A 114,174-nucleotide genomic window follows, 5' to 3' on the forward strand; every position below is an offset into this window, starting at 1 on the left:
GGCGGTGCTCGAGGCCCGCAGCGTGAAGGTGGAGCGGCCGGCGGTGGTCGGCGTCCCGGTCAGGCCGCCGCGCTCATCGAGGCTCAGGCCCGCGGGGAGCCGGCCGGAGACGAGCGAGACCGTCGGCACGGGGGTGCCCGTCACGCTGTAGTCGAAGTCGTACGGGGTGCCGACCGTCGCGGCGGGCGGGTCGCCCGCCAGCGTCGGCGCGACCGTCGTCTCCGCGACGGCGAACGTGTGCGTGGCGCCGACGGTGGCCCCGAAGGGGTTCCGTGCGGAGACGGCGAAGGTGGACGTCCCCGCGGTCGTCGGCGTGCCGGAGAGGAGTCCGGACGCGCTGAGGGTCAGGCCGTCGGGGAGGGAGCCGGAGGCGACCGCGAACGAGGCGGGGCGGTCGGCCGCGAAGGTGTACGAGACGGCCGCTCCGAGCGACCCGGACGCGGGAGGAGTATCCGCCGTCAGGACGGGACGCGGGCCCCGGGCCAGGACGTGATCGGGTCCGGCCGCGAGAGCGGTCGTGCCGGCGAGACCCGCGGGGAACTGCAGCTGCCCGGCCGAGCTCCGGCCCCAGCCGACGACCGTGCCGTCGCCCTTCAGCGCGAGGCTGTAGTCCGACGCGGCGGCGATCGCCACGACTCCGGACAGACCTTCCGGCACCGTGGTCTGGCCGTAGTCGACGACGACCGAGTCGGAGCTCGCACCCCAGGCGACGACGGTGCCGTCCTCCTTCAGCGCGAGGCTGTGGGTCTCTCCCGCCGCGACGGCGACCACGCCCTCGAGGCCCGCGGGGACGTCGGTCTGCCCGTAGAGGTCCCAGCCCCAGGCGACCACCCTGCCGCCGGACACGGCGAGGCTGTGGCGCTGGCCCGCGGCGATGGCCGTGACGTCTCCGAGCCCGGTCGGGACCAGGCCCTCGCCCAGCCCGTTGCTGCCCCAGGAGGTGACGGTGCCGTCGCTGCCGAGCGCGAGGCTGTTGTCGCGGGAGGACGAGATCGCGACGATCCCGGTCAGCGCGGCGCTCCTCGAGACCTGTCCGTCACCGTCGTAGCCCCAGGAGACGACGGTCCCGTCGCTCTTCAGAGCATGGCTGCTGTAGTCGCCGGCGGAGACGGCGACGACCCCCGTGAGACCGTCGGGGACGCTGGTCTGCCCGGACGAACCGCGCCCCCAGGCGACGACCCTGCCGTCGCCGTTCGCGGCGAGGCTGTGGGTCCGACCCGCGGCGAGGGAGAGGGCGCCCTCGACTCCGGCCGGGACCGTGGTCTTCCCGTCGGCGCTGCTTCCCCAGGCCGCCACCCCGAGGACCGGGGCCGACGGAGCGGCGACCGCCGCGAGGGGGACAGCGGCGCCGACGAGGAGCGCGACGGTGGCGGTCAGCCCGAGCAGGCCCCGCCGGAGCCGTCGTGCCGCCCCTGGATCCCGCGGCTGCGACGTGCCGTCCTCGACGGCGGGAGGACGAGGGACGGTGCTGGAGCGCATGTGCTGCCTTCGGTCGGGACGGCCCTCATCGGCCGCCCTCGAACCGTGGCACGGCCGTCCCGCCGCTGACAATGTCCTCTAGCGGCCCTGTCCGGAAGAGGGCGCCGCGGAGCACCGCCTTCGGCACGCCCTCCCGGTGGAGCGGCTGACGACCGCTCAGCGCGGTCGGAACGGAGACCCCGCCCCTCCCGCGTACGGGGCGTCCGCCTGATCGAAGTCCCAGCCGCCGGCGGGTGAGGGGCGGACGACGACCGGCGCCCTGGTGGGGGTGGGCGTCGCCGTGGGAGTGGGAGTCCTCGTCGGCGTCGCCGTCGGAGTGGGAGTCCTCGTCGGCGTCGCGGTGGGCGCGGGAGCGGGCGCCGAGCCCTGCCCGGTGTGCCAGCGGAAGATCGCGTCGATGCCGTCCTGGTTCACCCACGACGGCGCGTTGTGGCCGAGCCCGTGCGTCCGCACAGTCGCCTCCCTCGCCGTCGGTGTCGCTCGCGAGACGAGGGCGAGTCCGTGCAGAGCGGGCGGAACGCTCGGGTCCGGGTGCGCCGTGTCGGAGACCACGGCGCGGATGTTCGCGCCCGCCCAGGCGGAGGCGGGCAGCCGCTTCGGGTTGTGGGAGTCGATCTGAGCGGTGCTGCCGTCGAAGGCGCCGCCGATCGAGAAGCGGCCTCGCGCGGTGCGGCTGTAGGTGTCGCGCAGGTCGTAGACGCCGTTGACCAGGTACACGCCGTTGATCCCCGGGAAGACCCGGGCGCCGTAGTTCTCGCAGGCGAGCGCCCCGCCCGCTGACATCGCCCAGAGGTAGCTCGCGGCGATCGGGAACTGGCCGGAGAGGTAGGCGTAGCCGTTCCGCTGGTGCTTCTGCGCGGTGTCGTTGGTCCAGACCGTGCCGCCGAGCGTCTGGCAGATCGCGATGGCGCCCCGCTCGACGGCGAGCTCGGCCGGGTACTGGAAGACGCTGGACAGCGACGTGTGGTCGGCCTGCGCCGAGTGGATGAACCAGATGACCGGGACGGGCGCCGCCTGCCGCGGCTTCACGGTCTGCGGGACGAAGACGCGCGCGAGGTCTCCGCCGATCGAGATCGTGAGGACGTCGTAGAGGACGCCGCGGTTCTTCGTCGTCACATTGATCGTCCGGGACTTCTCCCCGGGGAGGCCGGGAACGGGGGAGGCGGCGGCGGAGACGGCCGGGAGCGCCGCCGCCCCCAGGGCGAGAGCACCGGAGAGCGCGCCGCCCATGACGGTGCGCCGCCGGAGACCGGGGGCTCGGGAGGGGGTTCCTGCGGATTCGTCGGGGGACACGGGAGCTCCTCGTGCAGGGACCGCGCGCCGACGAGATCAGCGGACGGTCCGGGTCGGCGGGGGGTGTGCCCACAACGCTAGCGGGAGGACGGGCCGGACGATGCGTCGATGCGCGCCAGTCGCGAGACGACGGAAGGGACGACGCCGCTGGCGGAACGGTCGGCAGCTCGGCGACCGCATCGGCGGCGGACCGATGCGCTCAGGCAGCGGTCTCGGGCCCGTTCCTGATCGCCCGCCCCGCCGCTTCCGACCCTTTCGCCCCGTTCCGGAGCACTTCCCCGCACCGGTCTGGGCCCCCGGTGGGAAGGCTCCCAGGTTCCTCGCGCTCGCCGGCGGACCGGTGCCAGCGTGGAGGAACCGAGAAGCAGAAGGAGAAACGATCATGACTCTTCGACGGACTCTTGCCACCCTCGCTCTCACGGGCGCCATCGCCTCCGTCGGCGTCGTCGCCGTCGCGACACCCGCCTCCGCGGCCGAGGTCGCGAACGGCCAGTACGTCAACGCCGCGAGCTACGCGTGCGGAGCCCAGGAGGTGGCCACCGGCGCCACCCTCGGACCCGAGGGCGTCCTGCGCCAGCGCGCTCTCGTCTTCCGCAACTGCGGGTCGAGCACCGTCGAGCGCAAGGCCGACATCATCGCCGACTTCGACGGCAGCTGCTACTCCGTCGCGCCGGGCAAGGCCCGAGTCCTCGACGCGCTGTTCGTGGCCGCCGGGCGCAACACCTACCGCGCGTCCAAAGCCTGCTGAGGTCGCGTGTCGCCGGAGGGGCGGGTCGGGGACACCCCCGGCCCGCCCCTCCGGGCGTCCGAAGCGACCACGCATACTCCCGTCCGGCCCGTCCTCCCATCCGGCCCGTCCTCCCGGTCGGCCCGCCCCAGCATCACTCCAGCACGGACCCCAGCTCCGCCAGGACCTCCGCGACCCGGGCCCGCGCCCGTGTGTCGAGCCCGCGGACCGGACGCGGGAGGCAGCGCGCCTCGGCCAGACCGAGCTGCTCCGCCATCGCCGCGACCACGCGGTTGCTGCCGCCGTGCTCCGCGAAGAGGTCCCAGACGGGCTGCAGGCGCGCCGATGCCGCGCTCGCGGCCGCCTCGTCGCCCGACTGCGCCGCCCGGGCGATCGACAGCGCCGCCCGCGGGAAGAGGCCGCCGATCACCGAGTACCAGGCGTCGCAGCCGCCGAGAAGCCCGCGCGCACCGGCGGCGTCCCCCGAGACCCCGATGGTGACCCCTTCCGGCACCCGCGCCCTGATCTCGCGCACGTGCGCCGCGGCGGAACCCGCCCCCTCCGGCACACCGGGGATCTTGAGGGAGGCGACCGGCGGCAGCCGGGCGACGGCCCCGTAGAGGTCGTCGGAGAAGGAGAAGCGCGTGGTCCCGGGGTTGTCGTACACGACGAGCGGCACCGAGAGCTGAGCCGTCACGTCCTCGTAGAGCCCGAGCACGTCCTCGTCCGTCAGCGGCTGGTAGCCGATCGGCGCCAGGAGCACCGCGCTCGCCCCGGCGGTCTGCGCGTCCTCGGCGAGCGCCAGCACCTGCGAGGTGCGCAGCGCCCCGATCCCGATCACGACCGGCACCGGGCCGGCGCTGCGGACGGCGATCTCGGCGGCGCGCCGGCGCTCGCCGCGGTCCAGGTACGGAGCCGACCCGGTCGAGCCCAGTGCGCCGATCGAATCGACTCCCGCGCGCGCGAGCCGCTCGACGAGAGCGGCGAACGACCGCTCGTCGATGCTGTCGTCGCGCAGCGGTGTGAGGGGGAAGGCGCTGAGTCCGGTGAGCACGTCGGTCCGTTCGCTGGGGGCGGGAGGGGCCCGGCCAGTCTCCCCGGCGGCAGGGGCACGGTCGAGGCCAGAACCGCCGGAGGCCGGGGGACCAGCCGTCACTCCGCGTCGAGCACCACTCGGGAGTGGAGTCCGAGCCGGTCGAGGAACGCCTCGTCGTGGCTGACGACGATCAGGCCGCCCCGCCACGCGGCGAGCACGTCGACGAGGTGGTCGGCCGTGGCCGTGTCGAGGTCGTTCGTCAACTCGTCGAGCACCAGCAGCTGCGGCGCGGGCTGCGCCAGCACGAGCCCGGCGAGGGCCACGCGGAAGCGCTCGCCGCCCGAGAGCGTCACGATCGGCCGATCGACCACGTCGCCGCGCACAAGGAGCCGCGCGAGGGCGTTCCGCAGCTCGACGACCGGAAGGTCCGGCGCGGCCCGCGCGACGTGCTCCCGTGCGGTCGCCTCCTCGTCGAGAAGGCTGTCGCGACGCTGCGGAAGCCAGCCGATCCGGTCCGTGCGTGCTGCGGCCGTCGTGCCGGGCAGCGGATGCTCACGCGCTCCCGCCGCGCCGACGAGCTGCTCCAGGAGGGTCGTCTTCCCTGTCCCGTTCGCGCCTGTCACGGCGATCCGTTCCGGCCCCTGGAGGACCGTGGTCCGACCGCCGACCGTCAGCTCGGCGAGGCGACGTCCCGCCGCGACCCCGGGGTCCGGCAGGTCGAGGCGGACCCGGTCGTCGTCCCGCACCGCTCGCGACGCGGCGTCGACCCGCTGGCGGGCCTGCGCCTCCGCGGCGCCGTGCCCGGAGCGCAGGCGCCCCGCGGTCGCCTCGGCCCGGCCCTTCCTGGCGTGCGCGAGGATCGCCGGCATCGACTCCGCCGATCGCGCTCCCGCCCGCGCCCGGCGCGCGATGGTGGTCTCGGCCTCGATGCGCTGCCGCCGCTCGGCGCGCAGCAGCCGGTCGGCGTCGCGCAGTTCGCGCTCCGCGGCCGCCTGCTCGAGGGCGAGCCGCTCCTCGAACGCCGAGAGCGTCCCGCCGGAGGTGCGGACCGCGCCGTCGCGCAGCTCCGCGATCTCGTCGACGTGCTCGAGCAGCTCCCGGTCGTGGCTGACGAGCACGAGCGTCCCGCGCCACCGGTCGACCAGGTCGAGCAGAAGCCCCCGGGAGCGCCGGTCGAGGTCGTTCGTCGGCTCGTCGAGCACGGCGATCGGCCGGTCGCGCAGCCGGACGCCGGTCACGGCCGTGAGGACGGCCTGCCCTCCCGAGAGGGTCGCGACCGGCCGCAGCAGGTCCGCCTCCTCCAGGTCGAGACCGGCGTCGCCGAGTGCGGCGAGCGCCCGGGCCTCGAGGTCCCAGTCATCCGCGAGCACCTCGAAGTGCCGCGGATCCGCGTCACCGCGGAGGATCGCGTGCAGCGCGTCCAGGCGCTGCCGGATCCCGAGGAGATCGGCGACGGTGTCGTCGGGCCCCCGCCGGAGGCGCTGGGGCAGCAGGTCGACGGGTCCCGTCGTCGAGACGTTCCCGGCGGAGGGGGAGAGGTCGCCAGTGACGAGGCGGACGAGGGTCGACTTGCCGGCGCCGTTCGCGCCGACGAGACCGGTGCGACCACGGCCGAACGCAGCGGTGACGCGATCGAGGACGACGGAGCCGTCGGGACAGACGAACGTGCAGTCGTGGAGGACGACGGCGGGCGGGGTGGTGCGGGACGTGGAGGGCACGGTGCTCCAGGGGTCGGTGTCGGCGCACGACGACCACCGGGCTCCGAGGGAGCAGCGGCTCGCCCCTGAGGGGCGGGCACGGGGGACGTCAGTGCGAGAGCAGCTGCTGCGTCGTGGACGCAGTACCGGTGCTGGAGCGCAAGAATCCGTCTTCCGTGCGGGGAGCCCCCGTGACCGCGAGCCGCTGGATCGGCCGGTATGGCGGCCGCACCGACGTCGCGGCTCGCGACGAGGTACCCGACGACCGTACGTGCCGGCCGGATGCGCGCGCAACCGGGAGCACCTGCTCGGCCCCTGCCGACGTCCGCGGGACGGCCCGACCGCCCGGGTCTGCACGCTGCCGCCCACCGGTCGAGGGGGCCGATGGCGGGCCCTTCCGCCGCTGAGCCCTCACTACGCTGAGCCCATGGTGACCATTCGCGACGTCGCGGCCGATGCGGGGGTGGCCCGCAGCACGGTGTCCTACGTGCTCTCCGGCAACAAGAAGCTCCCGGAGGCGACCCGCCTGCGCGTGCTCGCGAGCGTGGAGCGGCTCGGCTACCGGCCCGACCCGATGGCGCGGGCCCTGGCGCTGCGGCGCACGAACATCCTGGGCTTCTTCGCCTCCGTCGATCCGGAGTCGCGGCAGACCGACGTCGACGTCTTCATGCGCTTCGTGCGGGCGGCGATGTACGCGGCCCGCGCCCGGGGCTTCGACCTGCTGATGATGGGCACGGGCGAGGGGGAGCTCTCACGCGATGTCCTCGCCGATGCGCTCGTCGTGATGGACATCCGCCGGGACGACCCCCGGCTGCCGGTCCTCGCGAGCATAGGCCTGCCGACCGCGCTGGTCGGCTACCCGGGCGAGGGCAGCCCGTTCAGCGCGATCGACCTCGACTTCGACGGCGCCGCGCGGGTCGCCGTCGACCACCTCGCCGACCTCGGGCACGTCGAGATCGCGGTCCTCGGCATGGGCCCCGACGCCTACGAGAGCGGCTACGCCTTCGCACTGCGGTTCCGCGAGGGCTTCCTCGACCAGTGCCGCCTGCGCGGCGTGCGGGGCGCCGTCATCCCCAGCACCGACGACGTCGACGACTGGTTCGAGCAGGCGCAGGAGCAGCTCCCCGGCCTCAGCGCCGTGGTCACGCACGGGCCGGGCGTGCTCGAGCCGTTCCTGCAGCGCCTCAGCGGCCTGCGCCTGCGCGTCCCGGAGGACTGCTCGATCATGACCATCGCCCCGGAGGCGGTGATGCGCCACGCCGACCAGCCGGTCACCGTCGTGGACCTGCCCGGCGACCAGATGGTCTCGCGGGCGGTCGACCTGGTGCTCGACGAGCTCGCCGGCACCGCGACTCCGGGAGTGACGGAGCTGCTGCCCGCGGTCGTCGTCGACCTGGGCACCACCGCGCCCTTCTCGCCGGGCACCAGCCGGGGCGTCGTCCCCTCGTGGCGGCGGGCGCGCGGCTGAGGTCGACCCAGTCGTCCGCGGCGTTCAGCCAGCGGTCGGTGAACCGGTTCTCCGTGATCTATTGAACCGGTTCTCCAACTCGGTTAGGCTCGCCACGACTTCCGGACGGACCGCCTCGGCGGGTGCCTCCGGAGGCTCTTCCCGGCGCGAGCGCTCCGCTCGATCCGACCGTATTCAGAGAGGAATACCGTGAAGAACAGCATCAAGCGGGCTGCAGGCGCCGCCTCCCTCGTCCTCCTCGCCGGAGTCGCCCTCAGCGCGTGCAGCGCACAGGGAGCGGGCGACGACTCGTCGAAGTCGCTCACCCTCTGGGACAGCTTCACCCAGTACGACGCGTCGTCGCCCTACGGCCAGCTCCTGGCCGGCTGCGAGGCCTCGACCGGGATCACCCTCGAGCGCACCTCCGACCCCGACCTCACCACCAAGCTCCTGCAGTCGGCCGCATCGAAGACGACGCCGAACCTTGTCGTCCTCGACAACCCCAACGTCGCGAAGTTCGCCGACACCGGCCTGCTCGTCGACAACGCGACCTCCGGCCTCGACACGACCGACGTCCTCCCGAACGTGCTCGCGGCCGGCCAGCTGGACGGGAAGACCTACGGCTCCTCGATCGGGTCGAACACCCTCGCGCTCTTCTACAACAAGGCGCTCTTCCAGGCTGCCGGCGTCACCCCGCCGACGACCTGGGACGAGCTGACGACCGCCGCGAAGGCACTCACCACGGGCGACGTCACCGGGCTGGGCTTCTCGGCGATCGGCACGGAAGAGGGCACGTTCCAGTTCCTGCCCTTCTTCTGGGGCTCCGGCGCCACCCTCGAGGACATCTCCTCCGACGACGCCGTCTCGGCGCTCGCGCTCTGGACCGACCTGGTGAAGAGCGGATCGGCCTCGCAGGCGAACGTGAACGCCAACCAGCAGGACGTCCGCGACCAGTTCCTCGCCGGCAAGCTCGGGATGATGGTCAACGGCACGTGGCAGCTCTCCGCCCTCGACGAGGCGGGCATCGACTACGGCGTCGTACCGATCCCGGCGAAGGACGGGGGAGCGGCACCGAGCCCGCTCGGCGGCGAGTTCGTCGAGGTGGTCGCCTCCGACGCCGCGAAGCAGACCCTCGCGACGGAGTTCGCGCAGTGCGTCATCCAGCCCGACAGTCTGAAGGCGTGGGCGGCCGGCCAGTCGTACATCATGCCGTACGCCGACGCGGCCGCCGAGCAGGCGACCGAGGACCCCGCGCTCCAGCCGTGGGTCGAGGCCATCTCGGTCGCGCAGGGACGCACCAGCGACCTCGGAGTCGCCTACCCCGACACCTCGAAGGCGCTCTGGACCGCGATCCAGGAGTCGCTGACCGGCTCGAAGACGCCGCAGGCGGCCCTCGACGACGCCGCGGCGAGCCTGAAGTAGCGGCCGCATGACCGACCCCGCCGTGCTCACGGCGCCGGTCGCGGGCGGGGCGGCCGTGCGGCCGCCCGCCCGCCGCCGACCCCGCTCCCACCTCCGCCTCGCCGCTGCCGCCTTCATGGCGCCCGTGGTGATCTTCCTCGCGGTGTTCTTCGTCTACCCGATCATCCGCGGCGTCGTCCTCAGCCTCCAGGACTTCGGACCGTCGTCCTTCGTGACCGGGGTCGCCCCCTTCGTCGGCTTCGACAACTACGTCACGGTCGTCACCGATCCGATCTTCGCGAGCATCGCCTGGCACACCGTGGTCTTCACCGTGGTCTCGCTGGTGGGCCAGTTCACGATCGGCATGGCTCTGGCGCTGTTCTTCAGCCGCCGGTTCCCGCTCTCGGCGACGTTCCGCTCCCTCATCCTGCTGCCGTGGCTCCTGCCGCTGATCGTCTCGGCAACGGCCTGGCGCTGGATCTTCGACCAGCAGTTCGGCATCCTGAACGCCGCGATCGGCACGCCGGTCGGCTGGCTGACCGATCCGTCCGTCTCGCTGTGGGCCGTCATCATCGCCAACATCTGGCTGGGCATCCCGTTCAACATGGTGCTGCTGCACGGCGGCCTGCAGGGGATCCCGGAGAGCCTCTACGAGGCGGCGGCACTGGACGGCGCGTCGCGCTGGCGCTCGTTCTGGAGCATCACCTGGCCGCTGCTGCGACCGGTGACCTCCGTCACGCTGCTGCTCGGCCTCGTCTACACGATCAAGGTGTTCGACGTCATCTGGATCCTCACCAAGGGCGGGCCGGCCAACAGCTCGCACACCCTCGCGACGTGGGCCTACGAGCAGTCCTTCACCGACCTGCAGTTCGGAGTCGGAGCGGCGGCCGGCCAGATCCTCGTGATCGTCGCCCTCGTCTTCGGCGTGATCTACATCCGCGCCCAGCGCAAGGAGGACCTCGGATGAACCGGCACACCACCGGGCTGCGCCGCGGGATCGACGTGGTCGTCGCGATCGTGCTCTGCGGCTTCCTCCTGTTCCCGCTGTACTGGATGGTCAACGTCTCGCTGACCAAGCCGCAGAACCTGATCCAGACCCCGCCGAGCCTGTTCCCCGGCGACCCGACCCTCGACGGGTACGTGCAGGCGTTCTCGACGCAGCTGCCGAACCTGATCACGAGCCTCGTGATCTCGATCGGCTGCGTGATCCTGACGCTGGCGATCGCTTTGCCCGCCGCCTTCGCGATGGCGAAGTTCCGGGTGCGGGGGACCGGCGTCGTGATGTTCGTGTTCCTGCTCGCCCAGATGATCCCCGGGATCGTCCTGGTCACCGCGCTGTTCGCGATCTACAACGCGCTGGGGCTGCTCAACACGTATCCGGGCCTGATCCTCGCCGACGCGACCGCCTCGGTCCCGTTCGCGGTGATCATCCTCCGGGCCTTCATGCTCGGCATCCCCGACGAGCTGATCGAGGCCGCGCGGATCGACGGTGCGAGCAACTGGCGCTCCTTCGTCTCGATCGTGATCCCGCTGAGCCGGAACTCGATCGTGACCGCGGGCCTGTTCTCGTTCCTGTTCGCCTGGGCCGACTTCCTCAACGCGAACTCGCTCACCTCGGGCAACAGCATCGTGCCGTTCACCCTCGGGCTCTACCGCTACATCGGATCGACCACCACCAACTGGAACGGGATCATGGCGACCGCCGTGATCGCCTCCATCCCGGCCGCCGTGCTGCTGATCGTGGCCCAGCGCTACGTCGCCGCCGGGGTCACCGCGGGCGCGGTCAAGGACTGAGCGCCGTGCCCGACTCGAGGAAGCAGGAGCACATGGACACCGACGCGTTCGCGCTCGAGGGGGACCGCCTCGTCTGGCGCGGGGACGGCGAGACCGTCGTCGTCGAGCCCTGGGGGAGGGACAGCGTCCGGGTCCGCGCCCGCCGGTCCGGGGAGGTCCTCGACACCGACTGGGCGCTGATCACCCCCGAGCACCACGCGCCGGAGGTCTCGATCGAGGGACCGCGGGCGACGCTGCGCGCCGGCGGGATCACCGTCGTCCTCGAGCAGCAGGAGGGCTACGGGTACCAGACCGGCTACCACGAGCTCTCCTGCTCCCTCTCCTTCTACGACCGTCGAGGGGAGCTGCTCTTCCGGGAGCTGGGGAGCGGAGGTGCGCTCAAGCTGCGCGCCCGCGAGCAGCGTCCGCACCTGGGCGGCGACTTCCGGCTGACCGCGCTGTTCGAGACGTCCCCCGACGAGAAGCTGTACGGGATGGGGCAGTACCAGCAGGACATCCTCGACCTGAAGGGCTGCACGCTCGAGCTCGCGCACCGCAACTCCCAGTCGAGCGTCCCGTTCGTGCTCTCGAGCCGCGGGTACGGCTTCCTCTGGCACAATCCCGCGATCGGCCGCGCGACCTTCGCGGCCAACCGCACGGAGTGGTCCGCCGAGTCCTCCCAGCAGCTCGACTACTGGGTGACCGCGGGGGAGACCCCGGCCGACATCACCCGGGCCTACGCCGACGCGACCGGGCACGTCCCGATGATGCCCGAGCACGGCCTCGGCTTCTGGCAGTGCAAGCTGCGCTACTGGAACCAGGAGCAGCTGCTCGAGGTCGCCCGAGAGCACCGGCGGCGCGGCCTGCCGATGGACGTGATCGTGGCCGACTTCTTCCACTGGCCGCACATGGGCGACTTCCGCTTCGAGGAGGAGTTCTGGCCGGATCCGTCCGCCATGGTCGCCGAGCTGCGCGAGCTCGGGATCGAGCTGATGGTCTCGGTCTGGCCGCAGGTCTCGGTCGAGTCCGAGAACTACATCGCGATGAAGAAGGGGAACCTGCTCGTCAAGGCCGAGCGGGGCCTGGACCTGCACATGCAGTTCGAGGGTCCGAGCGCGTTCTACGACGCGACGAGCGCCGCCGCCCGGAGATTCGTCTGGGAGGCGTGCCGGCGCAACTACGGCGAGCACGGGATCCGGCTCTTCTGGCTCGACGAGGCCGAGCCCGAGTACGGCGTCTACGACTTCGACAACTACCGCTACGCCGCCGGCCCCGCCGTGCAGGTCGGCAACCTCTACCCGCAGGCGTTCTCCCGCGGCTTCTTCGAGGGGCAGCGCGAGAGCGGCGAGACCGCGATCGTGAACCTCGTCCGCACCGCGTGGGCGGGCAGCCAGCGCTACGGCGCACTCGTGTGGTCGGGCGACATCCACTCGACGTTCGCCGATCTCCGCCACCAGATCACGGCCGGCATCCACATGGGGGTGGCGGGGATCCCGTGGTTCACGACCGACATCGGAGGCTTCGCCGGGGGAGACCCGGCCGACCCGGAGTTCCGCGAGCTCCTGGTGCGCTGGTTTCAGTTCGGCGCGTTCAGCCCCGTGATGCGCCTGCACGGGGACCGAGCGCCGTCCTCACCGGTCACGGCCGCTGACGGGAGCCGCCGCGCCGCGACCGGAGCCGCGAACGAGGTATGGAGCTTCGGCGAGGAGGCCACCCCGATCCTCACGCGCCTGCTGCACCTGAGGGAGACCCTGCGGCCCTACACGCGCGAGGCGATGCGCGAGGCCCACGAGCACGGGCAGCCGGTGCTGCGCGCGGTGTTCCACGAGTTCCCCGGCGACCCGGAGGCCTGGGATCTGGCCGACCAGTACTTGTTCGGCTCGGACCTGCTGGTCGCTCCGGTCACTCGTTCGGGAGCTGTCTCACGGCGGGTCTACCTTCCCGCCGGAGCGCGGTGGACCGAGCTCTCGACGGGCGCCGAGCACGAGGGCGGGCAGTGGATCGTCGCCGATGCGCCCCTGGCCGTCATCCCGGTCTTCGCGCGCGACGGCCGGCAGGCGCACCTCGTCGGGCAGCTCTGAGCGGTGCGTCAGCGGCCGAACGCGGGCGGATCGAGCCCGGTACGGTGGCGAGGTGATCGCCTCCTCATCCTCAGCAGGAGCGCTCGGAGTGCTCCGCGCCGCGTGGGTGATCGGCTTCCTCGTCGGGACGACCACTCACCTGACCGATCTGATCGTCGGGGGAGTGGACGCCTACAGCGCCTTCCCTCCCGGCGTCCGTCTGTTCTGGACGGCGTTGACGGTCCTCGACCCGGTCGTCGCTGCGCTGATCGTCCTCCGCCGGCGGTCCGGCATCGTGCTCGGCTGCGCCGTGATGATCGCCGACATCACCACGAATTGGACCGTTCTCGCGGTCGTCGGCGGACTCTCGCTCTTCGGCGTCGTCAGCCAGAGCCTGTTCGCGGCGCTCGTGCTCTCGACGGCTCGCCCGCTGTGGAGACGGTTCGGACGATCCTGATCAGGAGGGATCCGCGCCGGTGACGGAGACCCGTGAAGCAGCCGGTTCACCGGGTCGCGTCCCCGTCGGTCGTCTTCGAACTGACATAATGTGCATTATCGGATAACGACGGAACAGGCGGACGGACCGGGATCGCGGCCGGTCCGTGCGTCCGCCCGCCCGGCACGGCGTCAGCGGATCGGCGAGCGCTCGACCCACGGCTCGACGTCCTCGTACCAGCACGTCTCCGTCGGAGTGTCGAAGCGCGTGCTCCGCCCGGCGGCCGCCGATGAGCGGAACCCGTCGGCGCGGACGGACTCCCCGATACCGGTCCGCTGCCGCTCACCGGAGTCGTCCTCAGCCGCTCGCAGACCTGCGCACCTGGCCTGCGCACCGGCGTCAGCCCGAGGAGAGGATCAGGCGAAGTCGGAGATGTCGCCGACGAGGCGGGTGTTGTCCGCGGGGATCGGCTCGACGGCCGCCAGAGCGACCTCGGCCGCGAACTCCTGGACGTTGTAGAGCTTGCCGGCCGACTCGCGACGCGAGCTGATCGCGCCCGGGTTCGCACGCTCCAGCAGAGTCGCCGTGATGGTGCCCTCGATCATGTCGCCCGAGACGACGACGAACTCGATGCCGCGATCGGCGAGCTCGCCGATCCGCTCGCGCAGCGCGTCCTCTCCGGCGCGCTTGGACAGCGCGACGGGCTCGTACTCGGGCATCGTGGGCGTGGTCCGGATGAAGTGCGCCTGGTGGCTCGTGACGAACACGACACGCGAGCCCTCGCCGAGCAGCGGCAGCGCCGCGTCCAGCACGGCGACCTGCGAGTCGCGGTTGAGGACCATCGCGTAGTCCTCCCCCATGTTGGTCTCCATGCCGCCCGAGGCGTTCAGGACGAGGACGTCGAGTCCAACGAACTCCTTCTCGATGCGCGAGAAGAGCTCCGCGCGCGAGTCGGCGTCCGTGAGGTCGGCGCCGACGGCGATGGCGGTGCCGCCGGCCTCGACGATCTGCGCGACGAGCTTGTCGGCGCGCGGCGCCTTGGAGCGGTAGTTGACGACGACGCGGGCTCCGGCCTCGGCCAGGTAGCGGACCGTGTCGGCGCCGATGCCGCGGGACGATCCGGTCACGAGAGCGCGCTTGCCGTCGAAGGAGCCGGGGGCGAGGGGGTTGGACACGGGTATTCCTCCAGAACGCCGGCTCGGAGACCGGATCGGGCACGATGACGGGCCGCGGCCCGACGGAGGAGTCTACCAAGCGCCTCGAGACCCTCGGCGCACCCCTCCTCTCCCAGCCCTCGTCCGGGGGGCGTTGATAGCCTGGGAATGCTCGTCGAGGGGAAGGAGCACACAGCATGGACGCTGTCACCCAGTACGCGTGGATCCTCTGGCTCGCGCTGATCCTCATCTTCGTGATCGTCGAGATGATCACTCTCGAGTTCACGTTCCTGATGCTCGCCGTCGGCAGCATCGGCGGTCTGCTGACGGGGCTGGTCGGGGCTCCCTTCTGGGTCCAGGTGCCCGTCGCGGCCGTCCTCGCCGCCCTCCTGCTGTTCACCGTCCGGCCGCCGCTGCTGCGGCTGTTGAAGCGGGGCGGCGATCCCACCCCGAGCGGAGCGGACGCTCTTCTCGGCCTCGCCGGCAGCGTCGTGCTCGCCGGCCCCGGAGCCGGGCAGGTCAAGCTGGCCAACGGCGAGACCTGGACCGTCCGCCTGTCCCCGCTCGTCGAGGACCGCACACTCGGAGTCGGCGAGAGAGTCGTCGTCACCGCCATCGAGGGCGCGACCGCGGTCGTCGTCCCCGCCGAAAGGAGCACACCGTGACACCGTCCTCCGTCGTGACGATCGTCGTCGTCGCCGCCGTCGTCCTCTTCGCGCTGGTCGTCCTCTTCCGGGCGGTCCGCATCATCCCCCAGGCCACCGCCGGGGTCGTGGAGCGCCTCGGCAAGTACCACAAGACCCTGCTGCCGGGCCTCAACCTCGTCGTGCCGTTCATCGACCGGGTCCGCCCGCTGATCGATCTGCGCGAGCAGGTCGTCTCGTTCCCGCCCCAGCCCGTGATCACCGAGGACAACCTCGTCGTGTCGATCGACACGGTCGTCTACTTCCAGGTGACGGACGCCCGGGCGGCGACGTACGAGATCGCGAACTACCTCGGCGCGGTCGAGCAGTTGACCACCACCACGCTCCGCAACGTCGTCGGCGGCCTGAACCTCGAGGAGGCGCTGACCTCCCGCGACAACATCAACGGGCAGCTGCGCATCGTCCTCGACGAGGCCACCGGCAAGTGGGGCATCCGCGTCGGACGGGTGGAGCTCAAGGCCATCGACCCGCCCCTCTCCATCCAGGACTCGATGGAGAAGCAGATGCGCGCCGAGCGCGACCGTCGAGCCGTGATCCTCACCGCCGAGGGCACCAAGCAGTCCCAGATCCTGAACGCCGAGGGTCAGCGCCAGGCCGCGATCCTCGCGGCGGAGGGCCAGGCGAAGGCGGCGGTCCTGCGGGCCGAGGGTGAGGCCAAGGCGATCACCACCGTCTTCCACGCCATCCACGAGGGCCGCCCCGACAGCGAGCTCCTCGCCTACCAGTACCTCCAGACCCTCCCCAAGATCGCCGAGGGCAGCGCGAACAAGCTCTGGGTCATCCCGAGCGAGCTCACCGAGGCGCTGAAGGGCATCGGAGGCGCGCTCGGCCAGCGCAGTCAGACCGCCCCGGCGGTCCGCCCGCAGGACGCGGCGCCCGCGGCGTCCGCGCCTGCCGCATCCGGGTCCGTCGGCTCCTCGCCTGTCGTGTCCGGATCGGACGCGTCCGCCCCCGTGGCGCCCGCGCCGATCGACGGAACTCCCGACTCCGCGCACACTCCCCCGCCGCCGGCCGTCTGATCCGCGGAATCCCGCCCGCGATGCGCGCCTCCGAGCGACCCCTCGTCCTGAGCGGGCCGACGCCCCGGGTGTTCGCGCATCGCGGGTTCGGCCCGCCGGCGGAGGGCAACACGCTCGCAGCCTTCGAGCGTGCCCTCGCCGCGGGTGCGGACCTCCTCGAGACCGACGCGCGCGCCTCCCTCGACGGGGTCGCCGTGCTCGTCCACGACGCCGAGGTGATCGACCGCTCCGGCCGCCGCCACGCCGTGGCCGACACCCGGTGGGAGGAGCTCGCCGACCTCCGGCTGGCGGGCGGTGCCCGGCTCGCCTCTCTCGAGCAGGCCCTCGCCGCACTCCCCCGGGCCCGCTTCACCATCGACGTGAAGTCGCGGGACGCGGTCGGCCCGGTCGTCGCTGCGGTCGCCGGTGCCGCCGCCGCGGAGCGCGTCCTCGTCACCTCGTTCTCCGAGCGTCGGCGTGCGGCCGCGCTCCGCCGCCTGCCCGGTGCGGCCACCTCGGCGTCGGCGGTCCGTTTCGTCGTCGCGCTGGTCGCCGCACACCTCGGTGCCGCCCTCCCCGTGCGCCTCGCTCTCCGCGGCATCGACGCGCTCCAGGTGCCCGAGCGCGCGCTCGGCCTCCCCGTCGCCGAGCCGCGGATCCTCGCCCGGCTGCGAGCGACCGGCTGCGAGATCCACCTCTGGACCATCGACGATCCGGAGCGGATGGAGCAGCTCCTCGCGCTCGGGATCGACGGGCTCGTGACCGACCGCACCGACCTCGCCCGAGCGGCCGTCGACACCCTCCGCGACGCCCGTCGGGGCCGCCCTCAGAAGCCGCGGAATACGCCTCCGACCTGAGGATTCTCTGGCAATGGCAGGGACGGGAAGACCACCTCCAGGTACGACGTTGACACTGGGGAAGCACAGCGAGAGGAGACCACACAATGGCAGATCGAAGCTTGCGAGGAATGCGGCTCGGATCCCAGAGCCTGCAGAGCGAAGAAGGCGTCGTCTTCTCCCCGCGATCGACCTACGAGTACCACTGCGCGAACTGCGGCCACGACACCGACATGGTGTTCTCGGCCGACGCGGAAGCACCGGAGACCTGGGAGTGCCGCTCCTGCGGTCACGAGGCCACTCTGATGGTGGACTCGAAGCCGGTCGTCGTGGACAAGGGCGAGCAGAAGGCTCCGCGCACCCACTGGGACATGCTGCTCGAGCGGCGGACCCGCGCGGAGCTGGAGGAGCTGCTCGAGGAGCGGCTCGCCTATCTGCGCGCCAGGCGCGGCGAGCACAAGATCGGCGCGTAGCGCCGGTCAGCGGGAACGGCGTCGCGGCTCGCGCGTCCTGAGGACGAACGAGACCATGCCGATGAGACCGGCGGCCAGGAAGTACCAGCCGAGGTCTCGCGCCCACACCAGAGCCGGGGTCGTGGTGGAGCTGAGGGGGACCTCGTCCACCATGGCACCCGGCTCGAACCATGTCAGGGAGTCGATCGTCGTGCCGTCCGGCCCGATGATCGCACTGGTCCCGACCGTCGAGATGTTGACCACGCTGCGCCCTGTCTCGATGGCGCGCAGGCGCGCGATGGCGAGCTGCTGGACGCTCTCGTCGGTCCGGCCGAAGTCGGCGTTGTTGGTCTGCCCGAGGATGACCTGGGCTCCCCCGTCGACCATCGCGTTCGTCAGCGCGTCGTCCGAGATGTCGAAGCAGATCGCAATGCCCGCGAGCACGCCGTTCACGTCGAAGACGTTGGGACGTGTGCCGATCGAGTAGTCCCGGCTCACCAGGTCGACCAGATCAGGAGCGAACATCCGCCAGAACGCGCGGTCCGGCATGTACTCGGCGAACGGGACGGGGTGCACCTTGTCGTAGACCTGCGTCGCCCCCTCCCCCGCCTTCCAGAGCAGCGAGCTGTTGTAGAAGACGTCGTCCGACGGATTGGTGATCGTGCCCACGATGAACGGCGCGTCCATCGTCCGGCTGAGGTAGTCGAGGACGGCGGCCGACTGGGCGTTCCGGGTCGGATCGATGTCGACCCCGTTCTCGGGCCACACCACCATGTCGACGTCCTCGTCGAGGATCGGCAGCGTCGCCGAGGTGTGGTCCTCGAGGATCTGCCCGCGGTAGCTCTGCGAGAACAGGCCCGCATCGGAGTCGCCCTGGACGGCGGCGATCCGGGTCGTGCCCTCCGTCGGCGCCGGCCAGGCGGGGAACACCAGCGCCACGATCGCGAAGCCCGCGAGAGCGCTCACGCGGGCGGAGGCCGGGACGGAGACCTCGCGGACGGCCTGCGCGAGCACGGCGGCGAGGAACGCCACGACGAAGCCGAGCCCGGCGAAGCCGATCCACGCCGCGAGACCGGCGAGCGGACCGAGGGACTGCGAGATCGCGAGGCGGCCCCAGGCGAAGCCGCCGTAGGGCCAGACGCTGGTGATCGACTCCCGCCCGATCCAGAGCGCCCCCAGGAGGGCGGGGAGACCGACCATCCGGCCGAGCGGCCCGGTCCAGACGCGGTGGCCGCGCGTGGAGACGACCGCCATGAGCCCCGCGGAGAGGGCGAAGAAGATCGCCTGCAGGCCGGCGAGGGCCGCCCACGGGACCGGACCGAGGTAGAGAGTCAGCCACTCGATGTGGACACCCCAGAAGACCGCTCCGCCGACGAGGCCGACGAGGGTCCCGCTCCAGAAGCTCCGCCCCGCCAGCGCGAACAGGATCGCCGCGGCGCCCACGATCGCCAGCGGCCAGACATCGGAGTCGGGGAAGCCGCGGTCGAGCACGGCACCGCCGAGGGCCGCGATGGGCAGCGCCACCCACAGCGGAACGGTCCGCCCGTCGGGCGGAGGAGCGAGGGGCGTCATGCGACGGTCGAGTACGCGACGATGCCCCGGCGGACCAGGTCGAGGGCGGTCCGGGCCGCCCGGCCGACCTTGCCCTCGGCGACGACGGAGAGCTGGTCGAGGAGGTCGATGGTCTGCTTCGCCCAGCGCACGAAGTCGCCGGCGGCCATGTCGGACTCGCGGAGCACCATGTCGAGCGGCATGCCCTTGGCCCACATGTTCATCGAGAGCGCGAGGCTCGTCGAGATCGGGTTGCTGCCCGGCAGGCGGTGGTCGCGCTCGACGTCGTCGAGCCGGGCCCACAGCAGCTGGGTCCTCTCCAGCGCCTCCGGGAACGCGCCGCGGGGCAGGAACTGCTCGCCCAGCGTCCCCTCCTCGCGTCGCGGCTCGAAGACGAGGCAGCACGCCATCGCCGCGAGGCCGGCCGGATCGAGCTCCGTCCACGCCTGCTTCCGGAGGCACTCGGCGACCAGCAGGTCCCGCTCCCCGTAGATCCGGCGGAGCGTGCGTCCGTTCGGTGTCAGCGAGAGCTCGCCGACCTCGTCCCGGCGGAAGTAGCCCAGCTCGAGCAGCACGTCCGTGATGTGGTCGAAGATGCGGGCGACGGCGCCGGTGCGCGAGCGGATCTGACGCTCGATCTCGTCGGTCTCGCGGCGCAGCTTCCACCAGCGCTCGGCCCAGCGGGCGTGCTGCTCGCGGTCGGAGCAGGCGTGGCACGGGTGGGCCTTCATCCGGCGCCGCAGGCTCGTGAGCTGTCCCTGGCGCTTCTCGCGCTCGGCGTGGGAGGCCGATTCGCCGCGCACCGCGCCCCGGCGCTCGAGGTCGCCGATCTCGCGGCGGATCGCCGCGTACTGCTCGAAGTCGCCCAGGTGGCACTGCATCGCCGTGACGTAGCCCGCCATCGACTCCTCCTGCTGGCGGACCCGGCGGGCGAGATCGACGACGGACCGGTCGGCCTGGAACTGCGCGAACGACGACTCGAGGATCTCGCGCGTGCGCACCCGCCCGAACTGCTCGATCAGGTTCGCGGCCATGTTGTAGCTGGGCCGGAAGCTGGAGTTGAGCGGGTAGGTCCGCCGCGAGGCGAGGGACGCGACCGCCTGCGGGTCCATCCCGCCGCGCCACTGGATCACCGAGTGGCCCTCGACGTCGATGCCCCGTCGGCCGGCGCGGCCGGTGAGCTGGGTGTACTCCCCCGGCGTGATCGGGACGCGCGCCTCGCCGTTGAACTTCTCGAGCTTCTCGAGGACGACCGTGCGGGCCGGCATGTTGATGCCGAGCGCGAGCGTCTCGGTCGCGAAGACCACGCGCACGAGCCGGCGCAGGAACAGCTCCTCCACGACCTCCTTGAAGGCGGGGAGCATCCCGGCGTGGTGCGCGGCGACGCCCCGCTGGAGTCCGTCGAGCCACTCCCAGTAGCCGAGCACCGCGAGGTCCTCGTCTCGGATGGTCCGGCAGCGCTCCTCGACGATCGCGCGGATCTCGTCGCGCTCGTGGCGCTCGGTGAGGCGCACGCCCGACCGGAGGACCTGGCGCACGGCCTGGTCGCAGCCCGCGCGGCTGAAGACGAAGAAGATCGCGGGGAGGAGGTTCTTGCCGCGGAGGATCTCGACGACGTCCGAGCGCAGCACGAGCTCCTCGGTGCGCTGCTCCGGGTAGCGGCCGCGACCGCCTCGGCCGTTGCGGCCGCCCCGGCCGCCGCGCTCGACCCGGGAGCCGCCCTGGGCCATGCGGGCGAGCTCCGGGTTCACCCGGTTCGTCGCCGCCCGTCCGGAGGAGTCGAAGAGGTCGACGAGCTTGCCGCCCACCAGCACGTGCTGGTCGAGCGGGACGGGGCGCTCCTCGGAGACGATGACCTCGGTCTCGCCGCGGACGGTCTGGAGCCAGTCGCCGAACTCCTCGGCGTTCGACACGGTCGCGCTGAGCGAGACCAGCCGCACCCGCTGCGGGAGGTGGATGATGACCTCCTCCCAGACGGCGCCGCGGAAGCGGTCGGCGAGATAGTGCACCTCGTCCATCACGACATAGGCGAGGTCGCGCAGGAGGTCCGAGTCCGCGTACAGCATGTTGCGCAGCACCTCGGTCGTCATCACGACGATGCGGGCTCGCGCGTTGACGTTCGAGTCGCCGGTCAGCAGGCCGACCTCGGAAGCTCCGTAGTCCTCGACGAACTCCTGGAACTTCTGGTTGCTCAGCGCCTTCATCGGCGTCGTGTAGAAGACCTTGGCCGTCGGGTCCTGCATGGCCAGATGGATCGCGAACTCCGCCACCGCGGTCTTGCCGGCACCGGTCGGCGCGGCGACGAGGACGCTGTGCCCGTCGTCGAGCGCACTGCAGGCCTCGTACTGGAAGGGGTCGAGATCGAACGCGAGGGTCGAGCGGAAAGCCTCGACCCTCGCGTGGCCCTGGCGCGTCCGGAACGCGGCGAACCGCTCGGAAGGAGACGGTCCGGTCACGCGGGCAGGTCGGAGGGGCTGCCGTCGAACACCAGCTGGCGCTTGGCGGCGCGCCTGTCGTGCAGGATCGCGATCCCGCAGGCGAGGAAGAACAGGAAGATGATCGGGATGGCCAGGAGGAACATCGAGATCGGGTCGGCCGCGGGGGTCGCGATCGCCGTGAAGAGCACGATCGCCATGATCGCGAGGCGCCACGACTTGAGGATCAGCATGCCGGGGAGGATGCCGAGGAAGTTGAGGAGCACCAGGAAGACGGGCAGCACGAAGGCGATGCCGACGACCAGCACGAGCTTGAGAACGAACTCGTAGTAGACCTTGGCGTCGAGGAAGCTCGCCGCGTCGCTGCCGGTGAAGCTGGTCAGGAGCTCCACGATGTGCGGGAACACGAACCAGCCGGCCGCGCAGCCCGCGAAGAACAGCGGGATGGCGGTGAGGATGAAGCCGAGGCCGTACCGCATCTCCTTGCGGGTCAGGCCCGGGACGAGGAACGCCCAGATCTGGTAGAGCCAGACCGGGCTCGCCAGGACGACGCCGACCGTGATGGCGATCTGGAGCCGCAGGTCGAAGGCGCCGGCGATCGTCGGGAAGTTGAGGATCGCCTCCTTGCCCTGGGTGGCGGCCACCTCGGAGATCGGAGCCTTGAGCGCCTCGAAGACCCACTCCGAGACGAACCAGCCCGCGACGCACGCGATGACGATCGTGATCGCCGACTTGAAGAGCCTGTTGCGAAGCTCGACGAGATGAGCCCCGAGCGACATGCGCCCGTCGGGGTTCTTCGTCCGCTTCGTCCGTGGCTTCTTCGATGCCACGGACGTCATTACTTGAGCGGGGACTCGGGCGGCGCGGTGGTGCCGGTGCCGGTGGTCGTGCCGGTGGATCCGGCGACGGTGCCGGTGGTCCCCTCGGTCGACTCACGGCGCTCGGTGCCGTCCTCGTCCTTCATGGTCTTGACCTCGCTCTTGAAGATCCGCATCGACTGCCCGACACTGCGGGCCAGCTGCGGGAGCTTGGGCGCACCGAACAGGAGGAGGATCACGGCGAGGATGATGAGGAGGTGCCACCCCTGGAGGCCAGCGAACATTGCAGACTCACTTCACTTGTCGGTTGCGGTGTACGAGGAGCTTACCCCGTTCGACCCTTCCTGACCGGCGGAGATCGATCCTGTCGCGACGTGCGTCGCGCCGGCCCTCGTGCGCACGCCTCACGTCGTCGCGATCGGCGAACAGCGACGAAGGCGGCCGGGGCGGCAGGTCGTCCGTCACTCCGGGACTCAGTGCCTCGAGTTTCGCGGTGACCTCCGACAGCTGTCCGAGGAGGATCTTCCCCTTGCGCCAGTAGGAGAGGGCGAAGAAGACCAGCATCGTCAGAGCGCCCAGCGCGAGGCCGAGCCAGATCAGGATCCACGACCACCACGTCATGACGGCTCCCCCTCGTTCGCGGCGAGTGCGGCGGCGACCCAGTGCGCGACCGCGGTGCGCGCCTCCGGGGGCGCCACCACGGTGACGAGTCCCGCCAATGACGCCACCAGGCGTGTCAGTCCCTGCAGATGGGCGACGCGGAGACGGACGAGGACGCCGTGGTCCTCCTCCCCCGGCTCCGGATCAGGGAACTCGGCGTCCGCCGCGTAGTCGCCCAGCAGCACGACGGCGCTGGGGGCGACGCGCAGGTCCACGACGAGATCGGAGGCGGACGCCTCGAAGAGTCGCTCCGAGAGGGTCACCTCGTTGCGGCGCCGGACGATCGGCGTCCCCGTATCGCGGAGGGAGCGCATCCTGTCGACGCGGAACGTCCTGACGCCCTCGCGGAGGTGGTCCCACCCGCGGAGGTACCAGTCCCGGTCGACCGATTCGAGCACGAAGGGGTCGACGAGCCGGGACTCGGTCTCGCCGCGGGCGCTGCGGTAGTCGAACGCGACCTGCGTCGCGGAGGCCATCGCGGTCCGCAGGAGCGCCACAGCGCTGTCTGCGCCCGTGCCGCGCGAGACCGCCACCGCGCTCGGGGCCGAGGAGGCGCCGCGCGCGAGCTTCCCCATCAGCGAGGCGATCCGGTCGTTGCCCTGGTTCTCGGGCAGGGCTGCGAGGTACTGCATGCCGGCGATGAGGGCCGCGGCCTCGCGCGCCGAGAACCTCGGCGAGTCGTCGATGGCGACCTGATGGGTGAGGACGACGTGGTCGTTCTCCTCGAAGTCGTCCCAGCCGATGTCGAAGAGGTCGTTCGCCTGGTACTGCGCGGTCTCGCCGGGGATGCCCGAGACGGCGATGAGTCTTACCGCGCGGCGTACCTCCTCCTCCGGGATCTCGAAGTGCGCGGCGACCTCGGCGACGGAGACGCGGCCCCGGTCGAGCAGGTAGGGCACGAGGGAGAGCAGGACGGCCAGGCGGTCGCGCGCCTGCAGGGAGCGGGGTCTAGCCACGGGGATCCCCCCCATGGTCGGCCAGGGTGCGGCGGAGGCGGTCGAGGACGCGTCGGCGGAGCTCCTCCGGCTCGAGCACCCGCACCTCGGGACCGTGGCCGGCGAGCTCGTCGGCGAGCACGTCCGGGTCGGTGTAGTGCAGGCGCAGCAGGCCCTGGCCCTCGCCCTCGGCCTCGGCACGCCCGCCGAGACGGAGGGCGGCGTCGGAGTCGGGGGCGACGCGCAGGAGCGCGCTGTTGCGCTGCAGGATCTCGTCGAGCTGGGCGAGAGCGGTCGCCGCGTGGTCCCCCTCGGCGGGGGGCGCGATGCGGCCGGTCGGTGCGACCGGCCCGACGATCCGCGACAGGAGGAAGGTCCGCGTGCCCTCGGCGCCCTCGTCCCAGCCGTGGAGGTGCCAGCGCCCCTGGTGGTTCACCAGGGCGCGCGGCTGCACGGTGCGCACGCGCGGCTCCTCGCCGCCGGGCTTGAGGTAGGGGAAACGGACGACCTGGCCGCGGTCGAGCGCGGCGTTGAGCGGCTCGAACGAGGCCTCGCGGACCCGGATCGAGGGGCTGATGCCGATGACGGGATCGACGGACTCGACTCCGATCGAGCGCAGCTTGATCAGCGCGCGCCGCGACTCCGCCGAGAGCGTCCCCTCACGCCAGACGGCACCGGCCAGGCGGAGCAGGGCGAGCTCCTCAGGATCGAAGGTCAGGTCGGCCGGGAGGTCGTAGCTGCGCTTCGCGATGCGGTACCGGACGGTCTGGGTGTTGCCCGGGTCGCCCGGGGCGTCGACCGTCTCGATCGGGATGCCCAGCTCGCGCAGGTCGTCCTTGTCGCGCTCGAACTGGCGCTCGAGCGAGGTCCGATCGCCCCGGCCCACCCGCTGCCGGTAGCCCTGCACCGTCGAGAGGACGTCGGCCTTCGTCAGTCCGTTCTCGGCCGCGACGAGCGCGAGCACGAGGTTGAACAGACGCTCCTCGGCCGGGACGCGGCTCGAGGACGGGGCGTCGGAAGGCACGCCCTCCAGTCTAGGGCCGGGCCCGGTCAGACCTTTCCGAGGATGTCGGCGACGAAGATCAGCGTGGCGCCGCCGGGGATCCCGCCCTGGGGCGAGCCCTGGTCGCCGTAGCCCTGGTCCGGCGGGATGACCGCGATGACCTGGGAGCCGACGGGCTGGCCGATGAGGGCGTCGGCGAATCCGGCGATCACTCCGCCCTGGGTGGTCGAGCCGTCGGCGGCCGTGAAGACGGCGGGCGCGCCCTTCTCCCAGCTGGAGTCGAACACCTTCCCGTCGCTCCACTGCCAGCCGGTGTAGGCCACGACGACCTGGTCGCCCTCGGCGACGACGTCGCCGTCGCCCTTCTTGAGCTGGGCGATGCGGAGGTCGGTCGGCGCGTCGCCGGAGGGCTTCGCGAGCCCCGGACGTCCGTCGTCGCCGAGGGTCACCGTCGGGAAGCCGTCGGGCGCGGGCTGGGCGGCGCCGTTCGCGCGGGCCAGCGAGGCCTCGCGGACGTCCGCGACGAGCACGAGCGTGTCGTCCTCCGAGATGCCCAGCTGCGACGAGGACTGGCCGAAGCCGTCCTCGGGGGCGATCGCGATGGCGACGCGCGAGCCGACCTGCGTGCAGAGGAGGCCCTCGTTCAGGCCGACGAGCCCGGCTCCGCCGACGCCGAAGCGGGCGGTGCTCGACCCGTCGTAGGGCGAGGTCTCGAGCACGGTGCCGTCCGCTCCGTTGACCAGGGTGTAGTCGATGGTGACGAGCTGGCCCTTCTCGAGCGGTGCGCCCGAGCCCTCGATGAGGGTGCTGACCTGCGTGCCGTCCGCCTTCAGCGGCGTCGGGACGCTGACGTCCGGCTTCGCTCCGAAGTCGCCCGTGGCGCTGACCGCCGCCGAGGAGTCGCCGGAGGAGAACGGAGCGTCGCAGTCGGCCTGCGAGGAGGACGCGGTGCATCCGGTGAGAGCGGCGACGATGCCGATGCCGGCTATGAGCGCGGTGGTCCTGCGCACGGGTCCTCGATTCGAGAGAAGGGGAGCGGTGACGCCCGAGGTGGAGACGGCCCGGAGGCCGGGAACAGCTTAGAGGATGCCCTCGTCGTCGGGCTCCGCGGTCTCCTCGCCGAAGCCGCGGGCCCGCGAGAGCTCGGCACTGGTGGCGGACTCGCGGACCCGCTTGCGCAGGCTCTTGGGGCTCACGGCACGCTCGCCGAGCGCGCCGGGCGTCCAGGCCTCCACGTCCTCGTCGCTGAAGTCGGTCTTCGACGGGCGCCGCTTGAGCTCGGGGAGCACGGTGTCCGGAGCGAGCCGGCGCGCGGTGATGAGGAAGCCGGTGTGGCCGATCATCCGGTGGTCCGGCCGGACCGCGAGGCCCTCGACGTGCCAGCCGCGGACCATGGTCTCGTTCGACGAGGGGTTCGTGAACAGGCCCGAGGCGCGGATCGCCTCCGCCGTCCGCGAGAGCTGAGTGACGGTGGCCACGTAGCAGAGGAGCACTCCCCCGGGCGTGAGAGCCTCGGCGGCGACGTCGAGGCACTCCCACGGTGCGAGCATGTCGAGCACGACGCGGTCGGCCTCGCCGGACGGGACGCTGCCGGGCAGCGCCTCGACGAGGTCGCCGACGGTGACGCTCCAGTTGTCGGGCGTGTAGCCCAGGAAGGTCTCGATGTTCGCCCGTGCGACATCGGCGAACTCCTCGCGCCGCTCGAACGACGACAGCCGTCCGGTCGGCCCGACCGCCCGCAGCAGCCAGAGCGAGAGCGCGCCGGAGCCGACACCGGCCTCGACGACGCGGGCGCCGGGGAAGACGTCGGCGAGGGCGAGGATCTGGGCGGCGTCCTTCGGGTACACGATCGCCGCGCCGCGGGGCATCGACATCACGAAGTCGGCGAGGAGGGGACGCAGTGCGAGGTGCTCGACGCCGACGGTGTTGGTCACCACGGAGCCGTCGGGCAGCCCGATCACCGTGTCGTGCTCGATGCCGCCCCGGTGGGTGTGGAACACCGTGCCGGGAACGAGCGTGATGGTGTTCATCCGCCCCTTGGGGCCCGTCAGCTGGACGCGGTCCCCCGCGCGGAAAGGTCCGGAATGCTGCAGTGCCTCACCGGTCATCGGCGGGCCTCCGTCTCGGTCGTGGCCGGGCCGGAGCCGCGGTGCTCGGAGGACACCGACGCGAGGTCCGCGACGGTGCGGCCCGCGAGGGTGGGCCAGAGGGCGTAGGGGGCGGCGGGGTCCAGCTCGAGCTGGTGCGGGACGCCGATCGCCGCGGCACCGGAGGCGACGGCCGCGCCGAGGCCCGGGAGGGAGTCCTCGATCGCCACGCAGGCGGCGATGTCGACGCCGAGAGTGCTCGCAGCGAGGAGGTACGCCTCCGGATCGGGCTTGCTGCGCTCGACCATGTCCCCGCTGACGACGGCCGCGAAGGCGGGGAACGGGATCCGGTCGACGACGGCCGCGGCCATCCGCGAGATCGACATCGTGACCAGCGCCTGCGGTACTCCCGCGTCGGACACCGCGCGCAGCAGCTCGAGCGCGCCCGGGCGCCACGGGATGCTCACGGCCAGCCGGTCGACGACCTCGTCGGTCATCCGGTCGATGATCGCGTCGACGGAGAGGTCGACGCCCTTGCCCTGCAGGATGCGGGCGGCGGCGGGCAGGCCCGAGCCGACGAGTCCCATCGCGTCCTCGTGCGTCCACACTCCGCCGAAGGAGGAGACGAGCGCGTGCTCCGAGGCCATCCAGTACGGCTCGGTGTCGACGAGCGTCCCGTCCATGTCCCAGAGGACGGCGTCGGGGACGGCTGCTCCTTCGAGCGGCTCGGAGGACAGCGGCCGGGCGGAGGTCTCGGGAGTCACGAGCGACCATGGTACCGGCAGGGCCGCGCCCCTCCCCGGCCGCGGGCCGAGAGCGAACAGCGCGGTCGATCCCGCCGGGCGGGACGGGCGGGGTCGGGGGCGGTCCTATCCTGGACGGAGGGACAGGCGCGGTGTGCGCTCCCCGGACATCGAGCCGAACGCGGAGATCCTGCCTATGAACGTGATCACGGGGAACGTCCTGGTCGTGGCCTTCGAGGGCTGGAACGACGCCGGGGACGCCGCCAGCGGCGCGCTGCGGCTGGTCAAGGACGCCGGGGAGTACGTGCCCCTCTTCGCCGTCGACGCCGAGCAGTACTACGACTTCCAGTACACCCGCCCCATGCTCTCGATCGGCGAGGACGGCCGTCGCAGTCTCGCCTGGCCCGGCACCCAGATCTTCGGCCCGGCCGACACCTCGGTCGACGCCGAGAGCGCGCTGTACCTCATGATCGGCACCGAGCCCTCGCGCAGCTGGAAGAGCTTCGCCGCCGAGGTCGTCGACGCCATGCTCGCGATCGACATCTCCGCCGTCGTCTTCCTCGGCGCGATGCTCGCCGACGTCCCGCACACCCGGCCGATCTCGATCTTCGCCTCGAGCGAGAACGCGGAGCTGCGCAGCTCGTTCGAGCTCGAGCGCTCCAGCTACGAGGGGCCGGTCGGCATCCTCAGCGTGATCGGCGAGGCCGCGCAGAAGGTCGGCATCCCCGCCGTCTCGATCTGGGCCTCCGTCCCGCACTACGTGCACAACGCGCCCTCGCCCAAGGCGATGCTGGCGCTGCTCGAGAAGCTCGAGGAGGTCGTCGGCCTGGCGATCCCCCGCGGCGACCTCGTCGAGGAGGCGGAGGAGTGGGAGCGCGGGATCGACGCCCTCGCCGCCGAGGACGAGGAGATGGCGGCGTACATCGCCCAGCTCGAGCAGGCGCGCGACACCGTCGACTCGCCCGAGGCGAGCGGCGAGGCGATCGCCCAGGAGTTCGAGCGCTACCTGCGCCGCCGCGGCGACGGCCGCTCGGGCGAGGAGCCCTGGCGGCCGTAGCCCCCGCCGGCGCTCGAGCGTCGGGGCCGGCGATCACAGGACCGGTCCCGACCGGTGACCCTCCGGCCTTCCTCAGAGGACCGGGCCCTGACGGGGTCCGAGCCGGTCGGGCCTGAGGCCGGTCGGGCCTCAGGCCGGTCGGGCCTCAGGCCGGAGGGACCACGGACCGGACACGCCTCGAGCCGGACGGGCGTCAGGCCGGACGGACTCCGAGCAGGGCGTCGACCGCGTCGCGCAGGAGCGACGGGTCGTCCACGCCCTCGGTGAGTGCGGCGTCCACGACCGCGAGGGCGGCCGGAGTGTCGAGGTCGTCGGCCAGCACCTCGCGCAGCTGCGTCAGCACCTCGAGCGCCGAGCGCGGTCCGACGGCGGCGAGGGCCGACTCCCAGCGCGCCAGGCGCGCCTCGGCCGACGGCAGGTCCTCGGGCAGCCACTCCCAGTCGGAGCGGTAGTGGTGCGCGAGGAGTGCGAGGCGGATCGCTCGCGCGTCCGCTCCTTCGCTCCGCAGACGCGAGACCAGCACCAGGTTGCCGAGCGACTTGCTCATCTTCTCGCCCTGGTAGGCGACCATCCCGGCGTGCGCGTAGGCGCGGGCCAGAGGACGGCCGGACAGGGAGGCGGCGTGGCCGGCGCTGAACTCGTGGTGCGGGAAGACCAGGTCGCTCCCGCCGCCCTGCAGGGTGAACTCGGGTCCGAGCCGGTCGAGGGCGATCACCGAGCACTCGATGTGCCAGCCCGGACGACCGCGGCCGACCTCGGCGTCCCAGGCGGGCTCGCCGGCGCGCTCGGCGCGCCAGAGCAGCGGATCGAGGGGGTCGCGCTTGCCGGCGCGCTCCGGGTCGCCCCCGCGCAGCGCCGAGAAGCGGGCCATCGACTCCGCGTCGAGCCGGCTCTCGCTGCCCAGGTGCCAGACGGCGCTCTCGGCCGCGGCGATGTCGTAGTAGAGGTCGCTCGCGCCGTCCTCCGCCGCGTCCGGAGCAGGGACGCGGTAGGCGACGCCGTCGCGCTCCAGACGGGCGACCGCCTCCGCGATGGGATCCACCGTCTCGGTGACGCCGACGTAGTGCTGCGGAGGCAGGACGCGCAGCGCGGCCATGTCGCCGCGGAACAGCTCGACCTGCTCCTCGGCCAGGTCTCGCCAGTCGACGCCGGTGGCCGTCGCCCGCTCGAGCAGCGGGTCGTCGACGTCGGTCACGTTCTGGGCGTACTCGACCGTGCAGCCCGCGTCGAGCCAGACGCGCTGGACCGTGTCGAAGGCGAGGTAGGTCGACGCGTGCCCGAGATGGGTGGCGTCGTAGGGCGTGATGCCGCAGACGTAGAGGCTCGCGACTCCGCTGGGCGCGTCGAGCTCGACGGGGCCGGCGGTCGCGGTGTCGTGCAGGCGCGGGGCGCTCCCCCGGCCGGGCAGGGCGGGGACGTCCGCGGCGGTCCAGGCGCGCATCTAGGCGGCGATCAGGCCGGTGGCGAGCGCGACCATCAGGACGACGCCGAGAACGATGCGGTACACGACGAACGGGAGGAAGCTGCGGCGGGAGATGTAGCTCATGAAGAACGCGATCACGACGAAGCCGACCACGAACGCGACGATGGTCGCCACCAGGGTCTCGAGCCCGCCGACCTGGACCTGGTTCGGGAGGACCACCGGGTCGCTGATGCTCTTGTACAGCTGGTACAGGCCGCTGCCGAACACCGCGGGGATAGCGAGGAGGAAGGAGTAGCGCGCCGCAGCCTTGCGCTCGTAGCCGAGGAAGAGGCCGGCGGTGATGGTGCCTCCCGACCGGGAGACGCCGGGGATCAGGGCGAGCGCCTGCGCGCCTCCGAAGATCAGGCCGTCGCGGACGCCCAGATCGCGCAGGCGGCGCTTCTTCGCGCCGACCGCGTCGGCGATGCCGAGCAGGATGCCGAAGAGGATGAGGGTGGTGGCCACCACCCACAGGGAGCGGAGGGTCGTCTCGATCGCGTCCTGGAAGACGAGGCCGAGGACGATGATCGGGAGGCTGCCCAGGATGATCAGCCAGCCCATGCGGGCGTCCGGGTCCGAGCGCGGGATGCGGCCGACCAGGGAGCGGGACCAGTGCGACACGATCCGCACGATGTCGCGCCAGAAGTAGATGATGACGGCGGTCTCGGTGCCCAGCTGCGTGATCGCGGTGAACGCGGCTCCGGTGTCGCGGCCGCCGAGACCGGGCAGCAGCTCGCTGACGATCCGGAGGTGGGCGCTGGAGGAGATGGGGAGGAATTCGGTCAGACCCTGGACGAGTCCCAGGATCAGCGCGTCGAGCAGGCCCATGCGTCACTTTCGAGGAGGGCTGGGGCGTCGTCGGCCAGCAGTCGGTCGGGATCGGTCGGTGCTGACCCGGTCCGCGGCGCCGTCAGGAGCTCAGCAGGAGATCGGTCAGGACCTTCCTGCCAAACACTAGTGCGTCCAGTGGTACGCGCTCGTCGACCCCGTGGAACAGCGCCGGGAAGTCCAGGGACGACGGCAGCTGGAGCGGCGCGAACCCGTAGCCGGTGATGCCGAGCGTCGAGAGCGCCTTGTTGTCGGTGCCTCCGGAGAGCAGGTACGGCAGGACCTCGGCGCCCGGGTCGAACCGGCGGATCGAGGCGGCCATGCTCTCGACGAGGGGGCCGGCGAAGGGCACCTCGAGCCCGATGTCGCGGTGCTGGACGAGGATCTCGACGTGCTCGCCCGCGAGGACCTTCAGGCGCTCGAGCACCGCGTCCTCCTCGCCGGGGAGGACGCGCACGTCGATGGTGGCCTCCGCCGTGCCCGGGATGACGTTGGCCTTGTAGCCGGCCGACAGCATCGACGGATTCGCGGTGGTGCGCAGCGTCGCGGCGATGAAGCGCGAGGCGGTGCCGGTGGCGAGTGCGAGCTCCTCCGGAGTGCTGCGCTGAGGGTCGTGGCCGAGCAGGCGGGCGACCTCGTCGAGCAGCTCGCGCGTGGTGTCGGTGAGGCGGGTGGGCCACTCCTCGCTTCCGATGCGGGCGATCGCCTGCGCCAGCCGGGTGACGGCGTTCTCGGAGTTGATCTGCGAGCCGTGCCCCGCCGTGCCGTGCGCGCGGAGGGTCAGCCACATCAGCGCCTTCTCGCCCGTCTGCACGAGGTAGGCGCGCTTGCCCGCCAGCTCGATCGAGTAGCCGCCGACCTCGCTGATCGCCTCGGTCGCTCCGGCGAAGAGCTCGGGCCGCTCACGGGCCAGGAATCCCGAGCCCCGCACGCCGCCCGCCTCCTCGTCGGCGAAGAAGGCGATGACGAGGTCGCGGGAGGGGCGCCTCCCCTCGCGGAGGATGTCGCCGAGCGAGGCGAGGATCATCGCGTCCATGTTCTTCATGTCGACCGCGCCGCGGCCCCAGAGCATGCCGTCCTTGATCTCGCCGCCGAACGGATCGACGCTCCAGTTGTCGGCGATGGCGGGCACCACGTCGAGGTGCCCGTGGACGACGAGGGCGCCGCGCTCGCGGTCCTCCCCCGCGACCCGCGCCACGACGCTCGTGCGTCCCGGGTCGGAGTCGATCAGCTCGGGCTCGAGGCCGAGGTCGCGCAGCTTCGCCGCGACGTACTCCGCGGCCGGGCGCTCCGGCTCCGCCTTCCCGTCGCCGTAGTTGCTGGTGTCGAAGCGGATGAGATCGCGCGCGATGAGCGCGGTCTCGTCGAGGGTGCTGTCGGCCACGGGCGCGCTGTCGATGCTGTCGGACATGCGGGCAACGGTACCGGCGCGGACTCGACGGCGCGCGGAGGCCGGGGGCCGGAGGGTGGCGTGAGAGGCTCCGGAACCGTGCTAATGTCTTCTTCGGCCGCGGAAACGCAGGTCGAAGGAAACACTCGTCCGGGTGGCGGAAATGGCAGACGCGCTAGCTTGAGGTGCTAGTGCCCGTATAGGGCGTGGGGGTTCAAGTCCCCCCTCGGACACACTGATCGGAACCCCTCGTCCCTCTTCGGAGAGGCGGGGGGTTCCGTCGTTTCCGGCACCGTCCCCTCCTCGCGTCGGCGGGAGGGATGCGAGGGGCGGAGAACGACGGACGCCCCGCCTCTCCTCGAGGAGACGGGGCGTCCGGCATCGGGCCTCGGCGTCAGACTCTCACGGTCGCCGGCGACCAGCCGAGAGCCGGGGCGATCGACTCCGCCACGGTGCGCAGGAGCCGCGCGTTGTACTCGACGCCCAGCTGGTTGGGCACGGTGAGCAGCAGCGTGTCCGCCTCCTGCACGGCGACGTCGGCGGCCAGCTCGGCGGCCACGCCGTCCGGCTCGCCCGTGTAGCTGCGGCCGAAGCGGGCGCGGACGCCTTCGAGGGTGGCGACCTGGTCCTGCTCGCCGCGGCCGCCGAAGTACAGGCGGTCGAGATCGCTGGTGATCGGAAGGACGCTGCGCGAGACGGAGACACGCGGGGCGCGCTCCCAGCCCGCCTCGCTCCACGCGGCGCGGTAGTCGCGGATCTGGCGCGCCTGCAGCTCGTCGAAGGGCACGCCCTCCTCCTCCAGGAGCAGGGTCGACGACTGCAGGTTCATGCCCTGCTCGGCGGCCCAGCGAGCGGTCGCGAAGCTGCCCGCACCCCACCAGATCCGGTCCGCGAGCCCGGGCGAGTGCGGCTCGATCGAGAGCGGGAGCGATTGGCGCGTCATCGCCGGATCCGACTGCGCGACCGGCGCCCCGGCGAGCGCTTCCCGGAGGATCCGCACCTTCTCCCGGGCGAGGTCGGCGTCGGTCATCCCCTCAGGCGGGACGAAGCCGAACGCCTCGGACCCGCGCAGGGCCGTCTCGGGCGATCCCCGGCTGACGCCGAGCTCGAGCCGGCCGCCCGAGATCAGGTCGGCGGCGGCCGCCTCCTCCGCCATGTAGAGCGGATTCTCGTAGCGCATGTCGATGACCCCGGTGCCGATCTCGATGCGGCGGGTGCGCGCGGCGATCGCCGCCAGCAGCGGGAACGGCGAGGCGAGCTGCGGCGCGAAGTGGTGCACGCGGACGTAGGCGCCGTCGATGCCGATCTCCTCCGCCGCCTCCGCGAGCTCGATCGTCTGGAGGAGGACGTCGCGGGCGGAGCGGGTCTGCGACCCGGGGACCGATTGGTAGTGGCCGAAGGAGAGGAAGCCGATGCGCGAGACCATGCCTGCCTCAGCGCTCGGAGGTCCACCGCTATTCCCGGTGGTGCGCACGGTGGACGCCGAACCGCGACAGAGCTGCCGAGGAGTGCTCAATACTCGTATGGTGGTCGATGCCTGGTGGTCGGGCGGAGAGGGGGTCGTCGTGGAGACGACGGATGAACGCTTCGAGCCGTTTCTCACGGTCGGCGTCGAGACGATCAGCGGGTCGCAGGTGCCGGTTCGCGCTCTCGGACCGCAGCGGGATCGCACGCCCGAGCGCGGCTCCGCGTCAGTGCGCCTCGAAGTCGGCGGAGACCGACGCGGTGACCTCGATGTCCTCCGGCTTGAGGGCCAGCGGCTCCTCCGACGAGGAGAACGCCTTGGCGCGGCTCATCAGCGCCGAGCCGCCCTCGATGCGCGTGTGCGGGCGCAGGCCCGGCTCGAAGAGGGTCAGCACCCGTACCTCGGTCAGGCCGAGGGCTGCCGCGTAGGCCTCGGCCCGCTCGCGCGCGTCGCGCACGGCAGCGGTACGGACCTCGCGCTCGATGCCCGCCCGTCGCGCCGCCGTCACGTCCCAGTCGACCCCCGAGATCTGGATCCCCGGCACCTCCGAGATCGAGCCGACCCAGCGCCCGAGAGCCGCGAAGTCGCGGTACTTCACCCGGACCCCGGCGGCCGCGACGTGGAACAGCTGCGTGACGTCCGAGTCCTTGATGTACCGGCGGACCGAGGACACCGAGATCTGATCGGAGGACCACCAGGTGGCGGCGCCGGACGCCTGCTCGGCGGCCGCCTCCTCCCGGACCCGCGCATGCAGGGCGGTGACCTCGGCGAGCGCCTGGGGCCGGGACCGCGACTCGCGCCGGATCTCGAGGCGGACGGTGCCGCGCTCGGCGGGGTGGAAGTGCTGGGCGAGACCGGCGACGGTGATGGTGACCATGGTCCCATCGTGCCGTACGCACCCCGTCAGCTCCGAGCGGCGAGCATCGCTCGGATGCGCTCGGCGAGGGCCCGCTCCGTCGTCAGGTTGCTGACCAGCTGGGCGCGGTGGCCCCCACAGGCACCCGGAAGGGGTTCTCCGGTTCTCGGGTCGATCCGGCCCAGCAGTGCCCGCTCCCCCTGGGCGATCGACGCCTCGAGCAGGGCGAGCCGCCGCTCGAGCCGCTCGGTCTCGAAGCTCTCGGGCGTGATGTCGGACTCGCGGAAGTGGCCGGCTGTGGAAGTGGGGACGCTCATCGATGATCCGTTCCGTCGGGGCGCCCAGGAGCGGCGCCATCACCAGGAAGACACCGGAGAACGGAGATCATGACGCGAAGGCGCGAAATGAACTGAGTCGTGGCGCGCCTTCGGCGGTCAGGAGCGGAAGACGGCCAGGTTCTCGTTCTCCACGATGGCGAGGGTGCGGACGAGCCGGGTGTAGCGCTCGACCAGCTCGCCCTCACCCGCTCCCTGACCCAGCAGGGCCGAGAAGCTCTCGGCGGGGAAGAGGGAGACGATCTCCATCGCGACGGCCCGCGCGTGCTCGGAGGAGAGAGTGCGCGCGTACTCCAGAGCGCGGGTCAGCTGCGGCCTCTCCTCGCCCCCGGGACTCTCCGACGGCGACGTCGTGGCGGCATGGCCGAGGACCGCCACGAAGACCCGGGCGATCTCGTCGACCCGGAGCGCGCGGACCAGGGTCAGCAGACGCGAGGAGACGCGGGAGACGCCGCGCGCCAGGAGCTCTCCACTGAGGGCGCGCACCTCGATCACGTCGCCGCCGCCGAACTCGCCGGAGACGCGCTTGATGCCCGAGGCGAACAGGCTCGAGCCCGCGCCGATGCTCCGCTCGGCCTCGAGGTTGATCTCGACGCGGCCGCGGCCGGTGGCCACTCCGGAGATCCAGCGCTGCTCCACGGGCGGATGCGCGTGCACGGCTCGGACGAGGGTGCCCGGACCCGGCCCACCCAGAGCGCCCAGGATGACCTCGGGGGTGCGCGCCCCGGCGATCCTGGTCGAGACTCCGTTGTGCGCGGCGAGCTCGGCGGCCCGCAGCTTGGAGCGGATGCCCCCTCGGCCGGTGCCGCCCTTCTGCACGCCGATGCGGCGCAGATCCGAGATGCCCAGCTCCTCGAGATGCACGCCCTCGGCGATGCTGCCGGCGAAGACGCCGGGGACGTCGGTGAGCAGCAGCAGAAGGTCCGCGCCGAGGAGCATCGCCAGTCCGCCGGCGACGCCGTCGTTGTCCGAGCCTGCGGAGTCGATGGTGTCGTTGCCGTTGACCACGGGCACGACTCCGGCGTCGAGGGCGTGGCGGATCGCCTCGGCGACGTGCGCCATCTGCCGGGGCGAGGCGAGGTCCGACTCGCCGATGAGGATCTGCGCGACCAGGGCGCCGGAGAGCTCGGCCACGGAGCGGTAGAAGCCCATCAGGACGGTCTGGCCCACCGCTGCCGCCAGGCGGGCGCTGATCGGCTCCTCCTGCGAGCGGGCGAAGAGCGCCCTGCCCGAGGACACGGCACCGGAGGAGACCAGCACGACGTCCCAGCCCATCGCGCGGGCGGCGAACGCGCTCTCGAGCGCGCCGGCCAGGAGAACGGGATCCGGACCCGACTGCTTGGTGACCGAGCTGGACCCCATCTTGACCACGAGGGTCCGCCTGCGCGGCGCGGCCGGGGCTGTGGCGTCGGAGTCGGCGGGGTCGGGCAGGGCGTCGGACATGGCTCCCATGGTAGAGGCGCGGGCGGAGGCCCCTGCCCCGCCGGGATCCGGCGGAGGACGTCGCCGGACGGTGATGTCGGGGGCGGATGCGAGACTGCCCGGGACGTCGGGAACCACCTCCACGGTGCCCCGTGCGGGCCGGTCGCGGAAGGGTCCGAACGGCTCGCCGGTGGATGTCGGTGGCGATTGACATACTCGAACACATGTTCGAACATGGGCAGATGAGCCCCCCTTCACCCCTCGTCTCCGCGGAGACGGCCGAGGCCGCAGAACCCCTTCTGCGGCAGCTCGCGTCGGTGAAGGAGCTGCAGTCCCGCATCCGGGACATGCAGGCGACCACCCTCGAGACCAGGAGCCTCGCCACTCTGCCGGCCTTCTCCTCCGTGCTCCCGGGCGGCTCGCTCAAGCAGGGTGCGGCCTACTCGGTGGAGGGCTCGATGAGCCTGGCGATGGGCCTGCTCGCCGGCCCGTCCGCCGAGGGCTCGTGGTGCGGAGTGGTGGGTCTCCCGGAGTTCGGGGCCGAGGCCGCCGCCGGCATGGGGATCGACCTCGAGCGCCTGGTGCTCGTGCCCGCACCGGCTGAGCACTGGCTCACCGTCACCGCCGCTCTGGTCGATGTGATGACCGTCGTGCTCACCCGTCCGCCCGCCTCCGTCTCCTCGGCGGACGTCTCGCGTCTGGGAGCACGACTGCGTCAGCGGGGTGCCGCTCTCGTGGTCCTCGGCGAGTGGCCCCAGGCCGAGGCGCGGCTCAGCGTCCGCAGCAGCCGCTGGGAGGGGCTCGGCGACGGCCACGGCTACCTGCGCTCCCGGGAGGCGATGGTCGATGTGGTCGGCCGGGCCGGCACCCGGGTGCGCACGGTGCGGATGAGCATGCCCGGCGTCGAGAGCGCCTTCGGTTCCCGGGTCGAGCACGGCCGCCTGCACGAGAGGGCGGTCTGAGATGGCGAGCGCACCCGAGCTGCGGCGGACGATCCTCGTCTGGTGCCCCGACTGGCCCCTCCTCGCGGCCGCCGCCGACGCCGGCCTCGGCGCCGAGCACCCCCTGGCCCTCACGGAGAAGAGCCTGGTCTTCGCCTCCTCCCCCGCTGCCCGGGCGGAGGGGGTCCGGCGGGGCATGCGCGTGCGCGAGGCGCAGTCCCGCTGCACGGGTCTCGCCGTCCTCCCGTACGACCCGGTGCTCGACCACCGGGCGTTCGAGCCGCTCATCCAGGCGCTCGAGGAGATCACTCCGGGCGTCCAGCTGATCCGGCCCGGCCTGTGCGCGATCCGTGCCCGCGGTCCCCGCCGCTACTACGGGAGCGAGCAGAGCGCGGCCGAGGCGATCCTGCAGCGTCTGGCCGAGCTGGGTCTGCCCGACGCCCGCATCGGGATCGCCGACGGGCTCTTCGCCTCCGAGCTCGCCGCGAAGCACTCCGGCCGCCCCGTCGCCGTCGTGCCCGCAGGAGCAGCGGCCGGCTTCCTCGCCCCGCTCCCGCTCGACGCGCTCGAGACCGAGTCCGTCGCGGCCCCTGCCCGCGTACCCCGCCGAGGGGACGATCTGGTGGCGCTCCTGCGCAAGCTCGGCGTCCGCACCCTCGGCGCCTTCGCCGCCCTGCCTCGGGAGGACGTCGCCGCCCGGTTCGGTCCGGAGGGCGCACACGCGCACCTCCTCGCCGCCGGAGCGGAGTCGGAGACGGTGGTGCCCCGGCTCCCGCCGGAGCGCCTCGACCGGGCGATGGAGTTCGAGCCCCCTCTGGACCGCATCGACCAGGCCGCCTTCGCCTTCCGCGTCCCCGCTGAGGAGTTCGTCGCCGGGCTCACCCGCGCACAGCTGGTCGCGACCGCGATCCGCATCGAGGTCGTCAGCGAGCGCGGTGAGGTCTCCTCCCGGAGCTGGCTGCACCCGAGATGGTTCACCCCGGGCGACGTGCTCGACCGGGTCCGCTGGCAGCTGCAGGGCAGCGGGGCGATCGACACCGGTCTCGGAGCGCCGATCTCGCGGCTGTGCGTCGAGCCCGAGGCGGTCGACGCGATCGGCAACCATGAACAGGGTCTCTGGGGCACCGCCCCGGAGGAGCGCGTCCACCACGGGCTGAGCCGCGTGCAGAGCATGCTCGGGCACGAGGCCGTGATGACCGCGTCGATCGGTGGGGGTCGGTCCCTCCGCGACCGCCAGCACCTGATCCCGTGGGGCGACCGGGAGCCGGGCGACGCCAGGCCGAGGACACTGCCCTGGCCCGGCTCCCTGCCGCCGCCCCTCCCGCCGACGGTCTTCGCGGAGCCCGCCGCCGTGCTGGTCCGCGGACCGAGGGGCGAACCCGTCGCGGTCGACGAGCGCGGCGCCCTCAGCTCCGTGCCTGCCTACTTCACCCCCGGGACGTCCCAGGCCCGCCTGGAGCCCCTCGCCGGATGGGCGGGTCCCTGGCCGATCGACGAGCGCTGGTGGGATCCGAGCACCGCCGTCCGCTACGACCGCTTCCAGGTGGTCGACGCCGGCGGTGTCGCCTGGCTGCTGCTCTGCCTCGACGGGGTCTGGGCCGCCGAGGCCCGCTACGACTGACCCGGAGAGTCCCTCCACCACCGCGAACGAGCACCGAAGGAGCCCCGATGGGCTGGAACAATCCGCCGATCCCCTGGTCGGAGTTCGAGCGCCGCCTCTCCAGCGGCAAGCGCGCCGACGGCACGGTCGTCCGCGGCGACGGCGGCGACAGCCCGGCCTGGTCGCACAAGCGCCCCGCCTACGTGGCCGAGGACGACGTCCGGCCGCCGGCTCATCCGGTGCCCTACGCCGAGCTGCACGCCCACTCCCACTTCAGCTTCCTCGACGGGGCGAGCAAGCCGGAGCAGCTGGTCGAGGAGGCCGTCCGGCTCGGCATCGACACTCTCGCGCTCACCGACCACGACGGCCTCTACGGCATCGTGAGGATGGCTGAGGCCGCGCAGGGGCACCCCGTCCGCACGGCCTTCGGAGCCGAGCTCTCGATCGGGCTCACCTCGCCTCAGAACGGGGTCGCCGATCCGGAGGGGACCCACCTGCTCGTCCTCGCCCGTCGCGAGGAGGGCTACCACCGCCTCGCCCGCGCGATCACCACCGCCCAGCTCGCCGGAGCCGAGAAGGGCAAGCCGAGCTACGACCTCGAGGAGCTCGCCCGCGCCGCCGACGGCCACTGGATCGTGCTGACGGGCTGCCGCAAGGGAGCGGTCCGTCACGCGCTCGCCGCTGCGGGAGAGGCCGCGGCCGAGCGGGAGGTCCGCGAGCTCGTCCGGCTCTTCGGTCCCGCGAATGTCCTCGTGGAGCTGTACGACCACGGGGACCCCCTCGCCTCGCGCGCCAACGACCAGCTGGCGGCGATCGCCGAGAAGCTCCGGCTACGGACGGTCGCCACCGGGAACGTGCACTACGCCCGGCCGGAGGAGCGCCCCCTCCAGACGGCCCTCGCCGCGGTCAGAGCACGCCGGAGCCTCGACGAGATGGACGGCTGGCTCCCCGCTGCCGGCGGCGCCCACCTGCGCTCCGGCGCCGAGATGGCCGAGCGCTTCCGCCGCTACCCCGGCTCCGTGGAGAACACGGTGCGCGTCGCCGACGAGATCGCCTTCGAGCTCGGCCGAGTCCGGCCCCGGCTGCCGCGCCAGGAGGTCCCCGAGGGGCACACCACGATGAGCTGGCTCCGCGAGCTCGTGCGGGAGGCGGTACCGGCCAAGTACCCCCGCGCAGACGCCGACGTCCTCGCCCGCCTCGAGAAGGAGCTCGCGGTGATCGAGCAGAAGGACTTCCCGGGCTACTTCCTGATCGTCCACGACATCGTCCACTACGCCAAGCGGAACGGCATCCTCTGCCAGGGACGCGGCTCGGCCGCCAACTCGGCGGTCTGCTACGTCCTGGGCATCACGGCGGTCGACTCGATCTTCTACGACCTGCCGTTCGAGCGGTTCCTCTCGAGCATCCGCGACGAGGAGCCCGACATCGACGTCGACTTCGATTCGGAGCGTCGCGAGGAGGTGATCCAGTACGTCTACCGGAAGTACGGACGGCTGAACGCGGCCCAGGTCGCCAACGTGATCACCTACCGGCCCAAGTTCGCCGTGCGCGACATGGCCAAGGCCCTCGGATACAGCGCCGGGCAGCAGGACGGCTGGTCGAAGCAGGTCGAGCGGTGGGGGTCCGTCACCGAGAGCACCGACCACGACATCCCCGAGGACGTGGTCGCCCTGACCACGCGGGTGCTGGGCACGCCCCGGCACCTGGGCATCCACTCCGGCGGCATGGTGCTGACCGACCGGCCCGTGGGCGAGGTCTGCCCGATCGAGCCCGCGCGGATGGAGGACCGCACCGTCCTGCAGTGGGACAAGGACGACTGCGCCTGGATGGGGCTGGTCAAGTTCGACCTCCTCGGGCTCGGGATGCTGGCCGCCCTGCAGTACACGTTCGACCTCGTCGCCGAGCACGTCGGCGAGAAGTGGGACCTCTCCACCCTCCCCCGGGAGGAGAAGGGCGTCTACGACCAGCTCTGCCGCGCCGATTCGATAGGCGTGTTCCAGGTCGAGAGCCGCGCGCAGATGGGCACCCTCCCCCGGCTGCAGCCGCGCCGCTTCTACGATCTGGTGATCGAGGTCGCGCTCATCCGTCCCGGCCCCATCCAGGGCGGTGCGGTCCACCCCTACATCCGCCGCAAGCTCGGCGAGGAGCCGGTGACGTACCAGCACCCCCTCCTCGTGACGCCGCTCAAGCGCACCCTCGGCGTGCCGCTCTTCCAGGAGCAGCTCATGCAGGTGGCCGTGGCCGTCGGAGACTGCAATGCGGAGGACGCCGACCTGCTGCGCCGGGCGATGGGGTCCAAGCGCGGGACCGAGAAGATCGAGACCCTCCGCGAGCGGCTCTACCAGGGGATGGCCCGCAACGGCATCACCGGCGAGGTCGCGGACGACATCTACCTCCGGATCCAGGCGTTCGCGAACTTCGGCTTCGCCGAGAGCCATGCGATCAGCTTCGCCCTGCTGGTCTACGCGAGTGCCTGGCTCCGCCTGCACTACCCCGCCGCTTTCACCGCCGCGCTGCTGAGGGCGCAGCCCATGGGCTTCTACGCCCCGCACACCCTGGTCGCCGATGCGCGCCGTCACGGAGTGGAGGTCGTCTCGCCCGACGTCAACCGCTCCCTGGCGCCTCCCGGGCTCGAGGCGAGGGAGGACGCCCCCGCACGCCGGAGGGGCGGCGCCGCCTACGGGAGCGACGACTGCCTCCGCGCCGATCAGCCGCCCACGGGACTGTTCGACCGCACCGAGCACTTCCACACGGACGACCACCGGCGCGACAGCGGCTTCGTGATCCGGCTCGGGCTGGCCGGGGTGAAGGGCATCGGCACCGCGCTCGCCGAGCACGTCGTCGCCGAGCGCGAGCGCGGCGGACCCTACGCGAGCATGGCCGACCTCTCCCGGCGGGTCGGCACGACCGCGGCTCAGCTGGAGGCCCTCGGCGCCGCGGGCGCCTTCGACTCGCTCGGTCTGCAGCGACGGCAGGCGCTCTGGGAGGCCGGCACCGCCGCAGGCGACCGCGAGGAGTTCCTCGCCGGCTCGACGGTCGTCGTGCAGCCCCCGCTCCTGCCGATGCTCTCCCCTCAGGAGCGCGTGGTCTTCGACTTCTGGGCCACCGGCATCTCTCCCGACGACCATCCGCTGCGCCACCTCCGCGAGGGGCTCACCCGGCGCGGCGCCCGCTCCTCGGCCGATCTCCCCGGCGTCCCCTCGGGGACCCGGATCGAGGTCGGCGGGGTCGTGATCCACCGCCAACGTCCCTCCACAGCCGGTGGAGTGACCTTCCTCAACCTCGAGGACGAGCACGGGATCCTCAACGTGATCTGCTCCGTCGGAGTATGGAACCGCTACCGCCGTGTGGCCCGCGAGGCACCCGCCCTGCTGGTCAGGGGGATCCTCGAGCGCTCCGACGAGGGGGTGACGAACCTCCTCGCCGATCGGTTCGAGACCCTCACGGTCGGCGCTCGCACCACCTCCCGCAACTTCCGATGACCCCTCCGCGGCACCTCCCGCTCGCCCCACGAGAAAGCGACACCATGACCACTCTCGACCACGCCGCTCCCGCTCCGCACCTCGAAGCGCCGCTCCTGAACGACCGCGAGCTGCGCGAGCGCGTCTCCTCGCTGATCGGGCCGGCCTACCGCCGGGCCCTGTGGCCGATCTTCCTCGACCGCGACGGCGTGCAGCTGCCGATCCTCTACCCGGTGGACGGGCTCCCCGTGCACCCCGACGAGGAGAAGACCGAGCGGATCGTCGCCACCCTCGCCAAAGCCGTGGCGCACCAGGACGTGGGCTCGCTCGCCTTCGCCCTGGAACGTCCCGGTCGCGCCTTCCTCGGCGAGACCGACCGGATCCTCGCCCGTCACCTGGCAGCGGCCTGCCACAAGCGGGCCATCCCCCTGCGGGCGCTCCTGCTCGTCCACGACGAGGGAGTGCGGGTCGTGACCGCGACGGAGTACGCCGCGGTCACTCCCTGAGCCCTCGGGCCGAGGCGGCCGATCAGGAGCTCGGGCGGCCGGCCACGAGCAGCCGGCCGCCGCGGAGATCAGGCGCTCAGCGTCACCAGCAGCGAGGAGGCTCCGAGATCCACCTCGGTGTCCCCCGGCCGGACCGCGTACTCCCCGACACCGAGCAGCGTCTCCGCCACCTCCGGCAGGGCGATGCGCGCGGCGGCCTGGCCCACGTTGATCGCCACGGTCACGCGACCGCGGCCGAGAGTCAGCCAGCGGGCCTCCTCGTCGAACTCCACGCGGAGCGACCCGAAGCGCGGATCCGTCAGCTCGGGGTAGCGGCGGCGGATCGCCGCCAGCTCGCGGTACACCTCGAGGGTGCGGGCGTGACGCCCCTCCCCGACCTCGGACCAGTCGAGCCGCGAGCGCAGGAAGGTCTCCGGGTCCTGCGGATCGGGCACGACCTCCGGGTCCCAGCCCATCTTCGCGAACTCCTCGATGCGGCCCTTCGCCGTCGCCTCGCCCAGATCCTTCTCGGGGTGCGAGGTGAAGAACTGCCAGGGGGTCGACGCCGCCCACTCCTCGCCCATGAAGAGCATGGGAGTGAAGGGGCCCAGCAGCGTCAGGGCGGCGGCGATCGCGAGCCGCCCCTCGTCGAGGGACGCCGTCAGACGGTCGCCGACCGCCCGGTTGCCGATCTGGTCGTGGTTCTGGCTGCAGACCACCAGGCGCCAGGTCGGCATGTGCTCGGTGTCCACCGGACGGCCGTGGTGACGGCCGCGGAACGTCGAGAGGGTGCCGTCGTGGAAGAAGCCCCGGGTCAGCACCTTCGCAAGGGCGCCGAGCGGCGCGAAGTCCTCGTAGTAGCCCGTCGTCTCCCCGGTCAGCGCGACGTGGACCGCGTGGTGGAAGTCGTCGCTCCACTGCGCGTCGAGCCCGTAGCCGTGCGCCTCCCGCGGAGTGATCAGCGTCGGGTCGTTGAGGTCGGACTCGGCGATCAGCGTCAGAGGGCGCCCGACGTGGGCCGACAGCACGGCCACCTCGCTCGCCATCTCCTCGAGCACGTGCACGGCCCGCTCGTCGGAGAGGGCGTGCACCGCGTCCAGGCGCAGGGCGTCGACGTGGTAGTCGCGCAGCCACATCAGAGCGTTGTCGATGATGTATCCGCGGACGGTGTCGGAGCCCTCGCCGTCCAGGTTGATCGAGCTGCCCCAGGTGTTGGCCTTCTCGTTCTTGAGGTAGGGGCCGAACTCCGGGAGGTAGTTGCCGCTCGGGCCGAGGTGGTTGTAGACGACGTCCTGGACCACGCCGAGTCCGGCCCGGTGGGCGGCGTCGACGAAGCGCTGGTACGCCTCGGGTCCGCCGTACGGCTCGTGCACGGCGTACCAGAGGACGCCGTCGTAGCCCCAGTTGTGCGTTCCGTTCACCGCGTTGACCGGCAGCAGCTCGATGAAGTCGACGCCGATCGAGCGCAGGTGCCCGAAGCGCTCCGCTGCCGCGTCCAGGGTGCCCTCGGGCGTGAACGTGCCGAGGTGCAGCTCGTAGATGACGGCACCGGCGAGCTCGCGCCCGGTCCAGGCGGAGTCGCCCCACTCGTGCGCCGAGGGGTCGAACGTCCGGGAGAGCTCGTGCACGCCCTTCGGCTGGCGGCGCGAGCGGGGGTCCGGCAGCGGACCGCTGCCGTCCACCCGGTACCCGTAGTCGACCTCGCCGGTGGCCGGGGCCGACGCGGGCGCCCGCCACCATCCGTCGTCTCCGTGGCGGGTCATCGTCAGCGACGAGTCGCCGCCGAGCAGGAGCTCGACCGTCGAGGCCTCGGGGGCCCAGACATCGAACCGCTCGGGACCGGTCGTCGGGAGTGCGTAGCGGTAGGGGGTCGTGCTGATCACTGCTGTCTCCAGGAGGGGTCGGGTCGGTCTGCGGTGCGCTTGCGGAACCGGTCAGGAGACCGGGGCGAGCAGGGCCACGGGGTAGTCGGCGAGGATCTCGGCGACCGGGGTCACTCCTCCCGCGAAGGTGCGGCCGGTGAGGACGTCCTCCATCGGGTGCCCGGGCAGGACCACGACCGTGCCGTTCCAGCCGCCGGCGGTGCCCAGGCCCTCGGGGAGCCGGGTCGCGACGGTCAGCGCGCCGCCGCGGTCGAAGGCGATCGCGTGCTCGGCGGCGGGCCCGATCGCGGGGACGGCGGCGTAGCGCGTGAACAGCTCCGGGCGGTCGCGGCGGAGCCGGAGGGCACGCGAGGTGACGAGGAGCTTCGCGGCGCCCTCGGCGTCGATCGCGGGCTTCCAGCCGCCGTCGATCCGCTCCAGCAGTGCTCGGCGCTGCCCGAAGTCGACCTCGCGGCGGTTGTCCGGGTCGACGAGGGAGGTCTCCCAGAGCTCGCTGCCCTGGTAGACGTCCGGGATGCCCGGGGCGGTGATCTGCACGAGCTTCGCGGCGAGGCCGTTCGACCAGCCGGCGGCCGACACCCGCTCGACGGTCTGCTCCACCAGCCGGCGGACGGCGGGCTCGTCGAACGCCGCGTCGATCGCCGCGTGCATCCGCTTCTCGAACTGCTCGTCCGGAGCGGTCCAGTGCGTCGAGTCGTCGGCCTCGCGCGACGCCTTCTCGGCGTAGGCGTGCAGGCGCTCGCGGCTCGCGGGCCAGGTCCCCACGACGGCCTCCCAGAGCAGATGCTCGATCGGGCCGTCGCCGAAGCCGACGAGGGCGTGGAGCTCGCGGAGCGTCGCCGCCCAGGCCTCCGGGTCCTCGGCCAGTGCGGTGATGCGGGCGCGGGTATCCTCGCCGCGCTTCGTGTCGTGCGTCGAGAGCGTGGTGAGCGAGGCGGGGAACGAGGCCTGGCGCACGGCCTGGCGGCGGTGGAACTCGACCAGGTCGATCGCGAACTCGTCCGGGTCCGCTCCGACCTCGTTCAGCGAGGTGAGGCGGCTGAAGCGGTAGAAGGCCGTGTCCTCGACGCCCTTCGCCATCACCATGCCGGAGGTCTGCTGGAAGCGCACGGACACCGGGGTGCCGGTCTCGCCGAGCGCCGCGGCGACCTCGTCGATGGTCGCGCGGATCTCGGGGCGGCGGCGCACGGCGTCGACGCGGGCGTGCTCGAGGTGCTCCGCTCCGTAGGGGAGGTAGCTGCGGTAGACCGGGTAGGTCGCCAGGAGCTCCGCCAGCGCGTCGTCCGCTCCCTCGATGCCGGGGATCAGGCGGGCCAGCCGCAGGACCTCGGAGCGGAGGATCCCGTCGGCGATGCCGCGCTTGGTGTCGTGGATGAGGTCGGTCCACTGCAGTGGCGCGCCCCTCCCCGTGAGCTCGGCATCGAGGCCCTCCAGCACGGGCCGCGCGTCGGGGTCGACCAGGATGCGGTCGACGTCGGCCAGGGCGTCGTAGCCGGTGGTGCCGACCGTCGCCCAGTGCGGCGGGAGCTCCTCGTCGCCCTCGAGGATCTTCTCGACCCAGACCGGTGCGCCGCCGATCGCGCGGGCCAGGTCGTCGAGGTATCCGCCCGGGTCGGCCAGGCCGTCCGGGTGGTCGACGCGCAGGCCGTCCGCGAGCCCCTCGGTGAACCAGCGGACGATCTCGGCGTGCGAGGCGTCGAAGACCTCGGGCCGCTCGACCGTGATGGCGGCGAGGGTGTTCACCGCGAAGAAGCGGCGGTAGTTCAGCTCGGCGTCGGCACGGCGCCAGTTCACGAGCTCATAGCTCTGGCGCTCGTGCACCGTGCGGCCGGAGTCGCCGGGCTCGGCGGTGCCGGGCGCGATCGGCAGGCGGTTCTCGTAGTAGTGCAGCTCGTCGCCGACGACCTCGAGCGCGTCGAGCTCGCTGTCGCTGTCGCCCTCGCTCGCACCGTCGCCGAGGATCGGCACGCGGAGCTTCCCGCTCCCCGCCTCCCAGTCGATGTCGAAGGCGGTGGCGTAGCGGGAGGACTTCCCGTTCTTCAGCAGGTCCCACCACCACGAGTTCTCGCTCGGGGTCGCGACGCCCATGTGGTTGGGCACGATGTCGATGAGGACGCCGAGACCCTCCGCCCGCGCCGCGGCCGAGGCGTTCGCCAGGCCCGCCGCGCCTCCCCGGTCGGGATCGACCTCGGTGTGGTCCACCACGTCGTAGCCGTGGTCCGAGCCGGGCTCGGCCTTCAGCAGCGGCGAGAAGTACAGCCAGTCGGCTCCGAGCGCGCGCACGTAGTCGGCGACGCGGGCGGCGTCGTCGAGGTCGAACGCCGACCGGATCTGGAGGCGGTAGGTGGAGGCGGGCAGACGCACGTCAGGCTCCTGTCGAGGGGGCGGTCGCGGAGTCGGTCGACTCGGCGTGGGGGCTGGTGGGTCCGGACGAGGACACGATCGGGATCGCCGACGTCGCGGCGAGGGACGCGAGCGAGGCCGCGACCGAGTGGTCGACCTCGGGCTCGGGGGTGCTGTGCTCCTGCAGGATGACGAGCGACTTCGCCTGGACCGTGAGCATCGCCCCGGCCGGACGAGGGATCGAGTCGGCCTCGGCGCCGGCCGTGTCGACCAGCACGCTCCACTCGAGCGCGTACTCGTCGCTCGGGATCGCGAACTCGACGTCGACGTCGTCGGCGTTGAAGTACAGGAGGAAGCTGTCGTCGGTGACGGGGCGCCCGCGCTGGTCGCGCTCGCGGATCCCGTTGCCGTTGAGGTAGATGCCCACCGATCGCCCGAGGCCGGAGTCCCAGTCGGACGGGGACATCTCGGTGCCTGCGGCCGTGAACCAGACGATGTCGGGCAGGGGCTCGCCGTCGCCACGCAGGACGGGGCGGCCGTCGAAGAAGCGCATGCGGCGGAAGGTCGGGTGCTCGGCGCGCAGGCGGATGAGCGCCGCGGTGAACTCGAGCAGCGGCCGGTCGGCGTGCGCCCAGTCAATCCAGGTCAGCTCGCTGTCCTGGGCGTAGGTGTTGTTGTTGCCGTTCTGGGTCCGGCCGAGCTCGTCGCCATGGAGGATCATCGGGACGCCCTGGGAGATCAGCATCGTCGCGAGGAAGTTCCGCTGCTGGCGCGCCCGGAGCGCGAGCACCCGCGGGTCGTCCGTGGGCCCCTCCACACCGTGGTTCCAGGAGCGGTTGTGCGACTCCCCGTCGTTGCCGTCCTCGCCGTTGGCGTCGTTGTGCTTCTCGTTGTACGAGACCAGGTCGCGGAGGGTGAAGCCGTCGTGCGCCGTGACGAAGTTGATCGAGGCGACGGGGTAGCGGCCCGAGTGCGCGTAGAGGTCGGCCGAGCCGGTGAGGCGCGAGGCGAACTCCCCCAGCGTCGACGGTTCGCCGCGCCAGAAGTCGCGGACAGTGTCGCGGTACTTGCCGTTCCACTCCGTCCACTGGGGCGGGAAGTTGCCCACCTGGTAGCCGCCGGGTCCGACGTCCCACGGCTCGGCGATCAGCTTCACCTGCGAGACCACCGGGTCCTGCTGGACGAGCTCGAAGAAGGTGGAGAGCCGGTCGACGTCGTAGAACTCTCGTGCCAGCGCCGAGGCGAGGTCGAAGCGGAAGCCGTCGACGCGCATCTCCGTCACCCAGTAGCGCAGCGAGTCCATGATCAGCTGCAGCGAGTGCGGGTGGCGCACGTTGAGCGTGTTCCCGGTGCCGGTGTAGTCCATGTAGTAGCGCTTGTCGTCGTCGACGAGGCGGTAGTAGGCCTCGTTGTCGATGCCGCGGAACGACAGGGTCGGGCCGAGGTGGTTACCCTCCGCCGTGTGGTTGTAGACCACGTCGAGGATGACCTCGATGCCGGCCGCGTGGAGCGCCTTCACCATGCTCTTGAACTCCTGGACCTGCTGGCCCTGGTCGCCCGTGGAGGAGTAGGTGTTCTGCGGAGCGAAGAAGCCGATCGTGTTGTAGCCCCAGTAGTTCGAGAGGCCCTTGTCCATCAGCGTGGAGTCGTTCACGAACTGGTGCACGGGCATGAGCTCGATCGCCGAGACGCCCAGGTGCTTGAGGTGGTCGATCACCGCGGGGTGGGCGACTCCGGCGTAGGTGCCGCGCAGCTCCTCCGGCACGTCGGGGTGCGTCTTGGTGAGCCCCTTCACGTGCGCCTCGTAGATGACGGTGCTGTCGTAGGAGGTGCGCGGGCGGCGGTCTCCGGCCCAGTCGAAGAAGGGGTTGATGACGACGCCCATCATCATGTGCGGCGCCGAGTCCTCGTCGTTCGTCGAGTCCGGGTCGCCGAAGGTGTACGAGAAGAGGGACTGGTCCCAGTCGATCTCCCCCGAGATCGCCTTCGCGTAGGGGTCCAGCAGCAGCTTGTTGGGGTTGCAGCGGTGCCCCGAATCGGGGTCGTAGGGTCCGTGGATCCGGAAGCCGTAGCGCTGGCCCGGCTGCACCTGCGGGAGGTAGCAGTGCCAGACGTACGCGTCCGACTCCTGGATCTCGACGCGCGTCTCCGTGCCGTCCTCCTCGAAGAGGCACAGCTCGACGCGCTCGGCGATCTCGCTGAACAGGGCGAAGTTCGTTCCGCTTCCGTCGAACGTCGCGCCCAACGGGTAGGCGGTTCCGGGCCAGGTCTCCACGAGACTCCTCAGGGGATTGGTCTCGGGCAGTCCGGGAGACGCCGATGTGCGGTCTGCGGATGCCCGACGTCGGGGGTGATGGTCCGTCACTTCCGCGACGGACCGACTGCTCAGCTTAGCGAGCGTGTCTCGAGCATTCCCCTGACGGTCAGCGCTCATCGCGCGGTCCCTCCTCCGGTGGTCACGACCGGCGGCCGGAACCGCCGTCCGATCCGTCCTGCGGGCGCGTCGGCCGGCAGGTCGTTCCAGTGGGTCACGCTCGAACAGTACGGTCGCACCCGGCCCGCCGGGGAGGGCTGGCGCCGCGCCGGGTGCATCGGCTAGACCGCGCCGGAGACACCGGCCGGCCCACGTGGAGGAGCCCGCCGGTCCTGACAGGAGCAGCGATCGGCTCCGTCAGAGGGAGCGCCCCCGCACCGGGACGCCCCACCGCGATCAGTGCGAGCCGAGCCTGCGCCGCAGGAGGTCGATCCGCGCCTGCAGCTGGGTCACGCTCGCCTGCGCCACCGCGGGTCCGCCGCAGAGCCGGCGCAGCTCGGTGTGCACCTGGCCGTGCGACTCGCCCGTCCCCCGTGCCCACAGGCCGACCAGGGAGTTGAGCAGGCTGCGCTGCTCCTTGAGCGTGCGGTAGAGCGGCGCCGGGATCTCGCTCGCCGGCTCGGCCGGGGCCGCCGCCCCCGCGCGGCTTCCGGCGCGCTTGGCCTGCCGCTGCTGCCGGTGCTGGAGCAGCTCCCGCACCTGGTCGGGCTCGAGGAGCCCAGGCAGGCCGATGAAGTCGAGCTCCTCCTCGCTCTCGACCTCGACCTCCATCCCGAACTCGGCGCCCTCGTAGACGACGCGGTCGAAGGTGGCGGCCGAGCCGATCGACTCGAAGCGGCCCTCCTCCAGCAGGTCGGAGGAGGCCTTGTCGCTGCGCTCGGCGTCGGCCATCAGGTCGGCCTCGGGGTACTCCTCGTCGTCGGAAGTCCTGCGGTCGAGGGCGTGGTCGCGCTGCAGCTCCATCGAGCCCGCCAGCGCGAGCAGGCCGGGCACGTTCGGGAGGAACACCGAGGCGGTCTCGCCGCGGCGCCGCGCGCGCACGAAGCGGCCGATCGCCTGGGCGAAGAACAGCGGAGTCGACGCCGACGTCGCGTAGACGCCGACGGCGAGCCTCGGCACGTCGACGCCCTCGGAGACCATGCGCACCGCGACCATCCAGCGGCTGGTGTCCTTCGCGAACTCCTCGATCCGGTCGCTCGCCTCCTTCTCGTCGGAGAGCACGACGGTGACGGTCTCCCCGCTGATCTCGCGGAGCATCGCGGCGTAGGCGCGCGCGGTGTAGTGGTCGGTCGCGATGACCAGGCCGCCGGCGTCGGGCACGGCGCGCCGCACCTCGGTGAGGCGGGTGTTCGCGGCGCGGAGGACCGAGGGGATCCAGTCGCCCTTGGGATCCAGCGCGGTGCGCCAGGCCTGCGAGGTGATGTCCTTGGTGTTGCCCTCGCCGAGCCGCGCCTCCATCTCGTCGCCGGCCTTGGACTTCCAGCGCATCTGCCCGGCGTAGACCATGAACAGCACGGGCCGGACGACGCCGTCCGCGAGCGCGCGGCCGTAGCCGTAGGCGTAGTCGGTGAGCGAGGTGCGGATGCCCTCCGCATCCGGGAGGTAGCTGACGAACGGGATCGCCGCCGTGTCCGAGCGGAACGGCGTCCCGGTCAGCGAGAGCCGGCGGACGGCGGGCTCGAAGGCCTCGCGCACCGCGTCGCCCCAGCTGAGCGCGTCGCCGGCGTGGTGCACCTCGTCGAGGATGACGAGGGTGCGGCCGGACAGGGTGAGCTCGCGGTGGAGCTCGGCGCGGACGGCGACCTGCGCGTAGGTGACGGCGACGCCGTGGTAGTGGCGGGCATGGCGGCCCATGCGGTTGGTGAAGGTGGGGTCCAGGCGGATGCCGACGCGGTGCGCGGCCTCGGCCCACTGGCGCTTGAGGTGCTCCGTCGGCGCGACCACGGTGATCCGGTCGACCGTGCGGTTGTGCAGCAGCTCGGCGGCCAGCCGCAGCGCGAACGTGGTCTTTCCCGCGCCCGGGGTCGCGGCCGCCAGGAAGTCGCGCGGCTCGTGCTGGAAGTAGGCCTCGAGCGCCTCCGCCTGCCAGGCGCGGAGCTTGTTCGCGGTACCCCACGGGGCCCTGCCCGGGAACGACGGGGACAGGTGCTCAGCGGCGGAGGTGCCGACCTGATGACCGAAGCTCGAGGGACTGTTCACGTGGATCGAATCTAGCCGACGCCACCGACAGCGGCTCGGCCTCCGCGGCCCGCCGCGAGGCGCCCGGCGTGTCGCACTGTGCCGCCGCCGGCCGGGTGCGGAGCATGATGGAGGGATGGTCGAGCAGCGTCATCCGTGGTCCCGCTACGTCGCCCTGGGCGACTCCTTCACCGAGGGGATCGGTGATCCCGAGCCCGGCAGTCCCGGCGGGCACCGCGGCTGGGCCGACCGCGTGGCGGAGGTCCTGGGCAGCCAGAACGAGGACTTCGCCTACGCCAACCTGGCGGTGCGCGGCCGCCTCCTGCAGCAGATCGTCGACGAGCAGGTCGAGCCCGCGCTGGAGCTGCGTCCCGATCTCATCACCATCTCCGCGGGCGGGAACGACGTCATCCGCCCGGGGACCGACCCGGACGACATCGCCTCCCGCTTCGAGGCGGGCCTCGCCCGGCTCCGCTCCGACGGGGCGACCGTGGTCCTGTTCACCGGGGTCGATGTGGGCTTCTCCCCCGTGTTCGGGCGGATCCGCGGCAAGGTCGCGATCTACAACGAGAACCTGCGGGCGCTGGCCAAGCGCTACGACTGCATCGTCGCCGACCAGTGGTCCCTCCAGGAGATCCAGGACGTGCGGATGTGGGCGCCGGACCGCCTGCACCTCAACCCGCACGGCCACCACGAGGTCGCGCGGATGGTGCTCGAGTCGTTGAACGTCGAGAACGACCTGCGGCCCCTGGCCCCGGAGCCGCTGCACGCCCGCACGTGGCGTGCCGCCCGCACGGAGGACATCCAGTGGGCGCGGGAGTACCTCGTGCCGTGGGTGCTGCGCCGCGTCCGCCACCAGTCCTCCGGCGACTTCGTCACAGCCAAGCGTCCCTCCGCCGAGCGCTGGCGCACGGATCCGGCGGCCTCCGAGCCGGGGTCGGTCGTGCCGGGCAACGCCACTCCGGAGGAGGTCGCCGAGGACATCGCGACCGCCGGGGTACGGGTCATCGGCGACTAGTCGCCGGATCGTCGCCGGCCCGTCCGCTCCCGCGCGGGACACCGCTCCGTCCTCGGTAGGCCCGCCCCCTCGATCAGCCGAAGAGCTCGCCCGGGTGCCCGAGCCGCCAGGCGAAGCCCGGGTCCTCGATCGAGCCCTCCGCGACCAGGGGCAGCTCGTACGGGGTGCCGTTCACGTCGACCGTCGCGGTCCCGACGCGCTCGCCGTCGGCCACCGTCTCGACCGGGTCGAGCGCGACGGTGGTCGTCGTCGACACCGCGCCCCAGACCAGCACGGACCGCGCCTCCACGGTCACGGCCGTCGCCGTCTCCCCCCAGGCGCTGGTGAGGGTGCCGTAGTCCTGGCCCTCGACGGTCAGCGGGACGGTCCGGAAACCCGCCTCGACGGTCGGGACGAGGGTCAGCACGTCCGCGGCGAGCTGCGGATGCGTGCGCGCACCCACCACCACGCCGACCAGGGTGACCGGCTGCCCCTCCACGGTCGCGTCGAGCGAGAACAGCAGGCAGGAGCCCGCTTCGTCGGTCGTCCCCGTCTTGATCCCGTCGACTCCCGAGCGGCCGAGGAGCGAGTTGGTGTTGTCGACCTCGCCCACTCCCGGAATGACGGCGGTCGGCATCGCGACGATCGGAGCGAGCACCGGGTCCGCGATCAGCAGCTCGCCCAGGCGCACCATCTCGGCCGTCGTGCTGACCGTCGCCGGCGACAGCCCGCTGGTGTCGGCGAGGGAGGTCCGCTCGAGTCCCTGCCCGTCGAGCCAGCTGCGCGCGGCGGCGAGGAAGGCGTCCTCCGAGCCGTAGGCCCAGATCGCGAGCGACTTCGCGTAGTTGTTCGCGGACGGGAGCATCATGGCGGTCAGCGCGTCCCGCTCGGTCAGCTGCAGACCCGCGGTGACCGGAGCGTTCGAGCCGTTCTCGGCCAGAGTGTCGGTGTAGTACTGCACGTCCGCGCTCGTGAAGGTGATGGTCTCCCCGTCCGTCCCCTCCGCGATCGGCTTCGCGGCGAGGACCACGAGCGCGGTGACGACCTTCGCGATGCTCCCCGTCGGGACGGTTCCGGTGGAGCCGTAGCGGGCGAGCAGCCCGTCCTCCTCCGTCCCGTCGACGCCGACGGCCGCCACGGCCCCGGAGCCGTAGGCCGGCCAGGCCAGAGCGGGCGCGTCGACGGTGCTCGAGACGGGATCGACCGCGACGGCGCTCGCCGTCGGCAGCTCCGCGGTCGCCGCGTTGGTCGCGTAGGCGCCGCCTCCGCCGACCAGCACGGTCGCGGCGACGAGGCCGGCGACGACAGCTCCGCGCCGCCGACGCGGTCGCGGCTCCGGCGCGGCGGGCTCCCCGAACAGGTCGAGGGCGTCGTCGGATCGGGTCGGGGAGGTCACCCCGTCATCGTACGGGCGGGCCTCCCACCCGTCCCGGACGCCGCCCCGTCGTCGGACGCGACGGCTGACGGGCGACGCGTGGCACCGGAGCACGGCCCAGGCCCGGAGTCAGCGGCAGGTCGCCTCGGGGCCGCCGCGCGATGGAGCCCGGCGGTCAGCGCCCGCGGGTCAGCGCCCACAGCGCGACGGCGCTCGCCGAGGCGACGTTGAGCGAGTCGACCCCGTGCAGCATCGGGATCGTCACCACCGTGTCCGCGGCGTCCAGCGCCGCCCGGCTGAGCCCGTCCCCCTCCGCTCCCAGGACGATCGCGACGCGCTCGGGCCGGGTCGCCGCGTACTCGTCCAGCGGCACCGCGTCCGGGGCGAGCGCCAGCGCCGCGACCGAGAACCCGGCCTCCAGCAGCGCCTCGCGGGCCGGTGCCCACTCGGGCGTGCGCGTCCACGGCACCTGCAGGACCGTGCCCATGCTCACCCGGACGCTGCGCCGGTACAGGGGGTCCGCGCAGCGCGGCGTCACGAGCACCGCGTCCGCGCCCATGCCGGCCGCGGCGCGGAAGACGGCGCCGACGTTGGTGTGGTCGACCAGGTCCTCCAGGATCACGACGAGGCGCGCGCCCTCCAGCAGCTCGGCCATCGGACGCAGCGGCGGACGGTGCATCGAGGCGAGGGCTCCGCGGTGGAGGTGGAACCCGGTCAGCTCCTCGATCAGAGGATCCGGCGCCACGAAGACCGGCACCCCGGGGTGACGCTCGAGCACCCCGGCCGCGTCCGGCAGCCGCTTCTCCTGCACCAGGACCGAGCGGGGGAGGTGCCCGGCGTCGAGCGCGCGCTCGATCACCTTGGCCGACTCGGCGATGTACAGCCCGCCCTCCGGCTCCAGCACTCGCCGCAGCGCCACGTCGGTGAGGCGGTGGTAGTCGGCGAGGAGCGGGTGGTCGAGGTCGGTGACGGGCACGATCGGCATCCCGGCAATCTAGGGCACGGCGCGGACTAAACTCGTCCAGGGGCCGCTCGAACGGCCCTCGAAGGAGGCGCGGATGGAGTCGAGTCCGACATCGGTCGCCGAGGGCCCCGAGGCGCTCGCGGTCGAGCAGGCCGTCGAACTCCTCAGCGGGCGCCGCATCGCCGCCGTCACCGGCGCGGGCATGAGCACCGACTCGGGCATCCCCGACTACCGCGGAGCCGGCGCGCCGGTGCGCAGCCCGATGACCTACTCCCAGTTCGTCGCCGATCCCGACTACCGCCGCCGGTACTGGGCCGGCAGTCAGCTCGGCTGGCGCCGCTTCACCAGCACGCTGCCGAACGACGGCCACCGGGCGCTGGCCCGGCTCGAGGAGCGCGGCCTGCTCACGGGCGTCGTCACCCAGAACGTCGACGGCCTGCACGTCCGCGCCGGCTCGCGCCGTGTGGTGGATCTGCACGGCTCGGCGGACCGCGTGCGCTGCATGACCTGCGGCCAGTACTTCGCCCGCGACGCGGTGGCCGACCGGATCGAGGCGCTCAACCCCTGGCTCGACGACCCCGACGTCTCCTCCCTCAATCCCGACGGCGACGCCGAGGTCCACGACGTCTCGGCGATGACCGTCCCCGAGTGCACGGTCTGCGACGGGATCCTGAAGCCGGACATCGTCTTCTTCGGCGAGTTCATCCCGACGGAGCGGTTCGAGGAGGCGCGCGCCATCGTCGCGGGCGCCGACGCCCTGCTCGTGGCCGGCTCGTCGCTCGTGGTCAACTCCGGCATCCGCTTCCTCGAGATAGCCCGTCGCGCCCGGATGCCGATCGTGATCGTCAACCGCGGCACCACCAAGGGCGACTCGCGCGCGAGCATCAAGATCGAGGGCGGCACCAGCGAGGTCCTCCGCGAGCTCGCCGAGCGCCTGCCCGCCCGTCGCACCGCCGCCCTCTGAGCTCCTGACCGCTCCGCACCCGACCTCCCGAGAGACCCCTGTGACCCAGCTCACCCTCGTCCGACACGGCCAGACCGACTGGAACGCCGCCCGGCGCATCCAGGGCAGGAGCGACATCCCGCTCAACGCGACCGGGCGCGCCCAGGCGCGGGCGGCGGCGCGGCTGCTCGCCGAGCGGCGCTTCGACGCGGTGGTCGCCAGTCCGCTGCAGCGCGCCTTCGACACCGGAGCGATCATCGCGCGCGGTCTCGGCCTCGACGAGCCGCTGGCCGTCCCGGGGCTCGCCGAGCGCGCCTACGGCGAGGCGGAGGGGATGACCGGCCCCGAGCTCGCCGAGCGCTTCCCCGGAGGCATCGAGCGCGCACCGATCCCCGGCTGTGAGACCCGAGCCGAGGTCGTCGAGCGGGCGACCGCCGCGCTGCTCGAGGTCGCCGAGCGCTTCCCCGACGCGTCCGTCGTCGTCGCCACGCACGGTGCGGTCATCGGCAGCCTGATCCGCGCGCTCAGCAGCGAGGACCTCCCCGTGCACGGCGTCTCGGTCGGCAACGGCTCCCGGCACGACTTCGCGATCGTCGACGGCGCCCTGCGCATCGTCGGCGTCGACGACTCCGGCGACGTGGTCGTGGCGGACGTCGACCTCGACGACGTGCTCAGCCCGGCCCCGGGAGCCTGACGGCCCGCCTCCCGGAGGCGGCCCGGTCGGCGGCCCTGCGTCAGCGCCGGCCGAGGTCCTGCAGGAGCCCGAAGAGCACCCGGGCGGAGTCGCGCCAGGAGAAGGCCGCGGCCCGCTCCTTCGCCCGGGCCGAGTGCGCCCGCCACACGGTGCCGTCCTCGAGCGACCGCACGCCGTCGGCGATGCCCTTCGCGCTCGACGGGTCGACGTACACGGCGGCGTCCTGGGCGATCTCGCGGAAGATCGGGATGTCGCTCACCACGACCGGCGTCCCGAGCGCCATCGCCTCGACCAGCGGGATCCCGAAGCCCTCGTCGCGGCTCGCCGTCACGAGGGCGGTCGCCCGCGCGAGCACCGCGCGGTACTCCGCATCCGGCGCCCCCTGGTGGAACACCAGCTTCGCGGTCGGTGCCAGAGCCCGCAGCGTCTCGACGGTCTCGTCGCTCGCCCGGCTCATCAGGTGCAGCTCGTAGTCGGGCAGCAGGCGCATCGCGCGGGCGAGCGTCTCGACGTTCTTGTAGGGCATGAACGAGCCCATGTAGACGAGCGAGCGCGCGGCCGACCGGTCCGGCAGCGATCCCGCCAGAGCGGCGCTCGCCTCGTCGGGCTCGATCGCCGCGTTCGGGACGACGACCATCGGCCGGGTGGTGAGGCGGTGGGAGCGGATCAGGTCGCGGGTCGTCTCCGAGACGGTGACGACCGCGTCGGCGCGCTGGAGGAGCCTCCGCTGCGGCCACCAGGCGAGGTGGTAGAGCCGCCAGAGCGCGCGCACGGGAGCGGCCAGGTCGCGCGGCGGAGTGCGGTGGCGGTAGTAGATCAGGTCGTGCACGGTCAGCACGAGCCGGTAGCGGCGGCCGAGCGAGCCCATGGTCTGCATCGGTGAGAAGACCACGTCGGGCCGCAGCCGGTTCACCAGCAGCGCGACGAACGGCTCGAACGGGCTGGTCGGCCCGGTCACGCGCTCCCACGGGAGCGACGGGAGCATCGCGAGCTGGCGGCGATCGCTGATCAGCATGGTCACGTCGTGGAGCTTCGCGAGCTCGCGGACGAGCTCCGCGGTGTAGCGGCTGATCCCGTCGTGCCGCTCGAGCCGAGTGTACCGGCAGTCGACGACGATCCTCATCGGTCGATCCCCTCCTCGAGGGCCGCCCGCAGCACGGCGGCGGCCTCGTCCGGCGTCTCGTAGTGGATCAGGTGGCCGACGCCGTCGATGACGTGCAGGCGGGCGTGCGGGAGCCTCTCGAGGAGGCGGTACTGGGCCGCGAGCGGAGTGATGTCGTCCTGCGCCGCCGCGATCAGCTGCGTCGGCACGGCGATCCGGGGCGCGTACTCGCCGACGTCGTGGGAGACGGAGGCGCGGAACGCCTCGAGGACGGTGTCGCGGGAGGCGAACGCGCTGAAGTAGCGGTCGTGCTGGTCGTGCACGAAGCGTCGCAGCGCCGGCTCCTTCGTCTTCACCATCGCCAGGCTCATCACCCGCACGATCAGCGGGTCGCTGAGCAGGCGCCGCCCCAGTGGCCCCGGCAGGAGCGCACCGAGCCGGTAGTAGAGGACGGCGAGCCGGGTCAGGACGCCGCGCGGTCCCTGCAGCGCCGGCGCGCCGATCGGGTTGACCAGGACCAGGAGCGGAGTCGGCAGGCCCCCGGCGATCGCGGCGGCCGCGACGATCGAGCCGAAGGAGTGGCCGAGGACGGCCGCCTCGCCGCGGAGCCCCAGCGCGTCGAGGAAGGAGCCGAGCCAGGAGGCGTAGCCGTCCACGTCGTGCGGCAGGCGCGTCATCGGGGTCGAGGCGCCGAAGCCGGGCAGATCGGGAGCGAGCACCCGCACGTCCGCTCCCCCGGCGAGCAGGCGGGCGATGACGGGCTCGAGGCCGTGGTGCTCGCCGCGGAAGCCGTGCACCAGCACGAGGACGGTCGAGGCGTCCGCAGCGCCGTAGGTCCAGTAGGCGGTGTGGGATCCGGCGACGTCCACCGCGGCCTCGCGGACGGGGACACGGCCGAGATCGGAGGCGTAGGGGGAGGGAGTGGTCATCGCGTTCCTTATCGTAGGGAAAGCCCGTCGAAGATCTGGCCGCAACGCCTTGCGTGGCCTCGATCCGAGCCGGGAGCATGATCACGCGCTCGCAACACGGCGCACCGCCCACCCGTCTCGCGAGACGGTCATCCGCTCAGGCAGCAGCAGAAGGAGCACCGTGAGCTTCACGTCGCCGATCCAACTCCCCGGACTCGCCCTCGACCCCCAGTGGTACCGCCGGGCGGTGTTCTACGAGGTGATGATCCGGTCGTACTACGACTCGAACGGCGACGGCGCCGGCGACATCAACGGGCTCGCCTCCAAGCTCGACTACCTGCAGTGGCTCGGGATCGACGCCCTGTGGCTCCCGCCGTTCTACATGTCGCCTCTGCGCGACGGTGGCTACGACGTCTCCGACTTCAAGGCGATCCTCCCCGAGTTCGGCACGATGGAGGACTTCCGCGACCTCGTCCGGAAGGCCCACGAGCGCAACATGCGCATCGTGATGGACTTCCCGCTCAACCACACCAGCGACCAGCACGAGTGGTTCCAGCAGTCGCGGTCCGACCCCGAGGGCCCCTACGGCGACTTCTACGTCTGGAACGACACCGACGACAAGTGGCCGGACATCCGCATCATCTTCGTCGACACCGAGGACTCGAACTGGGCCTTCGACGCCGAGCGCCGCCAGTTCTACTTCCACCGCTTCTTCTCGCACCAGCCGGACCTCAACTTCGAGAACCCCGCCGTGCACGAGGCGATCCACGACGTGGTCAAGTTCTGGCTCGACCTCGGCGTCGACGGCATCCGGCTCGACGCGATCCCCTACCTCTACGAGTCCGACGAGGGCAACGGAGAGGGCGAGCCGCCCACGCACGAGTTCATCAAGAACCTCCGCACCATGGTCGACCGCGACTACCCCGGCCGCATCCTGATCGCCGAGGCGAACCAGTGGCCGCGCGAGGTCGCCGCGTTCTTCGGCACGGAGGAGGAGCCCGAGTGCCACATGGCGTTCGACTTCCCCGTCATGCCGCGCATCTTCTACTCGCTCCGCGCGCAGACGGCGAACGAGCTGAAGAAGGTGCTCTCCGAGACGTTCGACATCCCCAGCGGCGCCGCCTGGGGCGTGTTCCTGCGCAACCACGACGAGCTCACGCTCGAGATGGTGTCCGAGGAGTACCGCCAGGCCATGTACGGCTGGTACGCCTACGACCCGCGGATGCGCTCCAACATCGGCATCCGCCGCCGGCTCGCACCCCTGCTGGACAACTCGCGCGCCGAGCTCGAGCTGATCAACGCCCTGCTCTTCTCTCTCGCCGGCAGCCCGTTCCTCTACTACGGCGACGAGATCGGCATGGGCGACAACATCTGGCTCAACGACCGCGACGCGTCGCGCACGCCGATGCAGTGGACACCCGATCGCAACGCCGGCTTCTCGGCCGCCGACCCCGGCAAGCTGGTGCAGCCGATCGTCCAGTCGCTCGTGTACCACTACAACCAGGTCAACGTCGAGGCGCAGCTGGCGCAGTCGCGCTCCCTGCTGCACTGGATGCGGAACGTCCTGCACGTGCGCCGCGGCCACCCGGCGTTCGGTCTCGGGTCGATGCGCGTCCTCGAGACGGACCACGAGTCGGTACTCGCGTTCGTGCGCGACTACGCGGGCTCGGGCACGGCGATGGGCGACCAGCCGGAGGAGGTCCTCTGCGTCTTCAGCTTCAACCACAACCCGGTCTCGGTCACCATCACCGACCCCGAGAACCCCGGATCGACGCTGAGCGACCTGTTCGGCGGCGGCCGCTTCCCCGGATTCTCGGACGACGGCACGCTGATGATGACGCTCGGCACGCAGGGCTTCTTCTGGCTCCACGTAGCCAAGGCGCACGAGGCCCGCTGACCGGGCAGCACGCAGGGCTTCTTCTGGCTCCACGTCGCCAAGGCGCACGAGGCCCGCTGACCGGGCAGCACGCCGAGGGGCCTCCGGCCGATGTCGGAGGCCCCCTTTAGGCTGTCCGCGTGAGCACCACCGGAACGACCGAGACGCAGACCGAGCCGATGCTGTTCGACGACGCCGAGCAGGCGCTCGTCCCCTCCGAGGGGGCGCGCTGGTTCGACCTGCTGGCCGTGTTCGACCTCGAGACCACCGGCATCGACGTCCGCACGAGCCGCATCGTCACCGCACACGTCGGCGTGATCGACGCGGCGGGCGAACCGATCGAGGGCACGACCTGGCTCGCCGATCCCGGGGTCGCGATCCCGGCCGGCGCCTCCGCGGTCCACGGCATCAGCACCGAGCACGCCCGCGCGCACGGCCGCCCCGCCGGCGAGGTCGTGGCCGAGGTCTCCGAGGCGCTGCGCTCGCTCCTCGCGCGCGGCATCCCCGTCGTCGTCTACAACGCCCCCTACGACCTCTCACTCCTCGCCCACGAGGCGCGGCGCTGGGGTGTGCCCGTGCTGCTCGACCCGAGCCCGGTCGTCGATCCGCTCGTGATCGACAAGGCGGTGGACCGCTACCGCAGAGGCAAGCGCACCCTCACCCTCGCCGCCGAGCACTACGGCGTCGCCCTCACCGAGGCCCACGACGCGGGCGCGGACGCCGTCGCGGCGGGCCGCGTCGCCCAGGCGCTGGGCCGCGCCTTCGCCGACGAGCTCGGAGTGGGTGCGGAGGCCCTGCACGCGCTTCAGGTCGACTGGTGCCGAACCCAGGCCGAGTCCTTCCAGGAGTACATGCGCCGCGTCCGCGACGAGTCCTTCGTCGCCGACGGGAGCTGGCCGGTCCGCCACTGACGCCTCAGGCCAGTGTGCGCCCCTCGTGGAGGAGCGCCACGTACTCCGCGATCCGCCGCTCCCGCGTTTCGGCCCGCTTCAGCTGCGAGAGGCGGAAGAGGAACGCGAAGCGCTTCTGCCCGCCGACGGTCGCGAAGAAGGCCAGGGCCTGCGGATCCGCGTCGAGCGCCCGCTGGAAGTCGTCCGGCACCTCCGCGTCGCGCTGCCGGTAGGCCGCGTCCCAGCGCCCGTCGCCGCGAGCCCGCTCGACCTCGGCCAGCCCGCCCGGCAGCATCCGGCCCTCCGCCAGCAGCCGCGCGACGTGGTCGCGGTTGACCTTCGACCACGGGCTCGCGCGACGCCGCGGGGTGAAGGCCTGGAGCTTGAACTGCTCGTCGAAGGCTCCCGCCTGGCCGTCGATCCAGCCGTGGCAGAGCGCGACGTCGAGCGCCTCGGCGTAGGTGATCCCCGGATCCACGGCGGCCTTCTTGCGCAGCTTCAGCCGGACCCCGTCCGGGTCGGGCTCGCCGCGGAGGTAGGCGTCCCACTCCTCGGGAGTCGTGAACGGCAGGATCGGCTTGTCGGCGAAGGACACCATGCCGGGACGCTACCGCGCCGGCTCCCCGAGGGCCACGGACTGCGCGTCGGCGCAAGCCCTCGCTCCGCGGACCGCGGCGCTGTGGGATCGGGTGAGCACGTGCTCCCCCTCCCCCTCTCGCAAGGAGAAGTCATGCCCACGATCCGCACGGTCACCGTCCTCGGCAGCGGAGTGCTCGGCTCCCAGATCGCCTTCCAGTCGGCCTTCCACGGCTTCGCCGTCACCGTCTACGACCTCTCCGACGAGGTCCTCGAATCGGCGCGCGAGCGGCTGCGCGGCCTCTCGGGCGTCTACAAGTCGGTGCCCGGCGGCGTCGCCGGCGGACCGCAGGAGGCGCTCGACTCCCTCCGCCTCACCTCCGACCTCGCGGAGGCGGTCGCCGACGCCGACCTCGTGATCGAGGCCGTCCCCGAGGACCTGAGCGTGAAGCAGGAGCTGTACGGCCGGCTGGGTGCGCTCGCCCCCGAGCGCACGGTCTTCGCGACCAATTCGTCCACGCTGCTCCCCAGCGATCTGAAGGCCTCGACCGGCCGACCCGACCGCTTCCTCGCCCTGCACTACGCCAACCACGTCTGGGCGCAGAACACCGCCGAGATCATGGGGACGGCGGACACCGACCCCGCCGTGGTCGACGCCGTCGTGGAGTTCGCCGTCGCCAGCGGCCTCGAGCCCGTCCGGCTGCAGAAGGAGAAGGCCGGCTACGTCCTGAACTCCCTGCTGGTGCCGCTGCTCAACGCCGCGTCGGGTCTGCTCATGGGCGGCTACGCCGATCACGAGACCATCGACAAGACCTGGAGGATCGGAACCGGCGCGCCTCTCGGACCCTTCCAGATCTTCGACGTCGTCGGTCTGCGGACCGCCTACACCATCGCCGCCGCGGCGCCGAACGAGGCCTCCCAGGCGTTCGCCGCCCATCTGAAGACGGAGTACCTCGACCGCGGCCGCCTCGGGACGGCCACCGGTGAGGGCTTCTACCGCTACTGAGGACCGCCCGGCGGGAACGACGAAGGGCCCCCGACCGTGAGGTCGAGGGCCCTTCGGGGAGTGCTACTTGCCGAAGTTCTTGTAGCGGCTGTTGAACTTCTCGACACGGCCGGCCGAGTCCATGATGCGCTGCTTGCCCGTGTAGAACGGGTGCGAGGCGGAGGAGATCTCGACGTCGATGACGGGGTAGGTCACGCCGTCGAGCTCGATCGTCTTGCTGCTCTTCGCGGTCGAGCGGGTGAGGAAGGTCTCACCGGACGCGAGGTCGCGGAAGACGATCGCGGAGTACTCGGGGTGGATGTCGGTCTTCATGGTCGTGTCCTGTCGTCGATGGTCCTGAACCGCACCTGTCGTCGACGGGAACGGGTGGATAAGGGCGGGCGCACCGCGAACGGGCCCGAACCAGCTACCGAAGATACCAGACCGGCAGCGCGCGCAGAAGACGCGCCGCGCCCGGACCCCGGGGCCGGGTCAGCCGCGGGCGCGGGCCGAGAAGCGCCCGTTCTCGCGGGTGAGCGCGATGTCGAGCCCGAAGGTCTCGGTGAGCGTCGCCTCGGTCAGGGCCTCGGCCAGCGGGCCCGCCGCCACCACCGCTCCGTCGCGGAGGAGCAGGGCGTGGGTGAAGCCGTCGGGGATCTCCTCGACGTGGTGGGTCACCATCACGATCGCGGGCGACGCCGGGTCCTTCGCGAAGCCGCCCAGCAGCTGGACGAGCTCCTCGCGGGCGCCGAGGTCGAGGCTCGCGGCCGGCTCGTCGAGCAGGAGCAGCTCGGGGTCGGTCATGATCGCGCGGGCGATCTGGACGCGCTTCTGCTCGCCGTCCGAGAGCGTCCCGAACGTGCGCTCTGAGAGGTGCTCGAGCTTCCACTCGGACAGCACCCGGCGGGCGCGGCGCTCGTCGATCGCGTCGTAGCCCTCGTTCCAGCGGCCGGTCACGGCGTACGCGGCGGTCATCACGACGTCGAGCACGGTCTCGCCGGCCGGGAGGCGGCGGGCCATCGCGGTCGACGCGTAGCCGATGCGCGGACGCAGCTCGAACACGTCGACGCGGCCGAGGGTCTCCTCGAGCAGGTGCGCGGCACCGGTCGAGGGGTAGTTCTGCGCGGCGGCGATCTGCAGGATCGAGGTCTTGCCCGCCCCGTTGGGGCCGAGGATCACCCAGCGCTCGTCCTCGGCCACGTCCCACGACACGTGGTCGAGAATCCGCTTGCCGTTCCGGACGAAGGACACATCGACGAACGAGACAACGCTGGGCATGGGAGCCATTCTAAAGGAGGCGGCCGGGAGGCTCAGACGAGCGAGTCGTAGATCGCCCGGGTGTCCCGCGCGATCTGCGTCCAGCTGAAGTGGCTCTGCGCGCGCTCGCGGCCCGCGGCGCCCATCCGCTTGGCCGCCTCCGGGTCGGCGACGACCTCGGCGAGGGCGGCGGCCAGGTCGGCGACGTAGCGCTCCGGGTCCACGGGGGTGCCGGTGCCGTCCGTGACCTGCTCGATCGGGACGAGCCGACCGGTCACGCCGTCGTCGACGACCTCCGGGATGCCGCCGGTCGCCGTCCCGACGACGGCCGCACCGCAGGCCATCGCCTCGAGGTTGACGATGCCGAGGGGCTCGTAGATCGAGGGGCAGACGAACGTGGTCGCGTTCGTCAGGACCGCGGAGAGCTGGTGGCGCGGCAGGTGGCGGTCGATCCAGACGACGCCGGTGCGCTCCTCCTGGAGGCTGCGGACGAGGGAGGTCACCTCGGCCATGATCTCCGGGGTGTCGGGGGCGCCGGCGCAGAGCACGAGCTGCACCTCGGGAGGCAGGGTCGCAGCGGCGCGGAGCAGGTAGGGCAGGCCCTTCTGCCGGGTGATGCGGCCGACGAAGACGACGGAGGGGCGCGAGGGGTCGATGCCGAGCTCGGCGAGGACGGCCTCGTCCTCGACGGGGTGCCAGGCGTCGAGGTCGATGCCGTTGTAGACCACGTGGACCTTCGCCGGATCCAGGGCCGGGTAGGAGCGGAGGATGTCCTCGCGCATGCCGCCGGACACCGCGATCACGGCGTCGGCGTTCTCGTACGCCTCCCGCTCGATCCAGCTCGAGACGCGGTAGCCGCCGCCGAGCTGCTCGGCCTTCCACGGACGCAGCGGCTCGAGGCTGTGCGCCGAGACCACGTGCGGGATGCCGTGCAGGAGCTGGGCGAGACGCCCCGCGGCGTTGGCGTACCAGGTGTGGGAATGGACCAGGTCGGCCCCCGCCGCGTCCTGCGCGATCTGCAGGTCGACCCCGAGGGTCTGCAGGGCGCCGTTCGCCTCGGCGAGCTCCGCGGGGACGGAGTACGCGAACGTGCCCGCCTCCTCGCGCGGCGCGCCGAAGCAGCGCACCACGACCTCCAGGTCACTGCGCAGCGCCTTGGTGAGCTCGGCCACGTGGACACCGGCTCCCCCGTACACCTCGGGCGGGTATTCCTTGGTCAGCAGATCGACTCGCACCCCCGAACCGTAGTACAGGGCGCTCCCCCGGCGACAGCCGGGGTCCACGGGGAAGCGCGAGCCCCTACTGTGGTTCCATGCAGTCAAAGAAGATCTTCGGCATCGTCCTCGCCGGCGGCGAGGGAAAGCGCCTCATGCCCCTCACAGCGGACCGGGCCAAGCCCGCGGTGCCGTTCGGCGGGCAGTACCGGCTGATCGACTTCGCGCTGTCCAACCTGATCAACTCCGGTCTCACCCAGATCGTCGTGCTGACGCAGTACAAGTCGCACTCGCTCGACCGCCACGTCTCGCAGACCTGGCGCCTCTCCGGGCTCCTGAACTCCTACGTCGCCTCGGTCCCCGCGCAGCAGCGCCTGGGCAAGCGCTGGTTCAGCGGCTCGGCCGACGCGATCCTGCAGAGCCTCAACCTGATCCGCGACGAGAAGCCCGACATCGTCGTCGTGGTCGGCGCCGACCACGTCTACCGCATGGACTTCTCGCAGATGATCGACGCGCACATCAAGTCGGGTGCGAAGGCGACCGTCGCGGCCATCCGCCAGCCGATCGAGCTCGCGGACCAGTTCGGCGTCATCCAGCTCGCCGGAGACGAGGCGGGCGACGGCATCGTGCCGACGATGATCTCCGAGTTCCTCGAGAAGCCCAAGGACGCCGTCGGCCTGGCCGACTCGCCGCACGAGGTCCTCGCCTCCATGGGCAACTACGTCTTCGACGCCGACGCCCTGATCGACGCGGTCATCCGCGACGGGGAGTCCTCCACGTCGGACCACGACATGGGCGGCGACATCATCCCCGACTTCGTCGCGCGCGGCGAGGCCGGCGTCTACGACCTCAAGCTCAACGACGTCCCCGGCTCGACCGACCGCGACCGCTACTACTGGCGGGACGTCGGCACCATCGACTCCTTCTTCGAAGCCCACCAGGACCTCATCTCGGCTCTGCCGGTCTTCAACCTCTACAACCAGCAGTGGCCGATCTTCTCGTCGCAGCTGAACTCCCCGCCGGCCAAGATCGTCCGCGACGGCAAGGGCAACATGGGATCGACGGTCGACTCGGTCGTCTCGCTCGGCACCGTCATCTCGGGCGCGCACATCGAGCGCAGCGTCGTCGGGCCCTGGACGGTCATCGAGTCGAACGCGACGGTCACCGACTCTGTGGTCTTCGACAAGGTCCGCATCGGCCCGGACGCGCTGGTCGTCCGCGCTATCCTCGACAAGGACGTCGTCGTCGAGCCCGGTGCTCGGGTCGGCGTGGACCACGACCACGATCGCGAGCGCGGGTTCACCGTGACCGAGTCGGGCATCACCGTCGTCGGCAAGGGCGTCGTCGTCCACCCGTAGCACCCCCACGGGTCGAGCTCTGCGCCCCGGCGCGCCCACCCGACCGATCGGACCGGCCCATGAGTGAGCGTCCTGCGACGCCTGCCCGCTTCCTCGTCGTCCTCGACGCGGACTCCACCCTCCTCCAGGACGAGGTGATCGAGCTCCTCGCGGTGCACGCCGGCTCCGAGGAGCGCGTCGCCGCCGTCACCGAGCGGGCGATGCGCGGCGAGCTCGACTTCGGCGAGAGCCTCCGCGAGCGCGTCGCCACTCTCGCCGGGATCCCCGAGTCGGTGCTCCCGGGCGTGAGCTCGGGCGTCCGCGTCACGCCCGGCGCCGCTGAGCTCGTGGCCGGCGTGCACGCTGTCGGCGGCCGCATCGGAGTCGTGTCCGGAGGGTTCCACGAGGTCCTCGACCCGGTCGCCGGCGCGCTCGGCCTCGACTTCGTCCGGGCCAACCGCCTCTGCTGCCGGGGCGGCCTGCTGACCGGAGCGGTCGACGGAGCGGTCATCGACGCCGCGGCCAAAGCGGAGGCGCTCCGCGAGTGGGCGGCGCTCTCGGGCGTTCCGCCGCAGCGCACGATCGCCGTCGGCGATGGTGCGAACGACCTGGAGATGATGGCGGTCGCCGCCCTCGCCGTCGCCTTCAACGCCAAGCCCCTGGTGCGCGAGCGCGCCGACCTCGTCGTCGGCGGCCTCGACCTCTCGCAGCTGCTGCCCGTCCTCGGCCTCCGCGGCTGAGGCCCGTCTCCTCCGCCCTCGAGGGGGTCAGCCGCCCGCGATCGCGACGAGCCCGGCACAGCCGAGCGCCAGCGCCCAGCTGACGAGCGAGCCCACCAGGAAGTACTCGGCCTTCTCCCCGCTGCCGCCGTCGCGGGAGATCTCGGGGAAGCGCACGATCCCCTTGGCGGCGAGCACGGCACCGGCGAGGCCGATCGCTCCCGCGAGCGTGAGGCCGGCGATCAGCAGCCGCTCCAGCGGTCCGATCGTGCGCCCGCCCTGGAGGTCCGGCAGGCGGGCGTCGGTCGGCTCGCGACGCGCGAACCGCTCGCTCCAGCGCGGACGCGGCGCGGGCTCGGCCTGCGGGAGCTCGCGGAACAGCGCCGCCCGCACGATCACGTTGCCGCTCTCCAGCAGGAAGAGCCCGGCTCCGACCGCCAGGGCGAGCTGCTCGAGCGGAGGGAGCGTGTTCGCGACGGCGGCAGGCGCGAGCGGCGCCGTCGGGACGCCGGCGGCGCGGTCGACGATGGTCAGCACCAGGACCGCCGCGATGAGGCCGACGGCCGGGCGTAGCCCCCCGGGCGGCCGCGCGTTCTCGACGGTCGTGGTCGTCAGCAGCCAGGCTCCGGCCAGGACGACGACGATCGCCGCACCGAGCGGCGGGGCTCCGACGACGAGCGCTGCGGTCATGGCTGCGGAGGCGAGCACGGGGATCGCGAGGAGGGCCGCACGGCGGCGGAGGTGCGTGCGCGCGAGGTCGGCGAGGCCGATCACGGCGAGCAGCAGCGCCGTCAGCACGTCTCCTCCAGCAGGCGCGCGCCGGCGAGGAGGGCGCCCGCTCCCGCGCGCCGCAGCGCCTGCGAGACGGCGGGCTGCGAGATCGACTCCTGCTCGCCCAGCTCCTTCTGCGACGCTCCGCGCAGGCTCCCGAGCACGAGCCGGCGGTCGCGCGCGCTGAGCGCTCCGACCAGGGCGTCGCGGGAGAGGAGGTAGGCGTTGACCGCCGCCTCGCCGGGGCTCCCGTCCGAGTCTCCGGCGACGAACCACCCGCGTGCCGTGGGCACGGCGCCGTCCTCGAGCGCGTGGGCTCGGTCGATGGCCTCGCGCGCGCGCCACCAGCCGGAGCCGTCCTCGAGGTCCCCGGCGATTCCCGAGCCGACCACCCGCACCTCGCCCAGGCCGATGCCCACGCGGCAGTCGATGCCGGCCGGGAGCGAGAGGCGCGCCTGCAGCGTCGCCCGGAGCGCGGAGTGGACGGAGGGGTGGATCGCCTGGAACTCGTCGCCGACCGTCGGATGCAGGGGCTGGATCGCCGGGACCGCGGCCTCCACGTCGGCGAAGCCCTGCTCGATCTCGCGCTGGGCGCCCGCACGGTCGACGAGGGAGCGGGAGGTCACCAGGTCCAGGAGGACGGCGACGACGTCGGAGGAGGTCATCGCATAAGCCTAGAGCTTATATCCGGCAGATATAAGCTCCAGGCTTATCGGTCAGTGGCCCATCCCGAGGCCGCCGTCGACCGGGATCACGGCACCGGAGATGTACGCCGCCTCATCACTGGCCAGCCAGCGCGTGACCTTGGCGACCTCGGCAGCGGTGCCGTAGCGGGCCAGCGGGATGCTCTTGCGGTACTCCGCCTGCTGCTCCGGCGAGAGCTCGGCGGTCATGTCGGTCTCGATGAAGCCGGGGGCGACGACGTTGGCGGTGATGTTGCGGGCGCCGAGCTCGCGGGTCAGCGAGCGGGCGAAGCCCACGAGGGCGGCCTTCGACGAGGAGTAGTTGATCTGGCCGGGCGACCCGTAGAGGCCGACCACGCTGGAGATGAGGACGACGCGGCCGAAGCGCTGCTTGAGCATCCCCTTCGACGCGCGCTTGACCACGCGGAACGCCCCCGTGAGGTTCGTGTCGACGACGGAGGTGAAGTCCTCCTCCGTCATGCGCAGCAGCAGGGTGTCGCGGGTGATGCCCGCGTTCGCCACCAGGATCTCGACCGGGCCCAGCTCGGCCTCGACCTGCGTGAACGCGGCGTCGATGGAGGCGGCGTCGGTCACGTCCGCGACGACGGTGAGGGAGCCCTCCGGACCGGAGCCCAAGCGCGCCGTCACGGCGACCCGGTGACCGGCGGCCACGAACTCCTGGGCGATGGCGAAGCCGATCCCCCGGTTGCCCCCGGTGACGAGGACGGTGCGCGGCGTGGTCATGGTGTCCCTCCTGCCGGCGCTCGTGCGGCGCCGGGCGACCCGTACATCCTAGAGGCGCGTCGCGCAACAGATTCCGGGATGAGGCCCTCCCGGCCTGCACCCACCTGCCGCGACGTAGGCTTGCAGGGCTGTGAAACCACGCGAGACACTCACCTCCCTACCGCCGTCGCCGAGCGCCGAGCGGCGCTCCCGTGCGATCAAGTACTCGATCGCCATGGGCATCAGGATGCTCTGCGTCATCTGCCTCCTCTTCGCCCACGGCTGGTGGCTGCTGTTCTTCGCGATCGGCGCCGTGGTCCTGCCCTACTTCGCCGTCGTGCTGGCCAACGTCGGCAGCGCGGGCGAGCGCGGCAACGTCGAGCGGCCGGGTGCGATCGTCCTCTCCCGACCGGTCCCGTCGGCTCCGGCTCCCGCCCCGGCCCCCGACTCCGAGGCGCCGACCGGCCCCGAGGGCGGCGACCCTCGGGGAGACCGACCGTGATCCCCCTCGGCCGGGTCCCCGACGCGCACGCCTGCTCCCGAGCGGGCTGCCCGAGGACGGCGACCTTCGCGATCGAGTGGCGGAACCCGAGGATCCACACGGAGGACCGCCGGAAGACCTGGCTGGCCTGCGGCGAGCACCGGGAGTTCCTGCGCGAGTTCCTCCTCGCCCGCGACTTCCCGCTCGAGGTGAAGCCGCTCTACACGGTCGACCGCGGAGCGGAACGGTGAGCAGCGACGCGCCCCGACCCTCCTGGCGCTTCGTCTTCTCCCGGCGCTGGTTCGGCTACCTCGCGCTCGCGATCGTCTTCGCCGTCGCCTGTGTGCTGCTCTCTCGCTGGCAGGTCGCGCGGCTCGACCAGGCCGCCTCGACCAACAGGCTGGTCACCGCGAACTGGACCGCCGACCCGGTCGCCCTCGACGGGCTGCTCCCCGCCGACTCCGCCTGGGACGACGCGCTCGAGTACCGCCCGGTCGAGGTCGCCGGCGTCTACGAGACGCAGGGGCAGACGCTCGTCCGCAACCGGCCCTACAACGGCAATCCCGGCTTCGAGATCCTGACGCCGCTGCGGCTCGACGACGGCAGCGTGTTCGTCGTCGACCGCGGCTGGGTGCCCGTCGGCTCGACCCAGGACTCCCCCGACACGATCCCCGCACCGCCCGAGGGGGAGGTGACCGTCGTCGCCCGCTTGAAGCCCGCGGAGGGACGGATCGACGGACGCTCCGCGCCGGCGGGCCAGATCGCCACCATCCAGCTCGACGACCTGTCGACGCAGCTGGACGAGCCCCTGCGGACCTCGGCGTACGGCCTGCTGGTCGCCGAGGCGCCGGCGCCGATCGACGCTCCCCCGCTGGCCGCGATCAAGCCGGTCGCCGACGAGGGCCTGCACATCAGCTACGCGATCCAGTGGGTGCTGTTCGCGGTCATGGGCTTCGGCGGGCTCGGCTGGGCGATCCGCCACGAGTACCGCATCCGCAACGCCGACGACCCCGAGGTCGTGGCGGCCGAGGAGCGGCGCGAGGAGCGCCGCCGACGCCGCGGCCGCAGCGACTCCGAGGTCGAGGACGAGCTGCTCGACGCCCGCTAGGCGAGCGTGATCAGGTCGAGGTAGTCGGCCGCCCAGTGGTCCTCGGTGCCCTCCGGCATGATCAGGACCCGCTCGGGGTTCAGCGCCTCGACGGCCCCCTCGTCGTGGCTGACCAGGACGACCGCGCCCTCGTAGTGCGCGAGCGCGTCGAGGATCTCCTCGCGGCTCGCCGGGTCGAGGTTGTTGGTGGGCTCGTCGAGCAGGAGCACGTTCGCTCCCGAGACCACGATCATCGCCAGGGCGAGACGGGTCTTCTCCCCGCCGGAGAGGACCCCGGCCGGCTTGTGCGAGTCGTCCCCGGTGAACAGGAACGAACCCAGGACCCGGCGCGCCTCGGTCTCGGTGAGGTTCGGGCTCGACGAGACCATGTTCTCGAGCACCGAGCGCTTGACGTCGATCGTCTCGTGCTCCTGCGCGTAGTAGCCGATCCGGAGGCCGTGCCCGGCCTCGATCACTCCGGTGTCGGGCTGGTCGACGCCGCCCAGGATGCGCAGGAGCGTCGTCTTGCCCGCTCCGTTGAGCCCCAGGATGACGACCTTGGAGCCGCGGTCGATCGCGAGGTCGACAGCGGTGAAGATCTCGAGCGAGCCGTAGCTCTTCGACAGGTTCTGAGCCTGCAGGGGGGTGCGTCCGCAGGCGGACGGAGTCGGGAACCGGAGCTTCGCGACGCGGTCGACCGCGCGGACCTCCTCGAGTCCGCTGAGCATGCGCTCGGCACGCGCGACCATCTGGTGCGCCGCCGCGGCCTTCGAGGCCTTCGCGCCGAACTTGGCGGCCTGCAGCTGGAGGGCGCCGGCCTTCTTCTCGACGTTGACCCGCTCCTTCTTGCGGCGCTCCTCGTCGGCGGCGCGCTGGCGCTGGTAGTTCTTCCAGTTCATGTTGTAGACGTCGATGACCTGGCGGTTGGCGTCGAGGTAGAAGACGCGGTTCACGGTCTCGCCGACCAGCTCGATGTCGTGGCTGATCACGATGAAGCCGCCGCGGTAGTTCTTGAGGAACTCGCGGAGCCAGACGACGGAGTCGGCGTCGAGGTGGTTCGTCGGCTCGTCGAGGATCAGCGTGCTCGCGTCCGAGAAGAGGATCCTCGCGAGCTCGATGCGGCGCCGCTGGCCGCCGGAGAGCGTCTTGAGCGGCTGGTCGAGGATCCGGTCGGGGAGGTTGAGGTTGCTCGCGATCGACGCGGCCTCCGCCTCCGCCGCGTATCCGCCCAGGGAGAGGAAGCGGTCCGTGAGGTTGCCGTACTTCTTCATGCCGGCCTCGCTCAGGGAGGTGTCGCTGCTCGACATCGCGATCGTCGCCTCCTGCATGCCGAGCACCAGCTGCCCCAGCCCGCGCGCGTCGAGGATGCGGGTGCGCGCCAGCTCCTCCGGGTCGCCCGAGCGCGGGTCCTGGGGGAGGTAGCCGATCTCGCCGCCGCGGTCGACCGTGCCCTTCGAGGCGATGAGGTCGCCCGCGAGGACCTTGGTCAGCGTCGTCTTCCCCGCCCCGTTGCGGCCGACGAGGCCGACCTTGTCGCCGTCGCCCACCCGGAAGGAGACGTTCTCCATCAGGAGTCGGGCGCCGACTCGGAGTTCGAGGTCGTGCACGCTGAGCACAGTGCTGTCCGTTCCCGCCAAGAAATGGCGTTCGGTTCGGGAGGAGTGGGGCATGAGGCCGCGATGCGGCAGCCCCCTAGTATATTTCCTGAGCCGCGGGGCGGATCCACGTCCGCTCACCGCGGACGCGCTCGCTCCTCGCTCTCGGGCGACCAGGACCCTCGGAGATCACCCATGTCCCCTTCCTCTTCCGCCCTCCCGCGCCCGGTCCTCGCCGACCGGCTCGTCACCCGCTCCGTCGCGACCGACGCCCTGCTGGTGCTCGCGGGTGCGGGTCTCACCGCGGCGATGGCGCAGCTGTTCATCCCGATGTGGCCGGTCCCCTTCACGGGCCAGACCTTCGCGGTCCTCCTGGTCGGCACGACGCTCGGCGCGCTCCGCGGCGCGCTCTCCATGCTCGTGTACGCGCTCGTGGGCGCTCTCGGCGCCCCGGTCTTCACCGAGGGCTCGCACGGCTGGGCTGTCCTCGCGGGTCCCACCGGCGGCTACATCGTCGGCTTCGTCCTCGCGTCGATCGTCACCGGATGGCTAGCCCAGCGGCAGTGGGACCGTCGCGTCCTCGGCACGCTGGTGACCTTCCTCGCCGGCACCGCCACCATCTACCTCGTCGGCCTGCCCTGGCTGGCCGCCGCCCTCGCCTCGCTGGGGCTGCCCGCCGACCTCGGCTCCGTCCTCTCCGCGGGGCTCGTGCCCTTCCTCATCGGCGACGCGCTCAAGGCGCTGGTCGCCGCCGCGCTGCTCCCCACCACCTGGGCGATGCTCTCGCGCCGCTCGCGCTGAGCGGTCGCACGAACGCCGAAGGGCCGGGAGGACGAATCCTCCCGGCCCTTCGGCGTTCGCGTGCGTCTGCTAGATGGAGAAGCCGAGCGCGCGCATCATGTCGCGGCCGTCCTCGGTGATCCGGTCGGGACCCCACGGCGGCATCCAGACCCAGTTGATCCGGAAGGCCTCGACGATGCCGTCGAGCGACTCGGCGGTCTGCTCCTCGAGCACATCGGTCAGCGGGCAGCCCGCCGAGGTGAGGGTCATGTGGATGACGAGGGCGTCGTTCTCGTCGTCCCAGCCCAGGTCGTAGATGAGTCCCAGGTCGACCACATTGACCCCGAGCTCGGGGTCCATGACGTCCTTGAGGGCCTCCTCGACCTGGTCGAAGAGCTTCGGCTCGAGAGTGGTGACCGCCATGATCAGACCGTCGCCGAGGTCAGGAAGCGGTCGTAGCCCTCGTCCTCGAGCCGGGTGGCGAGCTCCTTGCCGCCCTGCTCGGCGACGCGGCCGGCGACGAAGACGTGGACGAAGTCCGGCTGGATGTAGCGCAGGATCCGCGTGTAGTGCGTGATCAGCAGCACGCCGAGGCCGGTGCTCTGGTGGGCGCGGTTGACGCCCTCGGACACGATCTTGAGCGCGTCGACGTCGAGGCCGGAGTCGGTCTCGTCGAGGACGGCGAACTGCGGGGCGAGCAGCTCGAGCTGCAGGATCTCGTTGCGCTTCTTCTCGCCGCCCGAGAAGCCCTCGTTGACGTTGCGCGCCGCGAAGGACGAGTCCATGCGGAGGTTCGCCATCGCGGACTTGACGTCCTTCGTCCACGTGCGGATCGCGGGCGCCTCGCCGGCGATCGCGGTCTTCGCGGTGCGGAGGAAGTTGGTGTTGGTCACGCCGGGGATCTCGACCGGGTACTGCATGGCGAGGAAGAGGCCCGCGCGGGCGCGCTCGTCGACGGTCATGTCGAGGACCTCGACGCCGTCGAGGGTGATCGAGCCGCCGTCGACGTGGTACTTGGGGTGTCCCGCGATCGTGTACGCGAGGGTGGACTTGCCGGACCCGTTGGGGCCCATGATCGCGTGGATCTCACCCTGGTTGATGGTGAGATCGACACCGCGGAGGATCTGCTTGGTCCCCTGCTCGGTCTCGACACTGACGTGGAGATCGCTGATCTGGAGAACGGACATTCAGACTTCCTTCGTGACGGTCGGGTCGATGTAGACGTCGCCGTCGATGATCTCGACGACGAAGACGGGGACCGGCTCGTAGGCCGGGAGGTTCAGCGGGGTGCCGGTGCGGAGGGAGAACTGGGAGCCGTGCGCCCAGCACTCGAGGCTCTCGCCCTCGACGAAGCCCTCGGAGAGCGAGATCTCGCCGTGGGTGCAGGTGTCGCCGATCGCGTGGATCTCGCCGGCGGAGTCCTGCACGACCGCGATCGCGACTCCGTCGACCTCGACCCGCATGGCCTGGTTGGGGATCAGCTCGGAGACCGAGCAGATCATCGCGGCGTTGCTCATGCGGTGACCGCCGATCCGCGGGAGGAGCCGGTCTGGCCGGCGCTGCCGGCGAGCTCCGCCTCGATCGCGAGCTGCAGGCGGTCCTCGAGCTCGGCGACCTTGATCTGCTGCACGATCTCGCTGAGGAATCCGCGCACGACCAGGCGTCGCGCCTCGTCCTCGCGGATCCCGCGGGACTGCAGGTAGAAGAGCTGCTCGTCGTCGAAGCGCCCGGTCGCCGACGCATGTCCCGCTCCGGCGATGTCGCCGGTCTCGATCTCGAGGTTCGGGATGGAGTCGGCGCGCGTGCCGTCCGAGAGGACGAGGTTGCGGTTCTGCTCGTAGCTGTCGGTTCCGGTGGCGCTGTTGCGGATCAGGACGTCGCCGATCCAGACGGTGCGCGCGCCCTCGCCCTGCAGCGCGCCCTTGTAGGTCACGCGGCTGCGGGTGTCGGGGGCGTCGTGGTCGACGTACACCTGCTGCTCGAGGTGCTGGCCGCCGTCGGCGAAGTAGAGGCCGAAGAGCTCGCCGTCCGCTCCGCGCTCGACGAGGTGCGCCGAGGGGTTCACCCGGACGATGGAGCCGCCGAGGGTGACCACGATGTGCTTCACCTTCGCGTCGCGTCCGACCCGCACGAAGTGGTTGGCGAGGTGCCGGGCGTCGTCCGCCCACTCCTGCACGGTGACGACGGTGAGCTGCGCGCCCTCGCCGACGAGGATCTCCACGTTCTCGGCGAGGGAGGCCTCTCCTTCGTTCTGCAGCACGACGACGGCGCGGGCGTAGGGCGCCGCCTCGATGATCGTGTGCGCGGCGCGGGGTGCGGAGCCGAGGCCCGAGCGGACGAGGGTGGCGACCTTCTCGTCCTCTCCCGTCACGCGGACGGCGAGGGCCTTCTCGAAGCTCGACCAGGCGTTCGCGGCGGCGCGGTCCTCGGGGAGGCCGGCCGTGCCGATCCGCTGGTCGTCGCGGCCGACCCACGAGACGTCGACGCCGTCCACCGCTGCGTGCTCGACGGGAGTGGGCGAGCCGTCGAGAGCGCCGTCGATGAGATCGCCCAGGCGGGCGACGGGCGTCAGCTTCCAGGCGATCTCGCGTCCGGTGACGGCCTCGAAGGCCTCGACGTCGGACGAGGCGAAGCGCTCGGAGCGCGTCTGCACGGGCGTGAACGCCCCGTCGGAGTGGGCGCTGATGCCCAGGCGCTCGGCGGCGGCCGCGCCGTCGATCTCGGGGGTCGCGGCGCTCGTGGGGACCGTCATCTGGCGGTGGTTCCTTTCGATGGGTGCGGGGCGCCCCGTCCGGGCGCCCCTTCGAGGGGGGAGGCGGGCGTCAACCGACGCTGCCCTCCATCCCCATCTCGATGAGCTTGTTCAGCTCGAGGGCGTACTCCATGGGCAGCTCGCGTGCGATCGGCTCGATGAAGCCGCGGACGATCATGGCCATGGCCTCGTCCTCCGGCAGGCCGCGCGACATCAGGTAGAAGAGCTGCTCCTCGCTGACCTTCGACACCGTCGCCTCGTGGCCGAGCTGCACGTCGTCGACGCGGATGTCGATCGCCGGGTAGGTGTCGGAGCGCGAGATGGTGTCGACCAGGAGGGCGTCGCAGCGCACGGTGTTCGCCGAGTGGTGCGCGTTCGCGTCCACCCGGACCTCTCCGCGGTATCCGGCACGACCGCCGCCGCGGGCGATCGACTTCGAGACGATCGACGACTGCGTGTACGGCGCCATGTGGACCATCTTCGCGCCGGCGTCCTGGTGCTGGCCGGGGCCCGCGAAGGCGACGGAGAGGGTCTCCCCCTTGGCGTGCTCGCCGACCAGGAAGATCGACGGGTACTTCATCGTGACCTTGGAGCCGATGTTGCCGTCGATCCACTCCATCGTCGCGCCCTCGTGCGCGATCGCGCGCTTGGTGACGAGGTTGTAGACGTTGTTCGACCAGTTCTGGATCGTCGTGTAGCGCACGCGGGCGTTCTTCTTCACGATGATCTCGACCACGGCCGAGTGCAGCGAGTCCGACTTGTAGATCGGCGCTGTGCAGCCCTCGATGTAGTGGACGTAGCTGTCCTCGTCCGCGATGATCAGGGTCCGCTCGAACTGGCCCATGTTCTCGGTGTTGATCCGGAAGTAGGCCTGCAGCGGGATGTCGACGTGCACGCCCTTGGGGACGTACACGAAGGAGCCGCCGGACCAGACCGCGGTGTTCAGCGCCGCGAACTTGTTGTCGCCCGCGGGGATGACCGTGCCGAAGTACTCCTCGAAGATCTCGGGGTGCTCGCGCAGAGCCGTGTCCGTGTCCATGAAGATGACGCCCTGCTCCTCCAGGTCCTCGCGGATCTGGTGGTAGACGACCTCGGACTCGTACTGGGCCGCGACGCCGCCGACGAGGCGCTGGCGCTCCGCCTCCGGGATGCCGAGCTTCTCGTACGTGTTCTTGATGTCGTCCGGGAGGTCGTCCCAGGTCTGCGCCTGCTTCTCGGTGGAGCGGACGAAGTACTTGATGTTGTCGAAGTCGATGTCCGACAGATCGGCACCCCATGTCGGCATGGGCTTGCGCTCGAAGAGCTTCAGGGCCTTCATGCGACGGTCGCGCATCCAGGCGGGCTCGTTCTTGAGCGCGGAGATGTCGGAGACGACCTCGGGCGAGATGCCGCGGCGTGCGGAGGCTCCGGCGGAGTCCGAGTCGGACCAGCCGAACTCGTAGACGCCCAGGCTCTCGAGCTCGGGGCGGTCGATCAGGATGTCTGACATGTGTACCTCGTTTCCTACCCACTGCTAACCGGTCGGGTCCCGGAGTCATTCCCCCGGGGGTGGCCCGCGGGTGCTCTCCGGCCGGTCGCGCGATCGATCTGATGCGCGGAGCGGATGATGTGCGTCCCTGGATTCCGGAGGTGTGCGTCGGCGCTCCATCGGGCCGTGTGCGGATCACGTGCGCAGGGTGCGTCGAACCGTGACCAGCTTCTCATTCTACCGGCGTCCGCCGTTCAGCGGAACCTCCGCACCTGGGTGTCGGCCGGGCACCGGCGGCCGGACTCCAGACGCGCATGACCATACCGGTGTCGGTGGTCCGTGATTCGGTTCCGTCATGACGAACGACGCCTCGACCCCGATCCCCGCCCGACTCGTGACTGCACTGATGGGCGTCGGCCTGCCGGCCGGACCCGCTCGGGCGTTCGGCCCTCTCGCCCGCGCCGTCGCGGCCGATCTCCCGCTTCGGGCGCTCCCCCGCGTGCTCCGGCGCCTCCGGCGGCACCTGCTCTCCGCCGAGCCGGAGCCCGCGGTCAGGCGGTGGGCTGGAGCTCCTGAGCGGCGTCCCGGCGCTGGGCGCGCACGGTGAAGAGCCGCGGGTTCACGTCGAGCAGCACGCGGACCGCGCCGACCCAGATGAGCGCCGAACCGAGGAGGTGCACCGCGACGAGCGTCTCGGGCAGCGCGGTGAGGGACTGCGCGACCCCGACCAGGGCTTGCAGCAGGACGACCACGAGGAAGGCGATCACGCGCCGCCGGGCGAGCTCCGCGCCCGCCGCCCGCGACAGGCGCAGGAGCAGCGCGGCTCCCGCGACGAGCACCGCCGTTCCGAGCACGCCGTGCAGGACGGTCACGCTCTCCCAGTGGAACTGCATCCGCGGCACCTCCGCGGAGTCGCCGGCGTGCGGCCCGGTGCCCGTGACGAGGGTCCCCACGAGGATCACGAGGAGGGTCAGGCCGACGAGCCCGATGCTGAGGGCCCGCGTCGTGCGGTCGGGCTCGAAGGCCACGGACTGCGAGCGGTGGGCGCGGTGCCACGTCAGTGCGGTGGTGGTGAGCAGGGCGATGGCCAGGACGAAGTGCCCCGCCACGATGTACGGGTTGAGGCCGGAGTGCACGGTCGCTCCGCCCGCGAGGGCGTTCGCGACGACGAGCCAGAACTGCGACCACGCGAGCCGGGTCATGGTGCGGTCGCGCGGCTTCTGCAGGCGCGCGGCCGTGATCGCCCAGCCCACAGCGACCACGAGGACGCCGGTGAACGCGCGGTTCGTGAACTCGATGAAGCCGTGGATGCCGAGCTCGGGGGTCGAGGTGAGCGAGCCCGGCTCGCACGCCGGCCAGGTGGGGCAGCCGAGGCCCGAGCCGGTCAGCCGGACGACGCCCCCGAAGAAGATGATCAGGATGCTCGCGACCAGCGCCGCGGTGGTCCCCCAGCGCAGTGCGCGCGGACCCAGGGTCACCCGCTCGGCGAGGAAGGAGAACGGGGTCACCATCAGAAGGGCAGCAGCGGGTCGATGCCGACGGCGAGGAAGAGCAGGGTGAGGTACCCGATGGACCCGTGGAACACGCGCATCGGCGAGACGTGCTCGTGACGGATCGCGAGGCTGTAGAGGCGGTGCGTCTCGGCGATGAACCAGATCCCGCTGCCGAGGGCGACCACCGTGTAGAGCACGCCCATGCCGGCGACGGGGATCAGCAGGAGCGAGCAGGCGACGGTGGCCCAGGCGTAGAGGATGACCTGGAGCCCGACGATCGTGCGCCCGCGCACGACGGCCAGCATCGGCACGCCGGCGGCCTGGTAGTCGTCGCGGTACTTCATCGACAGCGGCCAGTAGTGCGGCGGCGTCCAGAGGAAGATGACGGAGAAGAGGATGACGGGGGCCCAGTCGAGCGAGTCCGTGACCGCCGCCCAGCCGATCAGCACCGGCATGCAGCCCGCGATGCCGCCCCACACGATGTTCTGCGGCGTCCGGCGCTTGAGGAAGAGCGTGTAGAACACGACGTAGATCAGGATCGCGGCGAGCGAGAGGCCTGCGGAGAGCCAGTTGGCTGTCAGGCCGAGCCAGACGATCGACAGGACGCCGATCGTGGTCGCGAAGACGAGTGCGGACCGGTCCGAGATCTCACCGGTCACGAGCGGCCGGTTCTTCGTCCGGTTCATGATCCGGTCGATGTCGCGGTCGAAGTAGCAGTTGAACGCGCCCGCGGACCCGGCGCTCAGGGCGCCGCCGATCAGGACGTTGAGGACCAGCAGCAGGTTCGGGATCCCGCCCTGCGCCAGGATCATCGTCGGAGCGGTCACCACGAGGAGCAGCTCGATCACGCGCGGCTTCGTCAGAGCGACGAAGGCCTTCACCTTGCGCGAGAGGGTCGTCGTCGACGCCCCGTCCCGCTCGACGGCGGTGGTCTCCACGACTGCGTCCATTGCTCCTCTAACGATTCGATGATCCCGAACGAGTGTAATGCGCCCGTCCGGGAGCCGGGCCCGGCGTGCACGCTTGTCCAATCGGACGCAGACATATGCGACCGCGCAACCCCCGGTCCGCGGCGCACCCCCCTCCGTATACTCGGACTGCTCGCCAGAGCGCCCGGCACGCACCCGAGCCCGCCCGACGATCGTCGGCACGGGGCCGAGAGGGTCGTCGCCGGAGCATCGTGTCGAAGTCGTCATGCGGCGTGCTCCACCATGCGAGAGGGCGGACGGTCCCCGTCTGCCCCACGTCTCGAGAAGGGTCAGTACCAAGTGTCAGAACTGCAATGGGAATCCATTGACGAGAAGGCAGTCGACACGGCGAGGGTTCTCGCCGCGGACGCGGTCGAGAAGGTCGGCAACGGCCATCCCGGAACCGCCATGAGCCTCGCGCCCGCCGCCTACCTCCTGTTCCAGAAGGTCATGCGCCGCGATCCGTCCGACGCGACCTGGATCGGCCGCGACCGGTTCATCCTGTCGGTCGGCCACTCCTCGCTGACGCAGTACGTCCAGTTCTACCTGGGCGGCTACGGACTCGAGCTCGACGACCTCAAGGCGCTGCGGACCTGGGGCTCGAAGACCCCGGGCCACCCGGAGTACGGCCACACCGACGGCGTCGAGATCACCACCGGACCGCTCGGCCAGGGCCTCGCCTCCGCCGTGGGCTTCGCCTACGCCTCGCGCTTCGAGCGCGACCTGTTCGACCCGGAGGCCGCCGCGGGCACCTCCCCGTTCGACCACTTCGTCTACGTCATCGCCGGCGACGGCGACCTGCAGGAGGGCGTCACCAGCGAGGCCTCCTCGCTGGCCGGCCACCAGAAGCTCGGCAACCTGGTCGTCATCTACGACTCCAACCAGATCTCGATCGAGGACGACACGAACATCGCCTTCACCGAGGACGTCAAGGCGCGCTACGAGGCCTACGACTGGCAGGTCCAGGTCGTCGACTGGAAGAAGACCGGCGAGTACCACGAGGACGTCGCCGAGCTGCACGCTGCGATCGAGGCCGCGAAGGGCGAGACCGACAAGCCGTCGCTCATCATCCTGCGCACCATCATCGGCTGGCCGTCGCCGAAGAAGCAGAACACCGGCAAGATCCACGGCTCCGCCCTGGGCGCCGACGAGCTCCGCGGACTCAAGGAGGTGCTCGGCTTCGACCCCGAGAAGACCTTCGACGTCGCCGACGAGGTCATCGAGCACACCCGCAAGGCCGTCGAGCGCGGTCAGGCCCAGCACGCCGAGTGGGACGAGCAGCTCGCCGCCTGGGCGTCCGCGAACCCCGAGAAGAAGGAGCTGCTCGACCGGGTCCTCTCGGGCGAGCTGCCCGAGGGCGTCCAGGAGGCGCTCCCCGTCTTCGAGCCCGGCAAGGAGGTCTCGACCCGCGCCGCGTCCGGCAAGGTCATCAACGCCCTCGCCGGCGTGATCCCCGAGCTGTGGGGCGGCTCCGCCGACCTCGCCGAGTCGAACAACACGACGATCGAGGGAGCCGGCTCCTTCGTCCCGACCGAGTTCTCGACCCACGAGTGGACCGGGAAGAAGGGCGGCCGCGTGCTGCACTTCGGCATCCGCGAGCACGCCATGGGCGCGATCCTCAACGGGATCGTCCTGCACGGCAACACCCGCCCCTTCGGCGGCACCTTCCTGATCTTCTCCGACTACATGCGCCCGGCGGTCCGTCTCGCCGCGCTCATGAAGGCGCCGGCCATCTACGTCTGGACCCACGACTCCGTGGCGCTCGGCGAGGACGGCCCGACGCACCAGCCGGTCGAGCAGCTGTCGACCCTCCGCGCGATCCCGGGCCTGGACGTCGTCCGCCCCGGCGACGCGAACGAGGTCGCCTACGCCTGGAAGACCATCCTCGAGCGCCGCGAGGGCCCCGCCGGCCTCGCGCTCACCCGTCAGAACATCCCGGTGTTCGAGCGCGGCGAGGGCGACGCCGAGGGCGAGACCTTCGCCTCCGCCGCGAACGTCGCCCGCGGGGCGTACATCCTGGCCGAAGCGCCGGGCGGCACCCCGGACGTGATCTTCATCGCGACCGGCTCCGAGGTCCAGATCGCCGTCGAGGCGCGCGAGGCCCTGAAGAGCGAGGGCGTCAACGCCCGCGTCGTCTCGGCTCCGTCTCTCGAGTGGTTCGAGGAGCAGGACGCCGAGTACCGCGAGAAGGTCCTGCCCTCCTCGGTGAAGGCCCGCGTCTCGATCGAGGCCGGCCTGAGCCTGGGCTGGCAGAAGTACGTCGGCGACGCCGGCCGCTCGGTCTCGATCGAGCACTTCGGCGCCTCGGCCGACTACAAGACCCTGTTCCGCGAGTTCGGGATCACCACCGAGGCGGCACTGTCCGCCGCCAAGGAGTCGCTCGCAGCCTCCTGACCCGAAGGCCGCGTCCACCACGGACGCGGCCTTCGCCGTCGGAGCAGCGGCTCCCCCCTCACACCACGCACCACCTACGCAGAAGAAGAAGAGACATGACCGAGAACACCCCCACCGCAGAGCTCTCCGCCGCCGGCGTCAGCATCTGGCTCGACGACCTCTCCCGCTCGCGCATCTCCACCGGAGGACTGCAGAAGCTCATCGAGGAGAAGAACGTCGTCGGAGTCACCACGAACCCCACGATCTTCGCCGCGGCCCTGACCAACGGCGAGTCCTACGACGCCCAGGTGCGCGAGCTCGCCGCCGCCGGCACCTCGGTGACCGACGCCGTCTTCGCGATCACCACCGACGACGTCGCCGCGGCGTCCGACATCTTCCGCCCGATCTACGACGCGACCAACGGCTACGACGGCCGCGTGTCGATCGAGGTCGAGCCCGGCCTGGCGCACGACGCCCAGGGCACCATCGAGCAGGCCAAGGCCCTCTGGGCCAAGGTCGACCGCCCCAACGCGATGATCAAGATCCCCGCGACCGTCGAGGGCCTCGAGGCCATCACCGAGGTCATCGGCTCCGGCATCTCGGTGAACGTCACCCTGATCTTCTCGCTCGCCCGCTACCGCGCCGTCATCAACGCGTACCTGGCCGGCCTCGAGAAGGCCAAGGACGCCGGCATCGACCTGTCGACCATCCACTCCGTCGCCTCGTTCTTCGTCTCGCGCGTCGACACCGAGATCGACAAGCGCCTCGAGGCCGTCGGCACCGACGAGGCCCGCGCCCTCAAGAGCAAGTCCGGCGTCGCCAACGCGCAGCTGGCCTACGAGGTCTTCGTCGAGGCGTTCGCCACCGAGCGCGCGCTGCTGCTGCAGGAGTCCGGCGCCAACCGCCAGCGCCCCCTCTGGGCCTCGACCGGCGTCAAGTCGACCGACCTCCCCGACACCCTCTACGTGACCGAGCTCGTCGCGGCCGGCGTGGTCAACACGATGCCCGAGAAGACCCTCGAGGCGACCTTCGACCACGGCGTCATCACCGGCGACACCGTCACCGGCTCGTACGCCGACGCGAACGCCGTCCTCGACGCCGTCGCGGCGCAGGGCGTCTCGTACGCCGACGTCACCGAGCTGCTCGAGAAGGAGGGCGTCGAGAAGTTCATCGTCTCCTGGAACGAGCTGCTCGACACCGTCACCGCGGCGCTCGAGGGCGCGAAGGCGCAGGCCTGATCATGGCCATCCAGATCCACGTCAGCGGAGACGCCGAGAAGGCCGTCGACCGCGTGGTGCCCGAGCTCGTCGCCGACGAGGTCGCGTCCGGGATCACCGCTCAGGTCCCCACTCTGTGGGGCGCCGCGGCGGAGGAGGAGGCGGCCAAGCGCCTCGGCTGGACCGAGTCGACCACCGTCTCCCGTCCCCTGATCCCCCAGATCCTCGCTCTGCGCGAGGAGTTCCAGGCCAAGGGTGTCGACCACATCGTCCTCGGCGGCATGGGCGGCTCCTCGCTCGCGCCCGAGGTCATCACCCGCACCGCCGGCGTCGAGCTCACCGTGCTCGACTCGACGGCGCCCGGGCAGGTGCTCGCGGCGCTGAACGACCGGCTCGCCTCGACCGCGGTCGTCATCTCCTCGAAGTCCGGCTCGACCGTCGAGACCGCGAGCCAGAAGAAGGCCTACGAGAAGGCGTTCACGGAGGCGGGGATCGACCCGCTCGACCGCATCGTCATCGTGACCGACCCGGGCTCACCGCTGGACACCTCCTCCCGCGAGGCCGGCTACCGCGTGTTCAACGCCGACCCGAACATCGGCGGGCGCTTCTCGGCGCTCTCCGCGTTCGGCCTCGTGCCGTCCGGGCTCGCCGGCGCCGACATCGAGGCCCTCCTCGACGAGGCGGCCGAGGCCTCCCTCGGGCTCGCCGTGGACTCCCCCGAGAACCCGGGCCTGATCCTCGGAGCGGCGATCGCCGCGACCAGCCCGCGCCGCGACAAGCTCGCGATCGTCGCCGACGGGACCGACATCGTCGGCTTCGCCGACTGGGCGGAGCAGCTCATCGCCGAGTCCACCGGCAAGGACGGCACGGGCATCCTCCCCGTCGTCCTGGGCACGCTGGCCCCCGAGCTCTCGGAGGACCTGCCCGACGTGCAGGTCGTCCGCCTGGTCGAGGACGCCACGGCGCTGCACCTGTTCCCGCGCGACCGCCACGAGGGCGAGATCCTCCTGTCCGGATCGCTCGGCGCGCAGATGCTGACGTGGGAGTACGCCGTCGCCGTCGCGGGTCGCCTCCTGGGCATCGACCCGTTCGACCAGCCCGACGTCGAGTCGGCGAAGGTCGCGACCCGGGCCCTGCTCGAGAAGCGTCCCGAGCCCGAGGCCCCTGCGTTCACCGACGCCGGCATCGAGGTCACCGGCACCAGCAGCGTCACCGAGGGCGTCTCGACCGTCGCCGCCGCTGTCGACCGCCTCCTCGCCCAGCTGGGCGACGGCGGCTACGTCTCGATCCAGGCGTACGTCGACCGCCTCGCACTCCCGCAGCTCGAGGGCGTGCGCGACCTCCTCGCCGCGCAGGCCCAGCGCCCCGTCACCTTCGGGTGGGGCCCGCGCTTCCTGCACTCGACCGGGCAGTACCACAAGGGCGGGGCGCCGACCGGCGTGTTCCTCCAGATCACCGAGCGCTCCGACGTGGACCTCGAGATCCCGGACAGCCCGTTCACCTTCGGCCAGCTCATCCTGGCCCAGGCCGCCGGCGACGCGAGCGTGCTCGCCGAGCACGGCCGGCCGGTGCTGACGCTCACGCTGACCGACCCCGAGGCCGACCTCGAGGCGCTCTTCGAGGCTCTCAACACCTGATCCGACGGGCACGCCGCCGCCGCGCTCTCCAGCGCGCGGCGGCGTGCCCTCGGTCGTCCCGCGACCTCTTCCCGGGGCAGCAGCCGGGCGCGCCCGCTCCTCCCCCTCCCTCACCGATAGCAGTGCGCCGGTCCCACCGGCACACAGAAGGACACTGCACATGTCTGTGGACATCACCCCCGAGTTCAACCCGCTGAGGTTGAGCTTCGACCGCCGGCTGAACCGGATCGCCGGGCCGAGCGGGCTCGTCATCTTCGGCGTGACCGGCGATCTCTCCCGCAAGAAGCTCATGCCCGCGGTGTACGACCTGGCCAACCGCGGCCTCCTGCCTCCCGGCTTCGCCCTCGTCGGGTTCGCCCGCCGCGACTGGGACGACCAGGACTTCGAGCAGGTCGTCCACGACTCCGTCAAGAAGCACGCCCGCACCGAGTTCCACGAGGAGGTCTGGGCGCAGCTCGCGCAGGGCATCCGATTCGTGCAGGGCGAGTTCGACGACCCCGAGGCGTTCGCCCGCCTGAAGACGACGGTCGACGACCTCGACCGCGAGCGCGGCACGAACGGCAACTTCGCCTTCTACCTGTCGATCCCCCCGAAGTCCTTCCCGCAGGTCACCGAGCAGCTGCGAAGCTCGGGCCTCGCCGAGCAGAAGGACGGCCAGTGGCGCCGGGTCGTCATCGAGAAGCCGTTCGGCAGCGACCTGAAGACGGCCCGCGAGCTCAACGACGTCGTCGAGTCGGTCTTCCCGCCCGACTCCGTCTTCCGGATCGACCACTACCTCGGCAAGGAGACGGTCCAGAACATCCTGGCCCTGCGCTTCGCCAACATGATGTACGAGCCCCTCTGGAACTCGAACTACGTCGACCATGTGCAGATCACCATGGCCGAGGACATCGGCGTGGGCGGTCGCGCGGGCTACTACGACGGCATCGGAGCGGCGCGCGACGTCATCCAGAACCACCTGCTGCAGCTGCTCGCCCTGACCGCCATGGAGGAGCCGATCTCGTTCGACGCGGCCGACCTCCGTGCGGAGAAGGAGAAGGTCCTCGCGGCCGTCCGCCTCCCCGCCGACCTCTCCACCGCCACCGCCCGCGGACAGTACGCCGGCGGCTGGCAGGGCGGCGAGAAGGTGCTCGGCTTCCTCGAGGAGGACGGCATGAGCCCCACCTCGACCACCGAGACCTACGCCGCCATGCGCCTGGACATCGGCACGCGCCGCTGGGCCGGCGTGCCGTTCTACCTGCGGGCAGGCAAGCGCCTCGGCCGCCGCGTCACCGAGATCGCGGTCGTGTTCAAGCGGGCGCCGCAGCAGCTCTTCGCCGAGAGCCAGACCACGTCGCTCGGCCAGAACGCGCTCGTCATCCGGGTCCAGCCCGACGAGGGCGTCACCATGCGCTTCGGCTCGAAGGTGCCCGGCGCCGGCATGCAGGTGCGCGACGTGACGATGGACTTCGGCTACGGCCACGCGTTCACCGAGGCGAGCCCCGAGGCCTACGAGCGCCTCATCCTCGACGTCCTCCTGGGCGAGCCGCCGCTCTTCCCGCGGCACGAGGAGGTCGAGCTGTCCTGGAAGATCCTCGACCCGATCGAGGAGTTCTGGGCCACGCAGGGCCAGCCCGAGCAGTACCGCCCCGGAACCTGGGGCCCCGATTCCGCCGACGAGCTCCTCGCCCGCGACGGCCGCACCTGGAGGCGTCCATGATCGTCGATCTGCCCGACACCACGACGAGCGAGGTCTCGAAGACCCTCGTCAAGATCCGCGAGGAGGGCGGCGCCGTCGCCCTCGGCCGCGTCCTCACCCTCATCATCGCGACCTCCCGAGGTCACGAGGAGGAGGCCATCGAGGCCGCCAACGACGCGTCCCGCGAGCACCCGATGCGCGTCATCGTGGTCTCGAAGGACGACGGCACCACCACTGTCCCGGTCGACGCGACGGCCCGCGTCGACGCGCAGATCCGGGTCGGAGGCGACGCCGGCGCGAGCGAGGTCGTCGTGCTCCGCCCCTTCGGTGACGCTGCCGAGGACGAGGAGAGCCTGGTCACGGGCCTGCTCCTCCCCGACGCCCCCGTCGTGGCCTGGTGGCCGAACAGCGCTCCGGACAACGCCTCGGCGTCCCCGATCGGCCGGATCGCCACCCGGCGGATCACCGACGCGTCGGCTCAGTCGAACCCGGCGGAGGCGCTGCACCACCTCGCCTCCACCTACGCGCCCGGGGACACCGACTTCGCCTGGACCCGTCTCACCCTCTGGCGCGCGCAGCTTGCCGCCGTGCTCGATCAGCCGCCCTACGAGCCGATCACGGCCGTCGAGGTCTCGGGCGCGCCCGACTCCCCCTCGACGATCCTGCTCGCGGCCTGGCTGCAGCTCGAGCTCGACATCCCCGTCGACCACGAGCTCACGATCAGCGCCACCGGGTCCAGCGGGATCCACGGCGTGCGGCTCATCCGCGACTCCGGAGTGATCGAGCTCGAGCGCTCGGTGCCCAACGTCGCGACGCTCACGCAGCCCGATCAGCCGGTCCACGACATCTCGCTCCCGCGCCGCAGCCTCCGGGACTGCCTGGCGGAGGAGCTGCGCCGGCTCGACCCGGATGACCTGTACGGTGAAGTGATCTCGCGCGGGGTCGACATGCTCACCGAGAAGGCCGAGGTCCGCAGCGCCTCCTGAGGTGGGGGCGCCCGTCCAGGGTGCCCCCACCTCAGAGCTTCCCGACACGGAGCCGAACCCCGCCGATCGGCACCCGAACCCGAAGGAGTCCCCTGAGATGACCACCGAACGCCGCGTGCTGGTCCACCGCGACAAGCAGACCCTCGCCGGCTCGGTCGCCGCCCGGTTCCTCACCAAGACGATCGACGTCCTCGACGACCTGGGGTCGGCGAACGTCGTGCTCACCGGGGGGACGATGGGAGCCGCCACGCTCAAGGAGATCGGCTCCTCCTCCGCGGCCGGCAACGTCGACTGGTCGCGCGTGCACTTCTGGTGGGGCGACGAGCGCTGGGTGCCCCGCGGCCACGAGGACCGCAACGACGTCCAGGCGGGGGACCTCTTCAGCGTCCTCGACGTGCCGGCGGCGAACGTGCACTCCTACCCGGCCTCGGACGAGGGGCTGGACCTCGACGGCGCCGCTGCCGCCTACGACGCGGAGCTGCGCGAGCACGCCTCCGAGGGGCGCGAGTACCCGCGGTTCGACATCACCTTCCTCGGCGTCGGACCGGACGGGCACATCGCGTCGCTGTTCCCCGAGCGCTCCGCGATCCGCGCCACGACGCCCGGCGTCCTGGCGGTCCGCAACTCGCCGAAGCCGCCGCCGGAGCGTCTCACGCTCACACTGCCGCTGATCAACCAGTCGGATCGCATCTGGATGGTGCTCGCCGGCGCGGACAAGGCCTCGGCCCTGGGCCTCGCGCTCGCGGGTGCCAGTACGAACGAGGTGCCCGCGTCGGGCGCGTTCGGCCGCAAGCGCACGGTGTTCTTCGTCGACCAGGAGGCTGCGGCCGAGGTCCCCGAGTCGCTCATCGCTCCGAGCTACTGAGCCTCCGGAGACGACGGAAGGCCCGTCCCCCAGGGGGCGGGCCTTCCGTCGTCTGTCGTCCGGTGAGGATCAGGACGGGGTCGCGGTCCCCCGTCGGGCGCGCAGCTGCTGCAGCGCCTCCTCGAGGAGCTGGGCCGCCTCGGCCTCGGTGCGGCGCTCCTTCACGTAAGCGAGGTGCGTCTTGTAGGGCTCGGTCTTCGCGACCTGGGGCGGGTTCGCCCGGTCGCGGCCCGCGGGGAGACCGGACTGCGGGGAGTCGATCACCTCGGGGATCTCGTCCTCGGGGAGGGCCGCCGAGAAGTGGCGCACCGTCTCGTTGCCGAGAGCGTCCCAGTAGGAGACCGCGACGCGCTCCGCGTGGAAGCCCCGGTCCTGCTCGCCCATGGGTCCTGCGCCGACGCGCGAACCGCGGATTGCACTGCCGCCTGATGCCATTGCGAGTACCCCTATGCTCCGGTGGTGAACTTGGTGATGAGTCCGAGCACCACGATGCAGGCCAGCCAGACGAGGCCCAGGATCACGGTGATGCGGTTCAGGTTGCGCTCGGCGACGCCCGACGCCCCGAGGTTGGAGGTGACTCCTCCCCCGAACATGTCGGACAGACCGCCGCCGCGCCCCTTGTGGAGCAGGATCAGCATGGTGAGCAGGAGGCTCGTGATGCCCAGGATGACCTGGAGCACGACCTGGAGGATGTCCACGCGGTACCTTTCGAAGTTCTGGCGCGTTGCGCGCCCCGTCGAGTATAACGGCGCCTGCGAATCCGCGAGGAATGCGTCGTCCCGTGTTCGGCCCGATGTATACGGGGGGCGGAGCGGATGGCCTCGTCGCGGTGCCCTCCCGCGCCCCTGCGGGGCGCTCGCCAGGCCCGGCCGGGCACCGCGACGAGGCCACCCGATCCGGCCGGTCCGGGGACGCACCACCCGACCGTGCCGAGCACGTGATGCCGCCCGACCCGTGAGCCGGTGCGAGGCCGCGCAAGGCGGACCGGTGATCCGCGTGGGAGCGGATCGGCGTAGCCGTACGCGCCCCGCTCTCGGAAACGCACCGCGCCGCGAAGCCGACTGCGCCACGCCGCGCGAGGAGCGGCGTGGACCACAGCACCGCGAACCGGCGATCCGCGTGCCAGCGGATCGCCGTGGCAGACCGCATCCCGCTCCCTGAAACGCATCCCGCGGCCGAGCCGCCAGCACGAGGCCGCCGAACGTCGGGGAGCCGCGCGGCCCCGTGCGAGGGGAACCGGCGATCCGCGTGTCAGCGGATCGACGTGGGAGACCGCACCCCGCTCTCGGAACCGCACCCCGCGGCCAAGCGCAAGCACGAGGCCGCCGAACGTCGGGAACCCGAGCGGGCCCGTCCGAGGCGAACCGGCGATCCGCGTCCCAGCGGATCGACGTAGCCGACCGCACCCCGCTCTCGGAAACCATCCCCGTCGCGAAGCCGACCGCGCCACGCCGCGCAGGGAGCGGCGTGGACGACGAAAGGGCGGGCCCGACGGGCCCGCCCTTTCGTCGCAGAAACTCAGACCCCGACGTGGTTCCGGAATCGTGCGATCGCCGCGAACTCGTCGACCTGGAGGCTGGCGCCTCCGACGAGTGCTCCGTCGACGTCGGGCTCGCGCATGAAGCCGGCGATGTTGCCGGACTTTACGGAGCCGCCGTAGAGGATGCGGGTCTTCGCGGCGGTGTCGGCGCCGAGGACGTCGGCGACGACTCCGCGGAGCGCCTTGCAGACCTGCTGGGCCTGCTCGGGCGTCGCGGCCTGTCCGGAGCCGATGGCCCAGACCGGCTCGTAGGCGACGACGAGGTCGGCGTCCGCGGGGAGGCCGGTGAGGGCCTCCCTCAGCTGCGCGACCGGCACGGCCGAGGGGCCGTGCTTCTCGAGGTCCTCCGCAGTCTCGCCGACGCAGACGATCGGAGCCACGCCGTGCTTCAGAGCCGCCGCGGACTTGGCCGCGATGTCCGCGTCCGTCTCGCCGTGGAGCGTGCGACGCTCCGAGTGGCCGACGATCACGTAGTCGCAGTCGAGCTGCTTGAGGAACTGACCCGAGATCTCGCCGGTGTAGGCGCCGCTGTCGAACTTCGAGACGTCCTGCGCGCCGTACTTGAGCGGCAGCTTGTCCGAGTCGACGAGGATCTGCACGGGACGGAGATCCGTGAAGGGCGGGAACACCGCGACCTCGACACCGTCGAAGTCGTGATCGGCGTCCTTGAGGCTCCACGCCAGCTTCTGGACGAAGGCGATGGCCTGGAGGTGGTCCAGGTTCATCTTCCAGTTGCCGGCGATGAGCGGGGTGCGGGCGGTGGTGTCTACCATCCGAGGACCTCCAGTCCGGGGAGGCGCTTGCCCTCGAGGAATTCGAGGCTCGCTCCGCCTCCCGTCGAGATGTGGCCGAACTGGTCGTCCGTGAAGCCAAGGGCGCGAACGGCCGCGGCGGAGTCGCCTCCGCCGACGACGCTGAGCCCGTCGACCTCGGTGAGCGCCTGAGCGACGGTCTTCGTGCCGGCCGCGAACGGCTCGAGCTCGAAGACGCCCATGGGGCCGTTCCAGAACACCGTCCTGGACGCCGCGATGATCTCGGCGAAGTGCGCCGCGGTGTCCGGTCCGATGTCCAGGCCGAGGCCCTTCTCGCCGAAGGGCGTGCCCTCGATGGCGTCGGCCGAGGCGACCTGGTGCTCGGCGTCGGGGCCGAACTCCGACGCCACGACGACGTCCGTCGGCAGGACGATCTCCACGCCCAGCTCCTTCGCCTTCGCGAGGTAGCCGAGCACGGTGTCGACCTGGTCGGCCTCCAGCAGGCTGGCGCCGACCGCGTGGCCCTGGGCCTTGAGGAAGGTGAAGAGCATTCCACCGCCGATGAGGATCGAGTCGACCTTCGGCAGCAGGTGCTCGATCACGCCGAGCTTGTCCGAGACCTTCGAGCCGCCGAGCACGACCGCGTAGGGGCGCTCGGGCTTCTCGGTGAGCCGCTCCAGCACCTCGAGCTCGGCCGCGATCAGCGTGCCGGCCGCGCTGGGGAGCAGCTCGGCGAGCTCGTAGACGCTCGCCTGCTTGCGGTGCACGACGCCGAACCCGTCGGAGACGAAGGCGTCGCCGTAGGCGGCCAGCTTCTCGGCGAAGGCGCGGCGCTCGGCCTCGTCCTTGCTCGTCTCGCCGGCGTTGAACCGGAGGTTCTCCAGGACGACGACCCGGCCGTCCTCGAGGGCGTCGACGGCGGCCGAGGCGGCCTCGCCGACGGTGTCCTCGGCGAAGGCGACCGGAGCGTCGAGCAGCTCGCCGAGGCGGGCGGCGACGGGAGCGAGGCTGTACTTCGCCTCGGGCTTCCCCTCGGGGCGCCCGAGGTGGCTCACGACCACGACTCGGGCACCCTCGGAGACCAGACGCTGGAGCGTGGGCACCGACGCGCGCACGCGGCCGTCGTCCGTGATCGTTCCGTCCTTCAGGGGGACGTTCAGATCGCAGCGGACGACGACGCGCTTGCCTGCGAGGGAGCCCAGTGAGTCCAGAGTGCGGAGCGTCACTGCGCGCAGCCCTTAGAGCTTGCCGGCGACGAACTCGGTGACGTCGACGAGGCGGTTGGAGTAGCCCCACTCGTTGTCGTACCAGGAGGCGACCTTGACCTGGCTGCCGATGACCTTCGTGAGGCCCGCGTCGAAGATCGACGAGTGCGGGTCGGTCACGATGTCGCTCGAGACGATCGGGTCCTCCGTGTACTTGAGGATGCCCTTGAGGTCGCCCTCGGAGGCGGCCTTGTACGCCGCGTTGATCTCCTCGACGGTGGCGGGCGTGGTCAGCTCGACGGTGAGGTCGGTGATCGAGCCGGTCGGGACCGGGACGCGGAGGGCGTAGCCGTCGAGCTTGCCGACGAGCTCCGGGATGACCAGGCCGAGCGCCTTGGCGGCACCGGTCGAGGTCGGGATGATGTTGACGGCGGCGGCGCGCGCGCGACGCAGGTCGCTGTGGGGGCCGTCCTGCAGGTTCTGGTCGGCGGTGTACGCGTGGACCGTGGTCATCAGGCCGCGCTCGATGCCGAAGTTGTCGAGCAGCACCTTGGCGAGCGGCGCGAGGCAGTTCGTGGTGCAGGACGCGTTCGAGATGATGTCGTGCGTCGCCGGGTCGTAGGTGTTCTCGTTCACGCCGAGGACGAGGGTCGCGACGTCGCTGCCGGTGGCGGGAGCGGAGACGATGACCTTCTTGGCACCCGCGGTGATGTGCTTGCGCGCATCCTCCGACTTGGTGAAGCGGCCGGTCGACTCGATGACGACGTCGACTCCCAGCTCGCCCCAGGGGAGGTTCGCGGGGTCGCGCTCCTCGAGGACGATGATCGGCTTGCCGTTGACGACGATGCGATCGCCGTCGAGCTCGACGGTCGCGTCGAGGCGGCCCGTGATGGAGTCGTACTTCAGGAGGTGCGCGAGGGCCTTGTTGTCGGTGAGGTCGTTGACCGCGACGATCTCGAGGTCGCTGCCCTTGGCGAGGGCTGCACGGAAGAAGTTACGGCCGATACGGCCGAAGCCGTTGATGCCGATCTTGACGGACACAGATATCTCCTGGTGAGGAAAGGCACCTCGACGGTGCAGTGGAGGGGTGGAAGCCGACGACAGGGCGTCCCGGACGCGGGGCCCGGGACGCCGAGATCGCTACGACAGTAGCAGCAGGCCCGAAGTCTTCTCGCGGGCCTTCTCGAAGCGCGCGGAGACGTCGGCCCAGTTCACGATGTTCCAGAACGCCTTGACGTAGTCGGCCTTCACGTTGACGTAGTCGAGGTAGAAGGCGTGCTCCCACATGTCGAGGAGGAGGACCGGGACGGTCGCCGCGGCGAGGTTGCCCTGGTGGTCGTAGAGCTGCTCGATGATGAGCTTCTCGCCGAGCGAGTCCCAGGCCAGGATCGACCAGCCGGAGCCCTGGATGCCGAGGGCGGAGGCGGTGAAGTGGGCGCGGAACTTGTCGAACGACCCGAAGTTGTCGTCGATGGCCGCGGCGAGCTCGCCGACGGGCTTGTCGCCGCCGTCCGGCGAGAGGTTGTTCCAGAACACGGTGTGGTTCACGTGACCGGCGAGGTTGAAGGCGAGGTCCTTCTGGAGCTTGTTCACGTTCGCGAGGTTCTCGCTGTCGCGAGCCTCCTGCAGCGAGGCGAGGGCGGTGTTCGCCCCGGCCACGTACGTCGCGTGGTGCTTGTCGTGGTGGAGCTCCATGATCCGCCCACTGATGTTCGGCTCGAGGGCCGAGTAGTCGTAGGGCAGTTCGGCGAGCGTGTAGTCAGCCATGTGCGATCTCCTGTTCGTGGTCGTCGCTCCCGTGCGACCCGCCGGCGTCTCGGCGTCCTCCGCGAGGCGGAGGAGGAGGGCCGGGAGTGTCTTGAGCGACCCGATCAGTCTAGCGAGGGGGGCCCTCCGCGTTCGGAGGGCTTGCGTTGTTCGACCAGGAGACACTCAGCGTTCGCCGGGCGGGGCGCGCCGCGCGGCCGGGCCTACAGATCCTGCAGCTCGGCCGGGAGGTTCGCGTCGGTGCCCGGGATGCCGAGGTCGGAGGCGCGCTTGTCGGCCATCGCCAGCAGTCGGCGGATGCGGCCGGCGACGGCGTCCTTCGTCATCGGCGGATCGGCGTGGTGGCCGAGCTCGTCGAGGCTCGCGTCGCGGTGGGCGAGGCGCAGGCGCCCGGCGTAGCGGAGGTGCTCGGGGATGTCGTCGCCGAGGATCTCCATCGCGCGCTCGACGCGGGCGCACGCGGCGACGGCGGCCTGGGCGGAGCGGCGGAGGTTCGCGTCGTCGAAGTTCACGAGGCGGTTGGCGGTCGCCCGGACCTCGCGGCGCTGGCGCAGCTCCTCCCAGCTCGCGACGGTCGCGGTCGCGCCCATCAGGGTGAGCATCGCGCTGATGCTCTCGCCGTCGCGGATGACGACCCGGTGGACGCCGCGGACCTCGCGGGACTTGGCCTGGACGCCCAGGCGTCCGGCCGCTCCGACGATCGCCATCGCCGCCTCGTTGCCGGGGCAGACGATCTCGAGCGCCGCGGAGCGGCCCGGGTCGGTCAGCGAGCCCTGCGCCAGGAAGGCGCCGCGCCACAGGGCGGCGAGCTCCTCGCGGGAGCCGGTGGTCAGGCGGTTCGGCAGGCCGCGGACGGGCCGGCCCCGCTGGTCGAGGAGGCCGGTCTGCCGCGCGAGGGTGTCCCCGCCCTCGACGACGCGCACCAGCCAGCTCGTGGTCCGGCGGGACCCGCCGGCCGAGACGATGCTGCCCTCGCTGCGGACGCCGTACAGCTCGGCGAGGTCGCGGCGCACGCGGGTCGCGAGCGGGGCGGAGTCGAGCTCGACCTCGACCGCGAGGCGGTTGGAGATGATGTGCAGTCCCCCGGAGAAGCGGAGGATGGTCGCCAGTTCGGCGGCACGGACGGTGTTCTTGCGCGAGACGATCGCGACCAGTTCGCCCTTGACGTCTGCGGTGAGGGCCACGGAGTCTTCCTTACGTCGGGTGCGCGGCGGAGCGCGCGCGGATCATTCTCGGCCGAGGTCGCGGTGCGCCACGTTGACGGCGACGCCCGGCAGCTCGGCCAGGCGGGCCGCGACACGGCCCGCGACCGCGACGGAGCGGTGCTTGCCTCCCGTGCAGCCGATCGCGATGGTCGCGTGGCGCTTGTTCTCGCGCTGGTAGCCGTCGAGCACGGGGCGCAGGGCCCGGGAGTAGGAGTCGATGAACTCCTCGGCGCCCTGCTGGGCCAGCACGTAGTCTCTCACCTCTTCGTCGAGACCCGTGTGTGGACGCAGCTCCGGGATCCAGTACGGGTTCGGCAGGAACCGCGCGTCGGCCACCATGTCGGCGTCCGTCGGCAGCCCGTACTTGAAGCCGAAGCTCATCACCGTGATCTGGAGGCCGGCGCGGCCGGCCTCGGCGAAGCGATCGGTGATGCTCGTGGCCAGCTGGTGGATGTTGAGGTCCGAGGTGTCGATGACGATGTCGGCCGACTCCCGCAGCTGCGCGAGGCGCGCGCGCTCGGCGGAGATGCCGTCGAGGAGGGTCCCCCGGCCCTGCAGCGGGTGCGGACGGCGCACCTGCTCGAAGCGGCGGACGAGCGCGGCGTCGGTGGCCTCGAGGAACACCACGCGCAGGTCGACCCCTGCGCGCAGCTCGCGGACGATGTCGCCGAGGTCCTCGAAGAAGTCGCGTCCGCGGACGTCGACGACCGCCGCGATCTTCGGCAGCGTGTCCCCCGCACGCTGCGCCAGGTCGACCAGCGGGCGCAGCATCTGCGGCGGCAGGTTGTCGACGACGTACCAGCCGAGGTCCTCCAGCGCGTTCGCGGCCGTGGAACGGCCCGCTCCGGACATCCCCGTGACGATCAGCACGTCCTGCTGCTCGCTCTCCGTGCTCATGCGCTCTCCGTGCTCGTGTCTGCTCGTGTCCTCGGTGCCCGGCACCGGCCGCTCTCCCCCGGAGCGCGGGCCTCCAGCCTAGGGCGTGCCCCCGAGGGCGGGCCCGTCCGGGTGCAGGTGCGCATGGATCGCGCCCGCCAGCGTCGGGCCGATGCCCTTGACCTCGGCGATCTCGGCCTCGCCCGCCTCGCGGAGCCGGGCGACGGATCCGAAGTGCTTCAGCAGGTCGCGCACGCGCGTGCCTCCGAGCCCGGGCACCTCGGCCAGCTGCGACGAGATGTCGCGCTTGCGACGCGTCCTCTGGTGGGTGATCGCGAAGCGGTGCGCCTCGTCGCGGATGCGCTGGAAGAGGAAGAGCGCATCGCTGTTGCGCGGCAGGATGACGGGGAAGTCGGAGTCCGGCAGCCAGATCTCCTCGAGCCGCTTGGCGATCCCGCAGAGGGTGATGCCGGTCACCCCCGACTCGTCGAGCGCGCGCTGGGCGGCCGCGACCTGCGGCTGGCCGCCGTCGACGATCAGCAGCTGCGGGGGGTACGAGAACTTGCGCCGCTTGGCCTCGCCGGTCTCGGGATCGACCGCGGCGGGCTCGGCCGGCTCGCGCAGGTAGGCGAGGCGGCGGGTGAGCACCTGGTGCAGCGACTCGGTGTCGTCCGTCGACTCCGCGATGGAGAAGCGCCGGTACTGGTCCTTCCGCGCGAGCCCGTCCTCGAAGACCACCATCGAGGCGACGATGTTGGTGCCGCTGAGGTGGGAGACGTCGTAGCACTCCATCCGCAGCGGTGCCTCGCTCATGCCGAGAGCGTCGCGGATGTCCTCGAGGGCCTGCGTCCGAGCGGTGAAGTCGGCGGAGCGGCGGGTCTTGTAGAGCATCAGCGAGTGCTTCGCGTTCTGCGTCGCCGTCTCGAGGAGGGCGGCCTTGTCCCCGCGCTGGGCCGCTCGGAGGCGGACGTTCGTGCCGCGCAGTCCGCTCAGCCACTCCTCGAGCGCCTCGGTGTCCTCGGGCAGCTCCGGCACGACGACCTCCCGGGGCGGGACGTCGCCGGTCTCGTAGGCGGCCTGGAGGGCCGTGTCGACGAGCTCCGCCGTGCTCATGTCGAGCTCCTTGTCGACCACCCAGCCCCGCTCGCCACGGATGCGGCCGCCGCGGACCCGGAACTGCTGCACCGAGGCGGCCAGCTCGTCGTGGACGATCGCGTAGAGGTCGACGTCCACGTTGTCCTTCAGCACGACCGCGCTCTTGGCGAGGACCGCGTCGAGGGCGGCGGCCTGATCGCGCAGCTTGCCTGCGCGCTCGTACTCCATCGCCGCGGCGGCTTCGCGCATCTCCTTCTCGAGCTCGCCGATCATCCGGCGGTCGTGGCTGCCCATGAAGGCGACGAAGCGGTCCACCATCTCGCGGTGCTCGGCGAAGGTGACGCGGTGGGAGCAGGGCCCGCCGCAGCGGCCGATCTGCGACGCGAAGCAGGGTCTGCCGCTCTGCATCGCGCGCTTGTAGTTGGAGTCGTTGCACGTCCTGATCGGGAACGCCTTGATCATCAGGTCGATGGTCTCGTGGATCGCCCAGATCTTCGGGTAGGGCCCGAAGTAGCGGGCCTTCCTGATCCTGGCGTTCCGCGTGACCATCACCCGCGGCGCCTCGTCGCCGAGCGTCACCGCCATGTAGGGGTACGACTTGTCGTCGCGGAACTTGACGTTGAAGGGCGGATCGAACTCGTTGATCCAGGTGAACTCGAGCTGCAGGGCCTCGACATCGGTGCCGACGACGGTCCACTCGACCCCGGAGGCCGAGGTGACCATCCGCCGGGTGCGCTCGTGCAGGCTCGGCAGCGGGGCGAAGTAGTTGCTCAGCCGCGCGCGGAGGTTCTTGGCCTTGCCCACGTAGAGCACCCGCCCGCGGGCGTCCGTGAAGCGGTACACGCCCGGGAGGGTCGGGATCTCGCCCGGCTTCGGCCGGAAGTCGACTGTCTGCGCCATGCCTCTCGCTCGCGTCAGCCGAGGATCTCGGCGAGGAACATGCCGGTGTGGCTGCCCTCGACCTTCGCCACGTGCTCGGGGGTGCCCACCGCGACCACCTGGCCGCCGCCGGCGCCGCCCTCGGGACCCATGTCGATCAGCCAGTCGGCCGACTTGATGACGTCGAGGTTGTGCTCGATGGTGATCACCGTGTTGCCCTTGTCGACCAGGCCGTTGAGGACCAGGAGGAGCTTGCGGACGTCCTCGAAGTGCAGGCCGGTCGTCGGCTCGTCGAGCACGTAGACGCTGCGGCCGTTGGAGCGGCGCTGGAGCTCGGTGGCCAGCTTGACGCGCTGCGCCTCGCCGCCGGAGAGCGTCGTCGCGCTCTGACCGAGGCGGACGTAGCCGAGCCCCACCTCCACCAGCGTACGGAGGAAGCGGTGGATCGCCGTGATCGGCTCGAAGAAGTCGGCCGCCTCGGCGATCGGCATGTCGAGCACCTCGGCGATGTTCTTGCCCTTGTAGTGCACGGTCAGGGTGTCGCGGTTGTAGCGCGCTCCCCCGCAGACCTCGCACGCGACGTAGACGTCGGGCAGGAAGTTCATCTCGATCTTGATGGTGCCGTCGCCCGAGCACGCCTCGCAGCGGCCGCCCTTGACGTTGAAGCTGAACCGGCCGGGCAGGTACCCCCGCGCCTTCGCCTCGGTGGTCTCGGCGAAGAGGTTGCGGATGCGGTCGAACACTCCCGTGTAGGTGGCGGGGTTCGAGCGCGGCGTGCGGCCGATCGGATTCTGGTCGACGTGCACGACCTTGTCGAGGTTCTCGAGGCCGGTGACGCGCGTGTGCTTGCCCGGCACCTTGCGGGCGCCGTTGAGCTGGTTGGCGAGCACCCGGTAGAGGATGTCGTTCACCAGGGTGCTCTTGCCGGAGCCGGAGACGCCGGTGACCGCGACGAAGGTGCCGAGCGGGAACTCCGCGTCGACCTTGCGCAGGTTGTTGGCGTTCGCGCCGACGACCTTGATCATCCGCTTGCGGTCGATCTTCCGCCGCTTCTTCGGCACCTCGATCGCCTTGCGCCCGGACACGTAGTCGCCGGTCAGCGAGTGGGTGTTCTCGAGCAGCGACTCGTAGGAGCCGGAGTGCACGACCTTGCCGCCGTTGACGCCGGCGCCCGGGCCGATGTCGACGATCCAGTCGGCGGTGCGGATCGTGTCCTCGTCGTGCTCGACCACGATCAGGGTGTTGCCCAGATCGCGCAGCTTGATGAGCGTGTCGATCAGCCGGCGGTTGTCGCGCTGGTGCAGGCCGATGCTCGGCTCGTCCAGCACGTAGAGCACTCCGGTGAGGCCCGAGCCGATCTGGGTCGCCAGGCGGATGCGCTGCGCCTCGCCGCCGGAGAGGGAGGCGGCCGCGCGCGAGAGGTTGAGGTAGTTGAGCCCGACCTCGATGAGGAAGTCGATGCGCGCGCGGATCTCGCGCAGCACCTGTGCGGCGATGTGCGCCTCGCGGTCGGTCAGCTCGAGCCGGCTCATGAAGTCCTGAGCGTCGCCGAGGCTGAGATCGGCCACGTCCGCGATGCTCGCCCCGTGCACGAGCACGGCGAGCACCTCGGGCTTGAGGCGGGAGCCCTTGCACACGGGGCAGGGCACCTCGCGGAGGAACTCGGACCAGCGGGTGCGCTGGACGTCGGTCTCGGCCTGGACGAACTGGCGCTCGATGTAGGGGACGACGCCCTCGAAGCCGGAGGTGTAGCTCATCTCGCGGCCGTAGCGGTTCTTCCACTTGACCTTGACCTCGAAGTTGTCGCCGTGGAGGACCGCCTGCTGCACCTCGGTGCTGAGGCGCTTCCACGGGGTGGTCAGCGAGAATCCGAGGTCGCGGGAGAGGCCGTCGAGCAGCTTCTCGTAGTACTGGAACAGTCCCTTGCCCTGGGTGGTCCAGGGGATGATGACGCCCTCGGCGATGCTCAGGTCGGGGTCGCCGAGCAGCAGCTCGTCGTCGACCGACATGCGGGTGCCGAGGCCCGAGCACTCCGGGCAGGCGCCGAAGGGCGCGTTGAAGGAGAAGGTCCGCGGCTCGATCTCGGTGAGCGAGATCGGGTGGTTGTTGGGGCAGGACAGCTTCTCGGAGTAGGTGGTCCAGGCGCCGTCGCCCTCGCCGTCGACGAAGTTGATCTGCACGATGCCGTCGGTGAGCCGCAGGGCCGTCTCGAGGGAGTCCGTGAGGCGCCCGAGGATGTCCGGTCCGGCGACGAGGCGGTCGACGACGACCGAGATGTCGTGCTTGTACTGCTTCTTGAGCACCGGCGGCTCGCTCAGCTGGATGAGCTTCCCGTCCACCATCGCGCGGGAGTACCCGCCCGCCGTCAGCTCCTTGAAGAGGTCGACGAACTCGCCCTTCTTCTGCGAGACGACGGGGCTGAGGATCTGGTACCGGGTGCCCGTCTCGAGCTCCATCAGCTGGTCGGCGATCTGCTGCACGGTCTGCGCCGAGATCCGCTCGCTGCAGATGGGGCAGTGCGGCACGCCGATGCGCGCCCAGAGCAGGCGCATGTAGTCGAAGATCTCGGTGATCGTGCCGACGGTCGAGCGCGGGTTGCGGTTCGTCGACTTCTGGTCGATCGAGACCGCGGGGCTGAGGCCCTCGATGAAGTCGACGTCCGGCCGGTCCACCTGGCCCAGGAACTGGCGGGCGTACGCGGAGAGGGACTCGACGTAGCGCCGCTGCCCCTCCGCGAAGATCGTGTCGAAGGCCAGGGAGGACTTGCCCGAGCCCGAGAGACCGGTGAACACCACCATCGAGTCGCGCGGGATCTCGAGGTCGACGTTCTGCAGGTTGTGCACCCGCGCGCCGCTCACCACCAGCTTCGAGGACGACTCGTCGAGCGAGGAGACGAAGCGGTGGAAGGAGGGAGAGGGGGTGGAGGAGGGGTCCGTAACGGCGTTCAGGATCGACACTCGGAAAGTGTATGCGGAGCCACCGACATCGCCCGTGGCGTTCGCTGGGCGCTGATCCGCGGGCCCCTCCCCTTGCGGATCAGCGCCGCCGATCAGGACAGGTGTCCGGCCTTCTCCATCTGGCGGAGCTCGCGCTTGAGCTCCTGGACCTCGTCGCGCAGCCGGGCCGCGAGCTCGAACTTGAGCTCGCCCGCCGCCTGGAGCATCTGCCCGTTCAGGTCGGAGATGATCGCCTCGAGATCGTTGCCGCCGTTCGCGGCGAGACCCTGACGGCGCAGGTTCGGCGTCGGGCTCTTCTTCTTGGCGTCGCGGCCGGCGAGCAGCTTGGCGGTGTCGGCCCCCTCGCGGGCGAGGGCGTCCGTGATGTCGGCGATCTTCTTCCGCAGCGGCGTCGGGTCGATGCCGTGGTCGAGGTTGTAGGCGACCTGCTTCTCGCGTCTGCGGTCGGTCTCGTCGATCGCGAGCCGCATCGAGTCCGTCACCTTGTCGGCGTACATGTGGACCTCGCCCGAGACGTTGCGGGCGGCACGGCCGATCGTCTGGATGAGCGACGTGGACGAGCGGAGGAAGCCCTCCTTGTCGGCGTCGAGGATCGCCACGAGCGAGACCTCGGGCAGGTCGAGCCCCTCGCGCAGCAGGTTGATGCCGACCAGGACGTCGTACACGCCCGCCCGCAGCTCCGAGAGGAGCTCGACCCGGCGCAGGGTGTCGACGTCGGAGTGCAGGTAGCGGACGCGGACTCCGGCCTCCGTGAGGAAGTCGGTCAGTTCCTCGGCCATGCGCTTCGTCAGCGTCGTGACGAGCACGCGCTCGTCGCGCTCGGTGCGGCGCTTGATCTCCTCGAGCAGGTCGTCGATCTGGCCCTTCGTCGGCTTGACGACGATCTCGGGGTCGATCAGGCCGGTCGGGCGGATGATCTGCTCGACGATGCCGTCGGCGATGCCCATCTCGTAGCGGCCCGGGGTCGCCGAGAGGTAGACGGTCTGGCCGACGCGCGACTTGAACTCCTCCCACTTCAGGGGCCGGTTGTCCATCGCCGAGGGCAGCCGGAAGCCGTGCTCGACCAGCGTGCGCTTGCGGGAGGCGTCGCCCTCGTACATCGCGCCGATCTGCGGCACCGTGACGTGCGACTCGTCGATCACGACGAGGAAGTCGTCCGGGAAGTAGTCGAGCAGGCAGTGCGGAGCCTCGCCCGACTCGCGGCCGTCGATGTGGCGGGAGTAGTTCTCGATGCCGGAGCAGAAGCCGATCTGCTGCATCATCTCGAGATCGAAGGTCGTGCGCATCCGCAGGCGCTGGGCCTCGAGGAGCTTGTTCTGCTTCTCGAGGTCGGCCAGGCGCACCTCGAGCTCCTGCTGGATGGTGTCGATCGCGCGGTGCATGACGTCCTGGCTGGCGACGTAGTGCGAGCCGGGGAAGACCGACACGGAGTCGAGCTTCCGGACGATGTCGCCGGTGAGCGGGTGGAGCGTGTAGAGCGCCTCGATCTCGTCGCCGAACATCTCGATCCGGATCGCGAGCTCCTCGTACATCGGGATGATCTCGATCGTGTCGCCCCGCACCCGGAAGGTGCCGCGGGCGAAGTCGACGTCGTTGCGCGCGTACTGCATCGACACGAACTTGCGGATGAGCCGGTCGCGGTCGACGCGCTGGCCGACCTGGAGAGCCACCATCGCCTCGAGGTACTGCTCGGGCTGCCCGAGGCCGTAGATGCAGGAGACGGTCGACACCACGATCACGTCGCGGCGGCTCAGGAGCGAGTTCGTGGTGGAGTGGCGCAGCCGCTCGACCTCGGCGTTGACCGAGCTGTCCTTCTCGATGAAGGTGTCCGTCTGCGGGACGTAGGCCTCGGGCTGGTAGTAGTCGTAGTACGAGACGAAGTACTCGACGGCGTTGTTCGGGAACAGCTCGCGGAACTCGTTGGCGAGCTGCGCCGCGAGGGTCTTGTTGTGCGCGAGCACGAGCGTGGGGCGCTGCACGGCCTCGACGAGCCAGGCCGTGGTCGCGGACTTGCCGGTTCCGGTGGCGCCCAGGAGGACGACGTCGGTCTCGCCGGCGTTGATGCGGGCGCTCAGATCGGCGATCGCGCCGGGCTGGTCACCGCTCGGCTTGTACTCGCTGATGACCTCGAACGGGTGCACGGCACGGGTTGGCTCCATGGTTCGAAGCGTAGCCGCGACCACCGACACCGGACGGCGCGTGCGCTGGCGGCGAACGGGGGTGCGCTCCCCGGCCGGACTGCTCCACCCCGAGGGAGGTGCCCTCGGAGGACCGTCAGCGGGCGAGCCGCTCCCACAGCGCGTCGGTCCGGGCGAGCGTCTCCTCCAGCGTGCCGGAGGAGTCGATCACGACGTCGGCGAGAGCGAGACGCTCCTCGTCGCTCGCCTGCGACGAGACCCTCGCACGCGCCTCCTCCTCGGTCATCCCCCGGAGGGCGACGAGGCGCTGGATGCGGACGTGCTGCGGCGCGCGCACGACGACCACCTCGTCGAACTCCCCCGCGCCACGGCCCTCGGCCAGAAGGGGGACGTCGTAGACGACCACCGCGGCCGGGTCCGCCTCGGCGGCCTGCGCGAACAGCCGCTGCGAGCGGAGAGTCACCGCCGGATGGGTGATGGCGTTGAGATCCGCCCGCGCCGTGGCGTCCGAGAAGACGATCGCGCCGAGCGCCGGACGGTCGAGCGTGCCGTCCGCGCGGATCACGGACGGGCCGAAGCGCTCGGAGATCGCCGCCAGCGCCGGCTCCCCCGGCTCGACGACCTCCCGCGCGAGGACGTCGGCGTCGACCACCACCGCTCCGCGCTCGGCGAGACGGCGGGCGACGGTGGACTTGCCCGAGGCGATGCCTCCGGTGAGGGCGACGAGATGCACCCGGCCACCCTACCCAGCGCCGTCGCCCGGAACGCCGAACGGCCGGCCCCCGAGGGGACCGGCCGTTCGTTGCGATGTGCTCGCGATCAGTTGTTCGAGGACAGCTTCTCGCGGAGCGCGGCGAGCGACTCGTCGTCGGCGAGGGTGCCGCCGGTGGTCGACTCGCTGGTGAAGCCGGCACCGACCGAGACGCCCTCGGAGACGGTGGCCGCCTCCTCCTGCGACTTGGCGACCTGGGCCTTGTGGGCCTCCCAGCGCGCCTGAGCAGCGGCGTACTCCTGCTCCCAGGCCTCGCGCTGCGACTCGAAGCCCTCGCGCCACTCGTTGGTCTCGGGGTCGAAGCCCTCGGGGTACTTGTAGTTCCCCTGGTCGTCGTACTCCGTGGCCATGCCGTAGAGCGCCGGGTCGAACTCGGTGCCCTCGGGGTCGATGTTCTCGTTCGCCTGCTTGAGCGAGAGGGAGATGCGGCGACGGTCGAGGTCGATGTCGATGACCTTGACGAACACCTCTTCGCCGACCGACACGACCTGCTCGGCGAGCTCGACGTGCTTGCCCGACAGCTCGGAGATGTGGACGAGACCCTCGATGCCGTCCGCGACGCGGACGAAGGCACCGAACGGGACCAGCTTCGTGACCTTGCCCGGCGCGACCTGTCCGATCGCGTGGGTGCGGGCGAAGACCTGCCACGGGTCCTCCTGGGTCGCCTTGAGCGAGAGCGACACGCGCTCGCGGTCGAGGTCGACCTCGAGGATCTCGACGGTGACCTCCTGGCCCACCTCGACGACCTCGGAGGCGTGCTCGATGTGCTTCCAGGAGAGCTCGGAGACGTGGACGAGACCGTCGACGCCGCCCAGGTCGACGAACGCACCGAAGTTGACGATCGACGACACGACGCCCTTGCGGACCTGACCCTTGTGCAGGTTGTTCAGGAACGTGGTGCGGCTCTCGGACTGGGTCTGCTCGAGGAGCGCGCGACGCGACAGGACCACGTTGTTGCGGTTCTTGTCGAGCTCGAGGATCTTCGCCTCGATCTCCTGGCCGAGGTACGGCGTGAGGTCGCGGACGCGGCGCAGCTCGATGAGCGAGGCCGGGAGGAAGCCGCGGAGGCCGATGTCGACGATGAGACCGCCCTTGACGACCTCGATGACCGAGCCGGTGACGACGCCGTCCGACTCCTTGATCTTCTCGACGTCGCCCCACGCGCGCTCGTACTGCGCACGCTTCTTGGACAGGATCAGGCGACCCTCCTTGTCCTCCTTCTGGAGGACGAGGGCCTCGACGCTGTCGCCCACGTTGACGACCTCGGAGGGGTCGACGTCGTGCTTGATGGAGAGCTCGCGCGAGGGGATGACGCCCTCGGTCTTGTAGCCGACGTCGAGGAGGACCTCGTCGCGGTCGATCTTCACGACGGTGCCTTCGATGAGGTCTCCGTCGTTGAAGAACTTCAGAGTCTTTTCGACCGCGGCAAGAAAGTCTTCAGCAGACCCGATGTCGTTGATCGCGACCTGCTTGGTTGCCTTGTCGGTCGTTGCGGTTGTCATTAAGGGATGCTCCAGGATGGATGGGTCTCGGGCGGCGGCCGCCTGCGGGCCTCGCGGCTCGGCGGAGTGGTGACCACTGCGGTGGTGAGGGATGTGCCTCCGACCCGGGAGCCGCGCTCGGCCGGCCGGATGACCGGCCTTCCTCGCGCGCCGCGGGCACGGCGGCGCCACAGATGTGACACCCCAGCTTAGACGCCCCGGGAGGCGCACGGCAATCTCGCCGCACCCGTCCAGGCGCGTGTTCCGAGGTCAGCCGGCGAGGGAGGAGCGGAGGGTGTCGAGACCGACGCCGCCGAGGTCGAGCGCCCTCCGGTGGAAGCCCGCGAGCGAGAACGCGGCGCCCTCGCGCGCCTCCGCCTCGTCGCGCAGCTGCTCCCAGATCCGCTGCCCGATCTTGTAGGACGGAGCCTGTCCCGGCCAGCCGAGGTACCGGTTCACCTCGAAGCGCACGAACGCGTCGTCCATGTTGACGTTGGCGCGCAGGAAGTCGAGGGCCGAGTCGGCGGTCCAGACGGTGGCGGAGCCCGGCATCGGCTTCTGCAGGTGCACACCGATGTCCAGCACGACGCGCGCCGCGCGCATCCGCTGTCCGTCCAGCATGCCCAGGCGGTCGGCCGGGTCGTCGAGGTAGCCGAAGCGCTCCATCAGCCGCTCCGCGTAGAGCGCCCAGCCCTCGGCGTGGCCGGAGGTCCCGGCCAGCTGACGGCGCCAGGTGTTGAGGCGGGCGCGGTTGTGGACGGCCTGGCCGATCTGCAGGTGATGGCCCGGGACGCCCTCGTGGTAGACCGTGGTCAGCTCTCGCCAGGTGGCGAACTCGGTGACCCCGGCCGGGACCGACCACCACATCCGACCCGGCCGCGAGAAGTCGTCGCTCGGGCCGGTGTAGTAGATGCCGCCCTCCTGGGTCGGCGCGATCCTGCACTCGAGGCGGCGCACCTCCTCCGGGATGTCGAACGCGGTGCCGGCGAGCTCGCGGACCGAGCGGTCGCTGGTCTCCTGCATCCAGGCCTGCAGAGCGTCGACGCCGTGCAGAGTGCGGGCCGGGTCCGCCTCGAGGTGGGCGACGGCCTCGGCGACGGAGGCGCCGGGCAGGATCTCGCGCGCGATCGCCTCCTGCTCGGACGTCATCCGGGCCAGCTCCTCGATCCCCCACTCGTAGGTCTCGTCGAGGTCGACGACCGCGCCGAGGAACCGGCGGGAGTGCAGCGCGTACAGCTCCCGGCCGACGGCGTCCTGCTCGGTCGCGGCAGGGGCGAGCTCACCCTGGAGGAACTGCGCGAGCGACCCGTAGGCGGCCGAAGCGCGGCGGGCGCCGTCCTCCAGCCGCTGGGCGAGCGACGCGGGCAGGGATCCCGCGGTGGGAGCGGCCTCCGCGGCCAGCTCGGCGAAGAACCCGCGGGGAGCAGCGATCTTCCGCGCCTGCTCGGCGACGAGCTCGACCTGGCGGCGGGCGGGGACCACGCCGGTGCGGATCCCCTCGCGCAGGGTCTCCGCGTAGCCCTCGAGTGCGGCCGGCACGGCCAGCAGCCGCTCGGCGACCGCCTCCCAGTCGGCGACCTCGTCCGTCGGCATCAGGTCGAAGACGTCGCGCAGCTCCTGCGCCGGGGACGCGATCACGTTGAGGTCCCGCAGCGGCAGGCCGGCGTCGTGCCCCTCCAGGGAGAGCCGGAGCTCGGCGCCGAGATCGGCGACCGTGACGCGGTCGACGTCGTCCTCGGGCTCGGCGGCCTCGAGCTCGGCCAGGGCCGAGGCGGTCGCCGCTCGGGCGCGCTCGAGACCGGCCGGCGAGTAGTCGCCCAGCCGGCCGTTCGCGCCGCTGCGTCCGATCGCGGTGCCGAGGGTGGGGTCGAGGTCGACGAGGGTGTCGACCCAGCGCTCGGCGACGGCGTCGACGGCGGTGGGCTCGCGGGGGAGGTCGGGGCTCATGCCTCCGAGCCTAGCCAGGCGCCGCGTCCGGCTCAGTGCGCGGCGACGTCCCAGTCGGACCCGTGGCCCACCTGCACCTCGAGCGGGACGCTCAGGTCGGCGGCCCCCGCCATCCGGCCGCGGACGATCGCCTCGAGCGGCTCCTCCTCGCCGGGGGCGACGTCGAAGATCAGCTCGTCGTGCACCTGGAGGAGCATCCGCGAGCCGAGCCCCTGCTCGTCGAGGTCGGCCTGCACGCCGATCATCGCGCGCTTCATGATGTCGGCGGCCGAGCCCTGGATCGGCGAGTTCAGCGCCGCCCGCTCGGCGTTGTCGCGGAGGACGCGGTTCGCGCTCTGCAGGTCGGGGAACGGACGCCGGCGACCGAAGATCGTCTCGGTGTAGCCGGTCTCGCGGGCCTGCTCGACGACGCTGCGGAGATAGTCGCGCACCGCGCCGAAGCGGACGAAGTAGTCGGTCATCAGCTGCTTGGCCTCGGCGCTCGAGATGCGCAGCTGCTTCGACAGGCCGAAGGCGCTCAGGCCGTAGGCGAGGCCGTACGACATCGCCTTGACCTTGTTGCGCATGGCCGAGGTGACGTCGCCCGGATCGACGCCGAAGATCCGCGAGCCGACGAAGCGGTGCAGGTCCTCGCCGGAGTGGAAGGCCTCGATCAGTCCGGCGTCGCCGGAGAGGTGCGCCATGATCCGCATCTCGATCTGCGAGTAGTCGGCGGTGAGGAGGGTGCTGGCGTCCGCTCCGTGGACGAAGGCGGTGCGGATGCGGCGACCGACCTCGCTGCGGACCGGGATGTTCTGCAGGTTGGGGTCGTTGGAGGAGATGCGTCCGGTGGCGGTGCCGGTCTGGTCGTAGCTGGTGTGGATCCGGCCGTCGGCGGTGACCGACTTCTCGAGCGTCTCGATGATCTGCTTGAGCTTGGTCGCGTCGCGGTGCTCGAGCAGCAGGCCGAGGAAGGGGTGCGGGTGCGACTCCTGCAGGTCGGCCAGGGCGGAGGCGTCGGTCGTGTAGCCCGTCTTCGTCGCCCGGGTGCGCGGCATGTCGAGCTCCTCGAAGAGGACCTGCTGCAGCTGCTTCGGCGAGCCGAGGTTCATCTCGTGGCCGATCTCGGCGAACGCACGGCTCGCGAGGTCGGCGGCCGAGACGGTCAGCTCGCCCCGGAGGCGCGCGAGCACCTCGGCGTCGATCGCGACGCCGGTGAGCTCCATGGTCGCGAGGACCTGGACGATCGGCAGCTCGATGTCGACGAGCACCGAGAGCATCCCCTCGCCCAGGCGCTCGCGCAGCGGAGCGACCAGCCGGTACGCGTACCAGGCCTCGGTCGCGGGCCCCATCGGCTCGACGGTGGGGACCAGCTGGTTCGGGTCGCCCTGCGCCATGGTCTCGTCGAGGTGCTGCGCGACCTGCGCCGCGAGCGTGGCCGGGTGCCCGGTGGGCTGCACCAGCCAGGAGGCGACGCGGGTGTCGAAGGCGAGCCCCCCGACGGGGAGTCCGGCCCGCCGCAGCGCCTTGATCTGGGGCTTCGCGTCGGCGAAGTACTTGGGAGCGGAACCGGCCAGCCACTGCTCGAGCGCGGTGTAGTCCGGCCGCTCGGCGGCCCACGGGACGAACGCCGTCTCCTTCTCGATTGCCAGGCCCACGCCCTCGAGCCCGCCGGCTCCGAGCTGCACCTGGACGGCGACGGGGGCGGTGCCCTTCGCCGAGACGCGGTCGAGCCAGTGCGCGAGCTCCTCGTCCACCAGGGTGCGGACGGCGGGGGCGGAGGTCGTGACCACGTCGCCCGCCAGGGCCGCGGCGGCGCCGTCGACGCCCTCCTCCGCGGCGATCGTGAGGACCCGCTCCTGCAGGGTCTTGAACTCGAGGCGGCTGAAGATCTCGCGGACCGCGTCCGGGTCGATCGGGCGGCGCGTCAGGTCGTGCGGCCCGAGCGGCAGCTCGACGTCGGTCACCAGGCGGTTGAGGCGGCGGTTGCGGAGGGCGTTCTCCTTCTGCTCGCGCAGCTTCTCGCCGACCACGCCCTTGATCTCGTCGGCGTGGGCGATGATGTCGGCGACGGTGCCGTACTGGTTGACCCACTTGGCGGCCGTCTTGGGGCCGACCTTGTCGACGCCGGGCAGGTTGTCGCTCGTCTCGCCGACGAGGGCGGCGATCTCGGGGTACTGGTGCGGCTCGACGCCGTACTTCTCGAACACCTTGTCGCGGTCGTAGCGCGTGAGCTGCGAGACACCCTGGGTGGAGGGGTAGAGCAGGGTGACGTCGGGGGTCACCAGCTGGATGGTGTCGCGGTCTCCCGAGACGACCAGCACGCGGAAGCCGGCCTCGGCCCCCTGCCGTGCGAGCGTCGCGAGGATGTCGTCGGCCTCGAAGTCCTCCTTCGAGACGGTGCGGATGTTCATGGCGTGCAGAGCCTCCTCGAGGAGGGGGACCTGGCCCTTGAACTCGGGCGGGGTCTCGCCGCGGGTGCCCTTGTACTCCGGGTACTCGCGGGTGCGGAACGAGTAGCGGGAGATGTCGAAAGCGACGCCGAGGTGGGTCGGCTTCTCGTTCTTCAGCAGCAGGATCAGCATCGACAGGAAGCCGTGGATGGCGTTCGTGTGCTGGCCCTCGCGGGTCTGGAAGCTGTCGACCGGAAGCGCGTAGAACGCCCGGAACGCCAGGGAATGGCCGTCGACGAGCAGGAGGGTAGGCTGTTCCGGATCTGACACAGGGCCAGACTACACAGCGCCTCCGACACCGGATCGGCCCGCTCGCGCCCGCCGGTCAGGACCGCTCCGAGGCTCCAGTTCGAGGAGCGACGTGACCGAGCCGACCCCCGCCACGACCGCCTGGATCCGCCCGCCCGCGCTCGACCTCGTCGCCGGGATCGGCCGCGGCATGGGCGAGCTCGCCGAGCGGATGGGGATCCTCTGGCACGAGCTCACGCCGCAGCACTCGGTGGCCTCGATGCCCGTCGAGGGCAACCGGCAGCCGGTCGGCATCCTGCACGGCGGCGCGCACGTCGTGCTCGCCGAGTCGATGGGCTCGATCGCGGCGAACGTGCACGCCGGCGAGGGCAGGCTGGCGATGGGCATCGAGCTGAACGCGAGCCACAGCCGCTCCGTCCGCTCGGGCTTCGTCATCGCCACCTGCGATGCGATCCACCTCGGCTCCACCCTCACCACGCACGAGATCGTCGTGCGCGATCAGGAGGGGCGCCGCCTCTCGACCGTGCGGATCACCAACATCATCCGCGACGCCCGCTGACCGCGCGGATCCGAGCTCGGTCAGGCATCGCTGCGGAAGATGAGATCGAGGACCGTGCCGAGGACCGCCACGATCCCCGCCGCGATCGATGATGCGATCGGCGCTCCGACCTCAAGAGCGACCACCGCGCCGACGATGCCCACCGCGAGTTGCAGGTAGTACGCCCGTGCCGCAGACCTCGTGCTGATTCGTTCGAAGAACCACGACCACCGTCCTCCCGAAGACGGCGGGATCGCTCGTGGCACGAAAGCGAGGATGAGGAGGCCGCCGATCAGGATCACGGGAGGCGCCGTCGTCTCGATGGCGGATCGAGATGCCCCGGCCGCGAGAAAGGTGACGAGCGAGACGGTGAAGAGAAGAAGGCCGAGCCTGGTCCGAGGTCGACCCCATCTGGGCTCACGAACTGCGTGTACTCGGACCATCTCCTACTCCCTGCACGGTTCCACGACGGGGAAGGATGCACCGGCCACAGAGTGCAGGTGCCGAATACCGACACATTTCCCATCGTCGTGAGCGCGGTCGGCTGCAGCGATCGCGACCCCGGCAGCCGCTCCACATCGCTGAGCGACCGATTCGCTGACCGAAAGAGCATCCTCCGTGGGTGACCATTCGGACCGTAGCACCGCGGCGCGCGGCCCTGTCAAGCGACGGCGCGCGACTGTGCCAGGTGGCGCACGAAGGACGACACTGAGCGGATGAGCCTTCGCCAACTCCTCAAGAGCCTTCCGTCCATGCCCTCCGATCTGCCCTCCTTCGATGCGGAGGCGGCTCCGGCCGATCCCCTCGAGCTGTTCGCGCAGTGGCTCGAGGAGGCGAAGGACGCCGGGCAGCTCCTCCCCCACGGCGCGACGCTCTCCACCGCCTCCGACGACGGCACCGTCTCGGCACGCGTGCTCGTGCTGCGCGAGATCGACGAGGCGGGCTGGGCGTTCTCCACCCACGCCACCAGCCCCAAGGGGCGCGCCATGGAGGAGAACCCGCACGCCGCGCTGACCTTCTTCTGGCCGGTGCAGGGCCGGCAGGTCCGGGTCGAGGGCCGCGTCGAGCGCGCGTCCGCGCAGGAGTCGGCCGACGACTTCCGCCGCCGCTCCGAGGCCGGGCGCACCGCCCTGCTCGTCGGACGCCAGAGCGAGCCGATGCGCAGCGCCCAGGACTTCGGGCTCGTCACGCTGCAGACCAGCGTCGCCGTCGGCTGCTCACCCGCTACGCTCGACCGCGAATGGGCCGTGTACCGCGTGGTCCCCGAGCGCATCGAGTTCTGGCAGGGCTCGACGGCGCCGGAGCAGGACCACACCCGCCTCGAGTACCGCCCGGGAAAGACGGAAGCGGGCGGCTCCCCGTGGGAGCGCACCCGCCTCTGGCCGTGAGCCCCGGAGGGCGGTGAGCGCTAGGCCTTCTTCGGGCTCAGCTGCTCGATGATCGCCTGGGCGACGTCGTGCATGGTGAGGCGGCGGTCCATCGACGCCTTCTGGATCCAGCGGAACGCCTCGGGCTCGGTGAGGCCCATCTTCTCGTTGAGCAGGCCCTTGGCGCGATCGACGAGCTTGCGGGTCTCGAAGCGCTCGACCATGTCGGCGACCTCGGCCTCGAGGGTGAGGATCTGGGCGTACCGCGAGAGGGCGATCTCGATCGCGGGCAGCAGGTCGTTGGGCGTGAAGGGCTTCACGACGTAGGCGAGCGCTCCGGCCTCGCTGGCACGCTCGACGAGCTCCTTCTGGCTGAAGGCGGTGAGCAGGACGACGGGCGCGATGTGCGCCTTCGAGAGGCGCTCGGCCGCCGAGATGCCGTCGAGCTGGGGCATCTTGACGTCCATGATGACGAGGTCGGGGCGCAGCTCGGTGGCGAGGGCCACAGCGGTCTCGCCGTCGCCGGCCTCGCCGACGACCTCGAAGCCGTTGTCGCGGAGGATCTCCACGATGTCGAGGCGGATGAGGGATTCGTCTTCGGCGACGACGACCCGACGGGGTGCGGTCGACGAGGGTTCCTGGTCAGTCACGCCGATGAGCCTACGGTATTCTCGACGGGCTGGTGATGAGCCGGTGTGGCGGAATGGCAGACGCGGGGCACTCAAAATGCTCTGTCCGAGAGGGCTTGTGGGTTCGAGTCCCACCACCGGTACCCGCCGGGTCGCGCGCTGCGCGCCTCCGCTCGCTAGCGTCGTCGGATGAGCACCGACCCCTGGCCCCTGTTCTCGCTGGAGCTGCGCACGCCGCGGCTCGAGCTGCATCCGGTCCGCGACGCCGACCTCGGCCCTCTCGCCGACGCCGCTCTCGCGGGCGTGCACGACAGCGGCCGCTCGCCGTTCCCCTCCCCCTGGGCCGAGGCGCCGCCGGAGCGCCTGCCCGGCGAGCTCGCGCGCTTCCACTGGTCGCAGCGCGCGCAGACGACGCGGGAGTCGTGGCGCGTCGCGTTCGCCGTGGTCGAGGACGGCCGGGTCGTCGGCTGCCAGGACGTGGTCGCCGAGTCCTTCGCCGCCACCCGCACCCTGACCTCGGGCTCGTGGCTCACCCGCTCGGCGCAGGGCCGCGGCCTCGGGCGCGAGATGCGCGCCGCCGTGCTCCTCCTCGCCTTCGACCACCTCGGAGCCGAGGTCGCCGAGAGCGCCGCCCTCGCCTGGAACGCTCGCTCGATCCGGGTGTCGGAGGCTCTCGGCTACCAGCCGAACGGGGCGCACCGGATCGTCGGCCCGGACGGCGCGTCGGTCGAGGAGCTGCGATTCCGCGTCACCCCGGAGACCCTGGTGCGGCCGGAGTGGACGCTCGGGGTCGCCGGGCTCGACGGTGCACGGGCGATCCTCGTCCAGGACTCGCTCGGTCCGTCCTCCCCGGCCTGATTCACCAGAACATCGTGCCCGGGGACCCCTTGAACGGACCGACCACGCGTGAGGTGATCCAGCCGCCGTAGAAGTCGCCCGGCTGCGGCTGGACCGTCTCGCCGTCGACCGTGCAGGAGTCCATCCGCCCGGGGTAGAGGGCGACCGTGTCGACGAGGGCCTCGAAGCCGCCCATCGGCTCCGGGTACGTCCAGCCCGCCGCCTCCGCGACCGCTCCTCCTCCGCGCACGGTGAGGTAGGAGGCCGCGCCCTTGAACTCGCAGATGCTGCGGCCCGGCGCGGGCTCGAGCGCCCCTGGCGCGAACGAGGACACGGGGAGGTAGTAGACGGGAGGGTGGCTCGTCTCGA

General features: G+C 71.5%; 100 protein-coding genes and 2 tRNA genes (2 of these 102 cut by a window edge). 39 read left to right on the top strand and 63 right to left on the bottom strand.

Features of this window, described 5'->3' with window-relative positions; all coding sequences use genetic code 11:
* Both C5D44_RS01055 and C5D44_RS17840 read right to left on the bottom strand, forming a co-directional pair.
* Positions 1-1,479, bottom strand: partial view of a putative Ig domain-containing protein gene (locus tag C5D44_RS01055; RefSeq protein WP_104280587.1) — the 5' portion only. Its footprint begins 927 nt before the window's first position; the window shows 1,479 of its 2,406 coding nt (coding positions 1-1,479); its start codon is at positions 1,477-1,479; its stop codon lies off the left edge, out of view.
* Between the two features lie 156 nt (positions 1,480-1,635).
* Positions 1,636-2,772: a hypothetical protein gene (locus tag C5D44_RS17840; RefSeq protein WP_181109964.1), complete on the bottom strand. Its 1,137-nt coding sequence runs from the start codon at positions 2,770-2,772 to the stop codon at positions 1,636-1,638.
* 382 nt (positions 2,773-3,154) lie between these two features.
* Between C5D44_RS17840 and C5D44_RS01065 the strand changes: the two genes are divergently transcribed.
* Entirely contained in the window at positions 3,155-3,520 is a 366-nt protein-coding gene (locus C5D44_RS01065; RefSeq protein ID WP_104280588.1) for a hypothetical protein, read from the top strand.
* A 133-nt stretch (positions 3,521-3,653) separates the two neighbouring features.
* Here C5D44_RS01065 and C5D44_RS01070 read toward each other — a convergent pair whose 3' ends face one another.
* A complete protein-coding gene (locus tag C5D44_RS01070; protein ID WP_104280589.1) occupies positions 3,654-4,553 on the bottom strand; it encodes a dihydrodipicolinate synthase family protein in 900 nt (299 codons plus the stop codon).
* A gap of 98 nt (positions 4,554-4,651) precedes the next feature.
* Entirely contained in the window at positions 4,652-6,253 is a 1,602-nt protein-coding gene (locus tag C5D44_RS01075) for an ATP-binding cassette domain-containing protein (RefSeq protein WP_104280590.1), read from the bottom strand.
* A gap of 406 nt (positions 6,254-6,659) precedes the next feature.
* Here C5D44_RS01075 and C5D44_RS01080 point away from each other — a divergent pair, with 406 nt between their 5' ends.
* From C5D44_RS01080 to C5D44_RS01105, 6 genes are all read left to right on the top strand, one after another.
* The gene (locus tag C5D44_RS01080) at positions 6,660-7,700 is read left to right on the top strand and encodes a LacI family DNA-binding transcriptional regulator (RefSeq protein ID WP_104275653.1); all 1,041 of its coding nucleotides are present in this window, start codon (positions 6,660-6,662) and stop codon (positions 7,698-7,700) included.
* 189 nt (positions 7,701-7,889) lie between these two features.
* Entirely contained in the window at positions 7,890-9,101 is a 1,212-nt protein-coding gene (locus C5D44_RS01085; protein WP_181109966.1) for an extracellular solute-binding protein, read from the top strand.
* A gap of 7 nt (positions 9,102-9,108) precedes the next feature.
* The gene (locus C5D44_RS01090) at positions 9,109-10,047 is read left to right on the top strand and encodes a carbohydrate ABC transporter permease (protein ID WP_104280591.1); all 939 of its coding nucleotides are present in this window, start codon (positions 9,109-9,111) and stop codon (positions 10,045-10,047) included.
* A complete protein-coding gene (locus C5D44_RS01095; protein WP_104275650.1) occupies positions 10,044-10,874 on the top strand; it encodes a carbohydrate ABC transporter permease in 831 nt (276 codons plus the stop codon). Before C5D44_RS01090 ends, C5D44_RS01095 begins: the two co-directional genes overlap by 4 nt.
* Before the next feature lie 32 nt (positions 10,875-10,906).
* Entirely contained in the window at positions 10,907-12,934 is a 2,028-nt protein-coding gene (locus C5D44_RS01100) for a TIM-barrel domain-containing protein (RefSeq protein WP_104280592.1), read from the top strand.
* Between the two features lie 52 nt (positions 12,935-12,986).
* A complete protein-coding gene (locus C5D44_RS01105; RefSeq protein WP_146082646.1) occupies positions 12,987-13,370 on the top strand; it encodes a hypothetical protein in 384 nt (127 codons plus the stop codon).
* A gap of 395 nt (positions 13,371-13,765) precedes the next feature.
* Here the strand turns inward: C5D44_RS01105 and C5D44_RS01110 are convergent, their stop codons facing one another.
* The gene (locus C5D44_RS01110; protein WP_104280593.1) at positions 13,766-14,524 is read right to left on the bottom strand and encodes an SDR family oxidoreductase; all 759 of its coding nucleotides are present in this window, start codon (positions 14,522-14,524) and stop codon (positions 13,766-13,768) included.
* A gap of 176 nt (positions 14,525-14,700) precedes the next feature.
* On the opposite strand from C5D44_RS01110, the gene C5D44_RS01115 reads away from it, so the two are divergent.
* The 4 genes from C5D44_RS01115 (at position 14,701) to C5D44_RS01130 (ending at position 17,514) form a co-directional block, all read left to right on the top strand.
* On the top strand, positions 14,701-15,168 hold the full coding sequence (locus tag C5D44_RS01115) for an NfeD family protein (RefSeq protein ID WP_104275646.1): 468 nt from the start codon (positions 14,701-14,703) through the stop codon (positions 15,166-15,168).
* A 14-nt stretch (positions 15,169-15,182) separates the two neighbouring features.
* Positions 15,183-16,226 carry an SPFH domain-containing protein gene (locus C5D44_RS01120; protein ID WP_374953934.1) on the top strand — a complete coding sequence of 348 codons (1,044 nt, stop codon included), beginning with the start codon at positions 15,183-15,185 and terminating at the stop codon, positions 16,224-16,226.
* Positions 16,227-16,246: 20 nt separating this feature from the next.
* The gene (locus C5D44_RS01125; RefSeq protein ID WP_104275644.1) at positions 16,247-17,062 is read left to right on the top strand and encodes a glycerophosphodiester phosphodiesterase family protein; all 816 of its coding nucleotides are present in this window, start codon (positions 16,247-16,249) and stop codon (positions 17,060-17,062) included.
* Between the two features lie 86 nt (positions 17,063-17,148).
* Positions 17,149-17,514, top strand: a complete 366-nt coding sequence (locus C5D44_RS01130; RefSeq protein ID WP_068207052.1) for an RNA polymerase-binding protein RbpA — start codon at positions 17,149-17,151, stop codon at positions 17,512-17,514.
* 6 nt (positions 17,515-17,520) lie between these two features.
* Here C5D44_RS01130 and lnt read toward each other — a convergent pair whose 3' ends face one another.
* The 10 genes from lnt to C5D44_RS01180 form a co-directional block, all read right to left on the bottom strand.
* A complete protein-coding gene (gene lnt / locus C5D44_RS01135) occupies positions 17,521-19,065 on the bottom strand; it encodes an apolipoprotein N-acyltransferase (RefSeq protein ID WP_104280594.1) in 1,545 nt (514 codons plus the stop codon).
* Positions 19,062-21,500 carry an RNA helicase gene (locus tag C5D44_RS01140; protein WP_104280595.1) on the bottom strand — a complete coding sequence of 813 codons (2,439 nt, stop codon included), beginning with the start codon at positions 21,498-21,500 and terminating at the stop codon, positions 19,062-19,064. Before C5D44_RS01140 ends, lnt begins: the two co-directional genes overlap by 4 nt.
* Positions 21,497-22,318: a twin-arginine translocase subunit TatC gene (gene tatC, locus C5D44_RS01145; RefSeq protein WP_374953932.1), complete on the bottom strand. Its 822-nt coding sequence runs from the start codon at positions 22,316-22,318 to the stop codon at positions 21,497-21,499. Before tatC ends, C5D44_RS01140 begins: the two co-directional genes overlap by 4 nt.
* Positions 22,318-22,581 carry a Sec-independent protein translocase subunit TatA gene (tatA, locus tag C5D44_RS01150; RefSeq protein ID WP_104280596.1) on the bottom strand — a complete coding sequence of 88 codons (264 nt, stop codon included), beginning with the start codon at positions 22,579-22,581 and terminating at the stop codon, positions 22,318-22,320. Before tatA ends, tatC begins: the two co-directional genes overlap by 1 nt.
* A gap of 7 nt (positions 22,582-22,588) precedes the next feature.
* Positions 22,589-22,918: a hypothetical protein gene (locus C5D44_RS01155; protein WP_104280597.1), complete on the bottom strand. Its 330-nt coding sequence runs from the start codon at positions 22,916-22,918 to the stop codon at positions 22,589-22,591.
* The gene (locus C5D44_RS01160) at positions 22,915-23,913 is read right to left on the bottom strand and encodes a YafY family protein (protein ID WP_258065312.1); all 999 of its coding nucleotides are present in this window, start codon (positions 23,911-23,913) and stop codon (positions 22,915-22,917) included. The genes C5D44_RS01155 and C5D44_RS01160 overlap by 4 nt, the downstream gene beginning before the upstream one ends.
* Positions 23,906-24,916 carry a YafY family protein gene (locus tag C5D44_RS01165; protein ID WP_104275638.1) on the bottom strand — a complete coding sequence of 337 codons (1,011 nt, stop codon included), beginning with the start codon at positions 24,914-24,916 and terminating at the stop codon, positions 23,906-23,908. Before C5D44_RS01165 ends, C5D44_RS01160 begins: the two co-directional genes overlap by 8 nt.
* Positions 24,917-24,942: 26 nt before the next feature.
* The gene (locus C5D44_RS01170) at positions 24,943-25,905 is read right to left on the bottom strand and encodes an FKBP-type peptidyl-prolyl cis-trans isomerase (protein WP_104222014.1); all 963 of its coding nucleotides are present in this window, start codon (positions 25,903-25,905) and stop codon (positions 24,943-24,945) included.
* Positions 25,906-25,974: 69 nt separating this feature from the next.
* The gene (locus C5D44_RS01175; protein ID WP_104280599.1) at positions 25,975-27,003 is read right to left on the bottom strand and encodes a tRNA (adenine-N1)-methyltransferase; all 1,029 of its coding nucleotides are present in this window, start codon (positions 27,001-27,003) and stop codon (positions 25,975-25,977) included.
* Positions 27,000-27,746, bottom strand: a complete 747-nt coding sequence (locus C5D44_RS01180) for an HAD family phosphatase (protein ID WP_258067838.1) — start codon at positions 27,744-27,746, stop codon at positions 27,000-27,002. Before C5D44_RS01180 ends, C5D44_RS01175 begins: the two co-directional genes overlap by 4 nt.
* 175 nt (positions 27,747-27,921) lie before the next feature.
* Here C5D44_RS01180 and C5D44_RS01185 point away from each other — a divergent pair, with 175 nt between their 5' ends.
* Complete coding sequence (locus C5D44_RS01185; protein ID WP_104280685.1) at positions 27,922-28,782, top strand: proteasome assembly chaperone family protein; 861 nt, start codon at positions 27,922-27,924, stop codon at positions 28,780-28,782.
* A 193-nt stretch (positions 28,783-28,975) separates the two neighbouring features.
* On the opposite strand, the gene mshC is transcribed toward C5D44_RS01185, so the two are convergent.
* The 3 genes from mshC to C5D44_RS01200 form a co-directional block, all read right to left on the bottom strand.
* The gene (mshC, locus tag C5D44_RS01190; protein ID WP_104280600.1) at positions 28,976-30,223 is read right to left on the bottom strand and encodes a cysteine--1-D-myo-inosityl 2-amino-2-deoxy-alpha-D-glucopyranoside ligase; all 1,248 of its coding nucleotides are present in this window, start codon (positions 30,221-30,223) and stop codon (positions 28,976-28,978) included.
* Positions 30,224-31,072: an undecaprenyl-diphosphate phosphatase gene (locus C5D44_RS01195; RefSeq protein WP_104275635.1), complete on the bottom strand. Its 849-nt coding sequence runs from the start codon at positions 31,070-31,072 to the stop codon at positions 30,224-30,226.
* Positions 31,073-31,154: 82 nt separating this feature from the next.
* Complete coding sequence (locus C5D44_RS01200) at positions 31,155-32,483, bottom strand: M20/M25/M40 family metallo-hydrolase (protein WP_104280601.1); 1,329 nt, start codon at positions 32,481-32,483, stop codon at positions 31,155-31,157.
* Between the two features lie 127 nt (positions 32,484-32,610).
* On the opposite strand from C5D44_RS01200, the gene C5D44_RS01205 reads away from it, so the two are divergent.
* A tRNA-Leu gene (locus C5D44_RS01205) sits at positions 32,611-32,695 on the top strand.
* Between the two features lie 161 nt (positions 32,696-32,856).
* On the opposite strand, the gene C5D44_RS01210 is transcribed toward C5D44_RS01205, so the two are convergent.
* The 4 genes from C5D44_RS01210 to proB form a co-directional block, all read right to left on the bottom strand.
* The gene (locus C5D44_RS01210) at positions 32,857-33,888 is read right to left on the bottom strand and encodes an LLM class flavin-dependent oxidoreductase (RefSeq protein WP_104280602.1); all 1,032 of its coding nucleotides are present in this window, start codon (positions 33,886-33,888) and stop codon (positions 32,857-32,859) included.
* A 265-nt stretch (positions 33,889-34,153) separates the two neighbouring features.
* Complete coding sequence (locus C5D44_RS01215) at positions 34,154-34,804, bottom strand: SIMPL domain-containing protein (RefSeq protein WP_104304732.1); 651 nt, start codon at positions 34,802-34,804, stop codon at positions 34,154-34,156.
* A 26-nt stretch (positions 34,805-34,830) separates the two neighbouring features.
* Entirely contained in the window at positions 34,831-35,100 is a 270-nt protein-coding gene (locus tag C5D44_RS17845) for a hypothetical protein (protein ID WP_104304731.1), read from the bottom strand.
* 117 nt (positions 35,101-35,217) lie between these two features.
* Complete coding sequence (gene proB / locus C5D44_RS01220; RefSeq protein ID WP_181109970.1) at positions 35,218-36,561, bottom strand: glutamate 5-kinase; 1,344 nt, start codon at positions 36,559-36,561, stop codon at positions 35,218-35,220.
* A gap of 221 nt (positions 36,562-36,782) precedes the next feature.
* Here proB and C5D44_RS01225 point away from each other — a divergent pair, with 221 nt between their 5' ends.
* The 4 genes from C5D44_RS01225 to C5D44_RS01240 are packed head-to-tail and all read left to right on the top strand — an operon-like array spanning position 36,783 to position 43,048.
* Positions 36,783-37,502, top strand: a complete 720-nt coding sequence (locus C5D44_RS01225; RefSeq protein WP_104280604.1) for a hypothetical protein — start codon at positions 36,783-36,785, stop codon at positions 37,500-37,502.
* A gap of 1 nt (position 37,503) precedes the next feature.
* On the top strand, positions 37,504-39,102 hold the full coding sequence (locus C5D44_RS01230; protein ID WP_104280605.1) for a DNA polymerase Y family protein: 1,599 nt from the start codon (positions 37,504-37,506) through the stop codon (positions 39,100-39,102).
* Between the two features lie 47 nt (positions 39,103-39,149).
* Entirely contained in the window at positions 39,150-42,563 is a 3,414-nt protein-coding gene (locus C5D44_RS01235) for an error-prone DNA polymerase (RefSeq protein ID WP_104280606.1), read from the top strand.
* Positions 42,564-42,607: 44 nt separating this feature from the next.
* Positions 42,608-43,048, top strand: a complete 441-nt coding sequence (locus C5D44_RS01240) for a hypothetical protein (protein WP_104280607.1) — start codon at positions 42,608-42,610, stop codon at positions 43,046-43,048.
* 68 nt (positions 43,049-43,116) lie between these two features.
* On the opposite strand, the gene treZ is transcribed toward C5D44_RS01240, so the two are convergent.
* The 4 genes from treZ to C5D44_RS01260 form a co-directional block, all read right to left on the bottom strand.
* Complete coding sequence (gene treZ / locus C5D44_RS01245) at positions 43,117-44,910, bottom strand: malto-oligosyltrehalose trehalohydrolase (RefSeq protein WP_258067839.1); 1,794 nt, start codon at positions 44,908-44,910, stop codon at positions 43,117-43,119.
* 51 nt (positions 44,911-44,961) lie between these two features.
* On the bottom strand, positions 44,962-47,274 hold the full coding sequence (treY, locus tag C5D44_RS01250; RefSeq protein WP_104280608.1) for a malto-oligosyltrehalose synthase: 2,313 nt from the start codon (positions 47,272-47,274) through the stop codon (positions 44,962-44,964).
* A gap of 1 nt (position 47,275) precedes the next feature.
* Positions 47,276-49,528, bottom strand: coding sequence for a glycogen debranching protein GlgX (glgX, locus tag C5D44_RS01255; protein WP_104275625.1), 2,253 nt, complete (start codon positions 49,526-49,528; stop codon positions 47,276-47,278).
* 435 nt (positions 49,529-49,963) lie between these two features.
* On the bottom strand, positions 49,964-51,766 hold the full coding sequence (locus tag C5D44_RS01260) for a DEAD/DEAH box helicase (RefSeq protein WP_104280609.1): 1,803 nt from the start codon (positions 51,764-51,766) through the stop codon (positions 49,964-49,966).
* Positions 51,767-51,881: 115 nt separating this feature from the next.
* On the opposite strand from C5D44_RS01260, the gene C5D44_RS01265 reads away from it, so the two are divergent.
* Positions 51,882-52,763: an SGNH/GDSL hydrolase family protein gene (locus tag C5D44_RS01265; RefSeq protein ID WP_104280610.1), complete on the top strand. Its 882-nt coding sequence runs from the start codon at positions 51,882-51,884 to the stop codon at positions 52,761-52,763.
* Positions 52,764-52,836: 73 nt separating this feature from the next.
* On the opposite strand, the gene C5D44_RS01270 is transcribed toward C5D44_RS01265, so the two are convergent.
* Together C5D44_RS01270 and C5D44_RS01275 are read right to left on the bottom strand one after the other, a co-directional pair.
* On the bottom strand, positions 52,837-54,138 hold the full coding sequence (locus C5D44_RS01270; RefSeq protein ID WP_181118417.1) for a D-alanyl-D-alanine carboxypeptidase family protein: 1,302 nt from the start codon (positions 54,136-54,138) through the stop codon (positions 52,837-52,839).
* A gap of 154 nt (positions 54,139-54,292) precedes the next feature.
* Positions 54,293-55,102, bottom strand: a complete 810-nt coding sequence (locus C5D44_RS01275) for an RNA methyltransferase (RefSeq protein WP_104280612.1) — start codon at positions 55,100-55,102, stop codon at positions 54,293-54,295.
* 73 nt (positions 55,103-55,175) lie between these two features.
* Here C5D44_RS01275 and C5D44_RS01280 point away from each other — a divergent pair, with 73 nt between their 5' ends.
* On the top strand, positions 55,176-56,045 hold the full coding sequence (locus tag C5D44_RS01280) for a Sir2 family NAD-dependent protein deacetylase (protein WP_104280613.1): 870 nt from the start codon (positions 55,176-55,178) through the stop codon (positions 56,043-56,045).
* A 40-nt stretch (positions 56,046-56,085) separates the two neighbouring features.
* Entirely contained in the window at positions 56,086-56,718 is a 633-nt protein-coding gene (locus C5D44_RS01285) for a histidine phosphatase family protein (RefSeq protein ID WP_104257555.1), read from the top strand.
* Positions 56,719-56,758: 40 nt separating this feature from the next.
* Here the strand turns inward: C5D44_RS01285 and C5D44_RS01290 are convergent, their stop codons facing one another.
* Positions 56,759-57,841 (bottom strand): glycosyltransferase family 1 protein, encoded by a 1,083-nt coding sequence (locus C5D44_RS01290; RefSeq protein WP_104280614.1) that lies wholly within the window; start codon positions 57,839-57,841, stop codon positions 56,759-56,761.
* A complete protein-coding gene (locus C5D44_RS01295; protein WP_104280615.1) occupies positions 57,838-58,749 on the bottom strand; it encodes an alpha/beta fold hydrolase in 912 nt (303 codons plus the stop codon). The genes C5D44_RS01290 and C5D44_RS01295 overlap by 4 nt, the downstream gene beginning before the upstream one ends.
* Positions 58,750-58,909: 160 nt before the next feature.
* Between C5D44_RS01295 and treS the strand changes: the two genes are divergently transcribed.
* Both treS and C5D44_RS01305 read left to right on the top strand, forming a co-directional pair.
* Entirely contained in the window at positions 58,910-60,625 is a 1,716-nt protein-coding gene (treS, locus tag C5D44_RS01300; protein WP_104275618.1) for a maltose alpha-D-glucosyltransferase, read from the top strand.
* Positions 60,626-60,783: 158 nt separating this feature from the next.
* On the top strand, positions 60,784-61,515 hold the full coding sequence (locus C5D44_RS01305; RefSeq protein WP_104275697.1) for a 3'-5' exonuclease: 732 nt from the start codon (positions 60,784-60,786) through the stop codon (positions 61,513-61,515).
* Between the two features lie 4 nt (positions 61,516-61,519).
* Here C5D44_RS01305 and C5D44_RS01310 read toward each other — a convergent pair whose 3' ends face one another.
* Complete coding sequence (locus C5D44_RS01310) at positions 61,520-62,092, bottom strand: YdeI family protein (RefSeq protein WP_104275617.1); 573 nt, start codon at positions 62,090-62,092, stop codon at positions 61,520-61,522.
* A gap of 132 nt (positions 62,093-62,224) precedes the next feature.
* On the opposite strand from C5D44_RS01310, the gene C5D44_RS01315 reads away from it, so the two are divergent.
* Positions 62,225-63,076, top strand: coding sequence for a 3-hydroxyacyl-CoA dehydrogenase (locus C5D44_RS01315; RefSeq protein WP_104280616.1), 852 nt, complete (start codon positions 62,225-62,227; stop codon positions 63,074-63,076).
* A 63-nt stretch (positions 63,077-63,139) separates the two neighbouring features.
* Here the strand turns inward: C5D44_RS01315 and C5D44_RS01320 are convergent, their stop codons facing one another.
* The 3 genes from C5D44_RS01320 to glgA all read right to left on the bottom strand — a co-directional run bounded on the left by C5D44_RS01320 (position 63,140) and on the right by glgA (position 65,547).
* The gene (locus C5D44_RS01320; RefSeq protein WP_068253003.1) at positions 63,140-63,388 is read right to left on the bottom strand and encodes a type B 50S ribosomal protein L31; all 249 of its coding nucleotides are present in this window, start codon (positions 63,386-63,388) and stop codon (positions 63,140-63,142) included.
* Between the two features lie 159 nt (positions 63,389-63,547).
* Positions 63,548-64,333, bottom strand: a complete 786-nt coding sequence (locus C5D44_RS01325; RefSeq protein ID WP_104280617.1) for an ABC transporter ATP-binding protein — start codon at positions 64,331-64,333, stop codon at positions 63,548-63,550.
* Between the two features lie 32 nt (positions 64,334-64,365).
* On the bottom strand, positions 64,366-65,547 hold the full coding sequence (glgA, locus tag C5D44_RS01330; protein WP_104280618.1) for a glycogen synthase: 1,182 nt from the start codon (positions 65,545-65,547) through the stop codon (positions 64,366-64,368).
* A gap of 77 nt (positions 65,548-65,624) precedes the next feature.
* On the opposite strand from glgA, the gene C5D44_RS01335 reads away from it, so the two are divergent.
* Entirely contained in the window at positions 65,625-66,884 is a 1,260-nt protein-coding gene (locus C5D44_RS01335; RefSeq protein WP_104275613.1) for a glucose-1-phosphate adenylyltransferase, read from the top strand.
* Positions 66,885-66,943: 59 nt separating this feature from the next.
* Positions 66,944-67,603, top strand: a complete 660-nt coding sequence (gene serB, locus C5D44_RS01340) for a phosphoserine phosphatase SerB (protein ID WP_104275612.1) — start codon at positions 66,944-66,946, stop codon at positions 67,601-67,603.
* A gap of 27 nt (positions 67,604-67,630) precedes the next feature.
* On the opposite strand, the gene C5D44_RS01345 is transcribed toward serB, so the two are convergent.
* The 3 genes from C5D44_RS01345 to C5D44_RS01355 are packed head-to-tail and all read right to left on the bottom strand — an operon-like array spanning position 67,631 to position 69,780.
* Complete coding sequence (locus C5D44_RS01345; RefSeq protein ID WP_104280619.1) at positions 67,631-68,380, bottom strand: hypothetical protein; 750 nt, start codon at positions 68,378-68,380, stop codon at positions 67,631-67,633.
* On the bottom strand, positions 68,374-69,018 hold the full coding sequence (locus tag C5D44_RS01350) for a SatD family protein (protein ID WP_104275610.1): 645 nt from the start codon (positions 69,016-69,018) through the stop codon (positions 68,374-68,376). The genes C5D44_RS01345 and C5D44_RS01350 overlap by 7 nt, the downstream gene beginning before the upstream one ends.
* Positions 69,019-69,069: 51 nt before the next feature.
* Entirely contained in the window at positions 69,070-69,780 is a 711-nt protein-coding gene (locus tag C5D44_RS01355; protein WP_104280620.1) for a beta-ketoacyl-ACP reductase, read from the bottom strand.
* Between the two features lie 130 nt (positions 69,781-69,910).
* Between C5D44_RS01355 and C5D44_RS01360 the strand changes: the two genes are divergently transcribed.
* From C5D44_RS01360 to C5D44_RS01370, 3 genes are read left to right on the top strand one after another with little or no spacing between them, the layout of a single operon-like run.
* On the top strand, positions 69,911-70,261 hold the full coding sequence (locus tag C5D44_RS01360; protein WP_104280621.1) for a DUF3099 domain-containing protein: 351 nt from the start codon (positions 69,911-69,913) through the stop codon (positions 70,259-70,261).
* Positions 70,258-70,491, top strand: coding sequence for a hypothetical protein (locus tag C5D44_RS01365; protein WP_104275607.1), 234 nt, complete (start codon positions 70,258-70,260; stop codon positions 70,489-70,491). Before C5D44_RS01360 ends, C5D44_RS01365 begins: the two co-directional genes overlap by 4 nt.
* Positions 70,488-71,348: an SURF1 family protein gene (locus C5D44_RS01370; RefSeq protein WP_104280622.1), complete on the top strand. Its 861-nt coding sequence runs from the start codon at positions 70,488-70,490 to the stop codon at positions 71,346-71,348. The genes C5D44_RS01365 and C5D44_RS01370 overlap by 4 nt, the downstream gene beginning before the upstream one ends.
* On the opposite strand, the gene C5D44_RS01375 is transcribed toward C5D44_RS01370, so the two are convergent.
* Positions 71,345-72,943 carry an ABC-F family ATP-binding cassette domain-containing protein gene (locus C5D44_RS01375; RefSeq protein ID WP_104275605.1) on the bottom strand — a complete coding sequence of 533 codons (1,599 nt, stop codon included), beginning with the start codon at positions 72,941-72,943 and terminating at the stop codon, positions 71,345-71,347. The two genes, C5D44_RS01370 and C5D44_RS01375, sit on opposite strands and share 4 nt — an antisense overlap.
* Positions 72,944-73,117: 174 nt before the next feature.
* On the opposite strand from C5D44_RS01375, the gene C5D44_RS01380 reads away from it, so the two are divergent.
* Complete coding sequence (locus tag C5D44_RS01380; protein ID WP_104275604.1) at positions 73,118-73,723, top strand: biotin transporter BioY; 606 nt, start codon at positions 73,118-73,120, stop codon at positions 73,721-73,723.
* Between the two features lie 69 nt (positions 73,724-73,792).
* Here C5D44_RS01380 and C5D44_RS01385 read toward each other — a convergent pair whose 3' ends face one another.
* The 7 genes from C5D44_RS01385 to C5D44_RS01415 all read right to left on the bottom strand — a co-directional run bounded on the left by C5D44_RS01385 (position 73,793) and on the right by C5D44_RS01415 (position 80,365).
* Positions 73,793-74,125 (bottom strand): metal-sulfur cluster assembly factor, encoded by a 333-nt coding sequence (locus C5D44_RS01385; protein WP_104221939.1) that lies wholly within the window; start codon positions 74,123-74,125, stop codon positions 73,793-73,795.
* A gap of 2 nt (positions 74,126-74,127) precedes the next feature.
* On the bottom strand, positions 74,128-74,889 hold the full coding sequence (sufC, locus tag C5D44_RS01390) for a Fe-S cluster assembly ATPase SufC (protein ID WP_104275603.1): 762 nt from the start codon (positions 74,887-74,889) through the stop codon (positions 74,128-74,130).
* Positions 74,890-75,219, bottom strand: coding sequence for a non-heme iron oxygenase ferredoxin subunit (locus C5D44_RS01395; protein ID WP_181109971.1), 330 nt, complete (start codon positions 75,217-75,219; stop codon positions 74,890-74,892).
* On the bottom strand, positions 75,216-76,454 hold the full coding sequence (gene sufD / locus C5D44_RS01400) for a Fe-S cluster assembly protein SufD (RefSeq protein ID WP_104280623.1): 1,239 nt from the start codon (positions 76,452-76,454) through the stop codon (positions 75,216-75,218). The genes C5D44_RS01395 and sufD overlap by 4 nt, the downstream gene beginning before the upstream one ends.
* 70 nt (positions 76,455-76,524) lie before the next feature.
* Entirely contained in the window at positions 76,525-77,943 is a 1,419-nt protein-coding gene (gene sufB / locus C5D44_RS01405; RefSeq protein WP_104221933.1) for a Fe-S cluster assembly protein SufB, read from the bottom strand.
* A gap of 530 nt (positions 77,944-78,473) precedes the next feature.
* Complete coding sequence (locus C5D44_RS01410; RefSeq protein WP_104275601.1) at positions 78,474-79,433, bottom strand: heme A synthase; 960 nt, start codon at positions 79,431-79,433, stop codon at positions 78,474-78,476.
* The gene (locus tag C5D44_RS01415; protein ID WP_104275600.1) at positions 79,433-80,365 is read right to left on the bottom strand and encodes a heme o synthase; all 933 of its coding nucleotides are present in this window, start codon (positions 80,363-80,365) and stop codon (positions 79,433-79,435) included. Before C5D44_RS01415 ends, C5D44_RS01410 begins: the two co-directional genes overlap by 1 nt.
* A 318-nt stretch (positions 80,366-80,683) precedes the next feature.
* On the opposite strand from C5D44_RS01415, the gene tkt reads away from it, so the two are divergent.
* From tkt to pgl, 6 genes are all read left to right on the top strand, one after another.
* Positions 80,684-82,777, top strand: a complete 2,094-nt coding sequence (gene tkt, locus C5D44_RS01420; protein ID WP_104275599.1) for a transketolase — start codon at positions 80,684-80,686, stop codon at positions 82,775-82,777.
* A gap of 95 nt (positions 82,778-82,872) precedes the next feature.
* Positions 82,873-83,994, top strand: coding sequence for a transaldolase (gene tal, locus C5D44_RS01425; protein ID WP_104275598.1), 1,122 nt, complete (start codon positions 82,873-82,875; stop codon positions 83,992-83,994).
* A 2-nt stretch (positions 83,995-83,996) separates the two neighbouring features.
* On the top strand, positions 83,997-85,610 hold the full coding sequence (locus C5D44_RS01430; protein WP_104280624.1) for a glucose-6-phosphate isomerase: 1,614 nt from the start codon (positions 83,997-83,999) through the stop codon (positions 85,608-85,610).
* A gap of 160 nt (positions 85,611-85,770) precedes the next feature.
* Positions 85,771-87,309, top strand: coding sequence for a glucose-6-phosphate dehydrogenase (gene zwf, locus C5D44_RS01435; protein ID WP_104221920.1), 1,539 nt, complete (start codon positions 85,771-85,773; stop codon positions 87,307-87,309).
* Complete coding sequence (locus C5D44_RS01440) at positions 87,306-88,274, top strand: glucose-6-phosphate dehydrogenase assembly protein OpcA (protein WP_104280625.1); 969 nt, start codon at positions 87,306-87,308, stop codon at positions 88,272-88,274. Before zwf ends, C5D44_RS01440 begins: the two co-directional genes overlap by 4 nt.
* A gap of 97 nt (positions 88,275-88,371) precedes the next feature.
* Entirely contained in the window at positions 88,372-89,139 is a 768-nt protein-coding gene (gene pgl / locus C5D44_RS01445) for a 6-phosphogluconolactonase (RefSeq protein WP_104275594.1), read from the top strand.
* Positions 89,140-89,208: 69 nt separating this feature from the next.
* Here the strand turns inward: pgl and C5D44_RS01450 are convergent, their stop codons facing one another.
* From C5D44_RS01450 to polA, 15 genes are all read right to left on the bottom strand, one after another.
* Positions 89,209-89,574 (bottom strand): RNA polymerase-binding protein RbpA, encoded by a 366-nt coding sequence (locus C5D44_RS01450; protein WP_055791968.1) that lies wholly within the window; start codon positions 89,572-89,574, stop codon positions 89,209-89,211.
* 11 nt (positions 89,575-89,585) lie between these two features.
* The gene (gene secG / locus C5D44_RS01455) at positions 89,586-89,837 is read right to left on the bottom strand and encodes a preprotein translocase subunit SecG (protein ID WP_068207965.1); all 252 of its coding nucleotides are present in this window, start codon (positions 89,835-89,837) and stop codon (positions 89,586-89,588) included.
* A gap of 820 nt (positions 89,838-90,657) precedes the next feature.
* Positions 90,658-91,452 (bottom strand): triose-phosphate isomerase, encoded by a 795-nt coding sequence (tpiA, locus tag C5D44_RS01460; protein ID WP_104275593.1) that lies wholly within the window; start codon positions 91,450-91,452, stop codon positions 90,658-90,660.
* The gene (locus C5D44_RS01465; RefSeq protein WP_104280626.1) at positions 91,446-92,657 is read right to left on the bottom strand and encodes a phosphoglycerate kinase; all 1,212 of its coding nucleotides are present in this window, start codon (positions 92,655-92,657) and stop codon (positions 91,446-91,448) included. Before C5D44_RS01465 ends, tpiA begins: the two co-directional genes overlap by 7 nt.
* Before the next feature lie 12 nt (positions 92,658-92,669).
* Positions 92,670-93,677, bottom strand: a complete 1,008-nt coding sequence (gene gap / locus C5D44_RS01470; RefSeq protein ID WP_104275591.1) for a type I glyceraldehyde-3-phosphate dehydrogenase — start codon at positions 93,675-93,677, stop codon at positions 92,670-92,672.
* Positions 93,678-93,776: 99 nt separating this feature from the next.
* On the bottom strand, positions 93,777-94,403 hold the full coding sequence (locus C5D44_RS01475) for a superoxide dismutase (protein ID WP_104221907.1): 627 nt from the start codon (positions 94,401-94,403) through the stop codon (positions 93,777-93,779).
* Positions 94,404-94,606: 203 nt separating this feature from the next.
* Positions 94,607-95,587: a DNA-binding protein WhiA gene (whiA, locus tag C5D44_RS01480; RefSeq protein ID WP_104275590.1), complete on the bottom strand. Its 981-nt coding sequence runs from the start codon at positions 95,585-95,587 to the stop codon at positions 94,607-94,609.
* A 42-nt stretch (positions 95,588-95,629) separates the two neighbouring features.
* Positions 95,630-96,505: an RNase adapter RapZ gene (gene rapZ / locus C5D44_RS01485; RefSeq protein WP_104275589.1), complete on the bottom strand. Its 876-nt coding sequence runs from the start codon at positions 96,503-96,505 to the stop codon at positions 95,630-95,632.
* 78 nt (positions 96,506-96,583) lie between these two features.
* A complete protein-coding gene (gene uvrC / locus C5D44_RS01490; protein WP_104280627.1) occupies positions 96,584-98,479 on the bottom strand; it encodes an excinuclease ABC subunit UvrC in 1,896 nt (631 codons plus the stop codon).
* Between the two features lie 14 nt (positions 98,480-98,493).
* Positions 98,494-101,319, bottom strand: coding sequence for an excinuclease ABC subunit UvrA (gene uvrA, locus C5D44_RS01495; protein ID WP_258067844.1), 2,826 nt, complete (start codon positions 101,317-101,319; stop codon positions 98,494-98,496).
* Positions 101,320-101,507: 188 nt separating this feature from the next.
* Positions 101,508-103,574: an excinuclease ABC subunit UvrB gene (uvrB, locus tag C5D44_RS01500; RefSeq protein ID WP_104221901.1), complete on the bottom strand. Its 2,067-nt coding sequence runs from the start codon at positions 103,572-103,574 to the stop codon at positions 101,508-101,510.
* Between the two features lie 115 nt (positions 103,575-103,689).
* Entirely contained in the window at positions 103,690-104,286 is a 597-nt protein-coding gene (gene coaE / locus C5D44_RS01505) for a dephospho-CoA kinase (RefSeq protein ID WP_104280628.1), read from the bottom strand.
* 86 nt (positions 104,287-104,372) lie between these two features.
* Positions 104,373-105,827 (bottom strand): 30S ribosomal protein S1, encoded by a 1,455-nt coding sequence (rpsA, locus tag C5D44_RS01510; RefSeq protein WP_104275586.1) that lies wholly within the window; start codon positions 105,825-105,827, stop codon positions 104,373-104,375.
* A 249-nt stretch (positions 105,828-106,076) separates the two neighbouring features.
* A complete protein-coding gene (locus tag C5D44_RS01515) occupies positions 106,077-107,753 on the bottom strand; it encodes a DUF885 domain-containing protein (RefSeq protein WP_104280629.1) in 1,677 nt (558 codons plus the stop codon).
* Positions 107,754-107,785: 32 nt separating this feature from the next.
* Positions 107,786-110,455 (bottom strand): DNA polymerase I, encoded by a 2,670-nt coding sequence (gene polA / locus C5D44_RS01520; protein ID WP_104280630.1) that lies wholly within the window; start codon positions 110,453-110,455, stop codon positions 107,786-107,788.
* A 91-nt stretch (positions 110,456-110,546) separates the two neighbouring features.
* Here polA and C5D44_RS01525 point away from each other — a divergent pair, with 91 nt between their 5' ends.
* Positions 110,547-110,993: a PaaI family thioesterase gene (locus C5D44_RS01525; RefSeq protein WP_374954062.1), complete on the top strand. Its 447-nt coding sequence runs from the start codon at positions 110,547-110,549 to the stop codon at positions 110,991-110,993.
* Between the two features lie 20 nt (positions 110,994-111,013).
* Here C5D44_RS01525 and C5D44_RS17550 read toward each other — a convergent pair whose 3' ends face one another.
* The gene (locus tag C5D44_RS17550; protein WP_146082563.1) at positions 111,014-111,274 is read right to left on the bottom strand and encodes a hypothetical protein; all 261 of its coding nucleotides are present in this window, start codon (positions 111,272-111,274) and stop codon (positions 111,014-111,016) included.
* Positions 111,275-111,688: 414 nt separating this feature from the next.
* Here C5D44_RS17550 and C5D44_RS01530 point away from each other — a divergent pair, with 414 nt between their 5' ends.
* A complete protein-coding gene (locus tag C5D44_RS01530; protein WP_104280631.1) occupies positions 111,689-112,360 on the top strand; it encodes a pyridoxal 5'-phosphate synthase in 672 nt (223 codons plus the stop codon).
* Positions 112,361-112,380: 20 nt separating this feature from the next.
* Here the strand turns inward: C5D44_RS01530 and C5D44_RS01535 are convergent, their stop codons facing one another.
* Positions 112,381-112,989, bottom strand: a complete 609-nt coding sequence (locus C5D44_RS01535; protein WP_104275582.1) for an ANTAR domain-containing response regulator — start codon at positions 112,987-112,989, stop codon at positions 112,381-112,383.
* 39 nt (positions 112,990-113,028) lie between these two features.
* Here C5D44_RS01535 and C5D44_RS01540 point away from each other — a divergent pair.
* Together C5D44_RS01540 and C5D44_RS01545 are read left to right on the top strand one after the other, a co-directional pair.
* Positions 113,029-113,111: transfer RNA gene (locus C5D44_RS01540), tRNA-Leu, on the top strand.
* A gap of 46 nt (positions 113,112-113,157) precedes the next feature.
* Positions 113,158-113,826 (top strand): GNAT family N-acetyltransferase, encoded by a 669-nt coding sequence (locus C5D44_RS01545; protein WP_104280632.1) that lies wholly within the window; start codon positions 113,158-113,160, stop codon positions 113,824-113,826.
* A gap of 1 nt (position 113,827) precedes the next feature.
* Here C5D44_RS01545 and C5D44_RS01550 read toward each other — a convergent pair whose 3' ends face one another.
* A protein-coding gene (locus C5D44_RS01550; RefSeq protein WP_104280633.1) for a DUF427 domain-containing protein crosses the window boundary here: on the bottom strand, positions 113,828-114,174 show its 3' portion. It continues 142 nt past the right edge of the window; only the last 347 of its 489 coding nucleotides appear in the window; the start codon falls outside the window, past its right edge; it ends in the stop codon at positions 113,828-113,830.

The sequence above is a fragment of the Rathayibacter sp. AY1B5 genome, from assembly GCF_002932795.1.
Taxonomy (GTDB): Bacteria; Actinomycetota; Actinomycetes; order Actinomycetales; family Microbacteriaceae; genus Rathayibacter.

Bases quoted from the DNA above. Each gene is read 5' to 3' on its own strand.
- C5D44_RS01065 (WP_104280588.1), top strand. From the start codon at position 3,155: ATGACTCTTCGACGGACTCTTGCCACCCTCGCTCTCACGGGCGCCATC.
- C5D44_RS01080 (WP_104275653.1), top strand. From the start codon at position 6,660: ATGGTGACCATTCGCGACGTCGCGGCCGATGCGGGGGTGGCCCGCAGC.
- C5D44_RS01090 (WP_104280591.1), top strand. From the start codon at position 9,109: ATGACCGACCCCGCCGTGCTCACGGCGCCGGTCGCGGGCGGGGCGGCC.
- C5D44_RS01095 (WP_104275650.1), top strand. From the start codon at position 10,044: ATGAACCGGCACACCACCGGGCTGCGCCGCGGGATCGACGTGGTCGTC.
- C5D44_RS01100 (WP_104280592.1), top strand. From the start codon at position 10,907: ATGGACACCGACGCGTTCGCGCTCGAGGGGGACCGCCTCGTCTGGCGC.
- C5D44_RS01115 (WP_104275646.1), top strand. From the start codon at position 14,701: ATGGACGCTGTCACCCAGTACGCGTGGATCCTCTGGCTCGCGCTGATC.
- C5D44_RS01125 (WP_104275644.1), top strand. From the start codon at position 16,247: ATGCGCGCCTCCGAGCGACCCCTCGTCCTGAGCGGGCCGACGCCCCGG.
- C5D44_RS01130 (WP_068207052.1), top strand. From the start codon at position 17,149: ATGGCAGATCGAAGCTTGCGAGGAATGCGGCTCGGATCCCAGAGCCTG.
- lnt (WP_104280594.1), bottom strand. From the start codon at position 19,065: ATGACGCCCCTCGCTCCTCCGCCCGACGGGCGGACCGTTCCGCTGTGG.
- tatC (WP_374953932.1), bottom strand. From the start codon at position 22,318: ATGACGTCCGTGGCATCGAAGAAGCCACGGACGAAGCGGACGAAGAAC.
- tatA (WP_104280596.1), bottom strand. From the start codon at position 22,581: ATGTTCGCTGGCCTCCAGGGGTGGCACCTCCTCATCATCCTCGCCGTG.
- C5D44_RS01155 (WP_104280597.1), bottom strand. From the start codon at position 22,918: ATGACGTGGTGGTCGTGGATCCTGATCTGGCTCGGCCTCGCGCTGGGC.
- C5D44_RS01175 (WP_104280599.1), bottom strand. From the start codon at position 27,003: ATGACCGGTGAGGCACTGCAGCATTCCGGACCTTTCCGCGCGGGGGAC.
- C5D44_RS01185 (WP_104280685.1), top strand. From the start codon at position 27,922: ATGAACGTGATCACGGGGAACGTCCTGGTCGTGGCCTTCGAGGGCTGG.
- mshC (WP_104280600.1), bottom strand. From the start codon at position 30,223: ATGCGCGCCTGGACCGCCGCGGACGTCCCCGCCCTGCCCGGCCGGGGG.
- C5D44_RS01195 (WP_104275635.1), bottom strand. From the start codon at position 31,072: ATGGGCCTGCTCGACGCGCTGATCCTGGGACTCGTCCAGGGTCTGACC.
- C5D44_RS01200 (WP_104280601.1), bottom strand. From the start codon at position 32,483: ATGTCCGACAGCATCGACAGCGCGCCCGTGGCCGACAGCACCCTCGAC.
- C5D44_RS01210 (WP_104280602.1), bottom strand. From the start codon at position 33,888: ATGGTCTCGCGCATCGGCTTCCTCTCCTTCGGCCACTACCAATCGGTC.
- C5D44_RS01215 (WP_104304732.1), bottom strand. From the start codon at position 34,804: ATGGTCACCATCACCGTCGCCGGTCTCGCCCAGCACTTCCACCCCGCC.
- C5D44_RS17845 (WP_104304731.1), bottom strand. From the start codon at position 35,100: ATGAGCGTCCCCACTTCCACAGCCGGCCACTTCCGCGAGTCCGACATC.
- proB (WP_181109970.1), bottom strand. From the start codon at position 36,561: ATGTCCGACGCCCTGCCCGACCCCGCCGACTCCGACGCCACAGCCCCG.
- C5D44_RS01225 (WP_104280604.1), top strand. From the start codon at position 36,783: ATGAGCCCCCCTTCACCCCTCGTCTCCGCGGAGACGGCCGAGGCCGCA.
- C5D44_RS01230 (WP_104280605.1), top strand. From the start codon at position 37,504: ATGGCGAGCGCACCCGAGCTGCGGCGGACGATCCTCGTCTGGTGCCCC.
- C5D44_RS01235 (WP_104280606.1), top strand. From the start codon at position 39,150: ATGGGCTGGAACAATCCGCCGATCCCCTGGTCGGAGTTCGAGCGCCGC.
- C5D44_RS01240 (WP_104280607.1), top strand. From the start codon at position 42,608: ATGACCACTCTCGACCACGCCGCTCCCGCTCCGCACCTCGAAGCGCCG.
- C5D44_RS01265 (WP_104280610.1), top strand. From the start codon at position 51,882: ATGGTCGAGCAGCGTCATCCGTGGTCCCGCTACGTCGCCCTGGGCGAC.
- C5D44_RS01275 (WP_104280612.1), bottom strand. From the start codon at position 55,102: ATGCCGATCGTGCCCGTCACCGACCTCGACCACCCGCTCCTCGCCGAC.
- C5D44_RS01280 (WP_104280613.1), top strand. From the start codon at position 55,176: ATGGAGTCGAGTCCGACATCGGTCGCCGAGGGCCCCGAGGCGCTCGCG.
- C5D44_RS01290 (WP_104280614.1), bottom strand. From the start codon at position 57,841: ATGAGGATCGTCGTCGACTGCCGGTACACTCGGCTCGAGCGGCACGAC.
- C5D44_RS01295 (WP_104280615.1), bottom strand. From the start codon at position 58,749: ATGACCACTCCCTCCCCCTACGCCTCCGATCTCGGCCGTGTCCCCGTC.
- C5D44_RS01305 (WP_104275697.1), top strand. From the start codon at position 60,784: ATGCTGTTCGACGACGCCGAGCAGGCGCTCGTCCCCTCCGAGGGGGCG.
- C5D44_RS01310 (WP_104275617.1), bottom strand. From the start codon at position 62,092: ATGGTGTCCTTCGCCGACAAGCCGATCCTGCCGTTCACGACTCCCGAG.
- C5D44_RS01315 (WP_104280616.1), top strand. From the start codon at position 62,225: ATGCCCACGATCCGCACGGTCACCGTCCTCGGCAGCGGAGTGCTCGGC.
- C5D44_RS01320 (WP_068253003.1), bottom strand. From the start codon at position 63,388: ATGAAGACCGACATCCACCCCGAGTACTCCGCGATCGTCTTCCGCGAC.
- C5D44_RS01325 (WP_104280617.1), bottom strand. From the start codon at position 64,333: ATGCCCAGCGTTGTCTCGTTCGTCGATGTGTCCTTCGTCCGGAACGGC.
- C5D44_RS01335 (WP_104275613.1), top strand. From the start codon at position 65,625: ATGCAGTCAAAGAAGATCTTCGGCATCGTCCTCGCCGGCGGCGAGGGA.
- serB (WP_104275612.1), top strand. From the start codon at position 66,944: ATGAGTGAGCGTCCTGCGACGCCTGCCCGCTTCCTCGTCGTCCTCGAC.
- C5D44_RS01350 (WP_104275610.1), bottom strand. From the start codon at position 69,018: ATGACCTCCTCCGACGTCGTCGCCGTCCTCCTGGACCTGGTGACCTCC.
- C5D44_RS01355 (WP_104280620.1), bottom strand. From the start codon at position 69,780: ATGACCACGCCGCGCACCGTCCTCGTCACCGGGGGCAACCGGGGGATC.
- C5D44_RS01380 (WP_104275604.1), top strand. From the start codon at position 73,118: ATGTCCCCTTCCTCTTCCGCCCTCCCGCGCCCGGTCCTCGCCGACCGG.
- C5D44_RS01385 (WP_104221939.1), bottom strand. From the start codon at position 74,125: ATGGCGGTCACCACTCTCGAGCCGAAGCTCTTCGACCAGGTCGAGGAG.
- sufC (WP_104275603.1), bottom strand. From the start codon at position 74,889: ATGTCCGTTCTCCAGATCAGCGATCTCCACGTCAGTGTCGAGACCGAG.
- C5D44_RS01395 (WP_181109971.1), bottom strand. From the start codon at position 75,219: ATGAGCAACGCCGCGATGATCTGCTCGGTCTCCGAGCTGATCCCCAAC.
- sufD (WP_104280623.1), bottom strand. From the start codon at position 76,454: ATGACGGTCCCCACGAGCGCCGCGACCCCCGAGATCGACGGCGCGGCC.
- sufB (WP_104221933.1), bottom strand. From the start codon at position 77,943: ATGTCAGACATCCTGATCGACCGCCCCGAGCTCGAGAGCCTGGGCGTC.
- C5D44_RS01410 (WP_104275601.1), bottom strand. From the start codon at position 79,433: ATGGTGACCCCGTTCTCCTTCCTCGCCGAGCGGGTGACCCTGGGTCCG.
- C5D44_RS01415 (WP_104275600.1), bottom strand. From the start codon at position 80,365: ATGGACGCAGTCGTGGAGACCACCGCCGTCGAGCGGGACGGGGCGTCG.
- tal (WP_104275598.1), top strand. From the start codon at position 82,873: ATGACCGAGAACACCCCCACCGCAGAGCTCTCCGCCGCCGGCGTCAGC.
- C5D44_RS01430 (WP_104280624.1), top strand. From the start codon at position 83,997: ATGGCCATCCAGATCCACGTCAGCGGAGACGCCGAGAAGGCCGTCGAC.
- zwf (WP_104221920.1), top strand. From the start codon at position 85,771: ATGTCTGTGGACATCACCCCCGAGTTCAACCCGCTGAGGTTGAGCTTC.
- C5D44_RS01440 (WP_104280625.1), top strand. From the start codon at position 87,306: ATGATCGTCGATCTGCCCGACACCACGACGAGCGAGGTCTCGAAGACC.
- pgl (WP_104275594.1), top strand. From the start codon at position 88,372: ATGACCACCGAACGCCGCGTGCTGGTCCACCGCGACAAGCAGACCCTC.
- C5D44_RS01450 (WP_055791968.1), bottom strand. From the start codon at position 89,574: ATGGCATCAGGCGGCAGTGCAATCCGCGGTTCGCGCGTCGGCGCAGGA.
- tpiA (WP_104275593.1), bottom strand. From the start codon at position 91,452: ATGGTAGACACCACCGCCCGCACCCCGCTCATCGCCGGCAACTGGAAG.
- C5D44_RS01475 (WP_104221907.1), bottom strand. From the start codon at position 94,403: ATGGCTGACTACACGCTCGCCGAACTGCCCTACGACTACTCGGCCCTC.
- rapZ (WP_104275589.1), bottom strand. From the start codon at position 96,505: ATGAGCACGGAGAGCGAGCAGCAGGACGTGCTGATCGTCACGGGGATG.
- uvrC (WP_104280627.1), bottom strand. From the start codon at position 98,479: ATGGCGCAGACAGTCGACTTCCGGCCGAAGCCGGGCGAGATCCCGACC.
- uvrB (WP_104221901.1), bottom strand. From the start codon at position 103,574: ATGGAGCCAACCCGTGCCGTGCACCCGTTCGAGGTCATCAGCGAGTAC.
- rpsA (WP_104275586.1), bottom strand. From the start codon at position 105,827: ATGACAACCGCAACGACCGACAAGGCAACCAAGCAGGTCGCGATCAAC.
- C5D44_RS01515 (WP_104280629.1), bottom strand. From the start codon at position 107,753: ATGAGCCCCGACCTCCCCCGCGAGCCCACCGCCGTCGACGCCGTCGCC.
- C5D44_RS01530 (WP_104280631.1), top strand. From the start codon at position 111,689: ATGAGCCTTCGCCAACTCCTCAAGAGCCTTCCGTCCATGCCCTCCGAT.
- C5D44_RS01545 (WP_104280632.1), top strand. From the start codon at position 113,158: ATGAGCACCGACCCCTGGCCCCTGTTCTCGCTGGAGCTGCGCACGCCG.